Genomic DNA, 97,992 nt, shown 5'->3' with positions numbered 1-97,992 from the left:
GGGCGGCACCTCCCCCGAGGGGGTGCCGCCCTTCGCCGTACCGCCGATGAACAGGTGAGGACGGGAGCGAGCGCAGGCGTCCCCGTACGGAGGTACGAGGCCGCCCGTACGGGGACGCCTGCGCGCAGGGGACGTCCCCACGTGCGGCGCGCGGGAAGGTGCTCGCACGAAGACGGCGTACGCCCCGCGCCCTCCGCGTGGGTCAGTGCCCGGCGGCCGACTCCGACGCCGAGGCGGCGTCCGAGGGCTCGGCACCGGCGGCGTCGCCGCCCGCGGCCTCGCCCGAGGCGGACCCGGAGGGCTCCACGGCCTCGCCCGACGCCGACTCGGAGGGCTCACCGCTCGCGGAGGCGGACGCGGACGGCACCGCGCTCGGGCCCCACTCGGAGAAGTAGCTCTCGGCCGGGTAGACGAACGCCTTCAGGACCACCTTGCCGGTCTTGCTGAAGGTGAAGGTGACCTCCTGGACGTCGCCGTTCGTGACCTCCGAGCTGCCGTCGGGCAGTACGACCGAGGCGTTGCCGTCGCCGCCCAGGACGACCGAGCCGCCGGACGGGATGGTGATCTTGTCGGACTTGGCGCCCTTGGCCGGCTTCAGCTCCGCGGGCTTGTCGGCCACGGTGACCGACTCCAGCGTCTGGTCGGTGCGGCCGTCGTTGAACAGCGTCGCGGCCACCACGGCCGGACCGCCGTCGCCCGGCTTGGGCTGCGTGACGACGATGCCGTTCTGGATCTTCACCTCGCCGACGGTGGTCGCCGCGTTGTCCGGCTTGATCTGCAGCGTCTGAGCGTCGTGACCGGCGCCGCACGCGGCGAGCGAGGCGATCGAGAACGCGAGGGCGGCGGCGGCGAGAGCGCCGCGTCGAAGGCTGCTGCTCACGGCTGCGGCAACTCCTTGAACGTGGGCGGTACGCAGCGGCTGTGCAGGGCCGCTCCGTGTTGGTGTCAGCGGCCATAGGTTACCGACCCGTTGTCGAGGCACGGCACCCGACCCGCCCCTGAGCGGCGGCGAGCTCGCGTCATCCGGGTACCGCGCCCTTCCCGGCCCGGCTTCGGTGAACCGCCTCACCGCTCTCTTCGGCCGCCCCGTTCCGTCATTCGCATTAGTGCAGGTGGCACGCCCCGGGGATTTCCGGTAAGGAATGCGGAAGCGCGGCGAGAAATCGATCTTCCAAGCGGTGATCAATTCCGGATTCGGCTCGTACCTGCTCGAACGGAGTAGTGGAAGTCACCCCGCCGGGACCGGACAAACCCGGACGTTCGGGCACGCCGACGGGGTCCTGGAGTGTTGTAACGTGCGCGTTTCGGCTTCCCCGGACAGCGGCTCCGACCTGCGAATACCGTCCTCCGCTCCGCCTGCGCAGCACGTTCCTGTCGGACTTGTCAAGCCCCGAGATATGCCCTGACCTGCGAAAACGCCATTCAGAAGACGCCGTTTCCGTGTTACCCTGGATAGCCACGGAAGGGGTACCTGTCACATGACGTTCAAGGTTGGCGACACCGTGGTCTATCCCCATCACGGGGCCGCGCTGATCGAGGCCATCGAAACTCGCCAGATCAAAGGCGTGGACAAGACCTACTTGGTGCTGAAGGTCGCCCAGGGCGACCTGACGGTACGTGTGCCAGCGGACAATGCGGAGTTCGTCGGCGTGCGTGATGTGGTCGGTCAGGACGGGCTGGACCGGGTCTTCGAGGTGCTGCGCGCGCCGTACGCCGAGGAGCCCACGAACTGGTCGCGTCGCTACAAGGCAAATCTCGAGAAGCTCGCCTCCGGCGACGTGATCAAGGTCGCCGAAGTCGTGCGCGACCTGTGGCGTCGCGAGCGCGAGCGCGGACTCTCCGCCGGTGAGAAGCGCATGCTCGCCAAGGCCCGCCAGATCCTGGTGAGCGAGCTCGCCCTCGCGGAGAACACGAACGAGGACAAGGCCGAGGCCCTGCTCGACGAGGTTCTCGCGTCCTGAACGCCCTGCGTGCTCCGATCGTCCTCCGGCCGGAGGCGTGAGCGAGCGGTTTCGGCGCTTTGAAATGCCGCGGTGCCCGATGACGTCTGTACTGTCGCCGGGCGCTGCGGCATGTTCGTACCCGGACTTCGTGCGGGGAAACCGGGTGCCGTGCGCGGAAAGCGCTCGCACCGCCGGCCCGTCCCCCGATACTGATCGTGCCGGGTCCGGGCGGCCGGCTCGGCCGGGATGTCACGGAAGGGGCCCCGGCCGGGGCGTCGCGCCCGGCACCTCCCCAGCTCCAGGAGCGGGGGTACGCCCAGGCCATACCCAGGTAGGCCGAGCACACAAACCTGACAGGAACCGATGTCTCACGATTCGCGCCCTTCACCCGCGGGGACCCGCACCGCAGCCGTGATTCCGGCCGCCGGCCGGGGAGTCCGCCTCGGCCCGGGCGCCCCCAAGGCGCTCCGCGCGCTCAACGGCACGCCCATGCTGATCCACGCCGTCCGCGCCATGGCCGCCTCCCGTTCCGTCTCCCTGGTCGTCGTGGTGGCGCCGCCCGACGGAGCGTCCGAGGTCAAGGCGCTGCTCGACTCGCACGCACTGCCCGAGAGGACGGACTTCGCCGTCGTCCCGGGCGGTGAGACCCGGCAGGAGTCCGTACGCCTCGGCCTGGAGGCGCTGCCGCCCGGCATCGACATCGTCCTGGTGCACGACGCGGCCCGCCCGCTGGTGCCCGTGGACACCGTCGACGCCGTGATCGAGGCGGTCCGCGACGGGGCGCCGGCCGTCGTGCCGGCGCTGCCCCTGGCGGACACCGTCAAGCAGGTCGAGCCCGCGGCCGCGCCCGGGGCGCCCGAGCCGGTCGTCGCCACGCCCGAGCGGGCGCGGCTGCGCGCCGTGCAGACCCCGCAGGGCTTCGACCGTGACACCCTCGTGCGCGCGCACGAGACGGTCACCGGCGAGGTCACCGACGACGCGAGCATGGTCGAGCAGCTCGGCCTCCAGGTCGTCGTCGTGCCCGGCCACGAGGAGGCCTTCAAGGTGACGCGGCCGCTCGACCTCGTCCTGGCCGAGGCGGTCCTGGCCCGCAGGAGGCTCACCGATGGCTTCTGACCTGCCCCCCGGCGTGCTGCTGCCGCAGGTCGGCATCGGCACCGACATCCACGCCTTCGAGGAGGGCCGCGAGCTGTGGTGCGCCGGCCTCCGCTGGGAGGACGCGGGCCCCGGCCTCGCCGGGCACTCCGACGCCGACGTCGTCGCGCACGCCGCCTGCAACGCGCTGTTCTCCGCCGCCGGACTCGGCGACCTCGGCGCCCACTTCGGCACCGGACGGCCCGAGTGGTCCGGCGCCTCCGGGATCACGCTGCTGACCGAGGCCGCCCGGATCGTCCGCGCGGCCGGCTTCGCCGTGGGCAACGTGGCCGTCCAGGTCGTCGGCCCCCGGCCGAAGATCGGCAAGCGGCGCGACGAGGCCCAGAAGGTGCTCTCCGAGGCGGTCGGCGCGCCGGTCTCCGTCTCCGGCGCCACCACCGACGGGCTCGGCTTCCCCGGGCGCGACGAGGGCCTGATGGCGGTGGCCACCGCCCTGGTGGTGCGCACCGGCGGCTGACGCGGGCGGCGCGTCCCCCGGACGGGTGCCGTTGTACGGGGATCGCGCCCGGCCGCGCCGCCGGCCCACCCCCAGCGCCGCCGTGCGACGGCGGATGTCACGAATCGGTTGCCCCGCGGCCCGGACGGGCGCGGGGCACTGCTCGTCGCCCACTACTCTGGAGTGGTGACTATTCGCCTGTACGACACCAGCGCCCGGCAGATCCGTGACTTCACCCCGCTCGCGCCGGGTTGCGTCTCGATCTACCTGTGTGGCGCGACCGTGCAGGCCGCCCCGCACATCGGGCACATCCGGTCGGGCCTGAGCTTCGACGTCATGCGCCGCTGGTTCGCGTACCGCGGGTACGACGTGACCTTCGTGCGGAACGTCACGGACATCGACGACAAGATCATCAGGAAGGCCGCCGAGCAGAAGCGGCCCTGGTGGTCCATCGCGTACGAGAACGAGCGGGCCTTCGACGACGGCTACACCGCCCTCGGCTGCCTGCCGCCCACGTACGAGCCGCGCGCCACCGGGCACGTCCCCGAGATGATCGAGATGATGCGCTCGCTCATCGAGCGCGGGCACGCCTACGAGGCCGACGGCAACGTCTACTTCGACGTGCGCTCCCTGCCCGGCTACCTGTCGCTGTCCAACCAGGACCTCGACGACCTGCGCCAGCCCTCCGAGGAGGGCGAGACCGGCAAGCGCGACCCGCGCGACTTCGCCATGTGGAAGGCGGTCAAGCCCGGCGAGCCCAGCTGGGAGACCCCGTGGGGCCGCGGCCGGCCGGGCTGGCACCTGGAGTGCTCGGCGATGGCCCACAAGTACCTGGGTGCCGCCTTCGACATCCACGGCGGCGGCATCGACCTGATCTTCCCGCACCACGAGAACGAGATCGCCCAGGCCCGGGGCTTCGGCGACGAGTTCGCCCGGTACTGGGTGCACAACGGCTGGGTCACCATGAGCGGCGAGAAGATGTCGAAGTCGCTCGGCAACTCCGTGCTGGTCTCCGAGATGGTCAAGCAGTGGCGGCCCATCGTGCTGCGCTACTACCTCGGCACCCCGCACTACCGCTCCACCATCGAGTACAGCGAGGACGCGCTGCGCGAGGCCGAGTCGGCGTTCGCGCGCATCGAGGGCTTCGTCCAGCGCGTGGTGGAGAAGGCCGGGAGGGTCGAGCCGGCCGCCGAGGTGCCGCCCGCCTTCGCCGAGGCCATGGACGACGACCTCGGCGTCCCGCAGGCGCTCGCCGTCATCCACACCACCGTCCGGCAGGGCAACTCCGCCCTCGCCGCCGACGACAAGGAGGCCGCCGTCGCGCGCCTCGCCGAGGTCCGCGCCATGCTCGGCGTCCTGGGCCTGGACCCGCTCGACCCGCACTGGGCGGGCGAGGGCGACCGCGGCGAGGACCTGCACGGCGTCGTCGACAGCCTCGTGCGCCTCGTGCTCCAGCAGCGCGAGGCCGCCCGCGCCCGCAAGGACTGGGCCACCGCGGACGCCATCCGCGACCAGCTCAACCAGTCGGGCCTGGTGATCGAGGACAGTCCGCAGGGGCCGCGCTGGTCCCTCGGGCCGCGCTAGACCCGGCGTACGGCCCGCCGCCCGGCCACCCCCGGGCGGCACGGCCCGCCACCGCACGGCACACTTCAAGACGTACGCGTACGGAACGGACGTACGCGCTCCGCTCAGGCTCGGGTCCCCCGCGCCGCGCAACAGACAGGTAGGTCATGGCCGCTCACAACCGCCGCATGTCCGGCAAGAAGGGCGCGCAGGTCGGCAGTGGCGGCCAGCGGCGCCGGGGGCTTGAGGGCAAGGGCCCCACGCCGCCCGCCGAGATGCGCAAGGGGCACGTCAAGCAGCGCGCCGCGCAGGCGAAGTCCCGCCGCGCGCAGGGACGCCAGGCCGCCGCGCGCGGCCGCGGCGGCAGGTCCGCCTCCGAGCTCGTCGTCGGCCGCAACCCCGTGGTCGAGGCGCTGCGCGAGGGCGTGCCCGCCACCACGCTGTACGTCCAGCAGTTCATCGACAACGACGAGCGGGTGCGCGAGGCGCTCCAGCTCGCCGGCGAGCGCGGCGGCATCCACCTGATGGAGGCCCCCCGCCCCGAGCTGGACCGCATGACCAACGGGCTCAACCACCAGGGCCTGGTCCTGCAGGTCCCGCCGTACGAGTACGCGCACCCGGAGGACCTGGCCGCCGCCGCGTACGACGAGGGCCAGGACCCGCTGATCGTCGCGCTCGACGGCGTCACCGACCCGCGCAACCTGGGGGCCGTCGTGCGGTCCGTGTCCGCCTTCGGCGGCCACGGCGTCGTCGTGCCCGAGCGCCGCGCCGCCGGCATGACCGCCGGTGCCTGGAAGACCTCCGCCGGCACGGCCGCCCGTACGCCGGTCGCCCGCGCCACGAACCTGACGCGCGCCCTGGAGGCGTACAAGAAGGCGGGCATCACCGTCGTCGGGCTCGCCGCGGACGGCGAGGTCGAGCTGGGCGACCTGGAGGCCCTGGACGGACCCGTCGTCATCGTCGTCGGCAGCGAGGGCAAGGGCCTGTCCCGGCTCGTCGGCGAGACCTGCGACTTCCGCGTCCGCATCCCCATGCCCGGCGGCGCCGAGTCGCTCAACGCCGGTGTGGCCGCCGGCGTCGTGCTCTACGAGGCGTCCCGCCGCCGCGCCTGAACCGCGGTCCGGCCCCGCGGCGCGTCCGCGGGGCGGGGCCGGCCGGGCGCGGGCCCCGGGGCCGACGGAGCGTGACCCTCGGGGCAATGTTGACGCGGTCCGGACAGATCGGGACGGGTGAGGCAGTGTCCTAACCACACGTCACTCGGTTAGATGAGTGTGGACACCAGAACACCCCGCACTCCCACGGGGGACCGCTCGTCGGGATTCGACGACGCTCCCGCGCTGAGCATGGTGAAGGTGCCGAGCGATCCGGCCCAGGTCATCGTCAATCATGCGAGCTTCCGCGTCCTGCTGGGCACCGCGCCGCGGACGTCGCCGCCGCTCGGCGCGCGGAGCGTGAGCGCCGCACAGGACACCGCGCGCGTCCCCGCCGCCGCCCGCCGCGCCCCCGTCGTCTGGAGCGGCAGGTCGGCCCCCGACGACACCGGCGCCACCCGGCTTCTGCAGGCCGCCCGGGCGACCGCCGTGCGCGGCCACGCCGAGGAGGCCGGCTCGACACAGGTCATCCCGCGCGTCGACCTCGGCGGCGACGGCCGCGCCCCGCACGGCGCCCCCGGCCACGGCGGGTACGACCCGTACGACGACACGACCGCCGAGATCCCCGTCGTCCGCGGGCCGGAGACCCGCCTGCTGCCGCAGATGCGCAGCGCGGGCAGCGCCTACGAGGAGCCGGAGACCGCCGACGGCGGGCCCGTCCCGTACGCGCGGGAGCCCTTCGAGGACGACGGGCGCTACGACGGCCACGACGGCGAGGGGGCCGAGGGGGACGAGGAGGCCGACGGCGCCTCCGCCCGGCGGCACGGCGCCGACCCGGTGCGGCACGCCTACTACCCGGGCCGCCGCATGAACCTCGGCGTCGTCCTGTTCCCGCTGCGCGTCTTCCTCGGCGCCATCTCCATCTACGCCGGCATGGGCAAGCTCTGCGACCCCGTCTACTTCGACGGCGGCGAGCGCGGTTCCATGGTCAAGTGGCTCGACTCCCTGCACCCCTGGGCGGTGGCCGAGCCGCTGCGCGACCTCGCCCTGCAGCACCCCGTGGGCGCCGGGCTCCTCATCGCCTTCTTCCAGGTCGTCGTCGGCGTCCTGACCGTGCTCGGGCTCTGGCAGCGCGTCGCCGCCGTGATCGGCGCCCTGCTCTCGGCCGCGCTCCTGGTCACCGTCAGCTGGAAGACCGTCCCCGTCTACGACGCGCCGGACATCATCTACCTCGCCGCCTGGTCCCCGCTGATCATCGCGGGCGCCCCCGTCTACTCGGTCGACGGCCGGCTCGCCGGGGAGGCATGGCGCACCCTCGGGCCGCGCGCGGGCATCTGGGAGCTGCGCCGCCGCGTCCTGCGCCGGGGCGCGCTCGTCGCCGCCCTCGTCGTCGGGGTCACGCTGCTCGTCGGCTCGATCCTCGGCGGCGCGGTCCGCGACGCCGACCGCGTGGTCGTCCCCGGCCCGGGCGAGGCCCCGCGCAACGAGCTGCCCGGCTCCCCGCTCCCGCAGGCGCCCGGCGAGCAGCGGCGGCATGACCCGTCCGCGTCGGGCGCGCCCACCCAGGGCCAGAGCGGTACGACGATCAGCCCCTCGGGGGCCGCGTCCGAGCCCGGCGCCACCCGCGACGCGAACACCGCGGGGGCCGGCAGCCCCAGCCAGACCCAGGGCAGCGCCGGGCAGGTCCCGCAGCAGTCGGCGCCGCCGCAGGCGCCCAGCACCACCGCGGGCCCGTCCTCGGCCGGCGGCGGCGCGAACGGCACGGGCGCCGCGGACGACGCGGGCACGGCCCCCGGTGACGGCGGCGGCAACGGCGGCGGCAACGGCAACGGCGGCGGTTCCGGCTCCGGCGGTTCGCAGCGGCTCGTCGGCGGCCTGCTGGGCGGCTGACCGCCGCACGACCGGGCCGTCCGCACGCGAACGGGCCCCGGCGCCTCCCAGCGGCGCCGGGGCCCGTCGCCGTGTCTGCGGGGGACGCAGGACGGAAGCCGGAGGAGCGGGGAACCGCGGGCCGGGGGACCGGGGACCGGAGGGGCCGGAGAACCGGGGGCCGGAAGGCCGGGGATCAGCGGTTCAGGGCCGCGAGCTCCTTGGCCGCCTCCGTGAGGTCCTTCGCCGTGTCGATGGCCCGCCAGTACGCGCCCTGCGGGATCGGGTAGCCGGCCAGCTTCCGCTCGCGCGCCAGCCGCGGGAACGTCGTGCGCTCGTGGTCGCCGAGGTCGGGCAGCAGCTCCGTGAACCCGGGCGAGAAGACGTACAGGCCCGCGTTGATGTCGAAGGCGACGGGCGGGGCCTCGACGAAGTCGGTGATGTGGCCGAAGCCGTTGGTCTCCACGGCTCCCCACGGGATGCGCGGCCGGGCCAGCGCGAGGGTCGCGACGGCGTCGCGCTCGGTGTGGAAGTCCGCCATGTCCCGCAGCGAGAAGCGGGTCCAGATGTCGCCGTTGGTGGCGTACCAGGGGCGGTCGGGGTGCGGCAGGTGCCGGGCCGCGTACTTCAGGCCGCCGCCGCGGCCGAGCGGCTCCTTCTCCACGACGGTGGTCACCCGCAGGGGGAGGTCCGCCGACTCCAGCCACTCCTGGAGGACTTCGGCCAGGTGCCCGCACGAGACGACGGCGTCGGTGACGCCCTCCTCGGCGAGCCAGGAGAGCTGATGGCCGATGATCGGGGTTCCGGTGCCCGGAATCTCGACCATCGGCTTGGGCCGGTCGTCGGTGTAGGGGCGCAGCCGCGAACCCTGGCCGCCGGCCAGGACGACGGCTTGGACGGGGCGCGACGCGGCGTTCGGGTGGGTCATGACCGGAACTGTACGTGGCGCCCCGCGCGCCCCGCCGGACGGGCTCTGCCGGGCCGGCTCAGCCGAACTGGGCCACGCCCGAGGCGAAGGAGGTGTCGCAGACGGGCCGGGCGTACGACTGCGCGCGCGTCGGGCCGTAGACGCGGACGGCGGCGCGGCCGAGGGAGCGCGCGAGGGAGGCACAGTGCTTCGCGAGCGAGGGACGGTCGTTCACCGCTTCCTGGAGGTGTGTGAGGGCGGCGCCCGGATCCTTCTCCTGGAGCTCGATCAGGAGCTCGTCGCGCAGCGCCTCGTGCGGGGCCCGCGCGGCGGTGCGCGAGGAGACGTTCTCGGCGGAGGCGGCGAGGGCCGGGTCCGCGGAGTCGCCGGACCAGTTGACCCGGCTGACCGCGAGCGTCCCGGAGAGCACCAGGACGACGGGCAGGACGAGGGCGAGGGAGCGGCCGATCCGCAGGGCGGGACCGCGGCTGTGCCGCGCGGGACGGCCCGCGGGGCGGCGGCCGTGTCGCATCGGGTGGTTAATGGAGTGCTTCACGCGAGTGAGGGTAGCGCCCGGTGATGATTTGGCGACATTTAGTAATCAGTTCGAGGGACAGGTGAACGGCTCTTTTCGAGCGCGGAGTTGACGTCACGCGGGTGAATCGCCCCATCTGCCGGGGTATTTGTCGACAACGCGGAGGGCCCCGCAGCACGGCTGCGGGGCCCTCCGCCGCCGTCCGGGGCACCGGCCCCGAACAGCGGATCGTGCGTGGTGCGGCGTCAGTCGGAGAGACGCTCGCCGGTGGAGGTGGAGAAGACGTGCGTCTCGCCCGGGCGCGGCACGACGTGCAGCTGGGCACCCTTCTCGGGGACCTGGCGGCCGTTGACGCGGACGACGAGGTCCTTCTGCTCGCCGCCGACCTCGGCGGTGCCGTAGACGTAGCCGTCGGCGCCGAGCTCCTCGACGACGTTCACCGACACGGCGAGGCCGGCCGGGGCGTCCGCGGAGTCCTTGCTGAGGGAGGAGGCGGCGCCGCCGTCCAGCTCGACCACGTCGAAGTGCTCGGGGCGGACGCCGACCGTGACGGTGCGGTCGCCCTTGTCCGCGGCGGCCGACAGGGCCTCGCGGCTGACCGGCACGACGCTGTTGCCGAACTTCACGCCGCCGTCGGTGATCGGGACCTCGACGAGGTTCATCGCCGGGGAGCCGATGAAGCCGGCCACGAAGAGGTTGGCCGGGCGGTCGTACATGTTGCGCGGCGAGTCGACCTGCTGGAGCAGACCGTCCTTGAGCACGGCCACGCGGTCGCCCATCGTCATGGCCTCGACCTGGTCGTGGGTGACGTAGACGGTGGTGATGCCGAGCCGGCGCTGCAGGGACGCGATCTGCGTACGCGTGGACACACGCAGCTTGGCGTCCAGGTTCGACAGCGGCTCGTCCATGAGGAAGACCTGCGGCTCGCGCACGATGGCGCGGCCCATGGCGACACGCTGGCGCTGACCGCCGGAGAGGGCCTTGGGCTTGCGGTCCAGGTACTGGGTGAGGTCGAGGATCTTCGCGGCCTCCTCGACCTTCTTGCGGATCTCCGCCTTGTTGACGCCGGCGATCTTCAGGGCGAAGCCCATGTTGTCGGCGACGGTCATGTGCGGGTAGAGCGCGTAGTTCTGGAACACCATGGCGATGTCCCGGTCCTTGGGCGGCAGGTGCGTGACGTCGCGGTCGCCGATGCGGATGGCGCCGCCGTTGACGTCCTCCAGACCCGCGAGCATGCGCAGCGAGGTGGACTTGCCGCAGCCGGACGGGCCGACGAGGACGAGGAACTCGCCGTCCGCGATGTCGATGTCGAGGCCGTCGACGGCGGGCTTGTCGGAACCCGGGTAGACGCGGGTCGCCTTGTCGAACGAGACAGTGGCCATGGAGATGGGCCCCCTTCACCGGCAGGAACGTGCCGGACGATCCGAGTAAAGGTGGTGACCACCGCGGATCGTTCCGCAGTGGTGTAGTCCACGAGGGTGAACTGGTTGAGGACGCTACCTGTCGTCCACCGGATCTGTCAGTACTCGGGACGTGATGAAGTTCGGGGGAATTCCCGGGAGGCGGCCGCCGCGACCTGGGTACACTGCACGGGCACGCACGCGTGCAGGCCTCCTTAGCTCAGCTGGTCAGAGCGCCGCTCTTGTAAAGCGAAGGTCGTCGGTTCGAATCCGACAGGGGGCTCCGCCGAGGAGTGCGAGAAGGCCCGGGTCAGCTGCTGACCTGGGCCTTCTCTTGTGTGCGGCGGTGCCGGGGGACGCCGCCGCACGGTGCGTCACGCCGCGGGCGCCGCCGTCGCCAGGGCCGTCTCGGCGATCACGCGCGCCGTGCGCAGGCCCTCCCGGCGGGGGACGGGCGCCTCGGCCGGGCGGCAGCGGCCCAGCTCCGGGTCGTACTCCGCCATGACCGCGCCCGGGTGGTCCGTGTCCAGCCGGGTGAGCGGGACGTCGCGGCCGTGGCCGGACAGGACCGCCTGGAACGCGAGGGCGTTGGCGAAGTCGCAGACCGTGTCGCCCGTGCCGTGCACCAGGTGGATCGGCAGCGGCGGGGCGCCGGCGCAGACGTCCATGGGGGAGGGCAGGCCGAGGAGGGGCTCGGGCTGGTTGTAGCGGCCGGCGACGCCGACGACCGCGGCCGGGCGCCAGCCGTGCGGGGGATCGGGCCGCAGCGCGGTCGCCATGGCGGCGCGGGCGCCGAGGGACCAGCCCGCGAGGGTCACGGGGCTGCCGGAGTCGCGGACGAGGTCGTGCACGAAGCGCAGGGACGCCTCCAGGTGCGGGCGGCCGCCGTGGTCGGCGTCGGGGCGCCAGTCGGGGACGACGACGGTGGCGCCGAGCCGGGCGACGTCGGCGGCGAGCGAGCCGAGGACGTCCCGCTCGGCCGGGCCGCGGCCGTGCCAGAGCAGGACCGTGGGGGCGTCCGGGGCGGCGGCGCGGTGGATGTCGAGAAGCTGGCCGTCCGCGCTGTAGCGGACGGTGTCCACGGCGGGGGTGGCCGCGGTGACTCCGGTGACTGCGGTGTTCATGGAGGTGGCGTCCCTCGTCTCTCGTACTGTCCGTGGTGCTCGTGGCGCTTGTGTTGCTCGTGGTGCACGTGTGCCCGTACGTACCCGGGTTCTCCCGGCCCTTCACTGCCTTCGCACTGTTCCAACGACCGGCGGTCCGGACCGTCTCAGCGGCCGGCGATCCGGTCGGCGACGCGGGCCACGCGCGACGACCCGGCGCCGCCCGCGGCGCGCTCGCGCCGGTCGGCGGCCCGGTAGGCCGCGTACAGGCCCTGCACCCCGAGCCAGCGCAGCGGTTCAGGCTCCCAGCGGCGGGTGCGGTGGTTCACCCACGGCAGGGCGGTGAGGTCGGTGGGGTCCGCCTGTCCCGAGTCGTGCCGGACGAGGTCGCGCAGGGTGCGGCCGGCGAGATTGGCGGTGGCGACCCCGGAGCCGACGTAGCCGCCCGCCCGGCCGAGGCCGGTGGCACGGTCGAGGGTGACGGCGGCGCACCAGTCGCGCGGCACGCCGAGGACGCCGGACCAGGTGTGGTCGAGGCCGATGCCGGAGAGGGCGGGGAAGAGCCGCAGCAGCGCCTCGTACAGCTCCCGGACGGTGGCCGCGCGGGTGCGCCCGCCGGCGTCGGTGCGGGAGCCGTAGCGGTACGGGTTGCCGCGGCCGCCGAGCGCGATGCGGCCGTCGGCGGTGCGCTGGGCGTACAGGTAGGCGTGCGCCATGTCGCCGAGGGTCTCGCGGCCCTCCCAGCCGACGGCCTCCCACTGCTCGCCGGTGAGCGGCCGGGTGACGATCATCGAGGAGTTCATCGGGAGCCAGGTCCGCCTCTGGCCCTTCAGACCGGCGGTGAAGCCCTCGGTGCAGCTCAGGACGTACGGGGCGCGGACGGTGCCGTACGGGGTGACGGCGCGCCCGGGCACGGTCCCGGTGACGGGGGTGTTCTCGTGGACCGTGACGCCGAGCGCCTCGACGGCGGCGGCCAGCCCGCGCACCAGCTTCGCGGGGTGGAGGCGGGCGCCGTGCGGGGTCCAGGTGGCGCCGAGGGCGCCGGCGACGCGGACCCGCTCGGCGGTCCCGCGCGCGTCGTACAGCTCGCGGTCCTCCTCGCCGTACGCCAGCTCGGTCTCGTGGTACGCCCTGAGGCGGGTCAGCTGGGCGGGGGTGCGGGCGACCTCCAGGACGCCGCCCCGGTGCACGTCCGCGTCGATGCCCTCCTCCCCGGTGACCCGGACGACCTCGGCGACGGTGTCGTTCATGGCGCGCTGGAGCCGGACGGCGGCCTCGTGGCCGTGCAGCCGGGCGTAACGGTCGCGTCCCGCGATGCCGTTGTAGAGCCAGCCGCCGTTGCGCCCGGAGGCGCCGTAACCGCAGAACTCCCGCTCCAGGACGGTGATCCGCAGGGACGGCTCGGCCTTCTTGAGGTAGTACGCGGTCCACAGGCCGGTGTAGCCGCCGCCGACCACGGCGACGTCGGCGTGCGCGTCCCCGGGGAGGTGCGGGCGGGGCGCGGGGGCCTTCCCCCCGGCCTCCCGGGCCTTCCGGACCTCCTGGGCGTGCCAGAACGAGATGCCGCCGTTGACGACGGTGCTGTCCGCGCTGCTCATGCGCGGGACGGTAGCCCGTGGAGACGCGGGTGTCTCCTACGGAATCCGTCGATCCGCGGGCGGGGAGGGGCCGTTGGGGTGCCCGGGAACGGGACGGGGAAGGACGGGAGCGGGAGGGGAACAGGGGCGGGGCCGGAGACGGAAGGGGTGCCGGTGGGAACCGGGGAGCGGGCGTACGAGGCGGAACTGCTGCGGCGGGGGCCGGAGTTCCTGGAGCGTTGGGGGCTGCGGCGGGAGGGGCCGCCGATGCGCGGGCGCGCGTCCGTGGTGCTGCCGGTGGTGCGGCGCGACGGGACGCCCGCGGCGCTGAAGCTCCAGGTGCGCGACGAGGAGACGGAGGGCGAGGGACTGGCGCTGCGCACCTGGGACGGCGACGGCGCCGTACGGCTGCTGGACGAGGACCCGGGGAGCGGCACGCTGCTGCTCGAACGGCTCGACGGCGCCCGTTCCCTGGCGGCCGTACCGGACGTCGTGGACGCGACCGCGCTCCTCGGGGGACTGCTGGCCCGGCTGTGCGCGGTGCCGGCGCCGGACGGGCTGCGGCGGCTCGGCGGCATGGCGGCGCGCATGCTGGAGGAGCGGCTGCCCGCGGCGCTGGCGGTGACCGGGCCGGAGACCGTGACCGGGCGGCTGCTGCGGGACTGCGCGGCGGCGGTGCGGGAGGTCGCGGGCGAGCCCGGGGACCGGCTGCTGCACTGGGACCTGCACTTCGAGAACGTCCTGGCGGGCGAGCGCGAGCCGTGGCTCGTCATCGACCCGAAGCCGCTCGCGGGCGACCCCTGCTTCGACCTGCTCCCGGCGCTGTGGAACCGGTTCGCGGAGGGCCGGCTGCGCCACCGCTTCGACCTGCTGACGGAGGCGCTGGGCGCGGACCGCGAGCGGGCCCGCGCCTGGACGCTGGGCCGGGTGCTGCAGAGCTCGCTGTGGCGGGTGGAGGAGGGGGAGGAGCCGGTGCCGGAGCAGGTGGAGATCGCCCGGATGCTGCTGGGGCGGTGACCGGGGCGGGGGATCGGAGCCCGGGGCGGTGTTCGTACGTTGCCGGGACGGTGAGGGGCGAGGGGCGGCCGGGCCTGAGGGGCGAGGGCGGCCGGGCCGGCCGGCGGGCCGCCCTGACGTACTCTGCCCGCATGATTCGTACGGCTCTTCCCACCGACGTCCCCGCCATCCACGCCATGGTCCGCGAGCTGGCGGACTACGAGAAGGCGCTGCACGAGGTGCGGACCACCGAGGAGCAGCTGCGCGAGGCGCTGTTCGGGGAGCGGCCCGCGGCGTTCGCGCACATCGCCGAGGACGCGGCGGGCGAGCCGGTCGGCTTCGCGCTGTGGTTCCTGAACTTCTCCACCTGGCGCGGCGTGCACGGCATCTACCTGGAGGACCTGTACGTCCGCCCCGAGGCGCGCGGCGGCGGCCACGGCCGGGCGCTGCTGACCGAACTGGCGCGGATCTGCGTGGAGCGCGGGTACGAGCGCCTGGAGTGGTCGGTCCTGAACTGGAACGAGCCGTCGATCGGCTTCTACGAGTCCCTGGGCGCGCGCCCGCAGGACGAGTGGACGGTGTACCGGCTGACGGACGAGGCGCTGGCGCGGCTGGGCGGCTCGGACGACTGACCCGTCCGGAGGCGCGACCCGGGCGACCGGACCAGGGGTGCGGCTCGGACGACCGGGCACCGGGGACGCGGCCGGACGGCCGGAGGAGGGGTACGACCCGGGCGGCCGGGGCAGGGGCGCGGCTCAGACGGCCGGGCCGGGGGCGGGCCCGTCCCCGGCCCCCGGGTGCCCGGGTGCGCCCGCGGTGACCATGACCCCGGCCGCCAGCGCGGCGAGGACCAGGAAGACGGCCGCCCAGGCGATGGCGGCGGTGTAGCCGTGGACGACGCCCTCGCGCACGAGTCCGGCCCTGGCCCCGGCCCCCGGGCCGCGCCGGTGGCCGGCGATCCAGCGGGTGGCGCCGCTCGTGGCGACCGTGTTGAGCAGGGCGGTGCCGATGGAGCCGCCGACCTGCTGCGCGGTGTTGACGGTCGCGGAGGTCACCCCGGCGTCCCGGGGCGCGACCCCGGCGGTGGCGGTCGCGAAGACCGGCATGAAGGCCAGGCCCATGCCGAGGCCCGTCAGCAGCATCGCGGGCAGCAGGTGGGTGGCGTACTCCGAGTGGACCGTGAGCCGGGTGAGCAGCAGCATGCCGCCCGCGGCGAGCAGCGTGCCCGGGACCATGAGCAGGCGCGGGGCGACGCGGTGCAGGAGCCGCGCCGAGATCTGGGTGGAGCCCGTGAGCACGGCGGCGGTGAAGGGCAGGAAGGCGAGCCCCGCCCTCAGCGGCGAGTAGCCGAGCACACCCTGCAGGTAGTAGGTCATGAACAGGAACATCCCGAACATGCCGACGACCGCGAGCCCCATGGTGAGGAAGCAGCCGGCGCGGCTGCGGTCCTTGAGGACGTGCAGGGGCAGCAGGGGGTGCGGCGCCCGCGCCTGCCACCGCACGAACCCCAGCAGGAGTACGAGCCCGGCGGCGAGCAGGGACACCACCAGGGCGTCGCCCCAGCCGCGCGGCTCCGCCTCGCCGAAGCCGTAGACGATCGCGACGAGGCCGCCGCAGCCCAGGAGCGCGCCGGGCACGTCGAGCCGGGCCTCGGTGTGCCCCGGCCGGTCGTGCAGGAGGGCGAGGGCGCCCACGAGGGCCAGGGCGGCGACGGGGACGTTGACGTACAGGCACCAGCGCCAGTCGAGGTACTCGGTGAGGACGCCGCCGGTGATCAGACCGGTGGCGGCGCCGCCCCCGGCGAGCGCGCCGTAGACGCCGAACGCCTTCCCGCGCTCCTCGGGGTCGGTGAACGCCGTGGTGAGCAGCGACAGCGCGGAGGGCGCGAGCAGGGCGGCGAAGACCCCCTGGAGGGCGCGGGCGCCGAAGAGCATGCCGGGGCCGGTGGCGGCGCCGCCCAGGGCGGAGGCCGCGGCGAAACCGGCGAGGCCGACGACGAAGGCGCGCTTGCGGCCCGCGCGGTCGGCGATGCGGCCGCCCAGGAGGAGCAGGCCGCCGAAGGCGAGCGTGTAGGCGGTGACGACCCACTGGCGGCTGCCGTCGGACATGCCCAGATCGCGCTGCGCGGAGGGCAGCGCGATGTTCACGATGGTCGCGTCGAGCACGACCATGAGCTGGGCGGACGCGATGACGACCAGGGCCCACCAGCGACGGGGGTCGGCCGGGGCGGAGGGCTTTCCGGAAGGCCCGGAAGGACCGAAAGAACCGGAAGGCCCGGTCGGCCCGATGGACTCCGGAAGGCCGGTCGGCCCGGTGGACTCCGGCGGGCCGGTCGGCTGGGTCGGTCCGGTGGGTCCTGACGGGCCGGTCGGCTCCGACGGTCCGGCCGGCCCCGTGGGTCCTGGCGGTCCGGTCGGCTGCGCACTGTCACCGGCTTGGCTCACGGGGTCAGAACACCACGGATCGGTGCAGGCCGCATCCGTGCTCCGGGGCCGTGCTCCGGTGCCGTACGGGCCTGTCCGGTTCCGGCCGACCTCCGACGACCGACCGCCGGCCGCTGACTGCTCACTGCTGACCGCCAGCCGTCGACCGCCGTACGGTTGCCGTACGGCCGCTTACGGTTCGAGGACGACCTTCCCGGCGGTCGCCCGGTTCTCCAGGGCGCGGTGGGCCTCGGCGGCCCCGGCGAGCGGGAAGCGCTGGACGGCGGGGACGAGGCGACCCGCGGCGGCCTCGGCGAGGGCGCGCGTCTCCAGGGCGCGCAGGGGGTTCGGACCACCCGCCCGCGCCAGCATGACCGGGCCGAGCACCTGCTCGGACACCCCCTCGACCAGGTACGGGGAGCCGTCGCGCAGCCCGCCGGAGGACCAGCCGAAGACGAGGTGCCTGCCGCCGGGGCCCAGCAGTCCGACGGCGGCCCGGGCGACGTCGCCGCCGACGCCGTCGAAGACGACGGTGGCGGGCCTGCCGCCGAGGAGGGCGCGCACCCGGTCCGGCCAGTCCGGGGCGGTGTAGTCGACGGCGTGGTCGGCGCCGGCCGCCGCGACGCGGGCCGTCTTCTCCGGGCCGCCGGCGAGGCCGACGACGGTGGCGCCGGCGTTCTTGGCGTACTGCGCGATCAGGGTGCCGATGCCGCCCGCCGCGGCCGGGACCACGGCCACCGTCCCGGGGTCCGGCTCCGCGAACTGCAGGATGCCCATGGCCGTGCGACCGGTGCCGATCATGGCCACCGCCTGGGCGAAGTCCAGGTTCTCCGGGACGTCGTGGAGGCGGTCGGCGTCGGTGACGGCCAGTTCGGCGTAGCCGCCCGGGGCGAAGCCCAGGTGGGCGACGACGCGTCTGCCGAGCCATGCGGGGTCCACGCCGTCGCCGAGGGACTCGACGACCCCGGCGATCTCGCGGCCGGGGACGGTCGGCAGGGCGGGCGGCTTTGGCAGAGGGCCGGGGAAACCCTCCCGCAGCGCGGCGTCGAGCAGGTGGACGCCGGCCGCGGCCACCGCGACACGGACCTGGCCGGGGCCCGGCCGCGGGTCGTCGGTCTCCTCGTACGTGAGGTTCTCGGCCGGGCCGAAGGCGTGCAGGCGGACGGCGTGCATGGCGGTCTCCAGGGGTGCGGTGGCCGACGGCCCGCGGCCGTCCGGCACGTGGTCGGGGGAGTCAGCCTCCGACCTCGAGTCCGCTTGAGGTCAAGGCCGTTCCCGGCCGGCCGTGCTCCGGTACGCACTCCGGCGTGGGGTCCGGCGTGGGGTCCGGCCGCGCTGTCAGTGCCGGGGTGCAGCATGGGGGCATGGCGAGGCGAACGATGGGTGGGAAGAGCGCGGCGCGGCCGGGTGTGCGCAGTGCGCGGCGGCCGGAGGTCAGCCTGCCGCCGCTCGTGCCGTACGAGGGCGGCGAGCTGGAACCTGACGGCGACTACGACGGGCTGGAGTTCCGCGAGGCGGACTTCGTGGGGCAGGACGGCGGGGGCGCCCGTTTCATGGACTGCGCGCTGGTGGGGTGCGCGCTGGACGAGACGCGGCTGACCCGGGCCCGGCTGCTGGACTCGGTCCTGACGGGGATACGCGGCGTGGGGACGGACCTCGCCGAGGCGACGCTGCGCGACGTGGAGCTGGTGGACGCCCGGCTCGGCGGGACGCAGCTGCACGGCTCCGCGCTGGAGCGGGTGCTGGTGCGCGGCGGCAAGCTCGACTACCTGAACCTGCGCAGGGCGCGCCTGAAGGACGTGGTCTTCGAGGGGTGCGTGCTGGTGGAGCCGGACTTCGGGGGCGCCCGCCTGGAGCGGGTGGAGTTCGTGGACTGCGTGCTCAAGGCGGCGGACCTCAGCGCGGCCACGCTCGTGGACGTCGACCTGCGCCGGGTGGCGGAGCTGGACATCGCCCGGGGCGTGGACCGGCTCGCGGGCGCGGTGATCAGCCCGGCCCAGCTGCTCGACCTGGCACCGCTGCTGGCGGCGGAGATGGGGGTCAGGGTGGAGGGAGCGGCCGGCTGACCGGGGCGGGGACGGCCCGCCGCGGGTGCGTCGGCGCCGGACGGCGCGCTGCGGACGCGCGCGGGCACGGGCCGGGACCGACGACCGGAACCGATGACCGCGATCGATGACCGGGGCGGGGACGGCCCGCCGCGGGTGCGTCGGCGCCGGACGGCGCGCTGCGGACGCGCGCGGGCACGGGCCGGGACCGACGACCGGAACCGATGACCGCGATCGATGACCGGGGCGGGGACGGCCCGCCGCGGGTGCGTCGGCGCCGGACGGCGCGCTGCGGACGCGCGCGGGCACGGGCCGGGACCGACGACCGGAACCGACGACCGGAACCGGTGGCCGGGATCGGTGGCCGGAACCGACGACCGGGACCGGTGGCCGGTCCCGTGCCTTCAGCCCACGCGCGGAAAGCGGGCCTGGAGCGTCCAGATCGCCGGGTTCTCCGCCAGGTCCTCGTGCATGTCGGTGAGGTCCGCGATCAGGTCGTGGAGGAAGTCGCGGGCCTCCTTGCGCAGTTCGGCGTGCGAGAAGGTCAGCGGCTCCTCGTCGCCGGGCATCCAGTCGGCCTCGATGTCCACCCAGCCGAAGCGGCGCTCGAAGAGCATGCGGTCGGTGGACTCGGTGAAGTCCAGCTCGGCGCGTTGCGGACGGGCGGCACGGCTGCCGAGCGGGTCCTGGTCCAGCTGCTCGACGATGTCGCACAGCGCCCACGCGAAGTCGAGCACCGGCACCCATCCCCAGGCTGTGGACAGCTCCCGGTCCTCCTTGGTGTCCGCCAGGTAGACGTCCCCGGCGAACAGGTCGTGCCGCAGCGCGCGGACGTCCGCGCGGCGGTAGTCGGTCTGCGGCGGGTCGGGGAAGCGGGTGGAGAGGGCGTAGCCGATGTCGAGCACGTACGAGATGGTGCCATGCGGACCCGGGGGCTCCCGACCCCGCCGCAGGGACGCGCGCGGACCGCGGAGAACACCGAGACCGCCGGAACGGTGAAGGTCACGGGGGACCGCCGGAACGGCGAAGGCCACGGAGACCGCCGGAACGGTGGGATCGCGGAGGCCGCGGGGACGGTGAAGACACTGCGCGCGTACGGCGAAGGGCCCCGTCGTGGGGGCCCTTCGCGGTGCGGCGGGACGGACGGGCCCGGTGCGCCGGGCCCCTCCTGGCGCGGTACGTCAGACGTTCACGCCGAAGTCCTGGGCGATGCCCGCCAGGCCCGAGGCGTAGCCCTGGCCGACGGCACGGAACTTCCACTCCGCGCCGTTGCGGTAGAGCTCGCCGAAGACCATCGCGGTCTCCGTGGCGGCGTCCTCCGAGAGGTCGTAGCGGGCGATCTCGGCGCCGCCGGCCTGGTTCACGATGCGGATGTACGCGTTGCGGACCTGGCCGAAGTTCTGCGAGCGGGACTCCGCGTCGTAGATGGAGACCGGGAAGACGATCTTGTCGACGTCGGCGGGCAGCGCCGCCAGGTTGACGTTGATCGCCTCGTCGTCGCCGGCGCCCTCACCCGTGCGGTTGTCACCGGTGTGGACGATGGACTGGTCCGGCGTCTGCTTGTTGTTGAAGAAGACGAAGTGCGCGTCCGAGTAGACCTTGCCCTGCTGGTTGACCGCGATGGCCGAGGCGTCGAGGTCGAAGTCGGTGCCCGTGGTGGTGCGGACGTCCCAGCCGAGGCCCACGGTGACGGCGGTCAGGCCCGGAGCCTCCTTGGTGAGCGAGACGTTGCCACCCTTGGACAGGCTTACAGCCATTGTTGGGAGTCCTTCCCTCGTTGCGTAGGTGCGGTGCGATGCCTTCCCGGGCTCCGTACGCCGGAACCGCGGACGAAGTCACCGGTACCCCTATGAACGTCGGGAGTGGTCTCCAGGGTTCCGCGTTCTTTACTTTCTTTACCCGGCCCCCGGGGCGCCCGGCGCGGACCGGGGCGCCCCGGCGGAAAAGAGGGTGACGCGGCCCCGGCAGCCGCGCGACCATGGGGGCATGTCCGGTCCTTACGTCATCCGCGGTTCCGTCTCGCTTCCCGAGGCCGAGCTCATGTGGCGTTTCTCCCGTTCCTCCGGGCCGGGCGGCCAGCACGTCAACACGAGCGACTCGCAGGTCGAGCTGCGCTTCGACCTGGCGCGGACCGAGGCGCTGCCCGAAGTGTGGAAGGCGCGGGCGCTGGAGCGGCTCGCGGGCCGGCTGGTGGGCGGCGTCGTCACGGTCCGCGCGTCGGAGCACCGGTCTCAGTGGCGCAACCGGGAGGCCGCCGCCGTGCGCCTCGCCGGGCTGCTCGCCGAGGCGACGGCCCCGCCGCCCAGACCGCGCCGGGCCACCCGCGTGCCCCGCGGGATCAACGAGCGCCGGCTGCGCGAGAAGAAGCAGCGCTCCGAGACGAAGCGCGGACGGACCGGCCGCGACTGGGGCTGAGGCCGGGGACGGCCCTTCCGGTGGGGACGGGACGGCCCCTCGATCCTTCGGCCCCTTTCGGTCCGTGCCCGCCGGAACCGCCAAAACCGCCGGAACCAGGGAGCCGACAGCACCGGCGCGCGCGGAAACACCCTGAAAGTGAACGGCCGTTCACGTGGACCCGAACCGTGTCGCGTTCTCGCTTTCCGCCGCCCCGGAACTCGGGGGAAGTGGAGCGGGACATCCGGCATGCCGGATGTCCCGGGCGCCCGGCGGAGGCGGGGAGGAGATACAGCGGCCGACGGCGGTGAATTCCACAGGTTTCACGGGTTCCGCAAAGGGTGGCGGGAAAAGCAGAAAGAATTCCCCGCCGGGCGGTCCCGGACCGCGAAGGCGGCCGTTCCCGTCTTCGCCCGTATCGCGGTCGTCCTCGCCCATGTCGTACCGCGGCCGTTCCCGTCTTCGCCGTACCGCGGTCGTCCTCGCCTTCGCCGTGCCGCGGCGGGACCCGCGCGGCCCTGCCGTGGCGCGACCGTGCGGCACCCCCCCCGTGCCCTTCCCGTGCGGCGCATCCGTCCCGCTCGGCGCTCCCGGCGGCACGCGCGGCGGGCCGCGCCAATGGTCTGGATCATTCCGCCGGGCAGCGGACCGGGCGTCCCGGGCGCCCGGCCGGAACGCCGGAGTTCACGGACGCACACGATCCGGCCGCCGCCGTCACGGCCGTCGTACGCGGCGGAGCCGTCCCCGTGCGCGGGACCGCCAGCCGCCCCGGGCCGGCCTCGCCGCGGGGTCCGCGCCGCCCCGCCCGGCCGCCCGGGTCACCCCAGCTGCCGGTACCGGCCCCGGAAGTACGCCAGCGGGCCGCCGTCCGCGCTCGGGACCCCGGCGGTCAGCACACGGCCGATGACCAGCGTGTGGTCGCCCGCGGAGACCCGCTGCTCGGTGCGGCACTCCAGGGTCGCCAGGGCGCCGCCCACCAGCGGCGCCCCCGACGCCTCGCCGCGGACGTACGGGATGTCCGCGAACAGCAGCCGGTCGCTGACGCGGCCCTTCATCGCGAACCGGCCCGCGATGTGGCGCTGGCTCTCGGCCAGTACGGACACCGCCCACAGGGGCTGCTCGGCGAGCAGGTCGTCCATGCGGGAGCCCTCGCGCAGGCTGACCATGGCCAGGGGCGGGTCGAGGGACACGGACATGAAGGCGGTCGCCGTCATGCCCACGTCCTCGCCGCGCGGCCCCTCCGGGTCCAGGGCGGGCTCGTGTGCGGTCACCAGCACCACACCCGCGGCCAGCCGGGACATGGCGGTGCGGAACTCTTCGTCACTCACCCCTCCAGGATGCCCGCCGGAGGCGGAGGCGGAGGATGCGGCTGAGGCGGGAGTAGTCTTCAACACGGATGAAACGCTAGCCCCGCGCGTGTGGCGGCGCATCGGGCCCCGGCCCGAGGCGGGACCTAGGACCAAGGGCCGAGCGGGCCCGTCGGGAGGCCGGTTCGCGGCCCCCGCCCGCGAAAGCCGACGCGGTGCCGGAATTTGCGTTGCGTAAACGCACGGGGGAAACGCAGAAACATCTCATAATTGCTCAGGTTCTCCTGTGACTTGAGTCACAGGAGCCATATTTTGTTGACCCTGAGTACCGAGTGGGCAGCGCGCTGTGATTCAGTGGCGGGGAACCTGCAATCCAGTACACCGATGAGAAGCCTGGATAACTCTGGAGTTGCTGTCGAGGTCTCGGGGAGAGCGAGCATGGAGACCGAGTCGGAGCCGTACGTCCGTCTTGCGACCCTGCGGCAGCTGCATCAGGTCATGGCGGACATGAACACGGCACGCAGCCTCGCCGACACGCTGCAGACCGTCGCCGACGGCGTCGTCAACGGCCTCGGTTACGAGCTCGCGTGCGTCAACCTCGTGCGCCCCGACGGCGACCTCGTCGTCGCCGCCTTCGCCGGCAACTCCGCCGCCGAGGCCCTCATCACCGGCCGCGTCGGCTCCCGCGACTCCTGGGAGCGGCGGCTCGCCATGGGCGAGGCCTGGGGCGACCTGCGGTTCATACCGCACACGGAGGGCTGGATACTCGACGACGACGACGTCCCGCAGTGGTACACCGACGGCCCCGCGCCGCGCTTCGAGGACGAGTGGCACCCCTCCGACCGGCTCTTCGCGCCGATGTACACACCCGGCGTCCCCGGCGGCCCGGGCGGTGAGCTGATCGGCGTGCTCTCCGTCGACCGCCCGCGCAACGGCCGGCGCCCCGGCGCCTGGGGGCGCGAGGCCCTGCAGATGTACGCCTTCCAGGCCGCCATCGCGATCAGCAACGCCCGACTGCGCTCCAACATGCAGCGCGCGCTCGTCCGCCTGGAGCGCGAGCAGCAGGCCCTGCGCGCCAGTGAGGAATCCTTCCGGCAGGCCTTCGAGTACGCGCCCAGCGGCATGGCGATCGCCGAGATGGGCGGCGACCAGCACGGCCGCATCCTGCGCACCAACGACGCCCTGTGCCGGCTGCTCGGCCGACCCGCCTCCGCGATGCGCCGCTACTCCTTCGCCGACCTCGTGCACCCCGAGGACGTCGGCACCCTGCTGCGCACCTCCGCCGAGGGCGGCCGCGCCGAGCTGCGCCTGGGCCGCCGCGACGGCACGTACGTCTGGGTGTCCCTGCGCAACTCCGTCGTCGCCGACGCCGCCGACGGGCCGCGCTTCCTGCTCACCCACGTCGAGGACATAGAGGAGCGCAAGCGCCGCGAGCTGCAGCTCGCCCACCGCGCCTCGCACGACTCGCTCACCGGCCTGCCGAACTCCGCAGAGCTGCGCTCCCGGCTCTCCGCCCGGCTGTGCGCCCGCCCGCAGGCCGTGCCGCCGGGCCCGGCCGCCGTGCTCGACGCCGCGTACGAGCAGTTCCTGGAGCACGGCAGGCCCGCCCCGGACCACGACGCCGACGGGCACGGCTTCGACCTGCGCCCCGGCGCGGAGGCGTTCGACGCCTACGACCATCACGTGCACACCGTCGCCCCCGACGAGGAGACCGACGACGGCACCAAGGGGCTCGCGGTCCTCTTCTGCGACCTCGACGGCTTCAAGTCGATCAACGACAGATTCGGGCACAACGCGGGCGACGCCGTGCTGATCGAGGTGGCCCGGCGGCTCAGCAGCGGGGTGCGCGACGGCGACACGGTCGCCCGGCTCGGCGGCGACGAGTTCGTGGTCCTCGCCGACGGGCTCGGCCGGGCCGACGCCCAGGATCTCGCCGTACGGCTGCGCAGTGAGATAATCCAGCCGATCCGGGTCGACGGGCGGGCCGTCCGGGTCGGCGCGAGCTTCGGCATCGGATGGGCGCACTGCGGCATGACGGCGGACGAAGTGCTGAAGTCCGCCGACGAGCGGATGTACGTAGAGAAACGGTCTCGTCCCAAACAGCACAGGCGTGCGGGCTGAACCGCAGGTCAGCGAGTCGATGAGGTCTGCGTCACCCGTTCGGGTCACGTGGAGCGGGTAGGCTCGCACTTCATCCACGTACCGCATTCGAACCGCACCTGTTGAGGAGACCAAGGGATGACGCCCGGCAACAACGGCGCGAGCACACCCGAGGACGACGACCCGTTCGGCTACCTGTACGCCGACGGGCAGGCCTCCGGAGCCACCCGGCCCGGCGGGGGCGGTGGTTACGGCTACCCGAACTCGGTGAACCGCGTGCGGGCGGTCGGTGAGCGGCAGTACGGGCAGCAGGCCCAGACCGCGCACTACGCCCGGGCGCCGCAGCAGCACGGCCAGTACGGCCGGCCGAACGCGCACTACGCCGCGCCCGAGACGCTGCCCGGCGGCGCGCCCCCGGCCGGCCGCGCGGGACACGGCTCGCGCGGCGGCCAGGGCGGCGGCCGCGGCCGCGGACCCAACACCAAGGGCCTGCTGATCGGCGCGATCGCGGTGGTCGCGGCCGTCGTGGTCGGCATCAGCATCGCGATGGTCGGCGGCGACGACTCCGAGGACGGCAAGAACACCGACGCGGCGCCCTCCGCCCCGGCCGACGCGTCCGGGAGCGCCGAGCCGAGCGCGTCGACCACCCGGCAGGCCGACGACGACGCGGCGCTGCCGGTGATCGACGCGAAGGCGCTGCAGCTCCAGGGCGCCACGACGGCCTCCGACGTCCCCGGCGCCAAGGCCGACGGCGGCGTCTACGTGACGAACTTCAACCAGGTCGGCGCCTCGGTGACCTGGAAGGTCGACGACGTCCCCCAGAGCGGCAAGTACACGCTCTACGTCGGGTACGGCGTGCCCGGCAAGGACGGCACGGCCACCCTCACGGTCAACGGCAAGGCCAACACCACCCCGCTCGGCCTGAAGAACTGGGCCGGGGCCCCCGAGGGCGACTACGAGAAGGGCTGGACGCAGACCTATTCGTACGTCGAACTCGACAAGGGTTCGAACACGATCAAGGTCTCCTGCGAGCAGGGCAACCAGTGCGACGCCAACCTGGACCGGCTGTGGCTGGAGAAGGGCTGGAAGAAGTAGGGGAGGCAGGACACGGGGCGGGACCGCCGTCCCGGCGCCGGACCGCCCGCGGGACCCCGCTCCTTCGCGGCCCGCCGGTCTGCGCCCGCGCCGCACCCACAGGCTCCCGCGGCCGCGCACTGCCGCACCGGCCGGTCCCGCCCGACCGCGGACTCCCGCACCCGCCGTTCCCGCACCTGCTGTTCCCGCACCTGTCGGCCCTCGCGCCCGCGCGCTGACCGGTACCCACGTCCGCCGGTCCTTGCGTCCACGCGCCGACCTGTGCCTGCGTCCGCCGGACTCCACGCCCATGCACCGGCCGATGTCCGCGTCCGCCGGTCTCCGCGCCCACGCGCCGACCGACTCCGTACCTTCGGTTCCGCGCCTCGCCGGTTCCGCACCCACGCGCCGGCCGCTTCCCGCGCCCCGCCGGTCTCCGCGCCCACGCGCCGGCCGCCTCCCGCGCCCCGCCGGGTCCGCGCCCACGCACCGACCTGCTCCGGCGCCCTGCCGGTCGCCATGTCCGGGTGCCGGCCGGTGCCCGTGTCCGCGTGCCGGCCGGTCCCCGTGTCCTGGGCGCCGGTCCGCTCCGGGGCTACGCCGCCGTGGCCTCGCCCGTCACGGCGACGTCCGACAGCAGGTCCTCGTAGGCCGCGCGGTCGAACTCGCCCGCCACCGGTGACAGGACCGCCGCCGCCGACACGGCCACCGCGCGGGCCAGCCGCCGGGGCCAGGGCAGCTCCTCGACCAGCGCCGAGAGCAGTCCGGCGACCGCCGCGTCACCGGCGCCCGCGGGGTCGCCCCGCACGGTGCGCGGCGGCACGGCGCGCCAGCCGCCCTCCGCGCTCTGGGCGAGCAGCCCCTCGGCGCCCAGCGAGGCGACGACGGCGTGCGCGCCGCGTCTGCGGGCGTCCCGCGCGGCCTGCAGCGGCTCGTGGGAGCCGGTCAGCTCGGCCAGCTCGACGGCGTTCGGCTTGACGATGTCGGGCCGGGCGGCGAGCCCGCGCCGCAGCGGCTCCCCGCTGGTGTCGAGCAGCACCGGCACGCCCGCGGCCCGGGCGGCGCGCACCAGTCCGGCGTACGCCCCGACCGGCACCCCCGGCGGCAGGCTGCCGCACAGGGCCACCGCCGACGCCGGGCGCAGCAGGTCCTCGTACGCCTTCTGGAACGCCGACCACTCCGCCGGGGAGACGGCCGGGCCCGGCTCGTCGAACCGCGTGGTCTCACCGGTCGACTCGTCCACGACGGCGACGGTGCGCCGCGAGCCGCCCTCGACCGCGACCAGGGCGTCGGTCAGCCCGGGGACGTCGCGCAGCAGCTCCCGCACCGCGCGCCCGGTCGAGCCGCCCGCGAAACCGGTCACCGTCGTCGGGTGGCCGAGCGCCGTCAGCACCCGGGCCACGTTCAGGCCCTTGCCGCCGGACCGTTCGCTCACCTCGGTCACCCGGTGCGAGCTGCGCGGGCGCAGTGCCCGGACCCGGTAGGTGATGTCGAGAGCGGTGTTCAGCGTGACCGTGAGGATCACCCGTACCGGCCTCCCCCGAGAGATGCGCGCCGGCCGGGCCGGAGCGCGCGTGCCTTGTCCGTCCGAGGGCACGATCATGCCAAAGAGAAGGCGGTCGGCCCAGTCCCCCGGGGACGACCGCCCTGCTCAACGGGGGGAGCGATCATCCCAGTCGGGGATCCACCACCCATTCTCCCCGCCGCATCACGCCCTTGAGGGAGAACGCGGAGTCCAGCACCACCAGATCCGCGTCCTTGCCGGGTTCCAGCGAGCCGACCCGGTCGTCGACGCCGAGGAGCCGGGCGGGGTTGGCGGAGATCGCGGCGACGACGTCCTCGACGGGCAGCCCGTCGACGGTCACCGCGCGCCGGAACGCCCGGTCCAGGGTGAGCGTCGAGCCCGCGATGGAGCCGCCCTCCACCAGCCGCGCGACGCCGTCGCTGACCTCGACCTCCAGCGGGCCGAGCAGGTAGCGCCCGTCGCCGAAGCCGGCCGCGTCCATCGCGTCGGTGATGAGGGCCACCCGTCCCGCGCCCGCGTGGTGGAAGGCCAGCCGCAGCGCGGCCGGGTGCAGGTGCGTGCCGTCGTCGATCAGCTCGACGGTGACCCGCTCGTCCTCGAGGAGCGCGGTGATCGGGCCGGGCGCGCGGTGGCCCAGCGGGGGCATCGCGTTGAACAGGTGCGTGGCCACGGTGGCGCCCGCGTCGACGGCCGCCACCGTCTGCTCGTACGTGGCGTCCGTGTGCCCGACGGCCGCGATCACGCCGTGCTCGGCGAGGAGGCGGACGGAGTCGAGGCCGCCCGGCAGCTCGGTGGCCAGGGTCACCATCCGGGCCTGCCCGCGCGCCGCGTCGAGCAGCTTGCGCACCTCGGCCGGGTCCGGGTCGCGCAGCAGTTCCTCGGAGTGCGCCCCCTTGCGGCAGGGCGAGATGAAGGGGCCCTCGAAGTGGATGCCCGCGATGTCGCCCTGCTCGGCGAGTTCCGACAGCAGCCCGGCGCGCTCGGCGAGGAAGTCCATGTCGCCGGTGACGGTGGAGGCGACGACGGTGGTGGTGCCGTGCAGCCGGTGGGTGTGGACGCCCTTGAGGACGTCGTCGACCGTGCCGGAGGTGAAGGACGCGCCGCCGCCGCCGTGGTTGTGCAGGTCGACGAAGCCGGGGACCAGCCAGTGGCCGGTCAGGTCGTACACGTCGGCGCCGGAGGCCGGCGCGGACCCGTCCGCGGCGGGACCGGCGGCGGTGATCCGCGTGCCGTCCACGGTCACGCGGCCGTCGTCGACCGTTCCGGTGGGCAGTACCACCCGGGCACCGGCGAGCACCTTGCTAGTGGCCATCAGGCGGTTACCTCCGAAGGGTCCGTGGGGGTGGTGGTCCCGGGCGTCCCGGATGTCCCGGGGGTCCCGGACGGTGCGGGCGCCCCGGGTGTCCCCGGGGTCCCGGCCGGCAGGGGAGCGGCCGTCAGCAGGTCCCAGGCCAGCAGGCCCGCGCCCAGGCAGCCGGCGCTGTCGCCGAGCGCCGCGGGGACGACCGGGGGCGCCGTCTGGAAGGTGACGCGCCGTGCGACGGCGTCCCGCAGCGGCGTGAACAGCGTGTCCCCGGCCTCGGCGAGGCCGCCGCCGACGATCAGGACGCCGGGGTCGAGCAGGGTGAGGGCGGTGACGAGGCCGTCGGCGAGCGCGTCGACGGCCTCCTGCCAGACGGCCGCGGCCCGGGGATCGCCGGACTCCACCGCCCCGGCGCAGTCCGCGGCGTCCGCCGCCGGGTCCCCGGCGGCCTCCGCCCAGGCCCGGCCCACGGCCGCCGCGGAGGCGTACCGCTCCAGGCAGCCGTACTGCCCGCACGGGCACGCGGCGCCGCCGGGCCGTACGACGATGTGGCCGATCTCCCCCGCCAGGCCGTGCGCGCCCGCCTCGACGCCGCCGCCGAGGCCGATGGCGCCCGCGATGCCCGTGCCCAGCGGCACGAAGAGGAAGCGGTCGGCGCCCCGGCCTGCGCCGATGCGGCCCTCGGCGAGGCCGCCGGTGCGCACGTCGTGGCCGAGCGCGACCGGGACGCCGCCCAGCCGCGCGCCGAGCAGCCTCCGCAGCGGCACGTCGCGCCAGCCGAGGTTGGCCGAGTAGACCGCGACGCCCCGTCCGGAGTCGACGACGCCGGGGACGGCGACGCCCGCGGCCGCGGCCGGCTCCCCGAGGTGCCGCTCGCCGTACGCGCTCAGCTCGGCGGCGAAGTCGAGGACCGCGGCGACCACGGCCTCGGGCCCGCGCTCCCGGCCGGTGGTGCGGCGGGCCCGGTGCAGCAACTCGCCGCCCGCCCCGACCAGGGCGGCCTTCATCCCGGTGCCGCCCACGTCGAGGGCGATGACATGTCTCACGGGGAACAGTCTCGCCCCATACCCCGGAAAAGGTCTAGTCCACTTACGTGGTGTAGACCTTATGACTCAAGTTCTAGTAACACCTTTCAGCAACACCGAGCAGGAGAGAACGCGGTGCGACGGCGATTGAACGGTCTGGTCGCGGTGGTGTCCGCAGTGGGCATGACGGCGGTGCTCGCCGGGTGCGGCGGTTCCGGCGACCAGGGCGACGTGACGTTGAGACTGGTGGCCGCCGACTACGGCGACACCGCGGCCAACAGCTCCCAGAAGTACTGGGACGCGCTGGTGGAGGAGTACGAGAAGGAGCACCCCGGGGTCAACGTCGACGTCAGCGTCTACTCCTGGAACGACGTGGACCGCAAGGTCAAGGAGATGGTCGCGGCGGGCAGGGCCCCGGACATGGCGCAGATCGGCGCGTACGCCGACTACGCCGCCGCCGACCAGCTCTACCGGGTCGACGACCTGCTCTCCATCCCCGTCCAGGCCGACTTCGTCTCGCGGCTCGCCGAGGCGGGGCAGGTGGACCGCGTCCAGTACGGGATGCCGTTCGCGTCCTCCACCCGCGTCCTCTTCTACAACAAGACCCTCTTCGCCCGGGCCGGCCTGAAGGCCCCGAAGAGCTGGAGCGACCTGGCGGCCGCCGCCCGGGCGCTGAGGGCCGAGGGCGTGGAGACCCCCTACGCGCTGCCGCTGGGGCCGGAGGAGGCCCAGGCGGAGACGATGATGTGGCTGCTGAGCGGTGGCGGCGGCTACATGGACGCCGTCGGCAACTACGGCATCGACTCCGAGCAGAACGTCGATACGTTCACGTGGCTCAAGGAGGAGCTGGTCGACAAGGGGCTCACCGGGCCGACCCCGCCGGGCGAGCTCAACCGGGCGGACGCGTTCGCGGCCTTCGCGCGCGGCGAGGTCGGCATGCTCGACGGGCACCCCACGCTGATGAAGACGGCCGCGGCGAAGGGCGTGAAGTTCGGCATGGTGCCGATGCCCGGCGTCGACGGCAAGGCCAAGTCCGCGATGGGCGTCGCCGACTGGATGACCGCCTTCAAGCAGAACGGCCACCGCGAGCAGGTCGGCGACTTCCTCGACTTCGTCTACAGCGAGAAGAACGTGCTCGCCTTCTCGCGCGAGTACGACCTGCTGCCGGTGACCACCTCCGCCTCCGAGGCGATGGCCGCCGACGAGGACGACCAGGACCTGATGCCGTTCCTGGAGGAGCTGCCCGGCTCCGAGCTGTACCCGGTGGGGCGGACGTCCTGGGCCGAGGTCAGCGCCGCGATCAAGAAGCAGATCGGCAGCGCGGTCGCCCCGAACGGCAACCCCGAGGCGGTCCTGGGCCAGCTCCAGCGGACCGCGACGGCCGCCGACAACGCGAGCTAGTGCCGTGACCGGAAGGATTCACCGGCTCGCGGCGTCCGGCACGGCACTCCCCCTGGCTCTTCGAGCAGGGGGGACCCCCACGCCGCGTTGCCGGAGCCACCCGGGTGCGTCCGGTACGAGGGCGGTCCTCCGCCTCGCGATGCACCGCACCGGACGCCGCGAGCCCACGGCAGACCTTTCCGGCCACGGCACCAGCGGACGGCGGCGCGGCCTGCGGGCCGGCGGCGGGCGCGTGCACGTGTACGTGTACGTGTACGCGGACAGGCGTGTGCGCCCGTAGGCCGACAGGCACGTGCGTGCGTGTACGGACAGGCGTGTGTGTCCGTACACCGGCAGGCGCGTGCGGACGAGCGCGGACGCCCGCGTACGTACGCACGCGGGCGCACCGGGGCCGCCGCTGTCGGTGCGCCGCGCTACCGTGCCGGACATGGTGGAAGACGACCTCGGCCGGCGGGAGCGCGACGTCCTGGCACTGGAGCGGCGGAGCTGGCCCTCCCCGGGCGCCAAGGAGCGGGCGGTCCGCGAGGAGCTGGGCATGGCCCCGGTCCGCTACTACCAGCTGCTCAACGCCCTCCTGGACGACCCGCGGGCACTGGCCCACGACCCGGTCACGGTGAACCGGCTGCGCCGGGTGCGCCGGGCGCGCCGCGCGGAGCGCTGAGGTCCCCCGGTGCCCCCGGCCGCCCCCGGTCGTCCGCCGGGACGTGGTGCGGGACCGCGCCGCGACGAGCCATGACTGCGCCGGGGGGTTCGCGGATAGGGTCCGGATATGGGCAGCCAACAGGACTTCTCCCCGATCCCGACCCCCGTGACGCCGGACGGACGCGACGGACTCGCCGCCGTCCTGGAGCGGCCCGCACGGGCCGTGCTCGCCTTCGACTTCGACGGCACCCTCGCCCCCATCGTCGCCGACCCCGAGCAGGCCCGCGCGCACCCGGACGCGGTCCCGGCCCTCGCCGCGCTCGCGCCGCGGGTCGCCTCGGTCGCCGTGGTGACCGGCCGCCCGGCCGGCGTCGCGGTCCGCAACGGCGGCTTCGCGGGCGTGCCGGGCCTGGAGCACCTGACCGTCCTCGGCCACTACGGCGCCGAGCGCTGGGACGCCGTCACCGGCACCGTGAACGCCCCCGCGCCGCACCCCGGCGTCGCCGCCGTCCGCGCGGAACTGCCCGGCTTCCTCGACGGCATCGGCGCCTGGCGCGGCACCTGGATCGAGGAGAAGGGCCGCGCGGTCGCCGTGCACACCCGCCGCGCCGAGGACCCGCAGGCCGCCTTCGAGGCGCTGCGCGCCCCGCTCACCGAGCTGGCCGCCCGCCACGGACTGATCGTCGAGCCGGGCCGGCTGGTCCTGGAGCTGCGCCCGCCGGGCATGGACAAGGGCGTCGCGCTCACCGAGTACGTCCGCGAGATCGGTGCCGGGGCCGTCCTGTACTCCGGCGACGACCTGGGCGACCTGCCCGCCTTCGCCGCGGTGGAGAAGCTGCGCCGCGACGGCGTGCCCGGCCTGCTGGTGTGCAGCGGCAGCGCCGAGGTCGCGGAGCTGGCCGAACGCGCCGACCTGGTCGTCGACGGCCCGCAGGGCGTCGTGGACCTCCTGCGCGCGCTGGCGTCCCGGCTGGCCTGAGCGCACGGGCCGCCCGCACGGGGGCCGCCTCCGGCCCGGCGTACGGGCCGGAGGCGGCCCCGGAAGCGGTACGGGCCCGGTCGGCGGAGTCCTCCGCCGACCGGGCCCGTACGGAGCCGCGTGCACCCGCCCGGCGGCGCGCGGCGCCCGGCCGCCCCTCGGCCCGCCCAGCGCGTGCCCAGCCGTCCAGCGCGTGCCCAGCCGTCCAGCGCGTGCTCAGTCGCCCAGCGCGTGCAACTGGTCCAGGAACCACTTCGCGGGCGGCAGTGCGGTCGCCGCGGCGGCCAGCCGCTTGCTGCGCTCCGCGCGCTCCTCCGGCGTCATCGACAGCGCCTCGTGCAGCGCCGCGGCGGTGCCCACCACGTCGTACGGGTTCACCGTGACCGCGTCCTCGCCCAGCTCCTCGTGGGCTCCCGCCTCCCGGGACAGCACCAGGGCGCAGCCCCCGTCGGAGACGACCGGGACCTCCTTGGCGACCAGGTTCATGCCGTCCCGGATCGGGTTCACCAGCGCCACGTCCGCCAGCCGGTACGCGGCGAGCGAGCGGGCGAAGTCGTCCTTGACGTGCAGGACCACCGGGGTCCAGCCGTCCGTGCCGTACGCGGAGTTGATCTCCTCGGCGACCCGCTGCACCTCGGCGGTGTAGTCGCGGTAGACGGCGAGGTCCTGCCGCGAGGGGTAGGCGAAGGCGACGTGCACCACGCGCTCGCGCCACTCGGGGCGGTCCTCCAGCAGCTGGCGGTAGGCCAGCAGCCCGCGCACGATGTTCTTCGACAGCTCGGTCCGGTCGACGCGCACGATCGTCCGGCGCTCGCCGGGGGCGCCGCCGATCTCCTCGCGCAGCGCCGTGATCCGCTCCTCGACGTCGTCCTCGTGCGAGCGGGCCCGCAGGAAGTCCGCGTCCGCGCCGAGCCCGTGCACGCCGGTCCGCGTGGAGCCGGTGCCGCCGACGAGGGCGTCGCAGCACGCCGTGAACGCGTCGGCCCAGCGCTGGGTGAGGAAGCCCAGGCGGTCCGCGCCCAGCATGCCGCGCAGCACCTGCTCGGCGATGTCGTCGGGCAGCATCCGGAAGTACTCCACGGGCGCCCAGGGCGTGTGCGAGAAGTGGCCGATGCGCAGGTCGGGACGGAGTTCGCGGAGCATCCCGGGCACCAGCGTCAGGTGGTAGTCCTGCACCAGCACCGCGGCGCCCTCGGCCGCCTCGTCGGCCAGCGCCTGCGCGAAGGCGCGGTTGTACTCCTCGTACGCCGCCCACTGGCGCCGGAACTCCGTGTCGAAGGCGGGTTCCAGCGGGGTCTGGTACAGCATGTGGTGCACGAACCACAGCACCGAGTTGGCGATGCCGTTGTACGCGTCCGCGTGCACCTCGGGCGGGATGCCGAGCATTCTGACGCGCTGGCCGCCCGAGTCGGCGGGGTCCAGGCGCCCGTCCGTGCGCCGCACCGCCTCGCGGTCGCCGTCGCCGAGCGCCGAGCACACCCACAGCGCGTCCGCGTCGGGCCCGATCGCCGAGAGCCCCGACACCACCCCGCCGCCGCCGCGCTTCGACACCAGCGAACCGTCCTCGGCCACCGCGTACGACACCGGTCCGCGGTTGGAGGCGACGAGGACACGTGAGCCCTGAACACCGTGCGTGGAAGCCATGAGTCTCAACCTAGCCCGGCCTGGAAACGCTCAAACGTACGGCTCAGCCGTATACGTTCTGTCACCAAACATCCCGTACCGCCACCGGTCCGGTCGGAGCGGCGGCGGTACGGGGCGATGCGGACGGGTGCGGGCGGACGCGGACGGATGCGGGCGGGGCCCGCGCCGCCTACGCCGCCTCGCGCTCGGCGTACTCGGCGACGCTGATCATCGGCGGCCGCTCCTCGGTGTCGACACTGTGGACGCGCGGCTCGAAGCCGTTCTCGCCCCGCTCGAACTGCGTGAGCACCGGCCGCACCAGATGGCCGCGGGCGAGCCGGACCTGCGCGGTGCGGTAGATCGTGGCGGCCATGCGGCCCAGCGCCTGCCCGTCCTGGTGGCGGTGCTTGCGCTCCCCGACGTCGACCTGGGCGAGCGCGTCCAGGCCCACGGTGTGCAGGGCGTCCACCAGCAGCCCCAGCTCCACGCCGTACCCCACGGGGAAGGGCAGCCGCTCCAGCAGTGAGCGGCGGGCCGCGTACTCGCCGCCCAGCGGCTGGACGAAGCCGGCCAGCCGGGGCCAGTGCATGTTCAGCAGCGGTCTGGCCATCAGCTCGGTGACCCGCCCGCCCTGGCCTGCGGCGGAGCCCAGCGGCCGGTCGTACATCGCCTTGACCAGGTCGACGCCCGGCTCGGTGAGCAGCGGGCCGACGATGCCGGTGACGAAGTCCGCGGAGAACTCCTTCAGGTCGGCGTCGACGAAACAGATGATGTCCCCGCGCGCGGCCAGCAGCGAGCGCCAGAGCACCTCGCCCTTGCCGGGGACGGCGGGGATGCGCGGCAGTATGGCGTCGCGGTGCACGACCCGTGCGCCCGCGGCCCGCGCGACCTCGCCCGTGCGGTCGGTGGAGCCCGAGTCGATCACGACGATCTCGTCGACGAGCGGCGCGCGCTCCACCAGTTCCTCACGGACGACCGTGACGATGTCGCCGACCGTCGCCTCCTCGTTGAGCGCGGGCAGTACCACGCTCACCGACGAGCCCGTACCGCGCTTGGCGGCGACGAGCCGGTGCAACGGGCGGTCGGCAACGGACCAGGAGCGCGTGCTCAGCCAGCGCTCGACCTCTTCCAGCACGTGCGGCTCTCCCTCGGTCTGCCTGTGGGTGCAAAACGCTTCGGCGCGATCTCCATCTCGCGGTTCGGACGTCTTCCTCAACGATCCAGGCCTTCGGTTACAGTCTTGAACAACGTTGGTGACCATCGCATGTCGAGGGTCGTTGCACGTTAAATCAGATCGGGGCGTCGCCGAGACGCCCGGTGACAACCGAATACCGCTCATCCAGAGGGGCAGAGGGACACGGCCCGTTGAAGCCCCGGCAACCCTCCAGCCGGTTCTCGTACCGATCAGTGCCGATCGGCCGCCGCGAGGCTCCCGGCTAGGGAAGGTGCCAAATCCGTCTCACGGCGAGGTGCGTCGTGAGGAAGATGAGGAGAAAGGGCCTCGCCTCCATGGCTGTGCAGACCGTTGCAAGCACCACGAACTCCGGGAACGCCGCGAACGGCGGGAACACCGTCGACCTCGGCCCCGCCACCGCGCTGTCCTGCCGCGAGTGCGGCCACCGCGTCCCGCTCGGCCCGGTCTTCGCCTGCGAGGAGTGTTTCGGCCCGCTGGAGATCGCTTACGACTTCTCCGGCCACGACGCCGAGGAACTGCGCAAGCGGATCGAGGCGGGCCCCTCGAACATCTGGCGCTACGCGCCGCTGCTGCCCGTCCCCGCCGACGTGGCGGACAAGCCGAACATCAACCCCGGCTGGACCCGGCTGGTCAAGGCCGACAACCTCGCCCGCGAGCTGGGCGTCACCGGCGGCCTGTACGTGAAGGACGACTCCGGCAACCCGACGCACTCCTTCAAGGACCGCGTCGTCGCGCAGGCGCTGGAGGCCGCCCGCGCCTTCGGCTTCACCACCCTGTCCTGCTCCTCCACGGGCAACCTCGCCGGCGCCGTCGGCGCGGCCGCCGCCCGCGCGGGCTTCCGCTCCTGCGTCTTCATCCCGCACGACCTGGAGCAGGGCAAGATCGTCATGGCCGCCGTCTACGGCGGCGACCTCGTCGGCATCGAGGGCAACTACGACGACGTCAACCGCTTCTGCTCCGAGCTCATCGGCGACCCGGCGGGCGAGGGCTGGGGCTTCGTCAACGTCAACCTGCGGCCGTACTACGCCGAGGGCTCCAAGACCCTGGCGTACGAGATCTGCGAGCAGCTCGGCTGGCGGCTGCCCGACCAGCTGGTCGTCCCGATCGCCTCGGGCTCCCAGCTCACCAAGATCGACAAGGGTCTGCGGGAGCTGATCGAGCTCGGCCTGGTCGAGGACAGGCCGTACAAGATCTTCGGCGCCCAGGCCGAGGGCTGCTCCCCGGTGTCCACCGCCTACAAGGCGGGCCACGACGTCGTGCGGCCGCAGAAGCCGGACACCATCGCCAAGTCCCTGGCCATCGGCAACCCGGCGGACGGGCCGTACGTGCTCGACATCGCCCGGCGCACCGGCGGCGCGGTGGAGGACGTGGACGACGGGCAGATCGTCGACGCCATCAGGCTGCTCGCCCGGACCGAGGGCATCTTCGCCGAGACGGCGGGCGGCGTGACGGTCGGCGTGACGAAGAAGCTGATCGAGGCCGGCGTCCTCGACCCCTCCCTCACCACCGTCGTGCTGAACACCGGCGACGGCCTGAAGACCCTCGACGCGGTGGCGGGCACGGGCCTGACCGCGACGATCCGCCCGAACCTGGACTCCTTCCGAGAGGCCGGCCTCGCGTGATCGCGTAAAGCGAAGCGAAGGAATCCCCGCCGGTGGCGTGGTGCGTGACGGCCCGCGCCACCGGGCGAAGCAGCGAAGCCGAGGAGACACCCCCATGAGCGTCACCGTCCGCATCCCCACCATCCTGCGCACCTACACCGGCGGACAGGCCGAGGTGAGCGCCGAGGGCGCGACCCTCGCCGACGTCATCGCCGACCTGGAGAAGAACCACACGGGCATCGCCGCCCGCGTCCTGGACGACCAGGGCAAGCTGCGCCGCTTCGTCAACGTCTACGTGAACGACGACGACGTCCGCTTCGAGCAGGGACTGGAGACCGCCACGCCGGACGGCGCGGGCGTGTCGATCATCCCCGCCGTGGCCGGCGGCTGCTGATCCCGGCGGCCGCCGCGCCGGCCGCCACCGAGCGTGACCTTCATTGCCCCCTCCGCGAGAGAAGCGGAGGGGGCAATTCTGCATGGTTGAGCGCGGTACAGTTGGGGAACCTGCTTCTTCTTTCCTGTCCCGCGCACATCAGTTCCCGCCCGGAGCCCGACAGGAAGTAGCCAAAGTGTGTAGGGCTTTTGCGTCTTAAGTGCCTTTCGTGTGGCCCGACTTGCCCTGACATTGCGCGAATTCTCCGCATATTCCGGATCGAGCGTACTCAGAATTCTCGTCCGATTGACCTGTTGCAGAGGGCAGTTGGACAGATACATTCAGCCGCGGTCGACGCGTTCCGGCGCACACCCCCAACCGTTGGGGGGTGAGGTCTGACCCGGGTCCGCGAAGTGCGGTCCTGTGCAAGGGCCAGTAATAGGGGAGTTAGGCATGGCTCAGGGCACCGTCAAGTGGTTCAACGCGGAGAAGGGGTACGGCTTCATCGCGGTCGACGGTGGTGCGGATGTATTCGTCCACTACAGCGCGATCCAGATGGACGGCTACCGCACCCTGGAGGAAGGCCAGCGGGTCGAGTTCGAGATCTCGCAGGGCCAGAAGGGACCGCAGGCGGACATGGTCCGCGTGGCCGGCTGAAGCGCCGACTGACTGCAGCGACGTTCTTCCCGAAGGGCTCGTACCTCCTGGTACGGGCCCTTCGGGCTGTCCGGGCGCGAGTGCGTGCCGGCCGCGGCGGAGCGGGGCGCGGGAGTCTCCGGCGCGCCGGAGACGTGCGCCCCGTGCGCCGGTCGCGCACCGCCGCACGGCGCCCGCCCGTCACCGGTCACCGTCCCTCGACGAGCCCGCTCCGCGGGCGCGCCCTGCGTCCACCCGTCACCCGGCAGCCGCCTTCCGGCGGGCCCGCCCCGCGGGCGCACCTTGCACTCTCGGGGGGCGAGTGCTAACTATTGGCGTTAGCACTCTGAAGGTGAGAGTGACAACGAAGGACCGGGTCGGTGAGGCCCGCAGGCCGGGTGGGGCAAGGAACCACCGGCAGGCAGGCCGTCCGTCGCGGGCGCCAGCGCGGTCCGGAGCAACCTCCCCCGAGCGTTCGACCCCGGTCGGAGCGAGGGGGGACCCCCATCCGTACTGGGAGGACCACTTCACATGGCCAAGATCATCGCGTTCGACGAGGAGGCGCGGCGAGGCCTCGAGCGCGGCATGAACCAGCTCGCGGACGCCGTCAAGGTGACCCTGGGCCCCAAGGGCCGCAACGTCGTCCTCGAGAAGAAGTGGGGCGCCCCCACGATCACCAACGACGGTGTCTCCATCGCCAAGGAGATCGAGCTCGAGGACCCGTACGAGAAGATCGGTGCCGAGCTGGTCAAGGAGGTCGCGAAGAAGACGGACGACGTCGCCGGTGACGGCACGACGACCGCGACCGTCCTGGCCCAGGCGCTGGTCCGCGAGGGCCTGCGCAACGTCGCCGCCGGCGCCAACCCGATGGCCCTGAAGCGCGGTATCGAGAAGGCCGTCGAGGCCGTCTCCGGTGCCCTGCTGGAGCAGGCGAAGGACGTCGAGACCAAGGAGCAGATCGCCTCCACGGCCTCCATCTCCGCCGCCGACGTCCAGATCGGCGAGCTCATCGCCGAGGCCATGGACAAGGTCGGCAAGGAAGGCGTCATCACCGTCGAGGAGTCCCAGACCTTCGGTCTGGAGCTGGAGCTCACCGAGGGTATGCGCTTCGACAAGGGCTACATCTCGGCGTACTTCGCCACCGACATGGAGCGTATGGAGGCCGTCCTCGACGACCCGTACATCCTGATCGCCAACTCCAAGATCTCCAACGTGAAGGACCTCCTTCCGCTCCTGGAGAAGGTCATGCAGTCGGGCAAGCCGCTGCTGATCATCGCCGAGGACGTCGAGGGCGAGGCCCTGTCCACGCTGGTCGTCAACAAGATCCGCGGCACCTTCAAGTCCGTCGCCGTCAAGGCCCCGGGCTTCGGCGACCGCCGCAAGGCCATGCTCGGCGACATCGCCATCCTCACGGGCGGCGAGGTCATCTCCGAGGAGGTCGGCCTCAAGCTGGAGAACGCGACCCTGGACCTCCTGGGCCGCGCCCGCAAGGTCGTCGTCACCAAGGACGAGACCACCATCGTCGACGGCGCCGGCTCCGCCGACCAGGTCGCCGGCCGGGTCAACCAGATCCGCGCCGAGATCGAGAACAGCGACTCCGACTACGACCGCGAGAAGCTGCAGGAGCGCCTGGCGAAGCTGGCCGGCGGCGTGGCCGTCATCAAGGCCGGTGCCGCCACCGAGGTGGAGCTCAAGGAGCGCAAGCACCGCATCGAGGACGCCGTCCGCAACGCGAAGGCGGCCGTCGAGGAGGGCATCGTCGCCGGTGGTGGCGTGGCCCTGCTGCAGGCCTCCCAGGTCTTCGAGAAGCTGGAGCTGGAGGGCGACGAGGCCACCGGTGCCGCCGCCGTCAAGCTGGCCCTCGAGGCCCCGCTGAAGCAGATCGCCGTCAACGCCGGCCTCGAGGGCGGCGTCGTGGTGGAGAAGGTGCGCAACCTGACCCCGGGTCACGGTCTGAACGCCGCCACCGGCGAGTACGTCGACCTGGTCAAGGAAGGCATCATCGACCCGGCGAAGGTGACCCGTTCCGCGCTGCAGAACGCCGCCTCCATCGCCGCGCTCTTCCTCACCACCGAGGCCGTCATCGCCGACAAGCCGGAGAAGGCCGCCGCGGCCGCTCCGGGCGGCATGCCGGGCGGTGACATGGACTTCTGATCCGGCGACGGATCGGAGACGGCCGGTCCCGGCGGACCGGACGCGTCCAGGACGTTCCGAGGGCGGCACCCCTTCTTTCGAGGGGTGCCGCCCTCGGGCGTTCCCCGGAACGTCCGCTTTCCGGGGCGTTCCCCCTGCGGCCTTCGGGCTGCCGGGGCGCCCGCCGCCCGCGCGTGCGGGGCCGGGGCTACGTGGCCGGCTGCTGCGCGGGCAGGGGCCCGGTCGGCGGGCCGGCGGGGGCGCCGTCCGCGGGGGCTCCGTCCGGGCCGGGCTCCTCGGCGCCCAGTTCGCGGCGCTGGTCCGCGGTCAGGCCGAAGAAGTACGTGGCCAGGAAGCCCACCGCGTAGCCGACGAGCAGGCCGCCCGCGTAGACCAGGACCGTGGGCAGCGGCGACCGCGTGCCCTGCAGGAGCGGGAAGAGGGCCCAGCCCGAGGGGCCGATGGCGGTGGAGCCGACCGTCGTGCCGAGCATCGAGAACAGCCCCACGAAGGCGCCGCCCGCCGCGCCGCCCGCGCACGCCGTGACGAACGGGCGCCCCAGCGGCAGCGAGACGCCGTAGATCAGGGGCTCGCCCACGCCCAGCAGGCCGGCGGGGAGGGCGGACCTGATGGTGGTGCGCAGGGAGTGGGTCCGGCTCAGCCGGGCCAGCACCGCCAGGGCCGCGCCCACCTGGCCCGCGCCCGCCATCGCCAGGACCGGCAGCAGGGAGGTGTAGCCCTCCTGCTCGATGAGGGTGGTGTGGATCGGGATGAGCGCCTGGTGCAGGCCCAGCATCACCAGCGGCAGGAACAGCCCGCCCAGGACCAGGCCCGCGAAGGCGCCGGTCGTGGACAGCAGCCAGTTCGCCGCCGTGCCGATCGCGCCGGCCACCTCGCCGGCCGCGTACATCAGGACGAAGAGGGTGGCCAGCCCGGACACCAGGACCGTCAGCGTCGGCGTCACCAGCACGTCCAGCGTGGCCGGCACCCAGGTGCGGCACCACTTCTCGACGTACACCGCCAGCAGCGCGGCGCCCAGCGCGCCCAGGACGCCGCCCTGGCCCGGCGCGAGCGTCACGCCGAACGCCGTCACCTTCGCGACCCCGGCGTACACGATGATCGCGGCGACCGCGCCGCCCAGGACCGGGGTGCCGCCGAACTCCTTGGCGGTGTTGAAGCCGACGAAGACGGCGATCAAGGACATGAAGCCGGAGGAGATCGCGGCCAGGGCCGGGGTGAGGCCGGGCAGCCAGCCGGCGTTGACCAGCAGGCCGTTGAGACCGGCGATGACGCCGCAGCCGATCAGGGCGGGGATCAGCGGGACGAAGATGTTCGCCACGCGGCGCAGGAGGAGTTTGACGGGCGTGGCGTTGCGCCGCTTGCGGGCCGCCCTCAACCGGGCGCCGCGGGCGGCCAGTTCCTCGGCGGTGGGCGCGGTGGACGCGGTGGCGGGCGCCGTCTCCGCCTCCGTCCCTGCCTCCGCCTCCGGATCGTCCGCCGCCCGCGCGAGCAGCGCCTCGAACTCCGACGTGACCCGCGCGACCACGCCGGGCCCGAGGACGATCTGGTACGTGTCGCCGTCCTCGACCACGCCCAGCACCGCGGGCAGCGCCTTCAGGCCGTCGTCGTCGACGAGGCCGCGGTCCGCCAGGCCGAGGCGCAGCCGGGTCATGCAGTGGGCGGTGGACGTGACGTTCGAGGGGCCGCCGACGAGGGGGAGGATCGCGGCGGCGACCTTGTGGTGCTCGACGTTCATGAGGGCGCCTTGCTGTGGGGAGGGGGGTGGATGTAAGGGTCTTACCTGGATGTTCCGTACGTGATCGGGCGTACCGGAGGAGGCCCGGGACGCGGGAGGGGCAGAGGGAAGGGGACAGGGGGACGGAGAACGGGGGAGTACCGGGAGGACGAGGCCGGCGGTGGGGGCCGGGTCAGCGGGTGCGGTCGAGGGCCGCGCGGAGATGGCCGCGGGAGGCGGCCAGCAGATCGGCGGCGGTGGGGCCGTCCACGCCGCCGAGGACGACGAGGATCGCGTTCTTCACCTCGCCGCCGGTCGCCTCCAGGGCCGCCTCGATCTCGTCGTCGCAGGCGCCGGTGGCGAGGGCCACGATGCGCCGGGAACGCGCCCTGAGCTTGTCGTTCGAGGCCCGTACGTCGACCATCAGGTTCCCGTACGTCTTGCCGAGGCGGATCATCGTGACCGTCGACAGCATGTTCAGGACGAGCTTCTGGGCCGTGCCCGCCTTCAGGCGGGTGGAGCCGGTGAGCAGCTCGGGGCCCACGACGACCTCGATGCCGTGGTCGGCCGCGGCCGCGAGGGCGCTGCCGGCGTTGCAGGACAGGCCGATGGTGAGGGCGCCGGCCGCGCGGGCGTGCTCCACGGCGCCGACCGCGTACGGCGTGCGGCCCGAGGCCGAGACGCCGACCACCACGTCGTCCGGGCCGATGCCCAGCCGGTCCAGGTCCGCGGCCGCCAGCTCCGCGGAGTCCTCGGCGCCCTCGACCGAGGTGACCATGGCGTCGGGGCCGCCCGCGATCAGGCCGACGACCTCGGAGGGGTCGGTGTTGAAGGTGGGCGGGCACTCGGACGCGTCGAGCACGCCGAGGCGGCCCGCGGTGCCGGCGCCCGCGTAGACCAGGCGGCCGCCGCGGGCCATGCGCTCGGCGGTGGCGTCGATGGCGGCGGCGATCTGCGGGAGCCGGGCCGCGACGGCGGCCGGGACGGTGGCGTCCTCGCCGTTCATGATCTCGGCGATCTCCCGGGTGGACAGCCGGTCGATCTCGGCGAGCTCGGGGCGGAACGCCTCGGTGGTCAGGGTCTCCAGCTGGGCGCGGAGGTCGCGGTGGGCGGAGGCGTCGGGGGAGGAGGCGTCGGCGGTCGATGTCATGGCGGGGCGGCTCTTTCCGTGCGGTCCGTGCTGCTGCGTGTGCTCCGGTTCCGGGCGTCGGACGCCGGGCGCCGGAGCGGTGCGTGGACGCGGGCCGGGTCCACGGGTGACGGAGGGCTGCTGACGGGGGCGGGTGGCGTACGGAGCGGTGGCGGATGGCGTACGGCGTGGTGGCGGGCGGTCAGCGCGCGGCGCCGCCGCCGCGCGGGCTGTGGCGGTGCGCCAGCGCCTCGTACGAGGCGGACAGGGCGGGCGCCGCCGTCTCGTACGTGCGCTGCGCCACGCCTACGAACAGGCAGTCCACGACGAGCAGTTGGCTCGTGCGGGAGGACATCGCGGCGGGGCGCAGCTCGCTCTCGCGGGCGGTGGAGGTGGTCAGGACGTGGTCGGCGTACTGCGCGACGGGGCCGTCGGGGCGGCCGGTGATCGCGACCGTGGTCGCGCCGTGCTCGAAGGCTACGCGCAGCGGTTCGATGACGTCGCCCGTCGAACCGGAGTGGGTGATGGCGATCGCCACGTCCTTGGCGCGCAGCTGCACGGCGTTGGTGACGGCGAGGTGGGGGTCGCTGTGCGCGTGGGAGACGATGCCGATGCGCAGCAGCTTCTGGGTGAGGTCCTGGGCGACCAGGCCGGAGGCGCCGACGCCGTAGACGTCCACGCGCCGGGCGGCGGCGAGCGCGGTGACGGCGGCGCCGAGCTGCACGGTGTCCAGGGCGGCGGCGGTGTCGGCCAGGGTCTGCTGCTCGTCGTAGGCGAGCTTGGCGACGACGTCGGGGAGCGGGTCGTCGACGGCTATGTCGGCGGTGACGGCGGGCGCTCTGCCGGACTGCTGCTGGGCGGCGAGGCCGGCGAGGGCCAGCCGCAGGTCGCGGTAGCCGGGGTAGCCGAGGAGGCGGGCGGTGCGGACCACCGTGGCCTCGCTGGTGCCGGTGAGCTCGGCCAGGCCGGTGACCGTGAGGGCCGCGCAGCCGGCCGGGTCACCGGCGACGGCCTCGGCGACCCGCTGCATGGAGCGGGTCATCGACGGGGCGAGCGTCCGCACCTTGGCCGCGAGGGCGGCCGGGGCGGGGGGAGCGTCACCCGCGAAAATTTCCTTCACGTCATGGGTCACGGGTGAAAGATATTTTCGTACGCGGGGGCGGTCAAGGGTCCGGCGGAGAACGTGACGGCCCGGAAACAGGGGGCGCGACGGCCGGCGAGCGGGGCCGGGGGCGCGGCCCGCGCCGGGCCGTCCCGGGGGCGCACAATGGTGTCATGGACGCCACTCCCCCCATCAGCCCCCTGGAACAGGCGCTGCACGCGGCGCGCGCCCTCGTGCTCGCCGACCTCGTCGCGGGCCAGGTGGCCGAGGCGGACATCGTCTCCCTCGTCGAGGAGTCGGTCGCACAGCGGCGCTGGTGGGTCGAGCAGTGGCCGCAGGGCGCCGACTACGTGGCCGGGCTGGTCGCCCAGGACGTCCAGGACGCACTGCTGGAACGGTACGGGCGGTGGCCGCTGTGCCCCGTGTGCGGCAGCGGCGACCCGCACGCCCTGGAGGTGGAGCCGGAACTGGGCCCCGACCCGCACTGGGTGTGCCACAAGGCGGGGGTGCAGGTCGCGGCGGTCGGCTCGCTGGGCTCGGCCGGCGGGGGCCCGGCGGGCGGGGCCGCCGCGTCGTGACCCTCTACATCGACCCGCCCACCTGGCCGGGACACGGCCGCATGTGGTCCCACCTGGTCAGCGACGTCTCGTACGAGGAGCTGCACGCGTTCGCCGCGGAACTCGGAGTGCCCCGGCGGGCCTTCGAGCGCGACCACTACGACCTCCCCTCGCACCGGTACGCGGACGCGGTCGGCGCGGGCGCGGTGGAGGTCGGCAGCAAGGAGCTGCTGCGCAGGCTCACGGAGGCGGGGCTGCGCCGGCCGAAGCACCGCGGGGCGGGCCGGACGGCCGGGGGGTGAGCGGCGCCGGACGCCGTCCGGCTCAGCGGTGGCGTTCGTACGCGTACTGCCGTACCTCGTCGTCCTCCTCGGCGAGGCGGTGGAAGCCCGCGCGGGAGAGCACGCCCTGGGAGGGGAGGTTGTCCCGGTCGACGGTCGCGAAGAGCGTGCGCACGTCGTCGCGGGCGAGCGCCCGGTCGGACAGCGCGCGCAGCGCCTCGGTCGCGTAGCCGTTGCCGCGGGCCTCCTCCACCAGGTCGTAGCCGACCTCGGCGCGGCCCTCCTCGTCCGGGGCGCCGTGGAAGCCCATGCCGCCGACCGCCCGGCCGTCCTCCTCGCGCACCAGCGCGAACATCCCGAACTCCGGCCGGTGCACCCCGGTCTCGTACGCCTTGAGGAGCATCCCGGCGGCGAACTGCGTGCCCTCGTAGGGCGCGCCGCCGAGCCAGTCGAAGCCGCCCGTGCCGCCCGTGTGCAGGTCGGCGGCGGCTGCGGGCGTGACGCCCTGGAGCGTCAGCCGCTCCGCGCGGATCACGAGGTTGTTGTGCCAGCGCCAGCCGTCGGCCGACGGGCGGCCCGGCAGGTCGCCGCGGCCCGTCGCCCACAGCAGCGTCCGCCAGTGCCCGGGCCCCGGCCGCACCTGCGGGAAGATATGGGTGAGCACGTCCTCGCACAGCCGCTCCGGGGGCGTGTACGCCAGACCGAGCCCCACGGCGATGTCGTGCGTGTGCAGCAGCGCCTCGGTGACGCCCATCGCGGCGAAGCCCTCGCGGCCCGCGCTCCGGAAGGGGGCCGGGTGGTAGGCGCGGACCTCGCGCGGCGTGGTGCGGACGGCGGCGGCGAGCAGCGCGCCGGCGGCCTCCACCACGTCCAGGACGTCGTCGTTGCCGGTGCCGTCCGCCAGGGCGATGCCGAAGGGGAGGTACGCCTCGGTCGCGCGCCCCGCCAGCTGCCCGGCGTAGCCGATGAGTTCCGACGCGATGTGCTCGGCGGTCCGCCGGCAGGTCCACTCCAGCCGTCCCGCGCGGACGCCCCAGTCCTCCCCGGTCACGGGCCGCAGCAGCGCCACGGCGCCCGCGACGGCTTCCTCCACCTGGTCCCCGCCCATGGTCCGCATGCGGCGAGGATAGGTGATCGGCCTCCGGCGCGGCCGGGATTCACCGGGTGCCGGGCCCGCCGCGCGAAGGCGTGGCTCAGCCGGCCGGGGCCGCGGGTCCCGTCAGCTCCGCCAGCTCCCGGGCGAGGTTGCGGCGGGCCGGCTCCTCCCACGCGGCCGCCCCGTGCGGGGTGCGGAAGAGCCGGGGCAGGCCGAGCAGCTGCCGCAGGACGTCGGCGCGGCCCCGCCGGAAGGCGTCGTCGGGCACGAAGGCGTACTCCTCGCGGACGGCGGCCGCGTACCGCGCGTACGTCTCCGCGTCCGCCGCCAGGACCGCCAGGTCGGCGTCGCACAGCACCTGCCCGTCGCGGTCGTCGTCCGCCGGGTCGTGGGTGACGGTGAGCCGGACCAGGCGGGCGACCTCGGCCGTCCTCCGCGGCGGCACCCCGGCCTCGGGCAGGGCGCGTTCGGCGAGGCGGGCCGAGCGCTCCTCGTTCGTGGACCGCTCCGGCAGGTACACCGCGTCGTGGAACCATGCGGCGAGCCGGACGACGTCCGGGTCGCCGGCGTGTGCCGCGAGGGTGTCGACGTGGTCGAGGACCGCGCTGAGGTGCTCGACGGTGTGGTAGCGGCGCTGCGGCTCCGACCAGCGCTTGAGCAGGTTGTCGGCGTACGGCGCGGGGTCGGGCGCCGGCGTCCCGGGCGAGGGGGCGGACGCGCCGCGGGCCGCGCGCAGGGCGGCGGCCCAGCGCTCGCGCAGGGCGTCGTGGTCGGGGTGCCGGTCGGGTGCCATGGCGCCCATTGTCCCGGCCGGCCCGTCCCGGCCGGGACCGCCTGGGTGCCGGTCGCCCCGTACGGGCCCGTACGGGGCGACCTCGCGGGGCGGGGGCGGGCGGGCGTAGGCTGGGGCGGATTGGACTAGACCTGTAGCCGCCCGACCGTCCGAGGAATGGGGTCCCATGAACGAGCGTGCACTGCTGGAGGTGATCGCCCTCGACGCGGAGGACGCGGTCGCGGCCCAGGCCGGAGGCGCCGACCGCCTCGAGCTGGTGACCGACATGGCGGCCGACGGACTGACCCCGTCCGCCGCCGTGTTCACCGCGGTCCGGGCGGCCGTCGACATCCCGCTGCGCGTGATGCTGCGGCTGGCCGACGGCTTCGCGGCGGGGGACGCCGAGCAGTCCGCCCGGCTCGTGCGGGTCGCCCGGGAGCTGCGGGCCGCCGGGGCGGACGAGTTCGTGCTGGGCTTCCTGGACCCGGCGGGCGGTCCCGACCTGGCGGCGGTCGAGCGGATCGTGGCGGAGCTGGACGGCTGCCGGTGGACGTTCCACCGGGCGATCGACCGGGCCGCCGACCGGGACGCCCTGCGCGGGCTGCTCGCGGACGCGCCCGGCCTCGACACCTACCTCACCGCGGGTTCGGCGGCCGGGGTGGACGCCGGTCTCGACACGCTCGTGGCGGAGGCGGCGCGCCGGGGCGAACCCGGGTACGCGCAGTGCCTCATGGTCGGCGGCGGCCTCCGCCTCGACCACGTGCCGCGGCTGCGCGCCGCCGGGATCGACGCCTTCCACATCGGCGGGGCGGCCCGTCCCGAGGGCTGGACCTCCCCGGTGTCGGCGGCGGCGGTCCGCGCCTGGCGCACGGCGGTGGACGAACCGGCCCCGCAGACGGTGCCGGTGGGCTGACGCCCCCGGCCCGCCGGACGGCCCGGGTCCGCAGGGTGGTCCGGGTCCGCAGGGTGGTCCGGGTCCGCCGGGAGGTTCCGGCTCGTCGGTGACGGCTCCGGTCCGTCGGAGGGGCCCGGCCCGCAGGGCGCCGGCTCACTGGGCGGCCCCGGTACGTCGGTACCGACCGGCGGGTCGGAGCCGCCGCGGGGTTCCGCCGCCTCGGATCGGCCGAAGCCGCCGCCGGGCCCGGCGGCCGTACGCCTCGGCCGGGGCGCGGGCCGGGCCCGGGGCCGTATGTCTTCGCCGGGTCCGGCGGCGGTCCCGGCGCCGGACCGCCACCGGTGGTGGCGCCGGGGCTCAGCCGAGCTGTGCCGGCAGCGGCCGCGTGTGCGTGACGATCAGGCCCGACACCGCGCGGGTCAGCGCCACGTACAGGCGGCGCAGGCCGGTGCGCTCGTCCGGTTCGCCGGCGACGACGGCGGACGGCTCGTCCAGGACCACGTAGTCGTACTCCAGGCCCTTGGCCAGCGAGGCCGGGACGAGGGTCAGCCGGGTCCGCCCGGTCGTCTCCTCGCCCGGTCCCAGGTACGGCAGCCCGGCCTCCGCCAGCGCGGCGGCCAGCGCCGGAACGCGGGCGTCCGCGGCGATCAGGCCCGTCGAGCCCTCGTTGCGCAGCAGCTCCTCGCACGCGGCCACCACGTCGGCGTCGCCCGAGGCGGCGCGCACCGCGAAGAAGCCGGGGTTCTCCCGGACCGAGGCCACCGGCGTCAGGCCCGGCGCGATGTGCGGCAGCAGCCGGGACGCGTACGTGATCACGTCCGTCGGCACGCGGAAGCCCGCCGTCAGCTCCTCGACCACCGCGTCGTCCTTGCCGAGGTGGCCCAGCGCCTCCTCCCAGCTGCGCGTCGCCCAGGGCGTGGTGCCCTGGGCGAGGTCGCCGAGGACGGTGGCGGAACCCGTGGAGCAGCGTCGGCCCACCGCCCGGTACTGCATCGGCGACAGGTCCTGCGCCTCGTCGAGCACCACGTGCCCGAGCGAGTGCGTGCGCTGCACGAGGTCCGTCGCCTCGTCGATCAGCACGGCGTCGGCGGCCGACCACTTGGCGGACTTCACCGACCGCGCCGGGCGCTCCCACAGGATCGCCTTCTGCTCGTCCTCGTCGAGGATCCCCGCCGCGTGCTCGGCGAGGAAGTCCGCGTCGGACAGCAGGCGCAGCACCAGCTTGGCCGGGTCGACCGGCGGCCAGACGGCCTTGACGGCCGCCTTCACCGCCGCGTTGCGGGCGACCGCGTCCTGCACACGGTCGTCCGGGGCCTCGCCCGCCCGCTCCATCTGCACCAGCACGGCGTGCGCGATCCGCTGCGGCAGCGCCTCGCGCGCGGCCCCGTACCGGATGTCGCGGTCCAGCAGTTCCCGGACGATCTCCTCCAGTTCGTGGGCGGGCACGCGCCAGCGCCGGGAGCCGCGCACGACCACGACCGGCTCGGTGGGCGGGGTGACGTGGGAGCGCAGGGCGCGGCGCAGCACCGCCGCCATCCGGGCGTCGCCCTTGACGACCGCGGCCGTCGCGTCGTCCGTGCCGCGCACCTCGACGTGCGCCACCAGGTCGTCGACCGTGGCCTGGGCGACCTGGAGCTCGCCGAGGGCGGGCAGCACCTGCTCGATGTAGTGCAGGAACGACGCGTTGGGCCCGATGACGAGGGTGCCGGTGCGGGCGAGCCGCTCGCGGTGGGCGTAGAGCAGGTACGCGACACGGTGCAGGCCGACGGCCGTCTTCCCGGTGCCGGGGCCGCCCTGGACGCACACCGTGCCGCCGAGTCCGCTGCGGACGATCTCGTCCTGCTCGGGCTGGATGGTGGCGACGATGTCGCGCATCGGGCCCACGCGCGGGCGCTCGATCTCCTGCTGGAGCAGCTTGCTCGCGGTGGCCGCCTCGGCCGGGTCGGAGAGGTGCTCGTCCTCGTACGCGGTGAGGTCGCCGCCGGTGTAGCCGAAGCGGCGCCGCAGCCCGACGTCCATCGGGTCCTTCTTGGAGGCCCGGTAGAACGGCTGCGAGACCGGGGCGCGCCAGTCGACGACCATGGGGTCGCCGTCCGCGTCGTGGACGTGCCGCCGCCCGATGTAGAACGACTCGCCCTCCGCGCCCTCGGCCCGCTCGGCGCCGTGGGGGTCCCCCCGCTCGAGCGAAGTCGAGAGCGGGGGAGCGTGCAGGTAGTCGAGCCGGCCGAAGAACAGCGGGGTGTGGCTCAGGTCCGCGAGGGACTTGATGCGCTCGTCGATCTGACGGGCGAGGACCTCGGCGTTGACCCAGTTCGCCGTGACGTCGCGGATGTCGAGGGACTCGACGTCGGCGCGCATGGCGCGCAGGGCGGCGCGGGACGCGGCGAGGTGCCCGCGTTCGCGGGACAGCGGGTCGAGGGGGTCGGTGGTGCCGAGGGGGTCGTCGGACAGGGTGGACACGGGGATTGCCTCCGGAGAACCTGCTGGTCGGTGAGCCGGCCGGTTTCCGTCCGGACGGCGGCACTCCACGAGTGGGAGGCGGGCGGGGCCTCCGCCGGTGGCCGCCGGGGGAGGCACAGGAGCCGAGATTCTAGGGGAGCGGGACAGGCGGGGGCCAACCGTTTTTCCTGCGGCTCGCCCTGTGCCGTTCGCCGGTCTCGCGCCACCGGCCGGACCTTCGGACCGGGGGAGTCCCTAGGGGAACCGTAGGGGGACGGGTCGCCCTTGAGGCGTACGCCGGGTTCGCGCGGGTTCGGCCGGAAGGCCGATGCCCGGTGGGGCGGCCGGATCCCACCATGGAGCCATGAGCGCAGCAACCTTCGTCCCGGCCTCCTCCCGGTCCGGCCATCCGTCGGGCGGCACCTCCGCCCTCGACGCCGGCCGCCGCCGCCTCCTCGGCGACGCCCTGCGCGCCGCCAGAGCCTTCGCGGGCGCCGCCTTCGACGTGGTGGTCCTCGGCGCGTACGAGGAGGAGGCGGGAGTCCGCCGCAAGCTCCACTGAGATCCGCCGAGCCGCCGAGTCCCTGCCGAGCCGCCGAGTCCCTGCCGAGCCGCCGAGTCCCTGCCGAGCCCCCGAGTCCCTGCCGAGCCGCCGAGTCCCTGCCGAGCCCCCGGGCCCCGGTCGAACTCCCCGTCGAGGCCCGTCGGCCGATGCCCCGGGGAGGCCCGTCAGCTCTCCGCGAGCAGCTCGTCCGCGTCCATGATCCGGTACGCGTAGCCCTGTTCCGCCAGGAAGCGCTGGCGGTGGGCGGCGAAGTCCTGGTCGATGGTGTCGCGCGCGACGACCGAGTAGAAGTGCGCCTGGTGGCCGTCCGCCTTCGGGCGCAGCACGCGGCCGAGCCGCTGGGCCTCCTCCTGGCGCGAGCCGAACGTGCCCGACACCTGGATCGCGACCGTCGCCTCCGGCAGGTCGATCGAGAAGTTGGCGACCTTCGACACCACCAGGACGTTCAGCTCGCCCTCGCGGAACGCGTCGAAGAGCTTCTCGCGCTGCGCGTTGGACGTCTCGCCCTTGATGACCGGCGCGCCCAGGTGCTCGCCCAGCTCGTCGAGCTGGTCGATGTACTGGCCGATGACGAGGATCTGCTGGCCCGCGAAGCGCTTCACGATCGCCTCGGTGACCTTGCGCTTCGTCGCGGTCGTCGCGCAGAAGCGGTACTTCTCCTCCGCCTCGGCGGTCGCGTACGCCAGCCGCTCGGACTCGGTCAGGTTGACGCGGACCTCGACGCAGTCGGCGGGCGCGATGTAGCCCTGCGCCTCGATCTCCTTCCACGGGGCGTCGAAGCGCTTCGGCCCGATCAGCGAGAACACGTCCGACTCGCGGCCGTCCTCGCGCACCAGCGTCGCGGTCAGGCCGAGCCGCCGCCGCGCCTGGAGGTCGGCGGTGAACTTGAAGACCGGCGCGGGCAGCAGGTGCACCTCGTCGTAGACGATGAGCCCCCAGTCGCGGGAGTCGAACAGCTCCAGGTGCGGGTAGACGCCCTTCCGCCTGGTCGTCAGCACCTGATAGGTGGCGATGGTGACCGGGCGGATCTCCTTCTTCGTCCCGCTGTACTCGCCGATCTCGTCCTCGGTGAGGCTGGTCCGCTTCACCAGCTCGTGCTTCCACTGCCGGGCGGAGACGGTGTTGGTGACCAGGATCAGCGTGGTGGCCTTGGCCTGCGCCATGGACCCGGCGCCGACCAGGGTCTTGCCCGCGCCGCAGGGCAGCACGACGACGCCGGACCCGCCGTGCCAGAAGTTCTCCACCGCCTGCTTCTGGTACGGGCGCAGCGCCCAGCCGTCCTCGGCCAGCTCGATGGGGTGCGCCTCGCCGTCGACGTAGCCGGCGAGGTCCTCGGCGGGCCAGCCCAGCTTGAGCAGCGTCTGCTTGATCTGGCCGCGCTCGGAGGGGTGCACGGCGACGGTGTCGGGGTCGATGCGCGCGCCGACCAGCGGCGCGATCCGCTTCGACTTCAGCACCTCCTCCAGGACCGGCCGGTCGGTGGTGGTGAGGACCAGGCCGTGGGCGGGGTGCTTGGTGAGCGTCAGCCGCCCGTAGCGGTCCATGGTCTCGGCGATGTCCACGAGGAGGGCGTGCGGCACCGGGTACCGGCTGTACTCCACGAGCGCGTCCACGACCTGCTCGGCGTCGTGCCCGGCGGCCCGGGCGTTCCACAGGCCCAGCGGCGTCACGCGGTAGGTGTGGATGTGCTCCGGTGCCCGCTCCAGCTCGGCGAAGGGTGCGACGGCCCGGCGGCACGCGTCGGCCTGCTCGTGGTCGACCTCCAGGAGGAGGGTCTTGTCCGACTGGACGATGAGGGGTCCGTTCAACGCGCGTCCCTTTCTGCACGGCGGCACCCCGGCGGAAGAAAGGGGTGCTCGGCCAAACGTCCAGTGTGCCGCATCGGCCGACGATCACACCGGGGTCCCGCTCCCGCCTCCGCGCACCCGCGGCCCGGAACCGGACCCGGTCCGTACGCCGCAGGGCCCGGTCCGTACGCCGTCGCGTCCGGTCCGTACGCCGGAACCCGGCCCGTACGCCGACGGGTCCGGTGTCACGTGCGGTCGTCGGCCAGCTCCGCCACCCCGGTCACCCGGTGCAGGGGGTAGGTGCGCACCTCGTCGGCGGTGTGGTCGTACGCCGTGACGAAGCCGCCCTCGACGCGGACCGGGGCGATGACGCGCTGGCTGGCGGCTCCCTCGGCGTTGACGTAGCCGATCCACAGGGAGTCGCCGGTCAGGACGGCGGCCTGCATGGTGGCGAGGGTCTCGGCGGCGGAGGTGCGCGGGAGGGAGCCGCTGTCCTCCCCGGTGCGCTCCGGGCCCTGTCTGCGCGGGGCCGTCGCGGCGAGGTCGCCGGCCCGGACGGCCCGGATCGCGGCGGTCAGGAGCGTGGTGTCCGGGACGGGCGGGCCGTCCGGGACCGGCTCGGGCGCCGTGCGCGGCGGGGTGCGGTGGGCGTGCGCCCGGGTGATCAGGACGTCGCCCTCCGGGGACTCGGCCGCGGGCGCGAAGCCCATCGCGCGCAGGGCCTCCAGCAGCGACGCCGGGTCGGCCTGGGCCGCGAGGACGGTGGGCGCGAGGCGGCGCAGCCGCAGGGACGCGGCGCGCTTGTCGGCGAGGATCTCGTTCAGCATCGCGTCGTCGTCGCAGCGCACGTACGCGGACGCCGCGCCGATCCGGAGCTGCCCGTGCCGCCGCGCCACGTCGTCGATCAGGTACGCCAGCGGCTGCGGCACCGGCGTACGGGAGTGTGCGGTCAGGAAGGCGTGCAGGTCGGAGGCGGTGCGCCCGGCGTCGAGCGCGCGCCGCACCGAACCCGGCGTGAACCGGTACACGGTCGCGCCGCCCTTCGACTCCACGTCCGCGAGCACGCCGAGCGTCTCGGCCAGCGGCCGCTGCAGCGGGCCCGGCGCGACCGCGGTCAGGTCCGCCTGGAGCAGCACGTGGTCGAGCGGCTCGGGCAGCAGCGGCGCGAGCAGCCGCGCGGCCCGCGCGGCGGCGACGGCCGCCTCGGCGGGGGTACGGGAGGCGGGACCGCGCGAGGAGGGCGGGGAAGGCGGGGAGGACGGACGCGCGCCGGGAACCCCGGCACCGCCCGCGGCACCCGAGCGGTCCGGACCGGCCGGGCCGTCCGGGCCGACCGCCCTCTCCGGGCCGCCCGTGCCGACTGCCCCCTCCGGATCGACCGGGCCGCCCGTGCCGGCTGCCCCCTGCGAGGCGCCCGGACCGTCCGAGGCGCCCGTTCCGGCCGCTTCGTCCGCCGAGGGGCCCGTTCCGTCCGTGCCGTTCGCCGCGGCTCCCGCGCCGTCCGCAGTGCCGTCCGCGCCGGACGGCCCGTCGCCGAGCAGCGCCCGCCCGTGCGCGGACAGCGCGCCCCGCCCGGTGACGCCCAGCAGCTCCGCCTCGGACAGCGTCCACTCGACCAGCCGGGCGCGCAGGTCGTCGCCGGCCTGCGCGGTGCCGCGCAGCGCCCGCTCCCAGCGCAGCCGGGCCGTGAGCGACGCGGCGTCGGCCGAGGCGCCCTCGGGCAGCCCCGCCAGCAGGGCCAGCACGCGCCGGCGCACCTCGGGCGTCGAGGAGCGGTCCAGGCCAGGGCCCAGCGCGGACAGCGTGCGGTCCTTGGCGTCACGGCCGCCGACCAGCCCCGGCGTACGGGTCGCGGGCAGCCACGCGCCCACCAGCCGCGCCCAGCGCTCGGCCGTGGGCAGCTGGAGCCACTCGTCGTACGCGGGGGTCGCCGCGTAGCGCTCGTCGGCCTCGCCGTCGGAGGCCAGCAGACCGGCCGCGTAGGCGAGTTCCACCCAGAACGCGGCCACCGGTTCGGGGACGTCCAGGGCGGTCGCCGTCCGCTTCAGGTCGCGCACGCTCAGGCCGCCCGCGCGCAGCACGGCGGGGCCGCCCTCGTCCCAGTCCTTCAGCAGCTCCTCGACGGTCGTGAGCGCGGTGAACGCCTGCCCGGCCGCCGTCGCGTCCACCACCTGGGGACGGTGCGTCGCGCCCGGTTCGACGGCGGGCGGCAGCGGCTCCACGGTGCGGTGGGCGCGGCCCGCCCGCAGGTGGAGGGCCACCTCGCGGGGCAGGACGACGGTGCCGGGCGCCGTCGGCAGCAGCAGGCCCCGGTCGAGCAGCCAGCGCAGCCGGGGCGCGGGGTCGGCGGTCACCTGGCCGTACGGCGGGCCCCAGACCAGCCGGGACAGCACCTCGACGGAGTCGGCGGGCGCGTCGTCGAGGAGCGCGGACATCCGCTCCCGGTCGGTGAACAGCCCGGTGAGCGCGGCGACCGCCGAGACCGCGTCGTGCGTGGACGGCAGGCCCGCCGTGGTCACGATCTCCTGGATGCGGCCCGGCGACATGCCCGCGGCCGCCTCCGCGACGGTCGGCCCGAGGCCGGTGGGCGAGGGGTGCTGCGGGGAGGGCGCGAGCAGTTCGCGGGCGGTGCGGACCAGGCGCAGCCGGTCGTCCCCGCCCCACACCAGGGCCTGCGCGCGCAGCGTCCCGAGGGCGCGCGGCAGTTCGCGGGCGGTCTCCGGGTCCCCGTCGTCGCCCGCCAGCAGCCCGAGCAGCGTGTCGTACGCGGCCGGGTCCGGGGCCACGGCCAGCGCCTCCGCCGTCTGCAGCGCGAACCGGTCGAGCCGCTCCAGGGCCCGGATCACCGAGGCCCGCGTCCCGGCGCGGGTGGCGAGCTGGGTGAGGTCGGTCGGCACGGGTGTGATCAGGTCGGGGCGGGCGCGCAGCAGCGCGGCCAGGGAGTCGTCGTCGCGGGCCCGCAGGTCCTCGGCGAGCGAACGCGGGTGTGTTCCTGCAGGGACGCCCGCATCGTCGGGTGACTGCTCCTGAGCGCTCATCCGATCCACGGTAGCGAATGGCTCCGCCGCCCGGCGCGGGACGGCACGCTGGCACGGCGCCGCGCGCGACCGGCGGCCCCCGCGCGCTCACGGCACGCGCGAACGCGTACGGCGCGTACGAACGCGCACGGCACGTACGGCGTGTGCGGGTCCGTGGTCCGGCCGTCTCCGGCACGGGAACCTGGCTGATCGTTTCCGCGTGTCCTCTCCGGGGGCAGAAGCCCTGCGGAGGACGCGGTACCGTCGGTCGCGGTGGGTCACAGTCTGGGCGCCCCGGAGGGGACTTCGTGGGGATTGAGAGCGATCAGCTCGTCTTCGACTATCTGAGCCGGGTCGGCGACCTGGCCCAGCAGCGGGCCCTGCCGTCCGGCGCGCGCATGCGGCTCGTCTCCGAGCTGCGCAACGAGATCGACCGCCGGCGGTCCAAGGCCGGTCCCGACAGCCCGGCCTCGGTCCGCCGCATCCTCACCCGCCTCGGCACCCCCGAGGAGGTGGTCGACGCGGCGAACGGCGGCTCCGGGGGCGGTGCTTCCGGCGGCGCGGGCGACGCGCCCGGACCCCGCGCCTCCGTGCCGGTGCAGCCGGCGCAGTCCGCGCGCGAGCAGGACGAGGAGCGGTCGCCCCGGTCCAGGGGGCTGCGCCGGATCGTGCCCCGGCCGCGGCCCGCCGGGCCGGCCGCCGGACAGCCCGCGGGCCCGGCCGGCGGCGTGCCGTCCCCGCCGCACCTGGCCAGCACCGAGGAACTGGGGTCGAGCGCCACGCGGCCCGACTGGTGGCGCGTGGACAGCACGCCGCTCGGGCCGGGGGAGAGCGTGCCCGGGTTCGTGGGCGGCATCGAGATCCCCGAGATGCTGAAGCCGCCGCCGGAGCATCCGCCCGGCGCGCAGGCCGCGGCCCGGCCCGCCGCGGCGGAGTCCGTCGAGAAGGCCGCCGCCCCGGCCGCGGCCGAGGCCGCCGCGCCGGCCCGCCGCCGTCTGCTGCGCCTGCCCGCGCCCGGGAGCTGGGCCAACCCGCTGCTCCTGTTCGCCGCCGTGCTCCTCGTCGCGGGCGCGGCCATGGGCAACCTCGTGCCGATGGTCCTGGGCTGGCTCATCGCGTACGCCTCGCGCCGGCTCACCCCGGCCGAGTCGAAGTGGGCCGTGCTCGGCCTGCCCGGACTCGTCGCCGCCGCGGGCGTCGTCTGGCTGTGGGGCAGGACGGAGGGCCGCTGGGGCGACCCCGTCGCCGAGGGAGGCATGGGCGACGCGGTCACCGGCACCTGGCCCTGGGTCCTGCGCGGCGCGGCCGTCGCCTCGGCCCTGTACCTGCTGTGGCGCTCGCAGCGGGCCCGGGGCTGACCCGACCCCGTCCGGCGGACAGCCGACGGGCAGCCGGTGAACAGCCGGTGGACATCCGGCGGCGACCGGGCCCGGCGGCACGGCACCACCGCGATCGCCGCAGGTACGAGGTCTGTGTACGGAGTACGCGGGGACGGGCCCGGCCCGCGCTCCTTGCACAATGGCCCGCATGAGTTCTCCTGCGCCGACCGTCGGCTTCGACCTCGACATGACCCTGATCGACTCCCGGCCGGGCATCCGCGCCAACTACCTGGCCCTCTCCGAGCGGACGGGCACGTACGTGGACGCCGACCTGGTCGTCACCCGGCTCGGGCCGCCGCTGGAGGAGGAGCTGGTGAACTGGTTCCCGGCCGCCGAGGTCCCGGCGGCCGCCGACGCCTACCGTGAGATGTACCCCACGCACGCCATCGCCGCGACGCCCGCGATGCGCGGGGCCCGCGAGGCGATCGCGGCGGTGCGGGCGGCCGGCGGGCGCGCGATCGTGGTCACCGCCAAGTACGAGCCGAACGCCAAGCTCCACCTGGCGCACCTCGGCATCGAGGCGGACGCGGTGATCGGCGACCTGTGGGCCGAGCGCAAGGCGGAGGCGCTGCGCGAGCACGGGGCGACCGTCTACGTCGGCGACCACGTCGGGGACGTGCGCGGCGCGCGGGCCGCGCGGGCGCTGTCCGTCGCGGTCGCGACCGGGCCGTGCGACGCGGAGGAGCTGCGCGGGGCCGGCGCGGACGTGGTCCTCGGCGACCTCACGGAGTTCCCGGCCTGGCTGGCCGGGTACGTCGCGTCCGCCTGAGCCGCGGGACCGCGGACGGACCGGCCGTCAGGTCTGGGGCTGCGTGGCGGCGCGGGCCGCGCGGCGGCCCGCGGCGATCGACCGGAGCACTCCCGCCCCGGCGATCAGGAACCCCACGCCCATCAGCATGCTCAGGCCGAACATGTAGGTCGGGAACGGCGTCGCGCCGAGCAGCAGCGGGGCGACCGTGACCAGAGTGGCGACGGCGCCGGCGAAGAACACCAGGGCGCCGGCACGGATCAGCCGGTCCCCGGGTTCGGCGGAATTCGGTTGGGTTTTGTCACGCACCCGACCAGGGTAGTTCCCAGCGCGTAGGAACACTCCGGCGACGTCTTGTCAGCGGGCGCCGGACCATTAGCCTTGGTACCGGCGGGTCCGGGCGACCCGCTGTACTGCTATCCAGGGCGGTTTCCCGCCGTGCAGAACTTTTCCGAGCATCATCCGACGAGTACGAGGACGAGGACAGACGTGCCTACCGGCAAGGTCAAGTGGTTCAACAGCGAGAAGGGCTTCGGCTTTCTCTCCCGCGACGACGGCGGCGACGTCTTCGTCCACTCCTCGGTCCTGCCCGCCGGAGTCGACTCCCTCAAGCCGGGCCAGCGCGTGGAGTTCGGCGTCGTCGCCGGCCAACGCGGTGACCAGGCGCTCTCGGTGACGCTGCTGGACCCGACGCCCTCGGTGGCGGCCGCGCAGCGCCGCAAGCCCGACGAACTGGCGTCGATCGTGCAGGATCTGACGACCCTGCTGGAGAACATCACCCCGATGCTGGAGAAGGGCCGCTACCCCGACAAGGCGTCGGGCAAGAAGATCGCGGGCCTGCTGCGCGCGGTGGCGGACCAGCTCGACGTGTAGCGGCGTACGGCCGGCGGCACGGACCGGCGACGAGGGCCGGGGCGCGCGGAAGCGTCGCTCCCGGCCCTCGCGCGCTCCTCGGAAGAGTGGCCGGGAAGCGGGCGTCCCCGCCACGCGCCCCCTGCGTACCGGAAGGGCGCGCCCGTCGCACCGGGGACCGCGTCAGGCCCGGCCGGGACCGCACGGGCGGGTCGGGGCCGGCCGGGACCGGAGCACCGCCGCGCGGGACCGTACCGGCGTCGCCTCAGGGGAACGACAGCGCGTCCGGTCCCAGGGCCGGCACCAGGCCCTCGGCCGCCGCGCGGGTCAGCAGGCCGCGGACCGCCGCGTATCCGTCCTCGCCGAGGTCGGCCGTGAACTCGTTGACGTACAGCCCGATGTGCTGGTCGGCGACGTCCGGGTCCATCTCCTGGGCGTGCTCCAGGACGTACGGCCGGGAGGCCTCCGGGTCGTCCCAGGCTGCCCGGACGGAGGCGCGGACCGAAGCGGCGAGCGCCTCCAGGCGCTCGGCGCCCAGCGACCGCTTGGCGATGATCGCGCCCAGCGGGATCGGCAGCCCGGTCGTCGCCTCCCAGTGCTCGCCCATGTCGGCGAGGCGGTGCAGGCCGTAGTTCTGGTAGGTGAAGCGGGCCTCGTGGATGACGAGCCCCGCGTCGACCTTCCCGTCCCGCACGGCGGGCATGATCTGGTCGAACGGCATGACCACGATCTCGCCCACGCCGCCGGGGACCACGTCGGCGGCCCACAGGCGGAACAGCAGGTACGCCGTCGACCTCTCGCTCGGCACGGCCACCGTCCGCCCGGTGAGGTCCGTGCCCTCCTCCCTGGTCAGCACCAGCGGCCCGCAGCCCCGGCCCAGCGCGCCGCCGCAGGGCAGCAGCGCGTACTCGTCGAGGACGTACGGCAGCACGGCGTACGACACCTTCAGTACGTCGGACTCGCCGCGCTCGGCCATGCCGTTGGTGATGTCGATGTCGGCGAAGGTGACGTCGAGGGCGGGCGCGCCCGGCACCCGGCCGTGGGCGAGGGCGTCGAAGACGAAGGTGTCGTTGGGGCAGGGCGAGTACGCGATGCGCAGGGTGTCGGTCTCAGCGGGGGTCATGGGTGTTCCACCTCTCCAGTACGGGTGCCAGCTTCCCGAAGGCGCCGGTCAGGGCCGCGAGGGCGTCGCCGATGCGCCAGGCGGCGCGGTCGCGGGGGCCGATGGGGTTGGAGACCGCGCGGATCTCCAGCACGGGGGTCCCGTGCGGGGCGGCGGCCTCGGCGACCCCGAAGCCCTCCATGGCCTCGGCGAGCGCGCGCGGATGCCGGGCGAGCAGCTCGGCGGAGCGTTCGGCGCTCCCGGTCACGGTCGACACGGTGAGGACCGTGCCGGGGCGCGCCCCGGTGACGTCGGCGATGTCTCGTACGAGTGCTTCCGGCGGACGGTGGGTGACGGTGCCGAAGCCGAGGCCGGTGACCGGTACGAAGCCGTCGGGCGTCTCGGCGCCGAGGTCGGCGACGGTGATCTCGTCGGCGACGACGAGGGAGCCGACGGGGGCCGCGGGCGCGAAGCCGCCGCCGATGCCGGCGGAGACGACCAGGCGGTACGGCGCGCCGGCGAGCGCGGCGGCGGTCAGCGCGGTCGCGGTGCCCGCCGCGGCGGCCGCGGGGCCGACGCCGACGGCGAGCAGGTCGAACGCGCCGGTGCGGTGCAGGACGGCTCCGGGCAGCGGCACCTCGCGGGCCGGTCCCGGAAACGCCCTCGCCACCGCGTCCCGCTCGGCGGGTACCGCGGTGGCGACGAGGAAGGGCGTGCCGGACGTGGTCAGGCGTCCTTCTCGAGCTTGAACGACCACACGCCGTGGACGGTCTTGTCGCCCTGCCGGACGGAGACCAGCGAGGAGTCGCCCTGCGCGCCGTACTGGGCGTTGAAGAACACGCTGCCGGGGATGGTGCGGTACGTCTTCTTGCTGGAGTCGGTCAGCGGGTTGCCGTTCAGCAGGATCGTCCAGCTGTCCTCGGCGATCTCCGGGTCCACGCCGAAGCGCACGGTCTCGTCCGGGTCGACCGTGATGGACTTGATGTCCTTGCTCTTGAGGCACTTCGCGATGTCGTCGGTCGACACCGCCTTGTCCTCGTCGTAGCAGTAGCTCTCGGTCTCGGAGCTCACCGAGTCCTTGCCGACCGTGAGGGTGGCCACGGGCGTCGGCTTGTCACAGGCGGACAGCACCAGGAGTCCGGCGGAAACGGCGCCGACGGCGGCGACGGCACGGCGGTGGCGTGCGGCGCGGATGCCGGGCACGGCGCTGAGGCGGGGCAGGGTGGTCATGCGCGAAGGCTATCGGGCGACTCCCGTGCCCATGCCACGCGGGGTGCGGCGTGCCGCCGGTACCCCACCCGGGAGCGCTGCCGGCATCCGTCCGGGAGCCCCGCCGGCGTCCGCCCGTGGGCGCCGTCGGCACCCGCCCGTGAGTGCTGCCGAAGCCCGCCCGGGAGCGTCGCCGGTACCCGCCTGAGGGCACCGTCCGCGCCTCGGAGCGCCGCCGGCCCCGCCCGGCGGAGGCCGTCCCCCGGGCTCCGCGTCCCGCGCCGCGGGGTCAGACCACCCGGGGACGGGAGGCGGCGCCGTGCCGGGCCGAGGCCAGCAGGCCGCGCACCGTGGTCAGCCAGCCGGCGGCGACGATCGCGGCGGCCACCGCGAGGCCCAGTACGCCGTTGAGCGGCAGCGCGATCCCGACGGCGCCGCCGACCACCCACGCCATCTGCAGCAGCGTCTCGGAGCGCGCGAACGCCGACGTGCGCACCTGCTCCGGCACGTCCCGCTGGATCAGCGCGTCCAGCGACAGCTTGGACAGGGCCTGCGCGAACCCGGCCATCGCGGCGAGCACCGCGACGAAGAAGGCGCTGAAGAACACCGCCGAGGTGACCGCCGTGCCGAGGACGGCCGCGACCACCGTCACGATGATCAGCTCGGGCGCCCGCGACCTCAGCCAGGCCCCGACCGCCGTGCCCAGCGCGTTGCCCGCGCCCGCCGCGACGCCGACGATGCCCAGCGACACCGCCGCGTTCTGCCCGGCGAGCGGGTGCTCGCGCAGCAGGAAGGCCAGGAAGAAGGTCAGGAAGCCGGACAGGCACCGCTGTGCGGCGTTCACGGCGAGCGCGTGCGTGACGGCGGTGCCGACCGTGCGCAGGCCCGGGCGCCGGCCCGCCTTCGGGCGCGGCCCGCGCAGGTGCTCCTCGTCGGCGGCCAGCAGCGCCTTGCCCTCGCCCTTGGCGGAGTCGACCTTGTGGGGCAGCGAGAACGACAGGAACGTGCCCGCCGCGAAGATCACGAAGGCGCCGTAGAGCGGCCAGCGGGGCCCCAGGACCTGCAGGCCCGCGCCGACCGGGGCGGCCACGCCCGTGGCGAGCAGGCCGCCCAGGGTCACCCTGGAGTTCGCCTTCACCAGGGAGAAGCCCGGCGGCAGCAGCCGGGGCACCACGGCGCTTCTGACCACGCCGTACGCCTTGGACGCGACCAGCACGCCCAGCGCGGCCGGGTACAGCTCCAGGCTTCCGGTGACCACCGCGCCCGACAGCAGCAGCGCCAGCAGCGCCCGGGCCGACATCGCGCCCGCCATCGCCGCGCGGCGGCCGTGCGGAAGCCGGTCCAGGAGCGGCCCGATCACCGGGGCGAGCAGCGTGAAGGGCGCCATCGTGATGGCGAGGTAGAGGGCGACCCGGCCGCGGGCCTCGTCGGTGGGGACGGAGAAGAACACGGTCGAGGCGAGCGCGACGGTGATCATGACGTCGCCCGCGCCGTTCACCGCGTGCAGCTCGATCAGCTTGCCCAGGCCCGACTCGCCCGCGCCGTGCGCGTGCGTCACCCGGCGGATGCCGCGGGCCGTGCCCGTGAACGGCCGGTGCAGGGCGCGCCCGACGGAACGGACCGCGCCGCCCACGGGACGCGGCCCGCCGGTACGGCTGTGTCCCCGCGAACCTCCGGTTCCGGTGGTTCCCTGGGGCGACCTCGCGGCTGCCACTCCGTCATAGTGCCCCGCCATCGGCCGTGATAGTGCCGTTACCGTCCGTAGGGGGAGTGGCGCGCCCGGGTGACCGGCGTGGCGCGAGCCGAAAACGGTGGCCTGCGGGGCTTCGTCACGGGCCCGGCGGGAGCGCCGCGCGGCAAAGCGTCCCCGCCGGTGTGGGCCCAGGGGCCCGGACGAGGTAGCGTGCGTAACGCGCCCGCGGTGGTTGTTCTCGGCCGCGCGCCTTCCGGCCATCCCGCAGAATGGATGGAGTAGGTGCGCCCGAGCGCTATCGGGCACGGACGTCGACGCGGCCCCCCGGTCCGCTCCGTCCGCAGTCCACCGCCGAGGGACGGCGCACTCGTGAGACGGCGTAGGAGAGAAGCGATACCTGTGAGCGCAGCGACAACGCGAAGCCGCACCCCCGACCGTCTGTGCGCCGAGGCCGTCGACCTCGCCCGCACCGCCGCCGAGGAGGCCGCCGCGCCCGGCGTCGTCGGGGAGCACGTCGGCCTGGTCTCCGAGGGCGACCGCGTTGTCACGCACTTCTTCGAGTGCAAGGAGTTCGGCTACCGCGGCTGGCGCTGGGCCGTCACGGTCGCCCGCGCCTCCCGCGCGAAGGTCGTCACCCTGGACGAAACGGTGCTGCTCCCCGGCCCCGACGCGCTGCTCGCCCCGGAGTGGGTGCCGTGGAGCGAGCGGCTGCGCCCGGGCGACATGGGCCCCGGCGACCTGCTGCCGACCGAGGCCGAGGACCTGCGCCTGGAGCCCGGCTTCACCGGCGAGGAGGAGCCCCCGCCGAACTCCGCCGTGAGCGAGGAGATGCGGGACCTCGTCGAGGCGGAGGACCTGGAGGTCACCGACGGGCCGCCCGCGGACCTGCCCGCCGCGCCGGAGCGCGGCTCGATCACGGCGGTCGCCGAGGAGCTCGGCATGCGCCGCGCCCGCGTCCTGTCCCGCTACGGGCTGCACACCGCGGCCGACCGCTGGGAGGAGGCGTACGGCCCCAAGACGGCGATGGCGCAGGCGGCGCCCGCGACCTGCGTGAGCTGCGGCTTCCTCAGCCCCATCGGCGGCTCGCTGGGCCAGGCCTTCGGCGTCTGCGCCAACGAGTTCGCGCCGGCCGACGGCCGGGTGGTGTCCCTGGCGTACGGCTGCGGCGGCCACTCGGAGGCCGCCGTCGTCCCGAAGCCCCCGCGGCCCGCGGACCCGGTGATCGACGAGACGAGGGTGGACCCCTTCCCGCTGCGCCCGTCCCCCGACTCGGGCTCGGTCCCCCTGACGACGGACGAGCCGAGCGCGGAGCTGGGGCACTCGTAGCGGGCGAGCGAGCGGGGCGGAGGGCGGCCCGGTCCGCCCCGGGCTCCGGCGCCCCCGAAGCGGCGCAGCCGGCCTCGCAGGCGACCGGTCGCGTCCGGCCCACAGGTCCGCGAACCCGCGGCTCGTGGCCCGGCGCGTCCGACCCGGCCGCCCGGCGCAGTCACCCGGCCACCGCAGCGGGCCGCCGTCCCGGCGCCGCCGGCCCGGGCGGCCACGGGCGCGAGAGCGTGGCGGGGCGCCCGCGTGCGGGGAACCCGTCCGCGCCGGGCACCGCGCCGCGCGCGGTACCTTCGTGCGGCGACGGGCCGCCGTGTGCGGCGACAGGCCACCGCGCGGCCGCGCACCGCGAGAGGGAGAGTGAACCGTGAGCAAGTTCGTGCGGCCGGCGGCCGAGGGCGCGGACCCGTTCGGGACGGCGCGTCTGCGGCGCGGGGTGCTGGACGCCTGGGCCACCAGTCCCGCCCGGTTCCGGGAGGACGCCAACGCCGAGGAGGAGCTCGTCCTCGGCGGCTACCGCGACCGCCTCGTCGTCGAGCTGGCCCAGAACGCCGCCGACGCCGCCGCCCGCGCGGGCGTGCCCGGCCGGCTGCGGCTCACCCTGCGCGACGGCGTCCTCGCCGCCGCCAACACCGGCGCCCCGCTGGACGCGGCCGGCGTCGAGTCCCTGTCCACGCTGCGCGCCTCCGCCAAGCGCGACGACGCCGGGCAGGGCGCCGTCGGCCGCTTCGGCGTCGGCTTCGCCGCCGTGCTCGCCGTCACCGACGAGCCCGCCCTCGTCGGCCGCCACGGCGGCGTCCGCTGGTCCCTGGCCGAGGCCCGCGACCTGGCCGCCGACACCGCCCGCCACAGCCCCGGCCTCGGCGACGAGCTGCGCCGCCGCGACGGCCACGTACCGCTGCTGCGCCTGCCGTTCGCCGCGGAGGGCAGCGCCCCGGAGGGCTACGACACCGTCGTGATCCTGCCGCTGCGCGACGCCGCCGCGGCCGCCCTCGCCGAGCGGCTGCTCGCCGGCGTCGACGACGCGCTGCTGCTCGCGCTGCCCGGCCTGGCGGAGATCGTCGTCGAGACCGGGGACGGGAGCGGGGACGGGGACGGGGACGTGCGGACGCTGCGGCGCGAGGACGACGGCCCGCACGAGGTCCTCGTCCGCGACAGCCGCGACGGCGACACCCGCTGGCGCGTCGCCTCCCGCCACGGCGCCCTGGACCCCGGCCTGCTCGCGGACCGGCCCGTCGAGGAGCGGCTGCGCCCGCACTGGTCGGTGACCTGGGCGGTGCCGGTCGACGCCGAGGGCGCTCCGGCCCGTCCCCGCACCGCGCCCGTCGTGCACGCGCCGACCCCCAGCGACGAGGCCCTCGGCGTGCCCGCCCTGCTCATCGCCTCGCTGCCGCTCGACCCCACCCGCCGGCACGCGGCCCCCGGCCCGCTGACCGATTTCGTCGTGGAGCGCGCGGCCGACGCGTACGCCGAGCTGCTCGCCGCCTGGCGGCCGGTCACCCCCGAGATCATCGACCTCGTCCCCGGCCCGCTCGGCAGGGGCGAACTGGACGGCGTCCTGCGCCGGGCGATCCTGGAGCGGCTGCCGCGCACCGCGTTCCTTCCGCCCGCCTCCGGTGCCGGGGGCCCGGGGGACGACCCCGGCGGGTGGCACGGGGAGCCCCGTCCGCGGCCGGCCGGCGCCCGCTCCGAACCGGACGCCTACGAGCCCGGCCAGGACGTCGCCCTCGACGGAGGGGTCGGCGACAACGGTGTCCCCGAGGCGCTGCGCCCCCGCGACGCCGAGGTCGTCGAGGGCGCGGGGGCCGAGACCGTACGGGTGCTCGCCGAGGTGCTGCCCAGCCTGCTGCCCGCCGGGCTCGAACGCCGCGTCGAGCTGCGCACGCTGGGCGTCGCCCGCGTCCCGCTGACCGAGGCCGTCGACCGGCTGGCCGGCCTGGAGAAGGAGCCGGGCTGGTGGTGGCGGCTGTACGACAGCCTCGCGGGCGTGGACCCGGACCGGCTGACCGGGCTGCCCGTACCCCTGGCCGGGGGCACCTCCCGGGCTTTCGGCACCGGGGGAGGCCGTACGGCCATCGGGCCGCGGCAGGTGCTGCTGCCCACCCCGGACGGAGTGCAGGCCGCGCCCGACGTCCTCGCCCGGCTCGGCCTGAAGGTCGCCCACCCGGACGCCGCCCACCCGCTGCTGGAGAAGCTGGGCGCGCTGCCCGCCACCCCGCGCGCCGTGCTGACCACCCCGCAGGTGCGGGCCGCCGTCGCCGCCTCGCTCGACGACGACGCGGCCTGGGACGAGGACGCGCCGGACGCCGAGGAACTGGCCGACACCGTGCTCGCGCTCGTCCGCGACGCCGGGCTCGAACCGGGCGACGAGCCGTGGCTCGGCGCGCTCGCCCTGCCCGACGAGGACGGCGAACTCGCCCCGGCCGGCGAGCTGGTCCTGCCGGACAGCCCCTTCGCGCGGGTCATGCGCGAGGGCGAGCTCGCCCACGTGGACGCCGGGCTGGCGGAGCGCTGGGGGGAGCAGCCGCTGGCCGCCTGCGGTGTGCTGACCACGTTCGCCCTGGTCAGGGCCACCGACGTGGTCCTCGACCCGGACGAGCTCGAACCGCGCGAGGGCGACTTCGCCGAGCCCGACGACGCCGGGCTGCTCGACGCCGTCGACGTGTGGTGCGAGGACGTCCTCGACCGGCTGCCCGACGCGCCCGTACCGCCGGTGGCCACCGAACTCGTCGCCGTCCGCGACCTGGACCTCGTCGACGACGACCGCTGGCCCCAGGCGCTCGCGCTGCTGTCGCGGCCGCCGCTGAGGGACGCGCTCACCCAGCCCGTGCGCGTCCTGCTGCCCGACGGCACGCACGAGATCGTCCGCCCGTACACCGCCTGGTGGCTGCGCGGGCACCCGGTGCTCGACGGCCGCCGCCCGGCCGGACTGCGGGCCGCCGGGGGAGACCCGCTGCTCGCGGGCCTGTACGACGAGGCCGACGCGAGCGGCTTCGACGACGAGCAGGTGCTGCGGGCCCTCGGCGTGCGCACCTCGGTGGCCGCGCTGCTCGACGAGCCGGGCGGCGCCGCCGAGCTGCTCGACCGGCTCGCCGACCCCGACCGCCCCGTCTCGCCCGCCCAGCTGCACGCCCTCTACGGCGCGCTGGCCGAGCTCGACCCCGAGCAGGTGACGCTGCCGGACGAGCTGCGGGCCGTGGTCGACGGCGAGGTCGCGGTCGTCGACGCGGCCGACGCCCTCGTCGTGGACTCGCCCGACCTGCTGCCCTTCACCGCGGGCGTCCCGCTGCTGCCGGTGCGCCCCGCGCGGGCGGCCGAGCTGGCCGAGCTGTTCCAGGTGCGGCGGCTGAGCGAGTCGGTGACCGGCGAGGTGACGTCCGAGGGCACGGAGCACGACGTACCGGAGTCCGTACGCGTCCTGCTGGGCCCCGGGACCCCGGCCTCGTACGTCGAGCACGACGAACTCGTCGTCGACGGCGTCGGACTGGACTGGCGCCGTACCCGCGACGGCGTGCTGCACGCGTCCACCCTGGAGGGCGTCGCGGCGGGCCTGGCCTGGGCCGCCGGCCAGTGGCCGCGCCGCTTCGAGGTGGCCGCGCTCCTGGAGGACCCGTCGCGCACCGGGGAACTGGCGCGGGACCGCTGGTTCGACTGAAGCGGCGGGCGCCGGCTCCGGTGACGCCGTCGACGTGCCGTAAGGCCCCCGCCGCCTGCATGGGGGCCTCCACCGACTGTGTCGTCCGACCGAGCTGCATCGCATACTAAGCGGTCGCTTGCCGATCTGGGAACAGCCATGACCACGCGGGAGTCATGGACCGGAGCGACAGCCGTCGACTCCGGCACCTCCAGCCACCCGCGGCACGAGGGCGCCGAAATCGAGCCAAAGGGGCTCCCGTCCCTGGCGCCCGCCCCTTGCCGCGGGCGATAATTGAACCGTCAACCAAATGGTCTGACCGGTGGTGGCCCCGGCGACCTGGCCATCCCTCGTGCTCGACCCACAGCAGAGGAGAACTCACATGAGCTTCCCGCTCGTGCGCAACCCTGGCGAAGGCACCCTCTACCACTATTACGACACCATCCAGGAGCAGGTCGTGTCGACCTCCGAGACGCGAGGAGTGGCCACCGTCCTGCGGCTGACCATGCGCCCGTCGGACGCGCCGCCCCTGCACAGCCACAGCCGGGAGGACGAAAGCTGGGTGATCCTGTCCGGCCGCGTCCGGTTCTGGGTCGGATCGGCCTCGCTTGACGAGTGTGACGTCCATGACGCCGGGCCGGGCGCCTATATCTTCGGCCCCCGTCTGGTTCCCCACACCTTCCAGCCGATCACCTCGACGGCCGAGGTGTTGCAGATCAACAATCCCGGGGCCATCGAGGGCTACTTCCGGTCGATCGGCTCCGCCGACGCGCGTCACGACACGGACCATACCGACCTGCTGGCCCAGTACGGCGTGACACTCCTGGACGGCCCGCCGAAGGCCTGAGGCCGTTCTCGCGCGGGCCACCCCTCGGGTGACCCGGGCCGAGGCCGCTGGGGCGGGAGAAAGCTCAAGGGAGAACGCTCAGCCCTTCAGGCCGCTCGCGAACCCCTTGATGACATACCGCAGCAGGACCAGGATACGCAGCACCCGCTACGTGATGCTCCTCCACCTGCCCGCCGACCACACCGCAGCCAGCGTCCGCGACGCCCTGACGGAGGCCGCACATAGGCTGCCGGCGCACCTCAAGCAGTCGCTGACGTGGGACCAGGGCTCCGAAATGGCCGCCCATCACAGCTTCACCACCGCCACGGACGTCCCGGTCTACTTCTGCGACCCGGCAAGCCCCTGGCAGCGCGGCTCCAACGAAAACACCAACGGCCTGCTGCGGCAGTACGTCCCGAAGGGAACCGACCTGTCCGTCCACAGCCGTGAACACCTGGACGCCGTCGCCGCCCAGCTCGACGGCCGCCCACGCAAAACGCTCGGCTGGGAAACCCCGGCCGAGCGTCTGCATAAACTGCTTGCCGTCTGACACAACCGATCACGTGTTGTGACGATCCCTAGAATTCGCCGCCCGGCGGCGGGGCCCAGGCGGAGAAGCGGCGGCCGACCCACCTCCACAGGAGCTCCAGGGCGGCCGCCGCCACCGCCGCGACCCCCACCGCGGCCCACGGCATCGTCGTGCCGACCAGCCGCAGCGCGAAGAAGTCCTGCAGCCACGGCACGGCCAGGACGAGCACGAACCCGGCCGCCATCGCCGCGACCAGGCAGATCCGCCACCAGGTGTACGGCCGGGCGATGATCGCCAGCACCCACATGGAGACCAGGAACAGCGTCAGCGTCGCCGCGCTCGTCTCGGCGTCCAGCGCGCCGGGGCCCCGGTAGTGGTGCCGGGCCAGCAGGTACGTCGCGAAGGTGGCGAGGCCCGCGACGACCCCGCCCGGGATCGCGTACCGCATGACCCGGCGCACGAAGTGCGGCTGCGCCCGCTCCTTGTTGGGCGCCAGCGCCAGGAAGAACGCCGGGACGCCGATGGTCAGCGTCGACAGCAGCGTCAGATGGCGCGGCAGGAACGGGTACTCCACCTGCCAGCACACCACCAGGAGCGCAAGCAGTACCGAGTACACCGTCTTGACCAGGAACAGCGTCGCCACGCGCGTGATGTTGCCGATCACCCGGCGGCCCTCGGCGACCACCGACGGCAGGGCCGCGAAGCTGTTGTCCAACAGCACGATCTGCGCCACAGCCCGGGTCGCCTCCGAGCCCGAGCCCATCGCGACGCCGATGTCCGCGTCCTTCAGGGCCAGTACGTCGTTGACGCCGTCGCCGGTCATCGCCACCGTGTGCCCGCGCGACTGGAGCGCGCCCACGATGTCGCGCTTCTGCTGCGGGGCGACCCGGCCGAAGACCGTGCCCGTCTCCAGGGCGGTCGCCATCGCGTCCCGCCCTGCGGGCAGTTCGCGCGCGTCGACCGGGTGCTCCGCGCCGGGCAGCCCGAGCTTGCCGGCCACCGCGCCCACCGAGACGGCGTTGTCACCGGAGATCACCTTCGCGTCCACGTCCTGCTCGGCGAAGTAGCGCAGGGTGTCCGCCGCGTCCGGGCGCAGCCGCTGCTCCAGGACGACCAGCGCGGCGGGCCGCACGTCCCGTGCGACCTCCGGGTCGTCCAGGTCCTTCGCGGCCCGCGCCAGGAGCAGGACCCGCAGGCCCTCCTCGTTGAGCCGGTCGGTCTCGGCGAGCACCGGGTCGCCGGCGGGCAGCAGCACGTCGGGCGCGCCCAGCAGCCAGGTGCTGTGCTCGCCGTCGCCCTCGCTGAACGTCGCCCCGCTGTACTTGCGCGCCGAGGAGAACGGCAGCGACTCCACGCACCGCCACTCCTCGCTGTCCGGGAAGGCGTCGACGACCGCCTGGAGCGAGGCGTTCGGCCGCGGGTCGCACTCGCCCAGGGCGCCGAGCACCTTGCGCGCGTACGCCTCGTCGGCCTCGTCGGCCTCGTCGGCCTCGTCGGTCCTGTCCGGCCTGCTCGCCCCGTCCGCCCCCGCCATCACCCGCAGCTCCGTGACGGCCATGCCGCCCTCGGTCAGCGTGCCCGTCTTGTCCAGGCAGACGACGTCGACGCGGGCCAGCCCCTCGATGGCCGGCAGCTCCTGCACCAGGCACTGCCTGCGGCCGAGCCTGATGACGCCGATGGCGAAGGCCACCGAGGTCAGCAGCACCAGGCCCTCGGGGACCATCGGCACGATGCCGCCGACCGTGCGCGCGACCGAGTCCCGGATGTCGTTGTCCTCGACCACCAGCTGGCTGACGACCAGGCCGATCGCGGTCGGGACCATCATCCACGTCACGTACTTGAGGATCGTGGAGATGCCCGAGCGCAGCTCGGAGTGGACCAGGGTGAACCGGGATGCCTCCTCGGCGAGCTGCGCCGCGTACGCCTCCCGGCCGACCTTGGTGGCGGTGAAGGCGCCGCTGCCCGCGACCACGAAGCTGCCCGACATCACCTCGTCGCCGGGGTGCTTGACGACCGGGTCGGCCTCGCCGGTGAGCAGCGACTCGTCGACCTCCAGGCCGTCGGCCTCGGCGATCCGCCCGTCCACGACGATCCGGTCGCCGGGCCCGATCTCCAGCAGGTCGCCGAGCACGATCTCCGAGGTGCCGACCCGGGCCGACGCGCCGTCCCTGCGCACCGCCGGCCGGACCTCCCCGATCACCGCCAGGGAGTCCAGGGTCTTCTTGGCGCGCCACTCCTGGATGATGCCGATGCCGGTGTTGGCGAGGATCACGAAGCCGAACAGGCTGTCCTGGATCGGCGCCACGACCAGCATGACCAGCCAGAGCACGCCGATGATCGCGTTGAACCGGGTGAAGACGTTGCCCCGGACGATGTCCAGCGTGGAGCGGCTGCTGCGCACCGGTACGTCGTTGACCTCGCCGCGGGACACCCGCTCCGCGACCTCGGCCGCGGTCAGCCCCGCCGCCCGCCCGGGCAGCGGCACGGGGTGCACGGGGTCGAGCTCGGCGCCCGCGTCGATGTGCGTCATGCATTCGACGGTACGGGCGGACCCGCGCCTTCACCCGCCGAGCGGCCCGAAGTCCGACCTGCGGAGGAGCGGCCGTGATGCCGTGGTTGTACATCCGCCGGCGAGGACGGCCGGGTGAACGGCGATCCCCCGTACGGGTCGGCTCAGCGCCTCGCCGACGGATCGCCGGCGTCCGCCGCGGGCGCGGCCGCCCGCGCCGCCGCGTCGCGCTTGATGGCCGCGTCCCGCTTGCGCACGTACCAGACGCCGACGAGCCCGAGCCCGCCGCCGGCCAGGCAGGTCCACACCCACCACAGGTGGCCGTGGTCGTCGAACCAGCCGTAGAAGGGCAGCTGCACCAGGAAGAGGACGAACCAGAGGATCGTGCCGCCGGTGATGGTGGCGACGACGGGGCCCTCCAGGGGCTCCGGCGCCTCGTGCTTCGGGGTCCACTTCGCCATGCGCACAGCTTACGAGGGCCCTTCGCGCGGGCCGTCCGCGCGGTCCGCGTACGCGCGTGAACGATCACGCCGCCTGTCCGGTTCCCAGGTCTACGCGCGGAGATGGCATTTTGCGCCTCATATGTTCATACTGAAACAGTCTGAGTATGGCCGCTTATGTTCGTAGGAAACGCCAACAGTGACCCGGGGAGTCCTGGGCGGTGGGCGGACACGGGCCGTACCGGACCACAGATCGTCCCCGCACCCGCACCCGTTTGAGGACCCGCATGTCCACCTCGGCCGTCGCCAAGGCCCCCGTCCCCGAGCAGCCGGAACCCCGGCCCGCGTACGGCGCGCTCGACCGCTACTTCAAGATCTCCGAGCGCGGCTCCACGGTCGGGCGCGAGATCCGTGGCGGCTTCGCCACGTTCTTCGCGATGGCCTACATCATCGTGCTCAACCCGATCATCCTCGGCAGCGCCAAGGACATGTACGGGCACCAGCTCGACAACGGCCAGCTGGTCACCGCCACCGCGCTGACCGCCGCCTTCACCACGCTCCTCATGGGCGTCATCGGCAACGTGCCGATCGCCCTGGCCGCCGGCCTCGGCGTGAACACGGTCGTCGCCCTCCAGCTCGCCCCCCGGATGTCCTGGCCGGACGCCATGGGCATGGTCGTGCTCGCGGGCTTCGTCGTGATGCTCCTGGTCGCCACGGGCCTGCGGGAGCGCGTGATGAGCGCCGTGCCGCTCGGTCTGCGCAAGGGCATCGCCATCGGCATCGGCCTGTTCATCATGCTGATCGGCCTCGTCGACTCCGGCTTCGTCTCGCGCATCCCGGACGTCGCGCAGACCACCGTGCCGCTCCAGCTCGGCGGCACCGGTCACCTCACCGGCTGGCCGGTCCTGGTCTTCGTCCTCGGCACGCTGCTCACGCTGGCGCTGATCGTCCGCAAGGTGCCGGGCGCGATCCTGATCTCGATCGTCGCCATGACCGCCGTCGCGCTGGTCGTCAACGCGGTCGCGGACGTCCCGTCCTGGGGCCTGACCACCCCGACGTGGCCGGGCAACCCGTTCTCGACGCCCGACTTCGGACTGGTCGGCCAGGTCAGCCTGTTCGGCGGCTTCGGCAAGGTCGGCGTCCTGACCGGCGTCCTGTTCGTCTTCACCGTGCTGCTGTCCTGCTTCTTCGACGCCATGGGCACGATCATGGGCATCGGCGACGAGGCCAAGCTGACCGACTCCGACGGCCGGATGCCCGGCATGAACAAGGTCCTCTTCGTCGACGGCATCGCGGTCGCCGCGGGCGGCGCCACGTCCTCCTCGGCGACCACCTGCTTCGTGGAGTCCACGGCGGGCGTCGGCGAGGGTGCGCGCACCGGCCTCGCGAACGTGGTCAGCGGCCTGCTCTTCGCCGTCGCGCTGTTCCTCACCCCGGTCGCCACGATGGTGCCGTCCCAGGCGGCCACGCCCGCGCTGGTCGCGGTGGGCTTCCTGATCCTGTCCGGCTCGATCCGGGAGATCGACTGGGCGGACCCCACGATCGCGATCGCGGCCTTCGTGACGATGCTGATGATGCCGTTCACGTACTCGATCACCAACGGCATCGGCATGGGCTTCATCACCTTCGCGGTGCTGCGCCTGGCGGCCGGCCGCGGCCGCGAGGTCCCGGCCGCGCTGTACGTCGTCTCGGCGGTCTTCGCCTTCTACTACCTGATGCCGGCGCTGGGCCTGACCTGATCCCGGTCACCGACGCCCGCGGCCGGTCCCGAGGGGCCGGCCCGGTCCCGGGGGAGGGGGGCGGTCGAGGGCCTCGGCCGGCCGCGCCCCGTCCGGCCGCGGCCCGCCGGACTCGTAGAACCTCTCCGTCTCCTCGACGGCGGTCCTGAACCGTTCGTCGAAGTCGTCCCGCATGAGCGTCCGGGCCACGTAGTCCTGGACGCTCATGCCTCTTTTCGCCGCCCGGTCCCGGAGCCGGTCGAGCAGCTCTCCGTCGATGCGCAGGCTGAGCACGCTGGTCCCCATGGTCACGAGGGTCGCCGCCGCCGGCCGGACCGGAGGTCGCTTTTCGGCGATGACTCACTCGTACGGGTGACGAGTGGTGTCAGTGGCGGGAGTCACGGGCATCCCGGTAGTCCTTAGTTTGAGTAATGAGTTACGCTAAAGACATGCCGGACCTCACCCATGGCGACGACGCCGCCGCCGTGAACTCCCTGCGCTCCGCGGTCATGCGGTTGTCCCGTCGGCTCAAGCACCAGCGGGTCGACGAGTCCCTGAGCCCCACCGAGATCTCGGTGCTGGGCACCCTCGCCCGCTGCGGCACGGCCACCCCGGGCGAGCTGGCCCGCAAGGAGCACGTGCAGCCGCCCTCGATGACCCGCATCGTCGCGCTGCTGGAGTCCAAGGGCCTGGTCCGCCTCGAGCCGCACCCCGAGGACCGGCGCCAGAAGGTCGTCACGCAGACCGAGCAGGCGGAGGCCATGCTGGAAGAGAGCCGCCGCAAGCGGAACGCGTGGCTGGCCGGCCTGGCCGAGGGGCTCGACGAGGACGAGTGGGCCAAGCTGCGCGCGGCCGCGCCCGTCCTGGAGAAGCTGGCTCACCTGTAAGCAGCGGTCGGCGCACCGCACCACATCCGCAGGGGACGACGACGTCCCCCGACCGCCTAGGAGGCGAGCCCTTTTGAGTACGGGAACCGGAGCAGCTTCCGCACCCGCACCAGCCACCCACGACTCCCCGCCCGCCGCCTCGACCGCCGCCGTCCGCGACACCGCCGTCGCCCCCGGCGCCGCGGACCGCTCCACCGGTGCGCCGCACGCCACCGCCGAGGAGCCCACCGCTTCCGCGCGGCCCTCCACCGCCGCGCACCCCTCCGCCGCCGAGGAGCCCGCGACACCCGCGGCTCCCGCGTACCCCGCCGCCGTCGAGCCCGCCGCTCCCGCGCACTCCTCCGCCTCCGGGCGGGACGGTGCCTCCGCCGCGTCCCCCGCCGTCGGCGGGACCCGCGCCGCGGGCCCGGCCGCCTCCGGGCCCGGCCCCGCGCAGCGCGAGAAGGCATCGATGTTCCGCTCGCTGCGGGTCCGCAACTACCGCCTCTTCTTCCTCGGCCAGGTCGTCTCCAACACCGGCACCTGGATGCAGCGCATCGCCCAGGACTGGCTGGTGCTGAGCCTGACCGGGTCCTCCACCGCCGTCGGCGTCACCACGGCGCTGCAGTTCCTGCCGATGCTGCTGTTCGGCCTGTACGGCGGCGTGCTCGTGGACCGGCTGCCCAAGCGGCCGACCCTGCTGGCCACGCAGTCCGCGATGGCCCTCACCGGCCTCGCGCTGGCCGCCCTCACCCTCACCGGGCACGTCGAGGTCTGGCACGTGTACGTCGCCGCCTTCGCGGTCGGCCTCGCCACGGTCGTCGACAACCCGGCCCGGCAGTCCTTCGTCTCCGAGATGGTCGGCCCCGACCAGCTGCAGAACGCGGTCAGCCTGAACTCCGCCAACTTCCAGTCCGCCCGGCTCGTCGGCCCCGCGGTGGCCGGTCTGCTGATCACGGGCGTGGGCACGGGCTGGGCGTTCCTGCTGAACGGCCTGTCGTTCGTGGCGCCCCTCGCCGCCCTGCTGATGATGCGCGGCCGCGAGCTGTACCCGGCCCGGCGCACCCCGCGCGGCAAGGGCCAGCTGCGCGAGGGCCTGCGCTACGTGGCCGGCCGCCCCGAACTGGTCTGGCCGATCGTCCTGGTCGGCTTCATCGGCACCTTCGGCTTCAACTTCCCCGTCTGGCTCTCGGCCTACGCGGACGACGTCTTCCACGCGGGCGCCGGCGCGTACAGCCTCTTCAACACGCTGATGGCGGTGGGCTCCGTGGCCGGCGCGCTGCTGGCCGCCCGCCGCGGCACGGCGCGCATGCGGCTGCTCGTCGTCGCCGCCCTCGCCTTCGGCGTCCTGGAGGTCGTGGCCGCGCTGGTGCCGTCCTTCTGGCTGTTCGCGCTGCTCATGGTGCCGATCGGGGTCTTCGGCCTGACGATCAACGTCACCGCGAACACCTCGGTCCAGATGGCCACCGACCCGGCCATGCGCGGCCGCGTCATGGCGCTGTTCATGATGGTCTTCATGGGCGGTACGCCGCTGGGCGCGCCCCTGGTCGGCTGGGTCACCGACGCCTTCGGCGCCCGGGCGGGCTTCGCCGTCGGCGGCCTCGTCTCGACGCTGGCCGCGGTGGTGGTCGGCCTGGTGCTGGCCCGCGTCGGCGGCCTGCGGCTGTCGGTGGGCTGGAACCACGGCCACCCGCACGTGCGGTTCGTCCCCCGCGAGCGACGACTGGCGACGGCGGCCTGACCCGCGGGAGCGACGGCCGCCCGGCTTCGTGGACCGGCTGCACGGATCAGTCGTGGCCGTCCCGCCCCGTGGGCCGGTCGTGGTCGTGCCGGTGCCGGAGGCGGCTCTGCCAAGCTGGGCGGCATGAGACTCTTCGCCGCCGTGCTGCCGCCGCCGGACGTGACGGACGAGCTCGCCGCGGCGGTGGCCCGGGCGCGGCGGCTGCCCGGCGCCGACGGCCTGCGCTGGACCGGCCGGCCCGGCTGGCACCTCACGCTCGCGTTCTACGGGGAGGTCGGCGAGGAGGCCGTCGCGCCGCTCGCGGAGCGGCTGGCCCGGGCCGCCCGGCGCACGGACCCCTTCGAGCTGGCCCTGCGCGGCGGCGGCGCCTTCGGCGGCCGCGCGCTGTGGACCGGCGTCACGGGCGACGTACCGGCCCTGCGGCTGCTGGCCGGGCGGGCGGAGGCGGCGGCCCGCAGGGCGGGCCTGCCGATGGAGGAGCACCGGCGCTACCGGCCGCACCTGACGCTGGCCCGCGCCCGCGGCCGCGACCGGGCGGTGGACCTCGCGCCGTTCACGGCCGCGCTGGACGCCTTCGCCGGGCGCTCCTGGACCGTGCGCGAGCTGTCCCTGGTGCGCAGCAACCTGCCCGGCCCGGGTGTGCCGGGGGAGGGGCCGCGCTACGAGACCTTCGCCGAACGGGCCCTCGGGACCGGTGGCTGAGAGCGGCCGGTTAGGCTCGACGACGTGGACCCGAAGACCCGTAACCGGATCATGGCCGGTGTGCTCGTGCTGATGTTCGTCGTGGTGGCGCTGGCGGCGGCGGTCGGCAAGTAGGCCCCTGCCGCCCCCGCCGCGCGCCGTGCCGGGTGCCGCCCGGACCCTCTCGTGTCCGCGCGGCACCGGACGCCCGTCACGTCACCGGGCGGCCGTCCCCCGGCGCGCCGGGGGACGGCGCGCACCTCACCAGGCGAACGCCTCCGGGGACGGCCCCGGACCCGGGAAGATCTCGTCGAGCCCGGTCAGGACCTCCTCCGACAGCTCCAGCTCGACCGCCCGCAGCGCGGACGCGAGCTGCTCGGCGGTGCGCGGGCCGACGATCGGGCCGGTGACGCCCGGCCGGGTCAGCAGCCAGGCCAGCGCGGCCTCGCCGGGCTCGAGCCCGTGCTTCTCCAGCAGGTCCTCGTACGCCTGGATCCGCGCGCGCCCCGCCGGGTCGGCGAGGGTGTCGGCGGCGCGGCCCGACGCGCGGCGCCCGCCCTGGGCCTCCTTCTTGAGGACGCCGCCGAGCAGCCCGCCGTGCAGCGGCGACCAGGGGATGACGCCGAGGCCGTACTCCTGGGCGGCCGGGATGACCTCCATCTCGGCGTGGCGCTCGGCGAGGTTGTACAGGCACTGCTCGCTGACGAGGCCGATGGTGCCGCCGCGCCGGGCGGCGATCTCGTTGGCCTGGGCGATCTTGTAGCCGGGGAAGTTGCTCGAACCGGCGTAGAGGATCTTGCCCTGCTGCACCAGCACGTCGATGGCCTGCCAGATCTCCTCGAAGGGAGTGTCCCGGTCGACGTGGTGGAACTGGTAGACGTCGATGTAGTCGGTCCGCAGCCGCTTCAGGCTGGCCTCGACGGCCCGCCGGATGTTCACGGCGGAGAGCTTGTCGTGGTTGGGCCAGACCTCGCCGTCGGCGCCCATGTTGCCGTACACCTTGGTGGCGAGGACGACCTTGTCGCGCCGGTCGCCGCCCTGGGCGAACCAGTCGCCGATGATGCTCTCGGTGCGGCCCTTGTTCTCGCCCCAGCCGTAGACGTTGGCCGTGTCGAAGTAGTTGATGCCCGCGTCGAGGGCCGCGTCCATGATCGCGTGGCTGTCGGCCTCGTCGGTCTGCGGTCCGAAGTTCATCGTCCCGAGGACGAGCCGGCTGACCTTGAGTCCTGTGCGTCCGAGCTGCGTGTACTTCATGGTCCACAGCCAACGCGTTGGAGTGCGCTCCAGGCAACACCCCGCGCCCCGCGCGTCCCGTACGGGGCGCGGGCGGTTCAGCCGCGGGGGAAGGCGGCCGCGCGGTACAGCGACACGCACGGTGACCGGTCACGGACGGGTGTACGGACCGCCCAGGTCCCATGCCTGGTACATGGCCTGTGCGAACGCCGCCGCCAGCTTGTGCTCGCCGGAGGCGTTCGGGTGCGTGCCGTCGTAGGTGTCGAGGTCGATGTCGTACGACTCGGGGACGGAGGCCACCAGGAGCGGGGAGGCCGGGTCGTCCAGGTCGGTCGCGGCCTTGGCGAGGAGCTCGTTGAAGGCCGTCACCTCCGCCGCGAACGCCGGCTCCGAGCGGGCCCGGACGTTGTGGATCACGGGGAGCAGGACCATGTGGACGCGGGGGTTCGCCGTGCGGGCGGACGCGACGAAACGGCGCACGTTGTCCGCGGTCTGCCGGGCGTCGGTGTAGAAGCCCAGGTCGATCAGGCCCAGGGAGACCAGCAGCACGTCGGCGCGGGTGGCGCGGACCGCGTCGGCGACCAGCGGGGCCAGGTGGTGCCAGCCCTCGCCCCAGCCGGCGAGGTGGCCGCGGGGGAAGTCCGGCTCGGCGTACGCGTACGAGGACGGCTCCTCGGCGACCTTGTCGTAGACCGTCTCGCGCGGTCCGACGAAGGTGAACGGGCCGCCGTAGGTGTCCCGCAGGTGCTCCCAGAGCCGGTGGCGCCACGTGTGCTCACCCGCGCTCCCGATGGTCATGGAGTCGCCGACGGGCATGAATCTGAGCATCCGCTCATCATCCTCGATCACCGCCCCGGACGCGAAGTGACACCGGCCACCCGCCCCGGCCCCGACGCCTGCTCCGCCCCGGCCCCCGGCCGGAACTCCCGGCGGGGATGGCAGGCTTGGGGCATGCGCCGTTCGCTGCCGTTCCTCGCCGGGGCCGCCCTCGCCGTCGCGCTGAGCGCGCCCGCCACCGCCGTCGCCGCCGACGACGGCTCGGACGGGTTCACGATCGAGGACCCCCGGATCACCGAGTCCAGCGGCCTGGCCGCCTCCCGCGCCCACCCGGGTATCTACTGGACCCACAACGACAGCGACGACGGCCCGTACCTCTACGCCGTCGACGGCCGCACCGGGAAGACGGTCGCCACCGTCACGATGACGGGCGTCGGCGACCCCCGGGACGTGGAGGCGATATCCCTCGGCCCGGACGGCGCCCTCTACGTCGGCGACATCGGCGACAACCTGAACGGCTCCTGGGACCACGTCTGGATCTACCGGGTGCCCGAGCCGGAGGAGCTGAAGGACCAGACGGTCCGCGCCACGCAGTACGTCGTGCGGTACGCGGACGGCGCCCGCGACGCCGAGTCGCTGATGGTGCACCCGAAGACTGGCCGGGTGTACATCGTCTCGAAGAACGAGGACGGCGGCGGCCTCTACGAGGGCCCCGCCGAGCTCTCCGCCTCCGGCGCCAACGTCTTCCGGCGCGTCGCGGAGATCGGCCTGTGGGCCACCGACGCCGCGTTCTCCCCTGACGGCAGGCAGCTCGCGGTGCGCGGCTACTTCGGCGGCATCGCGTACGACTGGAACGACGGGAGTCCGAAGCGGCGGGGCCGGCTGAACGTGCCGCTCCAGCCGCAGGGCGAGTCCCTCACCTACACCCCGGACGGCTCCACGCTCCTGTACGGCAGCGAGGGCGAGCGCAGCTCGGTGCGGCCCGAGGCGGCACCGGGGGCGGAGGGGAAGGAGGACGGCGGGCCGGCCTCGAACGGCGGCACGTCGGCGGCGGACGGCGACGGCGCGGGCGACGGCCCCACCGCCCGCCTCGGGACCGGCGCCCTCGTCCTGCTCGCGGCCCTCGCCGCGGTCTTCGGCCTCAGGCGCCTGCTGCGCCGGAACTGACCGGCACGGGGACGGCCGCCCGGTTCCCGCCCGTACGCGACGGCGCCCGGCATCCCCCGCGTACGGGGATGCCGGGCGCCGTCGTGCGCGGAAGGGGACTACAGGCGCTCGATGACGTGGTCGACGCACTTGGTGAGGGCCTCGACGTCCGCCGGGTCGATCGACGGGAACATCGCGACGCGCAGCTGGTTGCGGCCCAGCTTGCGGTACGGCTCGGTGTCCACGACGCCGTTGGCGCGCAGCACCTTGGCGACGGCGGCCGCGTCGATCTCGTCGGTGAAGTCGATCGTGCCGATGACCTGCGAGCGCTTGGCCGGGTCCGTCACGAACGGGGTCGCGTACTTCGACTCCTCGGCCCAGCCGTACAGGGTGCGCGCCGAGGCGGCCGTGCGCCGCACCGACCAGTCGAGGCCGCCCTGGCCGTTGATCCACTCCAGCTGCTCGTTGAGCAGGAACAGGGTGGCGAGGGACGGGGTGTTGTACGTCTGGTTCTTGCGGGAGTTGTCGATCGCCGTGGGCAGCGAGAAGAACTCCGGGACGTGGCGGCCCGAGGCGTGGACGCGCTCGGCGCGCTCGATCGCGGCGGGGGAGAAGACGCCGATCCACAGGCCGCCGTCGGAGGCGAAGGACTTCTGCGGGGCGAAGTAGTAGACGTCCGTCTCGGCGACGTCGACCGGGAGGCCGCCCGCGCCGGAGGTGGCGTCGACCAGGACGAGGGCGCCCTCGTCGGCACCGGCCACGCGCTTGACCGGCATCGCGACACCGGTGGAGGTCTCGTTGTGCGTGAGGCCGTAGACGTCGACGCCCGCCTCGGCGGACGGCTCGGGGTGCGTGCCCGGGTCGGAGGCGATCACGGTCGGCTCGGCCAGCCAGGGGGCCAGCTTCGCGGCCTTGGCGAACTTGGAGGAGAACTCGCCGAAGGTCAGGTGCTGCGACTTGTTCTCGATCAGTCCGTGGGTCGCGACGTCCCAGAAGGCGGTCGAGCCGCCGTTGCCGAGGACCACCTCGTAGCCGTCGGGCAGCGAGAACAGCTCGCGGATGCCCTCGCGCACCTTGCCGACCAGGTTCTTGACCGGGGCCTGGCGGTGGGAGGTGCCCATGAGGGACGTACCGGTGGCGGCCAGCGCGTCCAGCGCTTCCGTCCGCACCTTGGAGGGACCCGCGCCGAAACGACCGTCCGCGGGCTTGATGTCAGCAGGAATCTGGATCTCAGCCACGACCGGGAGCCTAGCCGTTCCGCGAAACCCGGGCGAAACGTCGTCCGGCGGCTGAGACGCCGGACGGCGCACGGCGGACACCGGGGTGCCCCGGGCACCGCGGCCCCGTTCCGTCCCGTGCCCGCCGCTCCCGCCCCACGCGTCACGCGACGGGCCGGGGCGGCGGGGGCGGGAAAGACCGGCCGCCGTCCGGGACCCGCGGCTACCCCCGCAGCCGCACCGGCAGCTCGAACAGGTCGTTCTGCGTCACCACCGGCTTGTTGCGGAGCTCGCTCGCCGGGACCGCCAGGTCGAGCGACGGGAACCGGGCGTACAGCGCGGGCAGCGCCACCCCCGCCTCCAGCCGGGACAGCGCGGCCCCCGGGCACACGTGCGGCCCGTACCCGAAGGAGATGTGCCGCCCGGCGGTGGTCCGCGTGATGTCGAAGTCCCCCGCCGACGGCCCGTGCGCCTGCTCGTCCCGCCCGATCGCCCCGTACGAGACGATCAGCGCCTCCCCGGCGGGCAGCACCTTGTCCCCGACGGGCACGTCCTCCGTCGCGAACCGGATCAGCACGTGGGACGTCGGCGTCGAGTGCCGCAGCGTCTCCTCGACCACCGCCGACCACTCGGCCTCCCCGGCGAGCACCATCGCCCGCTGCTCGGGATGGGTCGAGAGGTTGACCACCGCGTTCACGATGAGGGAGATCGTCGTCTCGTGGCCCGCCGCCACGATGAGCTGGAGCGTGGAGACGATCTCCTGGTCGGTGAGCCGGTCCCCGTTCTCGGAGGCGGCGATCAGCGCGGAGGTCAGGTCGTCGCCGGGCGTCACCCGCTTCTCCGCCACCGTCGCCGTCATCATCCCGGCCAGCTCGGTGAGCGTCGCGACGACCTGCTCCGGCGGCGTCTGCGTGGAGAAGAACGCCTCGAAGAGCTCCTTCAGCCGCGGCAGCCGGTCCTCCGCGATCCCCATCAGATCCGCGATCACGTACATGGGCAGCGGGTAGGCGTACTCCGCCTTGAGGTCCACGACGTCGCCCGTGGTGTCCGCCAGCCGGTCCAGCAGTCCTTCGGTCAGCTCCGTGATCCGCTCGCGCATCCGCTCCACCCGCCGCGGGGTGAGCGCCTGAGCGACCAGCGTGCGCAGCCGCCGGTGGTCCGCGCCGTCCACCGTCAGCATGGAACGTCCCGGGTTGACCAGCCCGATCAGCGGCCAGTCGGGGGCTATCTCCCCGCGCTGCCAGGCGCCCCAGACGTTGATGTCCTTCACGATCCTGGGGTCCGTCAGCAGCTGTCTCGCCTCGGCGTGGTGCGTGACCGCCCACACGGGCACGCCGCCCGGCAGCTCCACGGCGGCCAGCGGCCCCGCGGCCCGCAGCGCGGCGCTCTCGCCGTCGAGGTCGGAGACGAAGGGGTCGAGCACGATCGGGGCGGTCGGCGTACCCGCGGCGGACCCTGCCGGGCACGCCGGTTCCGCCGTGTCCGTCGCACCGGTTTCAGCCGTCATGCGAACGTGCCTCCAAGGACGGGGGTCGGGGTGAACGTCACCGGCAGCTCCGTCAGGCCGCGCAGCCACGGCGACGGGCGCCGCGTCAGGGACTCGGCCGGTACCGCCAGGTCGATGTCGGGCAGCCGGTCCAGAACGACCTCGATCCCCGTACGGGCGATGACCTCGGCGATCTCCTGCGCCGGGAACGGGCACCGGTGCTCCCCGTGGCCGAAGGAGAAGTGCGCGGCGTTGCCACCGGTCAGGGCCGAGGAGTCGGTGCGCACCAGGGGATCGGAGTTGGCGCCCTGCAGGCCGAGCACCACCATGTCGCCGGCGCGGAGGCGGTGGCCGCCGAGCTGGGTGTCGCGGGTGACCCAGCGGCCCGCCACCTTACGGGTGGGGGTGTCCTCCCACAGCACCTCGTTCATGGCCTCGGCGATGCTGTTGCGGCCACCGAACAGGGAGGCCGCGAACCGCTCGTCCGTCAGCATCAGCCGCAGCGAGTTGCCGATCCAGTCGGCGGTCGGCTGGTGCCCCGCCGTGATCATCACCATCAGGTCCTGGACGATCTCGTCCTCGGTGAACCCGGAGGTGTCGGCGAGCATCCGGGACGCCACGTCGTCGGCCGGCGCGGCCTTCCGCTCGGCCACCAGCCGCGTCATGGAGGCGAACAGGTGCTGCTGGCCCGCGATCGCCCGCTCCCGGCCGTCGACCAGGTCGTTCATGGCGGTGACCAGGTCCGGGCCCTCGTCGTCGGCGAAACCGAACAACTGGGCCAGGACGCGCACCGGCAGCAGCATCGCGTACTCGGCGATGAGGTCGGCGCCGCCCTTGAGGCTGATGTTGTCGATCAGTTCGTCGGCGAACCGCTCGGAGTGCCCGCGCAGTTCGGCCGGGTCGACGCCGTTCAGCGCGTTGCCGAGCATGGCGGCCCGCTCGCGGTGCCGCTCCCCGACGGTGTACAGGATCGACGGCTGCTTGTGGCCGATCATCGGGCGCAGCGGCCAGTCCTCGGGGATGTTCACCCACTGGTTCCACAGGTCGGAGTCGCGGCTGAACAGCGCCGGGTCCCCGGTCACCTGGTGCAGCTCGCGGTAGCCGATCACCAGCCAGGCGGGAACGTCGCCGTCGAGCAGCACCGGCACCACGGCGCCGTGCTCGCGCCGCAGCTCCCGGTACAGCCGGGCCGGGTCCTGCTGGAACCGGGTACCGCTGAGAGGTACGGGGGCGGAGGTCACACCAGCTCCTGACGGGAGGCTCGGGCGGGGGCGGCGGGACGGGTACCGGCACCGGCACCGGCGTACAGCGCCGCGACGTGCTCGACGAGCGTGATCAGGACCAGCTTGCTGGACTCGCGGGAGCGTGCGTCGCAGCGCACGAGCGGGACGTGCGGGTCCAGGTCGAGGGCCTCGCGGATCTGCTCCGGGGCGAACTCCGGGCCGCCGAAGTCGTTGCAGGCGACGACGAACGGCGTGCCGTGCTTCTCCAGGCGGTCGATGGCGTACCAGGAGTCGTCGATCCGCCGGGTGTCGACGAGCACGACCGCGCCCAGCGTCCCGGAGAACAGGCGGTCCCACAGGAACCAGAAGCGCTGCTGGCCGGGCGCGCCGAACAGGTACAGCACGTTGCGCGCGTCGAGCGTGATGCGGCCGAAGTCGAAGGCGACCGTGGTGGCGGTCTTGGCGCCCACGCCGGTGAGATCGTCGACGGACGCGCCGGCCTGGGTCATCGTCTCCTCGGTGTTGAGGGGACGGATCTCGCTGACCGAGCGGACCAGCGTGGTCTTGCCGACGCCGAAGCCGCCCACGACCACGATCTTGAGGCCGTTGTCGGCCGACGCGCCGAGCGGCGCGCTCGCTCTAGAGGTTGCGGAGTCCAACGAGCACCTGCTCCAAGATGTCGAGGTCGGGTACGGCTTCCCGGCGTGGGTGGCGGGCGCTGACGCGGCCCGCGTCGAGGAGGTCGGTCAGCAGGATCTTGGTGATGGAGACCGGCAGCCGCAGTTCGGCGGCGATCTCCACGACCGCCGTGGGACGTTCGGTCATCCGCAGGATCGCCGCGTGCTCCGACTGCATGCCGGGGGCCGGGTCGCACTCGGCGACGACGAGGGTCACCAGGTCGAAGGGGCTGTTCTCCCCCGAGCGGCTGCGTCCTCCGGTGAGGGTGTAGAGGCGGTCCGGGGAGTCGTCCCTGCCGGGCCTGCCGGGCCCGCTCATGACGATGTGCGGGGCCGGGCCGTCAGATGCTCGCCGAGCTGCTCGACGAGTTCGCTCATGTTGTGGCCGACGAGTCCGGCGTCCGCGTCCTCGGTGGTGACCACGGCCAGGTGGGCGCCCTCGCCCGCCTCGACGATGAACAACACCCCGCCGTAGAACTCGGTCATGGCCGACCGGACGCCGCCGGTGCCGTCGCCGAACTCCACCGACGCGCCGTGCGAGAGGGACTGGATGCCGGCCGCGATCGCGGCGAGCTGGTCGGCCTGGTCCGCGGAGAGCTCCGGCGTACGGCACAGTTTCAGGCCGTCACGGGACAGCACGAGCGCGTGCCGCGCGCCCGGGGTGCGCTGCAGCAGGCTCTCTATGAGCCATGTGAGCTTGTCGTCGGCGGTCGTCGTGCCGGTCATGAGGTGGGGTCGCCTTCCGGGTGAGGGTGCGGGTGCGAGGGGGCCGGTGCTGTCGGCGCGGTGCCGGCCGCACCGGAGTCGGGTGCGTGGCCGTCCGGAGCCGGTCCGGAGGCCGGTCCCGGGCCGGACACGTCGCCGCCCGGAGCCGGCCCGGCCGTGCCCCGGGCCGTACCGGACGGTTCGGGGGTGCCGCGCACGGCCTGCCGGAAGCTGCCGAAGCGGGCGGCGCGCGTCCTCGTCTCCTCGGGGGTCGGCGCGGGGCGCTGCGGGGCGGAACGGTTCGCCGAACGGGCGCGCTCGGCCTCGGCGAGGGTGCGCCCGCGGCGGCGCCTGGGCAGCGCGTCCGCGTCCGGGGAGGCCGGGGAGGGGGCGGGGGACTCGTGCGTGGGCTCGGGGCCGGGGTCCGCGCCGGTTCCGGCGGGCGCCGCGGCGCGGGCGGTCCCGGCGGCCTGCTCCGGGGCCGCGGCCGGGGAGGCGCCGCGGCGGCGCGGGAGCTCCGGCGCCGGGGACGCCGCGGACGGGAGCGCGCGGGCGGCCGGGGCCGCCTGCACGGCGGCGGGGCCGGCCGGGGCCGCCGAGCCGTCCCGCGCGACGAGGATGTCCTGCGGGACGAGCATCAGCACGCCCGTGCCGCCGCGGGCCGACGGGCGGAAGGAGACCTTGAGGCCGTACCGCCGCGCCAGCCGGCCGACCACGGCGAGGCCGAGCCGGGTGCCGGTCAGGCCGCCGAACCCGGTGCCCTCGCCGGAGACCGCCCGCTCGGCGCGGCGCAGCTGGGCCTCGCCCATCACCAGACCGCTGTCCTCGACGGAGACGATGGCGCCGGCCGGCACCTCCTCCACGTAGACGTGCACCTCCGCGGTCGGCGGGGAGAAGTTGGCGGCGTTGTCGAGGAGTTCGGCGAGCGCGTGCATCACGGCCTCGGCGGCGTGCCCGGCGACGGCGGCGCCGCTGGTGGAGTGGACGCGTACGCGCTGGTAGCCGTTGATCCGGCCCATGGCGCCGCGCAGGATGGACTCCATGCCGATCGGCCGGGCCCAGCGGCGGCCCGAGCGGGCCCCCGTCAGGACGGCGACGGAGTCGGCGAGGCGGCCGGCCTGGGCGGTGCGGTGGTCGAGGTGGAGGAGGTCGGCGAGCACGTCCTCGTCGGAGTGCCGCTCCTCCATCGCGCGCAGGTCCGCGAGCATCCCGGTGGCCAGGGCCTGCATGCGCCCGGCCGCGTTGGCGGTGGCGGAGACGGCGGCGGAGCGCAGGGACTCGGCCTCGCGCAGCCTCGCGGCCAGCCGGGCGTTCTCCTCGGTGAGCCGGGCGCGCTCCGCGGCGTGCCCCTCGGCGAGGCGGGCGCTTTCCGCCGCGTGCTCGTCGGCCAGCCGGGCGCTTTCCGCGGCGTGCTCCTCGGTGAGGCGGGCGCGTTCGGCGGCGAGGGACTCGGCGAGTCGGGTGCGCTCGTGGTCCAGCTCGGCCGTCAGGCGGGTCCGCTCCCGGTCCAGTTCGCCGGTGAGCCGGATGCGCTCCTGGCGCGTCTCCTCCGCGAACCGGGCCCGTTCCTGCAGCGCGCGGCTCAGGTCCTGGGTGACGGACTCCAGCCGGTGGCGGACCGCCCGGGCCGACAGGACGCCGTGCACGGCCACGGCGACGGCCGCGCACAGCAGCAGGCCGGCCGCGCTGCCGCCGAGGGCGAGGGGCACGCGCACGGAGTCCGGCGCGACGACGACCGCGCAGGCCACCGCGAGTGCCGCCGGTACCGCGGTGAGGACGAGGGCGGGCAGGAGGCCGCGCAGGGAAGGCCGTTCGCCGGAAGGCGTGGGGGAGGTCATCAATGAGGTCCTCGGTCGGTTCCGCGGGCGTTCACCGTGGTCTGGGGTGGCCCTCGGGGCGGGTCCTTGGTCTGTTTCCGGCTCACTTCTGCAGACGAGAGCCGTTACCTTTGCGCACCTGGCGGTCACTATATGAGACTTTGCGATCGCGTTGGGAAGACCCCAGTCACCTTTCTTAATATCTGAGCACAGATGTAACTACTGGAACAGGAACCCGGGTTGAGCGGAGTGACCGAAAGCGGCCCCTCCCGCGGCGAGGCATGCTGAGGGCATGACGGAACTCCGGGAACCGCGGACCGGACCGCGGGCCGAGGTGCGGGCCGCGCTGCGGGCGGCCGTGCGGGGCGAGGTCGACTTCGGCCCGACCGCGCGGGCGCTCACGACCATGGACGCCTCCAACTACCGCCGGGTCCCGCTCGGCGTGGTCGCCCCCGCGGACGCGGACGACGTGGCGGCGGCCCTGTCCGTGTGCCGGGAGCACGGGGTCCCGGTGGTGGCCCGCGGCGGGGGCACGTCGATCGCGGGCCAGGCCACGGGCACGGGCGTCGTCCTGGACTTCACCCGGCACATGAACCGGGTCCTCTCGCTCGACCCCGCCGGGCGCCGCGCCGTCGTCCAGCCGGGCCTGGTCCTGGACCGCCTCCAGGAGGCCGCCGCCCCGCACGGGCTGCGCTTCGGCCCCGACCCGTCCACCCACGGCCGCTGCACGCTCGGCGGAATGATCGGCAACAACTCCTGCGGCTCCCACTCGGTGGCCTGGGGCACGACCGCCGACAACGTGGCGGAGCTGTCGGTGATCGACGGCGGGGGCCGCGCGCTGCGCCTCGGCCGGAACTGGGCGGGTGCCCCGGAAGGTCTTCGCCCGCTCGTGGAAACGGCGTTGGGGCCCCTGCGCACGGGCTTCCCGTCGCTCCCGCGACGCATCTCCGGCTACGCGCTCGACGCCCTGCTCCCCGAGAACGGCGCGGACGTGGCCCGCTCCTTCTGCGGCTCCGAGGGCACGCTCGGCCTGCTGACGGAGGCGGTCGTGCAGCTCGTCGAGGCGCCGCGCGCGAAGGCGCTCGCCGTGCTGGGGTACGCGGACGAGGGCGCGGCGGCCGAGGCGGCGCCCGGCCTGCTGCCGCACGGCCCCCTGACGGTCGAGGGCATGGCCGCCGACCTGGTGCGCGGCGCCGCCGGCCTGCCGCGCGGCGGGGCCTGGCTGTTCGCCGAGACGGGCGGGGGGACGCCGGCCGAGGCCCGCGCGCGGGCCGACGCGCTGGTGCGCGCCGCCGACGCCGTCGACGCGCTCGTGGTCACCGACCCGGCCGCGCAGCGCGCCCTGTGGCGCGTCCGCGAGGACGCCGGCGGTACGGCGACCCGGATGCGGGACGGGGCGGAGGCCTGGCCCGGCTGGGAGGACTGCGCGGTGCCGCCCGCCCGGCTGGGCCCCTACCTGCGGGACTTCCGGGCGCTGCTCGCCGCCCACGGCCTGCGCGGCACCCCGTACGGGCACTTCGGGGACGGCTGCATCCACGTGCGGATCGACTTCGACCTGGTCACGGACGCGGGCGTGGCCCGCTTCCGGCGCTTCTCCGAGGAACTGGCCGACCTGGTCGTCTCCCACGGCGGCTCGCTCTCCGGCGAGCACGGCGACGGCCAGGCCCGCGCCGAGCTGCTGCCGCGGATGTACGGCCCCGAACTGACCGGCCTCTTCGAGCGGGTGAAGGGCGTCTGGGACCCGGACGACCTGCTCAACCCCGGGATGCTGGTGCGGCCCGCGCCGCTCGACGCGAACCTCCGCTTCGCCGTCCTGCCCCGCGAGCCGGTCGACGTGGCCTTCGGCTACCCGCGGGACGGCGGCGACTTCGCGGCGGCGGTGCGCCGCTGCGTGGGCGTCGCCAAGTGCCGTACGCGGACGGCACCGGACGGCGGCGTCATGTGCCCCTCCTTCCGCGCGACCGGCGAGGAGGAGCACTCCACGCGCGGCAGGGCCCGGCTGCTGCACGAGATGCTGGCGGGCGGGGTCGTGACGGACGGCTGGCGCTCGGAGGAGGTCAGGGACGCCCTGGACCTGTGCCTGTCCTGCAGGGGCTGCCGCTCCGACTGCCCGGTCGGCGTCGACATGGCCACGTACAAGGCGGAGTTCCTGCACCACCACTACGCGGGCCGCAGGCGCCCGGCCGCGCACTACGCCATGGGGTGGCTGCCGCTGTGGCTGCGGACGGCCGCGCGCCTGCGCCTCGCCCGCCCGCTCAACGCCCTCGCCTCCGTACGGCCCCTCGCCCGCCGGGCCAAGCGCCTCGGCGGCGTCGCGGCCGAGCGGGAGCTCCCGGAGCTGGCCCGGCGGACGTTCCGGACGTGGTTCACCCGCAGGTCCGGGGCGGCCGGGGCGGCGGGCGGCCAGGACCGGGCGGCGCTCCTGCTGTGGCCGGACACGTTCACCGACCACTTCTCGCCCTCGGTCGGCCGGGCGGCCGTCCGCGTCCTCGAAGCGGCCGGGCAGCGCCCCGGCCTGCCCCCGGACGGCGTCTGCTGCGGCCTGACGTACGTCTCCACCGGCCAGCTCGACCGGGCCCGCGCGGTCCTGCGCCGCACGCTGGACCTGATGGAGCCCCACCTCGGCCGCCCGGTCGTCGTCCTCGAACCGAGCTGCGCCGCGGCCCTGCGCGCCGACCTGCCGGAGCTCCTGCACGACGACCCCCGCGCCCGGCGCCTCGCCGACGCCGTGGTCACCTTCGCCGAGGCGCTGGAGAAGCACGCCCCGGACTGGGAGCCGCCCCGCCTGGACCGCCCGGCGGTCGGGCAGACCCACTGCCACCAGCACGCGGTCCTGGGCGACGCGGCCGAGCGCCGGCTGCGCGCGCGGGCCGGCCTCACCGGCGACCTGGCCGGCGGCTGCTGCGGCCTCGCGGGTAACTTCGGGTTCGAGCGCGGCCACTACGAGGTCTCGGTCGCTTGCGCACAGGAGCAGCTGCTGCCCGCGGTGCGCTCCGCCCCGGAGGGGGCCGTCGTCCTGGCGGACGGGTTCTCCTGCCGTACGCAGCTGGAGCAGCTGGGGGACCGGCGGGGCCGGCATCTGGCGGAGGTCCTGGCGGAGGCGCTGCCGGAACCGTCGCCCGCGCCGTCCTCCGCGCCGTCCTCGGGCCCGTCCCCGGACCTGTAGCCGGGTCCGCGGCCGGGGCGGGGCAGAGGAAGGGCGAGCGGGAACGGCGTTCGGGAGGCGGGGAGGCGTACAGGCGCGTCATAGTTGGACAGACCTGTCACGGTCCATTACTGCGTACCGTAGAGTGCATCCTGGTGGACGACGATCCGGACGCGGTGCCGCACCGAACCTCCTCGCACCGCACCGCATCGGCCGTCCGCCCGGTGGCGCCCCCGACGTCACCGCCGACCACGCCCCCTCTCCGGACGGACCCCCGTGAACCACTCCAGCGAACGCCCCTCACCGGCCACCACCGCCGCGACCGCGGCGGTCGCGTCGCCCGAGGCCGTCGCGGCCCGGCCCGGCCGGGGCCGGACCCCGGGCGCGCTCGGCCCCGTCGGGCTCGTGCTGGCCGGCGGGGTCTCCGTGCAGTTCGGCGGCGCGCTCGCGGTGAGCCTCATGCCGCGGGCCGGCGCCCTCGGCGTCGTCACGCTGCGGCTCGTCGTGGCGGCGCTCGTGCTGCTGGTGTTCTGCCGCCCCCGGCTGCGCGGGCACGCGCGCGCCGACTGGGGCACGGTGATCGCCTTCGGTCTCGCCCTGGCCGGCATGAACGCCCTCTTCTACCAGTCCGTGGCCCGCATCCCGCTCGGCCCCGCCGTCACCCTGGAGGTGCTCGGCCCGCTGGCGCTCTCGGTCCTCGCCTCGCGCCGCCTGGTGAACCTGCTGTGGGCCGGGCTCGCCCTCGCCGGGGTCTTCCTGCTCGGCGGCGGCCTCGGCGACCTCGACCCGGTGGGCATCGCCTTCGCGCTCGGGGCGGGCGCGATGTGGGCGGCGTACATCGTCTTCAGCGCGCGGACGGGGCGCCGCTTCCCGCAGGCCGACGGCCTGGCCCTGGCGATGGCGGTCGGGGCGGTGGTGATCCTGCCGCTGGGCGCCGTGGAGTCGGGCGCCGACCTGCTGTCCCCGGCCACGCTCGCGCTGGGCGCCGCGGTGGCCCTGCTGTCGTCCGTGCTGCCGTACACCCTCGAACTGCTCGCCCTGCGCAGGCTGCCCGCCTCCACCTTCGCGGTCATGATGAGCCTGGAGCCCGCGCTCGCGGCGACGGCCGGGTTCCTGGTGCTCGGCCAGGCCCTGAGCGCGGTCGAGGCGCTGGCGATCGTGCTGGTCGTCGCGGCGAGCATGGGGGCGGTACGGACGCAGGCGCGCGGCGGCGCGGGCGGCGGGGCGAAGAAGACCGGCTGACCCGGCCGACCGGGCCGACTCGGTCGACCCGGCGGCCTGACCGGCCGGCTGACCCGGCCCGTACGGGCCCCGGCGCGCGGGCTTCCGTACGGGGCTCCGTGCGGAACGGGTGCTTCGCACGGGACGGGATCTCGTACGGGACGGGATCTCGTACGGCCGAAAAATCATGCAAGCACGCTTGCTTGTTTTCTGCCCGGCTGGGATGCTCCCGGACACGTCGTCGTCCCCCGAGGGGAGCGCACCGTGTCCGATCCGTCGGCCGTCGTGGACGATCTGCGGCGGGAGAGCGAGGAACTCGACGCCCTGGTGAGCGGGCTGGGCGAGGAGCGGTGGGCCCTCGCGACGCCCGCCGAGGGCTGGACCGTCGCCCATCAGATCGCCCATCTCGCCTGGACCGACCGCTCCGCGCTGCTGGCGGTGACGGACGCGGACGCCTTCGCGGAACTGGCCGAGGCGGCCCTGGCGGCGCCCGACCGGTTCGTGGACGAGGGGGCCGAGGAGGGCGCGGCCCTGCCGCCCGCCGAGCTGCTCGACCGGTGGCGGGCGGGACGAGAAACCCTGGAGCGGGCGCTGCGCGCGGCGCCCGCCGGGACGCGTTTCCCCTGGTACGGGCCGCCCATGTCGGCCGCCTCCATGGCCACCGCGCGGCTGATGGAGACCTGGGCGCACGGACAGGACGTGGCCGACGTGCTGGGCGTGGTGCGCGAGCCCACCGCGCGGCTGCGGCACGTGGCGCGCATCGGGGTGCGGGCGCGGGACTTCGCGTACGCGGTGCACGGCCTCGGCGCGCCCGCGGAGGAGTTCCGGGTCGAACTCGTCGCGCCGTCCGGGGAGGTGTGGGCGTACGGACCCGAGGACGCCGCCCAGCGCGTCACGGGGCCCGCGCTCGACTTCTGCCTGCTGGTCACCCGACGTGCGCATCGGGCCGACCTCGCCGTGCGCGCGCAGGGGCCGGACGCCGACCGGTGGCTGGACATCGCGCAGGCCTTCGCGGGACCGCCGGGAGCGGGGCGCCCGCCGAAGGGCGGCGCGTCGGAGGGCGGCCCACCGAAAGGCAGCGCGCCGGAGGACGGTGTGCCGAGGGACGGTGCTCCGGAGGGCGGCGCGTCGCAGGGCGGGGCCTGATGCCCGGGGCTCCCACCGGGGCCACGCCCCCCGCGGCCCCCTTGCGGATCGGCAACGCCTCCGGCTTCTACGGCGACCGCTTCGACGCGATGCGCGAGATGCTCACCGGCGGCCCCCTCGACGTCCTCACCGGCGACTACCTCGCCGAGCTCACCATGCTCATCCTGGGCCGCGACCGTCTGAAGGACCCCTCGCGCGGCTACGCGAAGACCTTCCTGCGGCAGCTGGAGGAGTGCCTGGGCCCGGCGCTCGACCGGGGCGTGCGGATCGTGGCCAACGCCGGGGGCCTGAACCCGGCCGGACTCGCGGACGCCGTACGGGAGCTGGCCGGGCGGCTCGGCCTGGCCGCGCGCGTCGCCCACGTCGAGGGCGACGACCTCGCCGCGCGCTTCCCCGGCACGCTCGCCGCGCACGCCTACCTCGGCGGCGAGGGCGTCGCGGCCTGCCTGCGCGCGGGCGCCGACATCGTCGTCACCGGGCGCGTCACCGACGCCGCGCTGGTCACCGGGCCCGCCGCCGCGCACTTCGGCTGGGGACGGGAGGACCACGACCGGCTGGCGGGCGCCGTCGTCGCCGGGCACGTGCTGGAGTGCGGCACCCAGGCCACCGGCGGCAACTACGCCCTCTTCACCGACCACGACCCGCGCCTGCTGCGCCGCCCCGGCTTCCCGCTCGCCGAGGTCCACGAGGACGGCTCGTGCGTCGTCACCAAGCACGAGGGCACGGGCGGCGTCGTGACCACCGGCACGGTCACCGCGCAGCTGCTGTACGAGACGGGCGGCGCCCGGTACGCGGGACCGGACGTCACCGCCCGGCTGGACACCGTACGGCTGAGCCAGGACGGGCCGGACCGGGTGCGGGTCGAGGGCGTGCGCGGCGAGCCCCCGCCCCCGACGCTCAAGGTCGGCCTCAACGCGCTCGGCGGCTTCCGCAACGAGGTCGTCTTCGTGCTCACCGGGCTCGGCGTCGAGGAGAAGGCCGCCCTGGTCCGGGAGCAGATGGAGGCCGCGCTGGACACGGCGGGGGCACGGCCCGCCGAGGTGCGCTGGGACCTGGCGCGCACCGACCACGCCGACGCCGCGAGCGAGGAGACCGCGAGCGCCCTGCTGCGGCTGGTGGTGCGGGACCGCGACCAGGAGGCGGTGGGGCGGGCGCTGAGCGGGGCCGCCGTCGAACTGGCCCTCGGCAGCTATCCCGGCTTCCACGTGCTCGCGCCGCCCGGGAGGGGCACGCCGTACGGGGTGTTCGAGGCGGCGTACGTCCCGCAGGACGCCGTCGGGCACGTGGCCGTCCTGCCCGATGGGCGCCGGGTCACGGTGCCCCCGCCGGGCGCCGTCCGCGCCCTGGAGGACGTCCCCGGGCCGCCGCCGCCCCCGCCGCCCGCGCCCGGCGCCCCCGTCCGCCGGGCGCCGCTCGGCCTGGTCGCCGGGGCCCGCAGCGGCGACAAGGGCGGCGACGCCAACGTCGGCGTCTGGGCCCGTACCGAGGACGCCTGGCCGTGGCTCGCGCACACCCTCACCGCCGACCGCCTGCGCGCGCTGCTCCCGGAGACGGCCGGCCTCAGGGTCGTACGCCACGTGCTGCCGAACCTGCGCGCGCTGAACTTCGTCGTCGAGGGGCTCCTGGGCGAGGGCGTCGCCGCGCAGGCCCGCTTCGACCCGCAGGCCAAGGGGCTCGGCGAGTGGCTGCGCGCCCGCCACCTGGACATACCGGAGGCACTGCTGTGACCGTCCTCGCGTCGGCCCTGGACACCCGGGGCCCCGACTTCGCCGCGAACCGCGACGCCATGCTCGCCAGGCTGGCCGAGCTCGACGCCGAGCACGCCAAGGCCCTGGCGGGCGGCGGCGAGAAGTACGTCGAGCGGCACAGGAGACGCGGCAAGCTGCTCGCCCGCGAGCGGATCGAGCTGCTCCTGGACCCCGACACGCCCTTCTTGGAGCTGTCGCCGCTGGCCGCCTGGGGCAGCGACTACGCGGTCGGCGCCTCGCTGGTCACCGGCATCGGCGTCGTCGAGGGCGTGGAGTGCCTGATCACGGCCAACGACCCGACCGTGCGCGGCGGGGCCAGCAACCCCTGGACCCTGAAGAAGGCGCTGCGGGCCAACGAGATCGCGTACGCCAACCGGCTGCCGTGCGTCAGCCTCGTCGAGTCCGGCGGCGCCGACCTGCCCTCGCAGAAGGAGATCTTCATCCCCGGGGGCGCCCTCTTCCGCGACCTGACGCGGCTGTCGGCGGCCGGCGTCCCGACCGTCGCGGTCGTCTTCGGCAACTCCACGGCCGGCGGCGCGTACGTCCCCGGCATGTCCGACCACGTGATCATGGTCAAGGAGCGCGCGAAGGTGTTCCTGGGCGGGCCGCCGCTGGTGCGGATGGCGACCGGGGAGGAGAGCGACGACGAGTCGCTGGGCGGAGCGGAGATGCACGCGCGCGTGTCGGGCCTCGCCGACCACTTCGCCGTCGACGAGCGGGACGCGATCCGCCGCGCCCGCCGGGTGGTCGCCCGCCTCAACCACCGCAAGGCGTACCCCGACCCGGGCCCGGCCGAGCCGCCGAAGTACGACGCGGAGGAGCTGCTGGGCGTCGTGCCGGGCGACCTGCGCACGCCGTTCGACCCGCGGGAGGTGATCGCGCGGATCGTCGACGGCTCGGACTTCGACGAGTTCAAGCCGCTGTACGGGCCGAGCCTGGTGACCGGCTGGGCGGAGCTGCACGGCTATCCGGTGGGGATCCTGGCCAACGCCCAGGGCGTGCTGTTCAGCCAGGAGTCGCAGAAGGCGGCCCAGTTCATCCAGCTCGCCGACCAGCGCGACGTCCCGCTGGTCTTCCTGCACAACACCACCGGCTACATGGTCGGCAGGGAGTACGAGCAGGGCGGGATCGTCAAGCACGGCGCCATGATGATCAACGCGGTGAGCAACAGCCGGGTGCCGCACCTGTCCGTGCTCATGGGCGCCTCCTACGGGGCCGGGCACTACGGCATGTGCGGGCGGGCGTACGACCCGCGCTTCCTGTTCACCTGGCCCAGCGCCAAGTCCGCCGTCATGGGACCGCAGCAGCTCGCGGGCGTCCTGTCGATCGTCGCCCGGCAGTCGGCCGCCGCGAAGGGGCAGCCGTACGACGAGGAGGCCGACGCGGCGCTGCGCGCCGTGGTCGAGCGGCAGATCGAGTCCGAGTCCCTGCCGATGTTCCTGTCCGGGCGGCTGTACGACGACGGGGTCATCGACCCGCGCGACACCCGCACCGTCCTCGGCCTGTGCCTGTCCGCCGTCCACACGGCGCCCTTCGAGGGCGCGCGCGGCGGCTTCGGCGTCTTCCGGATGTGAGGGGTCGCATGATTTCCGCGCTGCTGGTCGCCAACCGGGGCGAGATCGCCTGCCGTGTCTTGCGGACCTGCCGCGAGCTGGGCGTCCGGACGGTCGCCGTGCACTCCGACGCCGACGAGGACGCGCTGCACGTCCGCGAGGCCGACGCGGCGGTCCGCCTCCCCGGGGCGGCGCCCGCCGAGACCTACCTGCGCGGCGACCTGGTCGTGAAGGCCGCCCTGGACGCGGGCGCCGACGCCGTGCACCCCGGCTACGGCTTCCTGTCCGAGAACGCGGACTTCGCACGCGCGGTCCTCGACGCGGGCCTCGTCTGGGTCGGACCGCCGCCGGAGGCGATCGAGGCGATGGCCTCCAAGACGCGCGCCAAGGAGCTGATGGGGGTCGCGCCGCTGCGCGAGGTCACGGCCGCCGACCTCCCGGTGCTGGTCAAGGCCGCGGCGGGCGGCGGCGGGCGCGGCATGCGCGTCGTACGGGACCTGGCCGGGCTGGACGAGGAGCTGGCCGCCGCCCGCGCGGAGGCGGCGAGCGCCTTCGGGGACGGCGAGGTGTTCGTCGAGCCGTACCTGGAGGGCGGCCGCCACGTCGAGGTGCAGGTCCTCGCCGACGCGCACGGCACGGTGTGGACGCTCGGCACCCGCGACTGCTCGCTCCAGCGCCGCCACCAGAAGGTGGTCGAGGAGGCGCCGGCACCGGGTCTGCCCCCCGGACTCACCGACTCCTTGTACGCGGAGGCGGTCCGGGCCGCCCGCGCGACCTCCTACGTCGGCGCGGGCACGGTCGAGTTCCTGGTGGCCGGCGGCAGAGCGCACTTCCTGGAGATGAACACCCGCCTCCAGGTCGAGCACCCCGTCACCGAGGCGGTGTTCGGGATCGACCTCGTGGCGCTGCAGATCCGGATCGCCGAGGGCGCGCCCCTGGAGGGCGGGCCGCCGGCCCCGCGCGGGCACGCGGTCGAGGCCCGCCTGTACGCCGAGGACCCGGCGCGCGGCTGGGCCCCGCAGACCGGCACCCTGCACCGGCTCGCCGTCCCCGGCGGCGTCCGGCTCGACACCGGGTACGCGGACGGCGACCACATCGGCGTCCACTACGACCCCATGATCGCCAAGGTGGTCGCGCACGCCCCCACGCGCGCGGAGGCCCTGCGCAGGCTCTCCGGGGCCCTGGCCGGGGCCGCCGTGCACGGCCCCGCCACCAACCGTGACCTGCTCGTCCGCTCGCTGCGCCACCCGGAGTTCGCCGCGGGGCGCATGGACACCGGCTTCTACGACCGGCACCTGGCGGAGCTGACCGCGCCGGACCCGGACCCGTACGCTCCGCTGGCCGCCGCCCTGGCCGACGCGCACGGCCGGTCCCGCTTCGGCGGCTGGCGCAACCTCCCCTCCCTGCCGCAGACCAAGCGCTACCGCACCGAACCCGACGGCGCCGAGCACGAGGTCCGCTACCGCCACACCCGCGACGGCCTGGCCGCCGACGGCGTGCGCGTGGTGCGCGCCGACGCCTCCCGCGTCGTGCTCGAGGCGGCGGGCGTGCGCCGGACGTACGAGGTGAGCCGCTACGGCGACCGCGTCCACGTGAACGCCACCGCCCTCACCGCGCTGCCCCGCTTCCCCGACCCGGCCGCGCAGCGGGCGCCGGGCTCCCTCCTGGCCCCCATGCCGGGGACCGTCGTCCGCGTCGCCGACGGGCTCGCCCCCGGGACCGCCGTACGGGCGGGGGACCCCCTGCTGTGGCTGGAGGCGATGAAGATGGAGCACAGGATCACCGCTCCGGTCACCGGCACGCTGAGCGCCCTGCACGTGGAGCCGGGACAGCAGGTGGAGCCCGGCGCCCTGCTGGCGGTGGTGCAGGAGCCCCGGCACTAGGGCCGCGGGGCCGCACCGGCCCGCGGCCCCCCCCCC

The 97,992-nt window shown here is 74.7% G+C and carries 81 protein-coding genes, 1 tRNA gene, 1 pseudogene and 1 riboswitch; of the genes and pseudogenes, 42 read left to right on the top strand and 41 right to left on the bottom strand.

All coding sequences use genetic code 11. The annotated features are described in order from the left end of the window. Positions 1-202: 202 nt before the first annotated feature. Positions 203-880 (bottom strand): copper chaperone PCu(A)C domain-containing protein, encoded by a 678-nt coding sequence (locus IE271_RS08695; RefSeq protein ID WP_190189600.1) that lies wholly within the window; start codon positions 878-880, stop codon positions 203-205. Between the two features lie 598 nt (positions 881-1,478). On the opposite strand from IE271_RS08695, the gene IE271_RS08690 reads away from it, so the two are divergent. The 6 genes from IE271_RS08690 to IE271_RS08665 all read left to right on the top strand — a co-directional run bounded on the left by IE271_RS08690 (position 1,479) and on the right by IE271_RS08665 (position 8,078). Continuing rightward, positions 1,479-1,961: a CarD family transcriptional regulator gene (locus tag IE271_RS08690; RefSeq protein WP_003953493.1), complete on the top strand. Its 483-nt coding sequence runs from the start codon at positions 1,479-1,481 to the stop codon at positions 1,959-1,961. Between the two features lie 345 nt (positions 1,962-2,306). After that, the gene (gene ispD / locus IE271_RS08685) at positions 2,307-3,059 is read left to right on the top strand and encodes a 2-C-methyl-D-erythritol 4-phosphate cytidylyltransferase (protein ID WP_190189599.1); all 753 of its coding nucleotides are present in this window, start codon (positions 2,307-2,309) and stop codon (positions 3,057-3,059) included. After that, positions 3,049-3,555 (top strand): 2-C-methyl-D-erythritol 2,4-cyclodiphosphate synthase, encoded by a 507-nt coding sequence (ispF, locus tag IE271_RS08680; protein WP_190189598.1) that lies wholly within the window; start codon positions 3,049-3,051, stop codon positions 3,553-3,555. Before ispD ends, ispF begins: the two co-directional genes overlap by 11 nt. Positions 3,556-3,720: 165 nt before the next feature. Next, positions 3,721-5,118 carry a cysteine--tRNA ligase gene (gene cysS / locus IE271_RS08675; protein ID WP_190189597.1) on the top strand — a complete coding sequence of 466 codons (1,398 nt, stop codon included), beginning with the start codon at positions 3,721-3,723 and terminating at the stop codon, positions 5,116-5,118. Between the two features lie 146 nt (positions 5,119-5,264). Further along, positions 5,265-6,209 carry a 23S rRNA (guanosine(2251)-2'-O)-methyltransferase RlmB gene (gene rlmB / locus IE271_RS08670; RefSeq protein WP_190189596.1) on the top strand — a complete coding sequence of 315 codons (945 nt, stop codon included), beginning with the start codon at positions 5,265-5,267 and terminating at the stop codon, positions 6,207-6,209. A gap of 159 nt (positions 6,210-6,368) precedes the next feature. After that, positions 6,369-8,078: a DoxX family membrane protein gene (locus IE271_RS08665; protein WP_190189625.1), complete on the top strand. Its 1,710-nt coding sequence runs from the start codon at positions 6,369-6,371 to the stop codon at positions 8,076-8,078. Between the two features lie 175 nt (positions 8,079-8,253). On the opposite strand, the gene IE271_RS08660 is transcribed toward IE271_RS08665, so the two are convergent. The 3 genes from IE271_RS08660 to IE271_RS08650 all read right to left on the bottom strand — a co-directional run bounded on the left by IE271_RS08660 (position 8,254) and on the right by IE271_RS08650 (position 10,881). After that, a complete protein-coding gene (locus IE271_RS08660; RefSeq protein ID WP_190189595.1) occupies positions 8,254-8,985 on the bottom strand; it encodes a nucleotidyltransferase family protein in 732 nt (243 codons plus the stop codon). 58 nt (positions 8,986-9,043) lie between these two features. Beyond that, positions 9,044-9,496, bottom strand: coding sequence for a hypothetical protein (locus tag IE271_RS08655; RefSeq protein ID WP_190189624.1), 453 nt, complete (start codon positions 9,494-9,496; stop codon positions 9,044-9,046). A gap of 248 nt (positions 9,497-9,744) precedes the next feature. Further along, positions 9,745-10,881, bottom strand: coding sequence for an ABC transporter ATP-binding protein (locus tag IE271_RS08650; RefSeq protein ID WP_190189594.1), 1,137 nt, complete (start codon positions 10,879-10,881; stop codon positions 9,745-9,747). Positions 10,882-11,108: 227 nt separating this feature from the next. Here IE271_RS08650 and IE271_RS08645 point away from each other — a divergent pair. Next, positions 11,109-11,182 (top strand) — tRNA-Thr (locus IE271_RS08645). A gap of 91 nt (positions 11,183-11,273) precedes the next feature. Here the strand turns inward: IE271_RS08645 and IE271_RS08640 are convergent. Further along, complete coding sequence (locus tag IE271_RS08640) at positions 11,274-12,023, bottom strand: alpha/beta hydrolase (protein ID WP_190189593.1); 750 nt, start codon at positions 12,021-12,023, stop codon at positions 11,274-11,276. 146 nt (positions 12,024-12,169) lie between these two features. Next, the gene (locus tag IE271_RS08635; protein ID WP_190189592.1) at positions 12,170-13,600 is read right to left on the bottom strand and encodes an NAD(P)/FAD-dependent oxidoreductase; all 1,431 of its coding nucleotides are present in this window, start codon (positions 13,598-13,600) and stop codon (positions 12,170-12,172) included. 153 nt (positions 13,601-13,753) lie between these two features. On the opposite strand from IE271_RS08635, the gene IE271_RS08630 reads away from it, so the two are divergent. Beyond that, positions 13,754-14,596: an aminoglycoside phosphotransferase family protein gene (locus IE271_RS08630; RefSeq protein ID WP_308435161.1), complete on the top strand. Its 843-nt coding sequence runs from the start codon at positions 13,754-13,756 to the stop codon at positions 14,594-14,596. Positions 14,597-14,727: 131 nt separating this feature from the next. Continuing rightward, positions 14,728-15,207, top strand: a complete 480-nt coding sequence (locus IE271_RS08625; RefSeq protein WP_190189591.1) for a GNAT family N-acetyltransferase — start codon at positions 14,728-14,730, stop codon at positions 15,205-15,207. A gap of 123 nt (positions 15,208-15,330) precedes the next feature. On the opposite strand, the gene IE271_RS08620 is transcribed toward IE271_RS08625, so the two are convergent. Beyond that, positions 15,331-16,746: an MFS transporter gene (locus tag IE271_RS08620; RefSeq protein ID WP_373308733.1), complete on the bottom strand. Its 1,416-nt coding sequence runs from the start codon at positions 16,744-16,746 to the stop codon at positions 15,331-15,333. 444 nt (positions 16,747-17,190) lie between these two features. Beyond that, positions 17,191-18,171, bottom strand: coding sequence for a zinc-binding dehydrogenase (locus IE271_RS08615; protein WP_190189589.1), 981 nt, complete (start codon positions 18,169-18,171; stop codon positions 17,191-17,193). A gap of 191 nt (positions 18,172-18,362) precedes the next feature. Between IE271_RS08615 and IE271_RS08610 the strand changes: the two genes are divergently transcribed. Further along, positions 18,363-19,064, top strand: coding sequence for a pentapeptide repeat-containing protein (locus IE271_RS08610; protein ID WP_190189588.1), 702 nt, complete (start codon positions 18,363-18,365; stop codon positions 19,062-19,064). 383 nt (positions 19,065-19,447) lie between these two features. Here IE271_RS08610 and IE271_RS08605 read toward each other — a convergent pair whose 3' ends face one another. Continuing rightward, entirely contained in the window at positions 19,448-19,948 is a 501-nt protein-coding gene (locus tag IE271_RS08605; RefSeq protein ID WP_190189587.1) for a hypothetical protein, read from the bottom strand. 276 nt (positions 19,949-20,224) lie between these two features. Further along, complete coding sequence (locus tag IE271_RS08600) at positions 20,225-20,800, bottom strand: TerD family protein (RefSeq protein WP_190189586.1); 576 nt, start codon at positions 20,798-20,800, stop codon at positions 20,225-20,227. Between the two features lie 229 nt (positions 20,801-21,029). Here IE271_RS08600 and arfB point away from each other — a divergent pair, with 229 nt between their 5' ends. After that, positions 21,030-21,458 carry an alternative ribosome rescue aminoacyl-tRNA hydrolase ArfB gene (arfB, locus tag IE271_RS08595; protein WP_190189585.1) on the top strand — a complete coding sequence of 143 codons (429 nt, stop codon included), beginning with the start codon at positions 21,030-21,032 and terminating at the stop codon, positions 21,456-21,458. Between the two features lie 797 nt (positions 21,459-22,255). On the opposite strand, the gene IE271_RS08590 is transcribed toward arfB, so the two are convergent. Beyond that, entirely contained in the window at positions 22,256-22,831 is a 576-nt protein-coding gene (locus tag IE271_RS08590; protein ID WP_229919196.1) for a flavin reductase family protein, read from the bottom strand. Between the two features lie 351 nt (positions 22,832-23,182). Between IE271_RS08590 and cdgB the strand changes: the two genes are divergently transcribed. Further along, positions 23,183-24,865 (top strand): diguanylate cyclase CdgB, encoded by a 1,683-nt coding sequence (cdgB, locus tag IE271_RS08585; protein WP_190189583.1) that lies wholly within the window; start codon positions 23,183-23,185, stop codon positions 24,863-24,865. Positions 24,866-24,982: 117 nt separating this feature from the next. After that, the gene (locus IE271_RS08580; protein WP_190189582.1) at positions 24,983-25,939 is read left to right on the top strand and encodes a CBM35 domain-containing protein; all 957 of its coding nucleotides are present in this window, start codon (positions 24,983-24,985) and stop codon (positions 25,937-25,939) included. 574 nt (positions 25,940-26,513) lie between these two features. Here IE271_RS08580 and IE271_RS08575 read toward each other — a convergent pair. The 3 genes from IE271_RS08575 to IE271_RS08565 form a co-directional block, all read right to left on the bottom strand. Then, the gene (locus tag IE271_RS08575) at positions 26,514-27,443 is read right to left on the bottom strand and encodes a 1-phosphofructokinase (RefSeq protein ID WP_190189581.1); all 930 of its coding nucleotides are present in this window, start codon (positions 27,441-27,443) and stop codon (positions 26,514-26,516) included. A gap of 142 nt (positions 27,444-27,585) precedes the next feature. Continuing rightward, positions 27,586-28,755 (bottom strand): N-acetylglucosamine-6-phosphate deacetylase, encoded by a 1,170-nt coding sequence (gene nagA / locus IE271_RS08570; protein ID WP_190189580.1) that lies wholly within the window; start codon positions 28,753-28,755, stop codon positions 27,586-27,588. Continuing rightward, on the bottom strand, positions 28,755-29,792 hold the full coding sequence (locus tag IE271_RS08565) for an ROK family protein (protein ID WP_190189579.1): 1,038 nt from the start codon (positions 29,790-29,792) through the stop codon (positions 28,755-28,757). Before IE271_RS08565 ends, nagA begins: the two co-directional genes overlap by 1 nt. A gap of 114 nt (positions 29,793-29,906) precedes the next feature. On the opposite strand from IE271_RS08565, the gene IE271_RS08560 reads away from it, so the two are divergent. From IE271_RS08560 to otsB, 3 genes are all read left to right on the top strand, one after another. Then, positions 29,907-31,172 carry an ABC transporter substrate-binding protein gene (locus IE271_RS08560; RefSeq protein WP_444546140.1) on the top strand — a complete coding sequence of 422 codons (1,266 nt, stop codon included), beginning with the start codon at positions 29,907-29,909 and terminating at the stop codon, positions 31,170-31,172. Between the two features lie 427 nt (positions 31,173-31,599). Beyond that, positions 31,600-31,833: a DUF3263 domain-containing protein gene (locus IE271_RS08555; RefSeq protein ID WP_190189578.1), complete on the top strand. Its 234-nt coding sequence runs from the start codon at positions 31,600-31,602 to the stop codon at positions 31,831-31,833. A gap of 108 nt (positions 31,834-31,941) precedes the next feature. Continuing rightward, a complete protein-coding gene (gene otsB, locus IE271_RS08550; RefSeq protein WP_190189577.1) occupies positions 31,942-32,793 on the top strand; it encodes a trehalose-phosphatase in 852 nt (283 codons plus the stop codon). Between the two features lie 216 nt (positions 32,794-33,009). On the opposite strand, the gene IE271_RS08545 is transcribed toward otsB, so the two are convergent. Together IE271_RS08545 and IE271_RS08540 are read right to left on the bottom strand one after the other, a co-directional pair. Continuing rightward, positions 33,010-34,437, bottom strand: a complete 1,428-nt coding sequence (locus IE271_RS08545) for an alpha,alpha-trehalose-phosphate synthase (UDP-forming) (RefSeq protein WP_190189576.1) — start codon at positions 34,435-34,437, stop codon at positions 33,010-33,012. Between the two features lie 169 nt (positions 34,438-34,606). After that, positions 34,607-35,551, bottom strand: coding sequence for a glucosyl-3-phosphoglycerate synthase (locus IE271_RS08540; RefSeq protein WP_190189575.1), 945 nt, complete (start codon positions 35,549-35,551; stop codon positions 34,607-34,609). A gap of 197 nt (positions 35,552-35,748) precedes the next feature. Beyond that, a riboswitch (SAM riboswitch) is annotated at positions 35,749-35,908 on the top strand. Positions 35,909-35,925: 17 nt separating this feature from the next. Here IE271_RS08540 and thrC point away from each other — a divergent pair. From thrC to groL, 4 genes are all read left to right on the top strand, one after another. After that, positions 35,926-37,233, top strand: coding sequence for a threonine synthase (gene thrC, locus IE271_RS08535; protein ID WP_190189574.1), 1,308 nt, complete (start codon positions 35,926-35,928; stop codon positions 37,231-37,233). A gap of 94 nt (positions 37,234-37,327) precedes the next feature. Next, a complete protein-coding gene (locus tag IE271_RS08530; protein WP_190189573.1) occupies positions 37,328-37,606 on the top strand; it encodes a ubiquitin-like small modifier protein 1 in 279 nt (92 codons plus the stop codon). Positions 37,607-38,038: 432 nt separating this feature from the next. Next, positions 38,039-38,242, top strand: a complete 204-nt coding sequence (locus tag IE271_RS08525; protein WP_003986833.1) for a cold-shock protein — start codon at positions 38,039-38,041, stop codon at positions 38,240-38,242. 510 nt (positions 38,243-38,752) lie between these two features. After that, complete coding sequence (gene groL, locus IE271_RS08520; RefSeq protein ID WP_190189572.1) at positions 38,753-40,375, top strand: chaperonin GroEL; 1,623 nt, start codon at positions 38,753-38,755, stop codon at positions 40,373-40,375. 187 nt (positions 40,376-40,562) lie between these two features. Here groL and IE271_RS08515 read toward each other — a convergent pair whose 3' ends face one another. The 3 genes from IE271_RS08515 to IE271_RS08505 all read right to left on the bottom strand — a co-directional run bounded on the left by IE271_RS08515 (position 40,563) and on the right by IE271_RS08505 (position 44,350). Then, entirely contained in the window at positions 40,563-42,110 is a 1,548-nt protein-coding gene (locus tag IE271_RS08515) for a PTS transporter subunit EIIC (protein ID WP_190189571.1), read from the bottom strand. 172 nt (positions 42,111-42,282) lie between these two features. After that, the gene (gene murQ / locus IE271_RS08510; RefSeq protein ID WP_190189570.1) at positions 42,283-43,239 is read right to left on the bottom strand and encodes an N-acetylmuramic acid 6-phosphate etherase; all 957 of its coding nucleotides are present in this window, start codon (positions 43,237-43,239) and stop codon (positions 42,283-42,285) included. 181 nt (positions 43,240-43,420) lie between these two features. Further along, on the bottom strand, positions 43,421-44,350 hold the full coding sequence (locus IE271_RS08505; protein WP_190189569.1) for a MurR/RpiR family transcriptional regulator: 930 nt from the start codon (positions 44,348-44,350) through the stop codon (positions 43,421-43,423). Between the two features lie 143 nt (positions 44,351-44,493). Here IE271_RS08505 and IE271_RS08500 point away from each other — a divergent pair, with 143 nt between their 5' ends. Continuing rightward, positions 44,494-44,898 carry a DUF8819 family protein gene (locus IE271_RS08500; protein ID WP_190189568.1) on the top strand — a complete coding sequence of 135 codons (405 nt, stop codon included), beginning with the start codon at positions 44,494-44,496 and terminating at the stop codon, positions 44,896-44,898. Then, positions 44,895-45,179 (top strand): DUF4031 domain-containing protein, encoded by a 285-nt coding sequence (locus IE271_RS08495; RefSeq protein WP_190189567.1) that lies wholly within the window; start codon positions 44,895-44,897, stop codon positions 45,177-45,179. The genes IE271_RS08500 and IE271_RS08495 overlap by 4 nt, the downstream gene beginning before the upstream one ends. A 22-nt stretch (positions 45,180-45,201) precedes the next feature. Here IE271_RS08495 and IE271_RS08490 read toward each other — a convergent pair whose 3' ends face one another. Both IE271_RS08490 and IE271_RS08485 read right to left on the bottom strand, forming a co-directional pair. Then, positions 45,202-46,275 carry a GNAT family N-acetyltransferase gene (locus tag IE271_RS08490; RefSeq protein ID WP_190189566.1) on the bottom strand — a complete coding sequence of 358 codons (1,074 nt, stop codon included), beginning with the start codon at positions 46,273-46,275 and terminating at the stop codon, positions 45,202-45,204. 76 nt (positions 46,276-46,351) lie between these two features. After that, positions 46,352-47,047 (bottom strand): HD domain-containing protein, encoded by a 696-nt coding sequence (locus IE271_RS08485; RefSeq protein ID WP_190189565.1) that lies wholly within the window; start codon positions 47,045-47,047, stop codon positions 46,352-46,354. A gap of 166 nt (positions 47,048-47,213) precedes the next feature. On the opposite strand from IE271_RS08485, the gene IE271_RS08480 reads away from it, so the two are divergent. After that, on the top strand, positions 47,214-47,939 hold the full coding sequence (locus IE271_RS08480; RefSeq protein ID WP_190189564.1) for a copper homeostasis protein CutC: 726 nt from the start codon (positions 47,214-47,216) through the stop codon (positions 47,937-47,939). 339 nt (positions 47,940-48,278) lie between these two features. Here the strand turns inward: IE271_RS08480 and IE271_RS08475 are convergent, their stop codons facing one another. Continuing rightward, positions 48,279-50,381, bottom strand: coding sequence for a HelD family protein (locus IE271_RS08475; RefSeq protein WP_190189563.1), 2,103 nt, complete (start codon positions 50,379-50,381; stop codon positions 48,279-48,281). A 343-nt stretch (positions 50,382-50,724) separates the two neighbouring features. Here IE271_RS08475 and IE271_RS08470 point away from each other — a divergent pair, with 343 nt between their 5' ends. Next, entirely contained in the window at positions 50,725-50,922 is a 198-nt protein-coding gene (locus IE271_RS08470) for a hypothetical protein (RefSeq protein ID WP_190189562.1), read from the top strand. Between the two features lie 167 nt (positions 50,923-51,089). Here the strand turns inward: IE271_RS08470 and IE271_RS08465 are convergent, their stop codons facing one another. Beyond that, the gene (locus IE271_RS08465) at positions 51,090-52,733 is read right to left on the bottom strand and encodes a DNA repair helicase XPB (protein WP_190189561.1); all 1,644 of its coding nucleotides are present in this window, start codon (positions 52,731-52,733) and stop codon (positions 51,090-51,092) included. 224 nt (positions 52,734-52,957) lie between these two features. Further along, positions 52,958-55,750 carry a helicase-associated domain-containing protein gene (locus tag IE271_RS08460; protein WP_190189560.1) on the bottom strand — a complete coding sequence of 931 codons (2,793 nt, stop codon included), beginning with the start codon at positions 55,748-55,750 and terminating at the stop codon, positions 52,958-52,960. Positions 55,751-56,037: 287 nt separating this feature from the next. Here IE271_RS08460 and IE271_RS08455 point away from each other — a divergent pair, with 287 nt between their 5' ends. After that, positions 56,038-57,087, top strand: coding sequence for a hypothetical protein (locus IE271_RS08455; protein WP_190189559.1), 1,050 nt, complete (start codon positions 56,038-56,040; stop codon positions 57,085-57,087). Positions 57,088-57,247: 160 nt separating this feature from the next. Beyond that, complete coding sequence (locus IE271_RS08450; protein WP_190189558.1) at positions 57,248-57,877, top strand: HAD family hydrolase; 630 nt, start codon at positions 57,248-57,250, stop codon at positions 57,875-57,877. Positions 57,878-57,904: 27 nt separating this feature from the next. Here IE271_RS08450 and IE271_RS08445 read toward each other — a convergent pair whose 3' ends face one another. After that, positions 57,905-58,165, bottom strand: a complete 261-nt coding sequence (locus IE271_RS08445; RefSeq protein ID WP_190189557.1) for a hypothetical protein — start codon at positions 58,163-58,165, stop codon at positions 57,905-57,907. A 180-nt stretch (positions 58,166-58,345) separates the two neighbouring features. Here IE271_RS08445 and IE271_RS43560 point away from each other — a divergent pair, with 180 nt between their 5' ends. Then, positions 58,346-58,729 (top strand): cold-shock protein, encoded by a 384-nt coding sequence (locus IE271_RS43560; RefSeq protein WP_190189556.1) that lies wholly within the window; start codon positions 58,346-58,348, stop codon positions 58,727-58,729. 244 nt (positions 58,730-58,973) lie between these two features. Here the strand turns inward: IE271_RS43560 and IE271_RS08435 are convergent, their stop codons facing one another. From IE271_RS08435 to IE271_RS08420, 4 genes are all read right to left on the bottom strand, one after another. Further along, positions 58,974-59,831 (bottom strand): 1,4-dihydroxy-6-naphtoate synthase, encoded by an 858-nt coding sequence (locus tag IE271_RS08435; protein ID WP_190189555.1) that lies wholly within the window; start codon positions 59,829-59,831, stop codon positions 58,974-58,976. Continuing rightward, entirely contained in the window at positions 59,818-60,567 is a 750-nt protein-coding gene (locus tag IE271_RS08430; RefSeq protein ID WP_190189554.1) for a futalosine hydrolase, read from the bottom strand. Before IE271_RS08430 ends, IE271_RS08435 begins: the two co-directional genes overlap by 14 nt. Next, positions 60,537-61,040, bottom strand: coding sequence for a DUF2771 domain-containing protein (locus IE271_RS08425; protein WP_190189553.1), 504 nt, complete (start codon positions 61,038-61,040; stop codon positions 60,537-60,539). Before IE271_RS08425 ends, IE271_RS08430 begins: the two co-directional genes overlap by 31 nt. A 268-nt stretch (positions 61,041-61,308) precedes the next feature. Then, a complete protein-coding gene (locus IE271_RS08420) occupies positions 61,309-62,733 on the bottom strand; it encodes an MFS transporter (protein WP_190189552.1) in 1,425 nt (474 codons plus the stop codon). Positions 62,734-63,111: 378 nt separating this feature from the next. Here IE271_RS08420 and IE271_RS08415 point away from each other — a divergent pair, with 378 nt between their 5' ends. The 4 genes and pseudogenes from IE271_RS08415 to IE271_RS08400 form a co-directional block, all read left to right on the top strand. After that, the gene (locus IE271_RS08415) at positions 63,112-64,038 is read left to right on the top strand and encodes a DUF3027 domain-containing protein (RefSeq protein WP_190189551.1); all 927 of its coding nucleotides are present in this window, start codon (positions 63,112-63,114) and stop codon (positions 64,036-64,038) included. Between the two features lie 364 nt (positions 64,039-64,402). Beyond that, complete coding sequence (locus IE271_RS08410; RefSeq protein WP_190189550.1) at positions 64,403-67,690, top strand: sacsin N-terminal ATP-binding-like domain-containing protein; 3,288 nt, start codon at positions 64,403-64,405, stop codon at positions 67,688-67,690. Positions 67,691-68,051: 361 nt separating this feature from the next. Beyond that, complete coding sequence (locus tag IE271_RS08405; protein WP_190189549.1) at positions 68,052-68,516, top strand: cupin domain-containing protein; 465 nt, start codon at positions 68,052-68,054, stop codon at positions 68,514-68,516. A 136-nt stretch (positions 68,517-68,652) separates the two neighbouring features. Continuing rightward, positions 68,653-69,045: pseudogene (locus tag IE271_RS08400) on the top strand (IS30 family transposase); the annotation flags it as partial. Between the two features lie 28 nt (positions 69,046-69,073). Here IE271_RS08400 and IE271_RS08395 read toward each other — a convergent pair. Beyond that, positions 69,074-71,554 (bottom strand): HAD-IC family P-type ATPase, encoded by a 2,481-nt coding sequence (locus IE271_RS08395; RefSeq protein ID WP_190189548.1) that lies wholly within the window; start codon positions 71,552-71,554, stop codon positions 69,074-69,076. 143 nt (positions 71,555-71,697) lie between these two features. Then, positions 71,698-71,994 carry a DUF2530 domain-containing protein gene (locus tag IE271_RS08390; protein WP_190189547.1) on the bottom strand — a complete coding sequence of 99 codons (297 nt, stop codon included), beginning with the start codon at positions 71,992-71,994 and terminating at the stop codon, positions 71,698-71,700. Between the two features lie 266 nt (positions 71,995-72,260). Here IE271_RS08390 and IE271_RS08385 point away from each other — a divergent pair, with 266 nt between their 5' ends. Then, positions 72,261-73,712 (top strand): NCS2 family permease, encoded by a 1,452-nt coding sequence (locus IE271_RS08385; RefSeq protein WP_190189546.1) that lies wholly within the window; start codon positions 72,261-72,263, stop codon positions 73,710-73,712. Between the two features lie 6 nt (positions 73,713-73,718). On the opposite strand, the gene IE271_RS08380 is transcribed toward IE271_RS08385, so the two are convergent. Continuing rightward, a complete protein-coding gene (locus tag IE271_RS08380) occupies positions 73,719-73,997 on the bottom strand; it encodes a BrnA antitoxin family protein (RefSeq protein ID WP_229919195.1) in 279 nt (92 codons plus the stop codon). Positions 73,998-74,140: 143 nt separating this feature from the next. Between IE271_RS08380 and IE271_RS08375 the strand changes: the two genes are divergently transcribed. From IE271_RS08375 to thpR, 3 genes are all read left to right on the top strand, one after another. Then, positions 74,141-74,578 carry a MarR family winged helix-turn-helix transcriptional regulator gene (locus IE271_RS08375; RefSeq protein ID WP_190189545.1) on the top strand — a complete coding sequence of 146 codons (438 nt, stop codon included), beginning with the start codon at positions 74,141-74,143 and terminating at the stop codon, positions 74,576-74,578. Positions 74,579-75,029: 451 nt separating this feature from the next. Then, entirely contained in the window at positions 75,030-76,298 is a 1,269-nt protein-coding gene (locus IE271_RS08370; RefSeq protein ID WP_190189620.1) for an MFS transporter, read from the top strand. A 123-nt stretch (positions 76,299-76,421) separates the two neighbouring features. Next, complete coding sequence (gene thpR, locus IE271_RS08365; protein ID WP_190189544.1) at positions 76,422-77,000, top strand: RNA 2',3'-cyclic phosphodiesterase; 579 nt, start codon at positions 76,422-76,424, stop codon at positions 76,998-77,000. A gap of 240 nt (positions 77,001-77,240) precedes the next feature. On the opposite strand, the gene IE271_RS08360 is transcribed toward thpR, so the two are convergent. Further along, complete coding sequence (locus IE271_RS08360; protein ID WP_190189543.1) at positions 77,241-78,233, bottom strand: aldo/keto reductase; 993 nt, start codon at positions 78,231-78,233, stop codon at positions 77,241-77,243. A 129-nt stretch (positions 78,234-78,362) separates the two neighbouring features. Beyond that, positions 78,363-79,040 carry a GDSL-type esterase/lipase family protein gene (locus IE271_RS08355; protein WP_190189542.1) on the bottom strand — a complete coding sequence of 226 codons (678 nt, stop codon included), beginning with the start codon at positions 79,038-79,040 and terminating at the stop codon, positions 78,363-78,365. Between the two features lie 123 nt (positions 79,041-79,163). Between IE271_RS08355 and IE271_RS08350 the strand changes: the two genes are divergently transcribed. Then, positions 79,164-80,156 carry a WD40 repeat domain-containing protein gene (locus IE271_RS08350; protein ID WP_190189541.1) on the top strand — a complete coding sequence of 331 codons (993 nt, stop codon included), beginning with the start codon at positions 79,164-79,166 and terminating at the stop codon, positions 80,154-80,156. 98 nt (positions 80,157-80,254) lie between these two features. On the opposite strand, the gene serC is transcribed toward IE271_RS08350, so the two are convergent. From serC to IE271_RS08315, 7 genes are all read right to left on the bottom strand, one after another. Continuing rightward, the gene (serC, locus tag IE271_RS08345) at positions 80,255-81,373 is read right to left on the bottom strand and encodes a phosphoserine transaminase (protein WP_190189540.1); all 1,119 of its coding nucleotides are present in this window, start codon (positions 81,371-81,373) and stop codon (positions 80,255-80,257) included. Positions 81,374-81,575: 202 nt separating this feature from the next. Next, entirely contained in the window at positions 81,576-82,859 is a 1,284-nt protein-coding gene (locus IE271_RS08340; RefSeq protein ID WP_190189539.1) for a cytochrome P450 family protein, read from the bottom strand. Beyond that, positions 82,856-84,079 (bottom strand): cytochrome P450, encoded by a 1,224-nt coding sequence (locus IE271_RS08335; RefSeq protein ID WP_190189538.1) that lies wholly within the window; start codon positions 84,077-84,079, stop codon positions 82,856-82,858. The genes IE271_RS08340 and IE271_RS08335 overlap by 4 nt, the downstream gene beginning before the upstream one ends. Further along, positions 84,076-84,720, bottom strand: coding sequence for a GTP-binding protein (locus IE271_RS08330; RefSeq protein WP_190189537.1), 645 nt, complete (start codon positions 84,718-84,720; stop codon positions 84,076-84,078). The genes IE271_RS08335 and IE271_RS08330 overlap by 4 nt, the downstream gene beginning before the upstream one ends. After that, positions 84,701-85,057, bottom strand: a complete 357-nt coding sequence (locus tag IE271_RS08325) for a DUF742 domain-containing protein (RefSeq protein ID WP_190189536.1) — start codon at positions 85,055-85,057, stop codon at positions 84,701-84,703. The genes IE271_RS08330 and IE271_RS08325 overlap by 20 nt, the downstream gene beginning before the upstream one ends. Further along, positions 85,054-85,464, bottom strand: coding sequence for a roadblock/LC7 domain-containing protein (locus tag IE271_RS08320; RefSeq protein WP_190189535.1), 411 nt, complete (start codon positions 85,462-85,464; stop codon positions 85,054-85,056). Before IE271_RS08320 ends, IE271_RS08325 begins: the two co-directional genes overlap by 4 nt. Next, positions 85,461-87,281 carry an ATP-binding protein gene (locus tag IE271_RS08315; RefSeq protein ID WP_190189534.1) on the bottom strand — a complete coding sequence of 607 codons (1,821 nt, stop codon included), beginning with the start codon at positions 87,279-87,281 and terminating at the stop codon, positions 85,461-85,463. The genes IE271_RS08320 and IE271_RS08315 overlap by 4 nt, the downstream gene beginning before the upstream one ends. Before the next feature lie 271 nt (positions 87,282-87,552). Between IE271_RS08315 and IE271_RS08310 the strand changes: the two genes are divergently transcribed. The 6 genes from IE271_RS08310 to IE271_RS08285 all read left to right on the top strand — a co-directional run bounded on the left by IE271_RS08310 (position 87,553) and on the right by IE271_RS08285 (position 97,956). Next, entirely contained in the window at positions 87,553-90,426 is a 2,874-nt protein-coding gene (locus IE271_RS08310; RefSeq protein WP_190189533.1) for an FAD-binding and (Fe-S)-binding domain-containing protein, read from the top strand. Positions 90,427-90,681: 255 nt separating this feature from the next. Then, positions 90,682-91,647, top strand: coding sequence for an EamA family transporter (locus tag IE271_RS08305; protein ID WP_190189532.1), 966 nt, complete (start codon positions 90,682-90,684; stop codon positions 91,645-91,647). Positions 91,648-91,890: 243 nt separating this feature from the next. Beyond that, positions 91,891-92,772 carry a TIGR03084 family metal-binding protein gene (locus tag IE271_RS08300; RefSeq protein WP_190189531.1) on the top strand — a complete coding sequence of 294 codons (882 nt, stop codon included), beginning with the start codon at positions 91,891-91,893 and terminating at the stop codon, positions 92,770-92,772. After that, positions 92,772-94,499, top strand: a complete 1,728-nt coding sequence (locus IE271_RS08295; protein ID WP_190189530.1) for an acyclic terpene utilization AtuA family protein — start codon at positions 92,772-92,774, stop codon at positions 94,497-94,499. Before IE271_RS08300 ends, IE271_RS08295 begins: the two co-directional genes overlap by 1 nt. After that, the gene (locus IE271_RS08290; RefSeq protein ID WP_190189529.1) at positions 94,496-96,094 is read left to right on the top strand and encodes an acyl-CoA carboxylase subunit beta; all 1,599 of its coding nucleotides are present in this window, start codon (positions 94,496-94,498) and stop codon (positions 96,092-96,094) included. Before IE271_RS08295 ends, IE271_RS08290 begins: the two co-directional genes overlap by 4 nt. A gap of 8 nt (positions 96,095-96,102) precedes the next feature. Then, positions 96,103-97,956 (top strand): acetyl/propionyl/methylcrotonyl-CoA carboxylase subunit alpha, encoded by a 1,854-nt coding sequence (locus IE271_RS08285; RefSeq protein ID WP_190189528.1) that lies wholly within the window; start codon positions 96,103-96,105, stop codon positions 97,954-97,956. The last annotated feature ends 36 nt before the right edge of the window (positions 97,957-97,992 follow it).

This window comes from Streptomyces minutiscleroticus (assembly GCF_014650875.1).
Taxonomy (GTDB): domain Bacteria; phylum Actinomycetota; class Actinomycetes; order Streptomycetales; family Streptomycetaceae; genus Streptomyces; species Streptomyces minutiscleroticus.
The sequence above is the reverse complement of the archived record's forward strand: the minus strand, read 5'-3'. Positions and strand labels throughout refer to the sequence as shown.

Excerpts from the sequence above, each read along its gene's own strand:
- IE271_RS08350 (WP_190189541.1), top strand. The coding sequence starts at position 79,164 with ATGCGCCGTTCGCTGCCGTTCCTCGCCGGGGCCGCCCTCGCCGTCGCG.
- IE271_RS08545 (WP_190189576.1), bottom strand. The coding sequence starts at position 34,437 with ATGGCTTCCACGCACGGTGTTCAGGGCTCACGTGTCCTCGTCGCCTCC.
- IE271_RS08655 (WP_190189624.1), bottom strand. The coding sequence starts at position 9,496 with ATGCGACACGGCCGCCGCCCCGCGGGCCGTCCCGCGCGGCACAGCCGC.
- ispD (WP_190189599.1), top strand. The coding sequence starts at position 2,307 with ATGTCTCACGATTCGCGCCCTTCACCCGCGGGGACCCGCACCGCAGCC.
- IE271_RS08435 (WP_190189555.1), bottom strand. The coding sequence starts at position 59,831 with ATGACCCCCGCTGAGACCGACACCCTGCGCATCGCGTACTCGCCCTGC.
- ispF (WP_190189598.1), top strand. The coding sequence starts at position 3,049 with ATGGCTTCTGACCTGCCCCCCGGCGTGCTGCTGCCGCAGGTCGGCATC.
- groL (WP_190189572.1), top strand. The coding sequence starts at position 38,753 with ATGGCCAAGATCATCGCGTTCGACGAGGAGGCGCGGCGAGGCCTCGAG.
- IE271_RS08480 (WP_190189564.1), top strand. The coding sequence starts at position 47,214 with ATGAACGAGCGTGCACTGCTGGAGGTGATCGCCCTCGACGCGGAGGAC.
- IE271_RS08310 (WP_190189533.1), top strand. The coding sequence starts at position 87,553 with ATGACGGAACTCCGGGAACCGCGGACCGGACCGCGGGCCGAGGTGCGG.
- thpR (WP_190189544.1), top strand. The coding sequence starts at position 76,422 with ATGAGACTCTTCGCCGCCGTGCTGCCGCCGCCGGACGTGACGGACGAG.
- IE271_RS08325 (WP_190189536.1), bottom strand. The coding sequence starts at position 85,057 with ATGAGCGGGCCCGGCAGGCCCGGCAGGGACGACTCCCCGGACCGCCTC.
- IE271_RS08530 (WP_190189573.1), top strand. The coding sequence starts at position 37,328 with ATGAGCGTCACCGTCCGCATCCCCACCATCCTGCGCACCTACACCGGC.
- IE271_RS08405 (WP_190189549.1), top strand. The coding sequence starts at position 68,052 with ATGAGCTTCCCGCTCGTGCGCAACCCTGGCGAAGGCACCCTCTACCAC.
- IE271_RS08295 (WP_190189530.1), top strand. The coding sequence starts at position 92,772 with ATGCCCGGGGCTCCCACCGGGGCCACGCCCCCCGCGGCCCCCTTGCGG.
- IE271_RS08635 (WP_190189592.1), bottom strand. The coding sequence starts at position 13,600 with ATGAGCAGCGCGGACAGCACCGTCGTCAACGGCGGCATCTCGTTCTGG.
- murQ (WP_190189570.1), bottom strand. The coding sequence starts at position 43,239 with ATGACATCGACCGCCGACGCCTCCTCCCCCGACGCCTCCGCCCACCGC.
- IE271_RS08340 (WP_190189539.1), bottom strand. The coding sequence starts at position 82,859 with ATGACGGCTGAAACCGGTGCGACGGACACGGCGGAACCGGCGTGCCCG.
- otsB (WP_190189577.1), top strand. The coding sequence starts at position 31,942 with ATGGGCAGCCAACAGGACTTCTCCCCGATCCCGACCCCCGTGACGCCG.
- IE271_RS08470 (WP_190189562.1), top strand. The coding sequence starts at position 50,725 with ATGAGCGCAGCAACCTTCGTCCCGGCCTCCTCCCGGTCCGGCCATCCG.
- IE271_RS08320 (WP_190189535.1), bottom strand. The coding sequence starts at position 85,464 with ATGACCGGCACGACGACCGCCGACGACAAGCTCACATGGCTCATAGAG.
- IE271_RS08460 (WP_190189560.1), bottom strand. The coding sequence starts at position 55,750 with ATGAGCGCTCAGGAGCAGTCACCCGACGATGCGGGCGTCCCTGCAGGA.
- arfB (WP_190189585.1), top strand. The coding sequence starts at position 21,030 with ATGTCCGGTCCTTACGTCATCCGCGGTTCCGTCTCGCTTCCCGAGGCC.
- IE271_RS08620 (WP_373308733.1), bottom strand. The coding sequence starts at position 16,746 with ATGGTCGTGCTCGACGCGACCATCGTGAACATCGCGCTGCCCTCCGCG.
- IE271_RS08315 (WP_190189534.1), bottom strand. The coding sequence starts at position 87,281 with ATGACCTCCCCCACGCCTTCCGGCGAACGGCCTTCCCTGCGCGGCCTC.
- IE271_RS08600 (WP_190189586.1), bottom strand. The coding sequence starts at position 20,800 with ATGGCTGTAAGCCTGTCCAAGGGTGGCAACGTCTCGCTCACCAAGGAG.
- cdgB (WP_190189583.1), top strand. The coding sequence starts at position 23,183 with ATGGAGACCGAGTCGGAGCCGTACGTCCGTCTTGCGACCCTGCGGCAG.
- IE271_RS08660 (WP_190189595.1), bottom strand. The coding sequence starts at position 8,985 with ATGACCCACCCGAACGCCGCGTCGCGCCCCGTCCAAGCCGTCGTCCTG.
- IE271_RS08500 (WP_190189568.1), top strand. The coding sequence starts at position 44,494 with ATGGACGCCACTCCCCCCATCAGCCCCCTGGAACAGGCGCTGCACGCG.
- thrC (WP_190189574.1), top strand. The coding sequence starts at position 35,926 with ATGGCTGTGCAGACCGTTGCAAGCACCACGAACTCCGGGAACGCCGCG.
- IE271_RS08625 (WP_190189591.1), top strand. The coding sequence starts at position 14,728 with ATGATTCGTACGGCTCTTCCCACCGACGTCCCCGCCATCCACGCCATG.
- IE271_RS08690 (WP_003953493.1), top strand. The coding sequence starts at position 1,479 with ATGACGTTCAAGGTTGGCGACACCGTGGTCTATCCCCATCACGGGGCC.
- IE271_RS08385 (WP_190189546.1), top strand. The coding sequence starts at position 72,261 with ATGTCCACCTCGGCCGTCGCCAAGGCCCCCGTCCCCGAGCAGCCGGAA.
- nagA (WP_190189580.1), bottom strand. The coding sequence starts at position 28,755 with ATGGCCACTAGCAAGGTGCTCGCCGGTGCCCGGGTGGTACTGCCCACC.
- IE271_RS08640 (WP_190189593.1), bottom strand. The coding sequence starts at position 12,023 with ATGAACACCGCAGTCACCGGAGTCACCGCGGCCACCCCCGCCGTGGAC.
- IE271_RS08355 (WP_190189542.1), bottom strand. The coding sequence starts at position 79,040 with ATGCTCAGATTCATGCCCGTCGGCGACTCCATGACCATCGGGAGCGCG.
- IE271_RS08610 (WP_190189588.1), top strand. The coding sequence starts at position 18,363 with ATGGCGAGGCGAACGATGGGTGGGAAGAGCGCGGCGCGGCCGGGTGTG.
- IE271_RS08360 (WP_190189543.1), bottom strand. The coding sequence starts at position 78,233 with ATGAAGTACACGCAGCTCGGACGCACAGGACTCAAGGTCAGCCGGCTC.
- IE271_RS08370 (WP_190189620.1), top strand. The coding sequence starts at position 75,030 with ATGTTCCGCTCGCTGCGGGTCCGCAACTACCGCCTCTTCTTCCTCGGC.
- IE271_RS08425 (WP_190189553.1), bottom strand. The coding sequence starts at position 61,040 with ATGACCACCCTGCCCCGCCTCAGCGCCGTGCCCGGCATCCGCGCCGCA.
- IE271_RS08490 (WP_190189566.1), bottom strand. The coding sequence starts at position 46,275 with ATGCGGACCATGGGCGGGGACCAGGTGGAGGAAGCCGTCGCGGGCGCC.
- IE271_RS08390 (WP_190189547.1), bottom strand. The coding sequence starts at position 71,994 with ATGGCGAAGTGGACCCCGAAGCACGAGGCGCCGGAGCCCCTGGAGGGC.
- IE271_RS08615 (WP_190189589.1), bottom strand. The coding sequence starts at position 18,171 with ATGCACGCCGTCCGCCTGCACGCCTTCGGCCCGGCCGAGAACCTCACG.
- IE271_RS08515 (WP_190189571.1), bottom strand. The coding sequence starts at position 42,110 with ATGAACGTCGAGCACCACAAGGTCGCCGCCGCGATCCTCCCCCTCGTC.
- IE271_RS08555 (WP_190189578.1), top strand. The coding sequence starts at position 31,600 with ATGGTGGAAGACGACCTCGGCCGGCGGGAGCGCGACGTCCTGGCACTG.
- IE271_RS08380 (WP_229919195.1), bottom strand. The coding sequence starts at position 73,997 with ATGGGGACCAGCGTGCTCAGCCTGCGCATCGACGGAGAGCTGCTCGAC.
- IE271_RS08450 (WP_190189558.1), top strand. The coding sequence starts at position 57,248 with ATGGCCCGCATGAGTTCTCCTGCGCCGACCGTCGGCTTCGACCTCGAC.
- IE271_RS08580 (WP_190189582.1), top strand. The coding sequence starts at position 24,983 with ATGACGCCCGGCAACAACGGCGCGAGCACACCCGAGGACGACGACCCG.
- IE271_RS08285 (WP_190189528.1), top strand. The coding sequence starts at position 96,103 with ATGATTTCCGCGCTGCTGGTCGCCAACCGGGGCGAGATCGCCTGCCGT.
- IE271_RS08375 (WP_190189545.1), top strand. The coding sequence starts at position 74,141 with ATGCCGGACCTCACCCATGGCGACGACGCCGCCGCCGTGAACTCCCTG.
- IE271_RS08525 (WP_003986833.1), top strand. The coding sequence starts at position 38,039 with ATGGCTCAGGGCACCGTCAAGTGGTTCAACGCGGAGAAGGGGTACGGC.
- IE271_RS08650 (WP_190189594.1), bottom strand. The coding sequence starts at position 10,881 with ATGGCCACTGTCTCGTTCGACAAGGCGACCCGCGTCTACCCGGGTTCC.
- rlmB (WP_190189596.1), top strand. The coding sequence starts at position 5,265 with ATGGCCGCTCACAACCGCCGCATGTCCGGCAAGAAGGGCGCGCAGGTC.
- IE271_RS08485 (WP_190189565.1), bottom strand. The coding sequence starts at position 47,047 with ATGGCACCCGACCGGCACCCCGACCACGACGCCCTGCGCGAGCGCTGG.
- IE271_RS08395 (WP_190189548.1), bottom strand. The coding sequence starts at position 71,554 with ATGACGCACATCGACGCGGGCGCCGAGCTCGACCCCGTGCACCCCGTG.